This window comes from Curvibacter lanceolatus ATCC 14669 (assembly GCF_000381265.1).
GTDB lineage: Bacteria > Pseudomonadota > Gammaproteobacteria > Burkholderiales > Burkholderiaceae_C > Curvibacter > Curvibacter lanceolatus.
The window spans coordinates 55,479-169,722 of sequence record NZ_KB906260.1 but is presented as its reverse complement, the minus strand read 5'-3'; the positions used below and the strand labels follow the sequence as shown (position 1 = coordinate 169,722).

Annotated in this window: 100 protein-coding genes, 2 tRNA genes, 2 pseudogenes and 5 riboswitches (2 of these 109 only partly in view); of the genes and pseudogenes, 56 read left to right on the top strand and 48 right to left on the bottom strand. The window is 65.6% G+C overall.

Features of this window, described 5'->3' with window-relative positions; genetic code table 11:
* Positions 1-557 carry the 5' portion of a response regulator gene (locus F624_RS0115845; RefSeq protein WP_019575302.1) on the bottom strand. 97 nt of this gene lie to the left of the window's left edge, so the window shows 557 of its 654 coding nt (coding positions 1-557); it begins with the start codon at positions 555-557; its stop codon lies off the left edge, out of view.
* Positions 558-686: 129 nt separating this feature from the next.
* Here F624_RS0115845 and F624_RS0115840 point away from each other — a divergent pair, with 129 nt between their 5' ends.
* The 4 genes from F624_RS0115840 to F624_RS33455 all read left to right on the top strand — a co-directional run bounded on the left by F624_RS0115840 (position 687) and on the right by F624_RS33455 (position 4,551).
* On the top strand, positions 687-1,061 hold the full coding sequence (locus tag F624_RS0115840) for a response regulator transcription factor (protein ID WP_019575301.1): 375 nt from the start codon (positions 687-689) through the stop codon (positions 1,059-1,061).
* A gap of 143 nt (positions 1,062-1,204) precedes the next feature.
* Positions 1,205-2,002 carry an ABC transporter substrate-binding protein gene (locus tag F624_RS0115835; RefSeq protein WP_031255210.1) on the top strand — a complete coding sequence of 266 codons (798 nt, stop codon included), beginning with the start codon at positions 1,205-1,207 and terminating at the stop codon, positions 2,000-2,002.
* A gap of 40 nt (positions 2,003-2,042) precedes the next feature.
* A complete protein-coding gene (locus F624_RS33460; RefSeq protein ID WP_169426613.1) occupies positions 2,043-3,662 on the top strand; it encodes a PAS domain-containing protein in 1,620 nt (539 codons plus the stop codon).
* Positions 3,663-3,690: 28 nt separating this feature from the next.
* Positions 3,691-4,551, top strand: coding sequence for a sensor histidine kinase (locus F624_RS33455; protein WP_169426611.1), 861 nt, complete (start codon positions 3,691-3,693; stop codon positions 4,549-4,551).
* Between the two features lie 87 nt (positions 4,552-4,638).
* On the opposite strand, the gene F624_RS0115825 is transcribed toward F624_RS33455, so the two are convergent.
* The 7 genes from F624_RS0115825 to F624_RS0115795 form a co-directional block, all read right to left on the bottom strand.
* A tRNA-Asn gene (locus tag F624_RS0115825) sits at positions 4,639-4,714 on the bottom strand.
* A 67-nt stretch (positions 4,715-4,781) separates the two neighbouring features.
* A tRNA-Asn gene (locus F624_RS0115820) sits at positions 4,782-4,857 on the bottom strand.
* Positions 4,858-4,899: 42 nt separating this feature from the next.
* A complete protein-coding gene (locus tag F624_RS0115815; protein ID WP_019575299.1) occupies positions 4,900-7,125 on the bottom strand; it encodes a TonB-dependent siderophore receptor in 2,226 nt (741 codons plus the stop codon).
* A gap of 214 nt (positions 7,126-7,339) precedes the next feature.
* The gene (locus tag F624_RS0115810; RefSeq protein ID WP_031255209.1) at positions 7,340-8,281 is read right to left on the bottom strand and encodes a thiamine phosphate synthase; all 942 of its coding nucleotides are present in this window, start codon (positions 8,279-8,281) and stop codon (positions 7,340-7,342) included.
* Between the two features lie 8 nt (positions 8,282-8,289).
* A complete protein-coding gene (locus F624_RS0115805) occupies positions 8,290-9,105 on the bottom strand; it encodes a thiazole synthase (RefSeq protein WP_031255207.1) in 816 nt (271 codons plus the stop codon).
* A 3-nt stretch (positions 9,106-9,108) separates the two neighbouring features.
* The gene (gene thiS / locus F624_RS0115800) at positions 9,109-9,306 is read right to left on the bottom strand and encodes a sulfur carrier protein ThiS (RefSeq protein ID WP_019575296.1); all 198 of its coding nucleotides are present in this window, start codon (positions 9,304-9,306) and stop codon (positions 9,109-9,111) included.
* Positions 9,307-9,310: 4 nt separating this feature from the next.
* Positions 9,311-10,426: an FAD-dependent oxidoreductase gene (locus F624_RS0115795; protein ID WP_031255204.1), complete on the bottom strand. Its 1,116-nt coding sequence runs from the start codon at positions 10,424-10,426 to the stop codon at positions 9,311-9,313.
* Between the two features lie 169 nt (positions 10,427-10,595).
* Positions 10,596-10,727: riboswitch (TPP riboswitch) on the bottom strand.
* A 118-nt stretch (positions 10,728-10,845) separates the two neighbouring features.
* Here F624_RS0115795 and thiD point away from each other — a divergent pair.
* From thiD to F624_RS35840, 6 genes are all read left to right on the top strand, one after another.
* Positions 10,846-11,724, top strand: a complete 879-nt coding sequence (thiD, locus tag F624_RS0115785; RefSeq protein ID WP_051107430.1) for a bifunctional hydroxymethylpyrimidine kinase/phosphomethylpyrimidine kinase — start codon at positions 10,846-10,848, stop codon at positions 11,722-11,724.
* 351 nt (positions 11,725-12,075) lie between these two features.
* Complete coding sequence (locus F624_RS32570) at positions 12,076-12,678, top strand: hypothetical protein (protein ID WP_019575292.1); 603 nt, start codon at positions 12,076-12,078, stop codon at positions 12,676-12,678.
* Between the two features lie 292 nt (positions 12,679-12,970).
* Positions 12,971-14,896 (top strand): hypothetical protein, encoded by a 1,926-nt coding sequence (locus F624_RS0115775; RefSeq protein WP_157443486.1) that lies wholly within the window; start codon positions 12,971-12,973, stop codon positions 14,894-14,896.
* Positions 14,897-15,179: 283 nt separating this feature from the next.
* Positions 15,180-15,707, top strand: a complete 528-nt coding sequence (locus tag F624_RS36510) for a hypothetical protein (protein WP_425387308.1) — start codon at positions 15,180-15,182, stop codon at positions 15,705-15,707.
* A 40-nt stretch (positions 15,708-15,747) separates the two neighbouring features.
* Positions 15,748-20,001, top strand: coding sequence for a prealbumin-like fold domain-containing protein (locus tag F624_RS0115770; RefSeq protein WP_425387310.1), 4,254 nt, complete (start codon positions 15,748-15,750; stop codon positions 19,999-20,001).
* A 300-nt stretch (positions 20,002-20,301) separates the two neighbouring features.
* The gene (locus F624_RS35840; protein WP_031255195.1) at positions 20,302-21,378 is read left to right on the top strand and encodes a hypothetical protein; all 1,077 of its coding nucleotides are present in this window, start codon (positions 20,302-20,304) and stop codon (positions 21,376-21,378) included.
* A gap of 42 nt (positions 21,379-21,420) precedes the next feature.
* Here F624_RS35840 and F624_RS36505 read toward each other — a convergent pair.
* Positions 21,421-22,017, bottom strand: a pseudogene (locus F624_RS36505) (histidine kinase dimerization/phospho-acceptor domain-containing protein); the annotation flags it as partial.
* Here F624_RS36505 and F624_RS35830 point away from each other — a divergent pair.
* The gene (locus F624_RS35830; protein WP_245573645.1) at positions 22,018-22,479 is read left to right on the top strand and encodes a hypothetical protein; all 462 of its coding nucleotides are present in this window, start codon (positions 22,018-22,020) and stop codon (positions 22,477-22,479) included.
* Between the two features lie 776 nt (positions 22,480-23,255).
* Here the strand turns inward: F624_RS35830 and F624_RS0115750 are convergent.
* The 10 genes and pseudogenes from F624_RS0115750 to F624_RS0115705 form a co-directional block, all read right to left on the bottom strand.
* Positions 23,256-24,329 carry an NAD(P)/FAD-dependent oxidoreductase gene (locus F624_RS0115750; RefSeq protein ID WP_019575287.1) on the bottom strand — a complete coding sequence of 358 codons (1,074 nt, stop codon included), beginning with the start codon at positions 24,327-24,329 and terminating at the stop codon, positions 23,256-23,258.
* Positions 24,330-24,367: 38 nt separating this feature from the next.
* Positions 24,368-24,697: a ferredoxin FdxA gene (gene fdxA / locus F624_RS0115745; RefSeq protein WP_031255193.1), complete on the bottom strand. Its 330-nt coding sequence runs from the start codon at positions 24,695-24,697 to the stop codon at positions 24,368-24,370.
* 148 nt (positions 24,698-24,845) lie between these two features.
* A pseudogene (locus tag F624_RS32565) lies at positions 24,846-26,160 on the bottom strand (sulfate adenylyltransferase subunit 1).
* The gene (cysD, locus tag F624_RS0115735; RefSeq protein WP_031255192.1) at positions 26,160-27,131 is read right to left on the bottom strand and encodes a sulfate adenylyltransferase subunit CysD; all 972 of its coding nucleotides are present in this window, start codon (positions 27,129-27,131) and stop codon (positions 26,160-26,162) included. Before cysD ends, F624_RS32565 begins: the two are co-directional and overlap by 1 nt.
* Positions 27,131-27,898 (bottom strand): phosphoadenylyl-sulfate reductase, encoded by a 768-nt coding sequence (locus F624_RS0115730; RefSeq protein ID WP_019575284.1) that lies wholly within the window; start codon positions 27,896-27,898, stop codon positions 27,131-27,133. The genes cysD and F624_RS0115730 overlap by 1 nt, the downstream gene beginning before the upstream one ends.
* Before the next feature lie 44 nt (positions 27,899-27,942).
* Positions 27,943-28,326, bottom strand: coding sequence for a DUF934 domain-containing protein (locus F624_RS0115725; protein WP_019575283.1), 384 nt, complete (start codon positions 28,324-28,326; stop codon positions 27,943-27,945).
* Between the two features lie 24 nt (positions 28,327-28,350).
* Positions 28,351-30,138, bottom strand: coding sequence for a nitrite/sulfite reductase (locus F624_RS0115720; protein WP_019575282.1), 1,788 nt, complete (start codon positions 30,136-30,138; stop codon positions 28,351-28,353).
* 21 nt (positions 30,139-30,159) lie between these two features.
* Positions 30,160-30,951 (bottom strand): sulfite exporter TauE/SafE family protein, encoded by a 792-nt coding sequence (locus F624_RS0115715; protein WP_019575281.1) that lies wholly within the window; start codon positions 30,949-30,951, stop codon positions 30,160-30,162.
* Positions 30,952-31,090: 139 nt separating this feature from the next.
* On the bottom strand, positions 31,091-32,827 hold the full coding sequence (gene mnmC1, locus F624_RS0115710; protein WP_019575280.1) for an FAD-dependent 5-carboxymethylaminomethyl-2-thiouridine(34) oxidoreductase MnmC1: 1,737 nt from the start codon (positions 32,825-32,827) through the stop codon (positions 31,091-31,093).
* A 77-nt stretch (positions 32,828-32,904) separates the two neighbouring features.
* Positions 32,905-33,177, bottom strand: a complete 273-nt coding sequence (locus tag F624_RS0115705) for an oxidative damage protection protein (RefSeq protein ID WP_019575279.1) — start codon at positions 33,175-33,177, stop codon at positions 32,905-32,907.
* A gap of 253 nt (positions 33,178-33,430) precedes the next feature.
* Here F624_RS0115705 and ssuE point away from each other — a divergent pair, with 253 nt between their 5' ends.
* The 11 genes from ssuE (at position 33,431) to F624_RS0115655 (ending at position 43,154) form a co-directional block, all read left to right on the top strand.
* The gene (gene ssuE, locus F624_RS0115700) at positions 33,431-34,018 is read left to right on the top strand and encodes an NADPH-dependent FMN reductase (RefSeq protein WP_031255189.1); all 588 of its coding nucleotides are present in this window, start codon (positions 33,431-33,433) and stop codon (positions 34,016-34,018) included.
* A gap of 101 nt (positions 34,019-34,119) precedes the next feature.
* Positions 34,120-35,088: a sulfonate ABC transporter substrate-binding protein gene (locus tag F624_RS0115695; RefSeq protein ID WP_019575277.1), complete on the top strand. Its 969-nt coding sequence runs from the start codon at positions 34,120-34,122 to the stop codon at positions 35,086-35,088.
* Between the two features lie 39 nt (positions 35,089-35,127).
* Positions 35,128-35,367, top strand: a complete 240-nt coding sequence (locus F624_RS34895; RefSeq protein ID WP_157443485.1) for a hypothetical protein — start codon at positions 35,128-35,130, stop codon at positions 35,365-35,367.
* Positions 35,368-35,409: 42 nt separating this feature from the next.
* Positions 35,410-36,582 (top strand): FMNH2-dependent alkanesulfonate monooxygenase, encoded by a 1,173-nt coding sequence (gene ssuD, locus F624_RS0115690; protein ID WP_019575276.1) that lies wholly within the window; start codon positions 35,410-35,412, stop codon positions 36,580-36,582.
* Positions 36,583-36,609: 27 nt separating this feature from the next.
* Complete coding sequence (ssuC, locus tag F624_RS0115685) at positions 36,610-37,515, top strand: aliphatic sulfonate ABC transporter permease SsuC (RefSeq protein WP_019575275.1); 906 nt, start codon at positions 36,610-36,612, stop codon at positions 37,513-37,515.
* 48 nt (positions 37,516-37,563) lie between these two features.
* Positions 37,564-38,391 carry an ATP-binding cassette domain-containing protein gene (locus tag F624_RS0115680; protein ID WP_051107427.1) on the top strand — a complete coding sequence of 276 codons (828 nt, stop codon included), beginning with the start codon at positions 37,564-37,566 and terminating at the stop codon, positions 38,389-38,391.
* 185 nt (positions 38,392-38,576) lie between these two features.
* Complete coding sequence (locus tag F624_RS0115675) at positions 38,577-39,617, top strand: methionine ABC transporter ATP-binding protein (RefSeq protein ID WP_019575273.1); 1,041 nt, start codon at positions 38,577-38,579, stop codon at positions 39,615-39,617.
* Complete coding sequence (locus F624_RS0115670; protein ID WP_019575272.1) at positions 39,610-40,275, top strand: methionine ABC transporter permease; 666 nt, start codon at positions 39,610-39,612, stop codon at positions 40,273-40,275. Before F624_RS0115675 ends, F624_RS0115670 begins: the two co-directional genes overlap by 8 nt.
* 61 nt (positions 40,276-40,336) lie before the next feature.
* Entirely contained in the window at positions 40,337-41,143 is an 807-nt protein-coding gene (locus F624_RS0115665) for a MetQ/NlpA family ABC transporter substrate-binding protein (protein WP_019575271.1), read from the top strand.
* Positions 41,144-41,302: 159 nt separating this feature from the next.
* Entirely contained in the window at positions 41,303-42,601 is a 1,299-nt protein-coding gene (locus F624_RS0115660) for an O-acetylhomoserine aminocarboxypropyltransferase/cysteine synthase family protein (protein WP_019575270.1), read from the top strand.
* 73 nt (positions 42,602-42,674) lie between these two features.
* A complete protein-coding gene (locus F624_RS0115655) occupies positions 42,675-43,154 on the top strand; it encodes a cupin domain-containing protein (protein ID WP_019575269.1) in 480 nt (159 codons plus the stop codon).
* Between the two features lie 83 nt (positions 43,155-43,237).
* Here the strand turns inward: F624_RS0115655 and F624_RS0115650 are convergent, their stop codons facing one another.
* Entirely contained in the window at positions 43,238-43,849 is a 612-nt protein-coding gene (locus F624_RS0115650; RefSeq protein WP_019575268.1) for an FMN-dependent NADH-azoreductase, read from the bottom strand.
* A gap of 339 nt (positions 43,850-44,188) precedes the next feature.
* On the opposite strand from F624_RS0115650, the gene F624_RS0115645 reads away from it, so the two are divergent.
* The 10 genes from F624_RS0115645 (at position 44,189) to F624_RS0115600 (ending at position 52,890) form a co-directional block, all read left to right on the top strand.
* Positions 44,189-44,770: an RBBP9/YdeN family alpha/beta hydrolase gene (locus tag F624_RS0115645; protein WP_019575267.1), complete on the top strand. Its 582-nt coding sequence runs from the start codon at positions 44,189-44,191 to the stop codon at positions 44,768-44,770.
* Complete coding sequence (locus F624_RS0115640) at positions 44,767-45,777, top strand: sulfate ABC transporter substrate-binding protein (RefSeq protein WP_019575266.1); 1,011 nt, start codon at positions 44,767-44,769, stop codon at positions 45,775-45,777. The genes F624_RS0115645 and F624_RS0115640 overlap by 4 nt, the downstream gene beginning before the upstream one ends.
* Positions 45,778-45,783: 6 nt before the next feature.
* Positions 45,784-46,647, top strand: a complete 864-nt coding sequence (cysT, locus tag F624_RS0115635) for a sulfate ABC transporter permease subunit CysT (protein ID WP_031255185.1) — start codon at positions 45,784-45,786, stop codon at positions 46,645-46,647.
* Complete coding sequence (cysW, locus tag F624_RS0115630) at positions 46,644-47,588, top strand: sulfate ABC transporter permease subunit CysW (RefSeq protein ID WP_019575264.1); 945 nt, start codon at positions 46,644-46,646, stop codon at positions 47,586-47,588. The genes cysT and cysW overlap by 4 nt, the downstream gene beginning before the upstream one ends.
* An 11-nt stretch (positions 47,589-47,599) precedes the next feature.
* Positions 47,600-48,715, top strand: a complete 1,116-nt coding sequence (locus F624_RS0115625) for a sulfate/molybdate ABC transporter ATP-binding protein (protein ID WP_019575263.1) — start codon at positions 47,600-47,602, stop codon at positions 48,713-48,715.
* Between the two features lies 1 nt (position 48,716).
* Positions 48,717-49,223, top strand: coding sequence for a disulfide bond formation protein B (locus F624_RS0115620; RefSeq protein ID WP_019575262.1), 507 nt, complete (start codon positions 48,717-48,719; stop codon positions 49,221-49,223).
* A 225-nt stretch (positions 49,224-49,448) separates the two neighbouring features.
* Positions 49,449-50,483, top strand: coding sequence for an AraC family transcriptional regulator (locus tag F624_RS0115615; protein ID WP_019575261.1), 1,035 nt, complete (start codon positions 49,449-49,451; stop codon positions 50,481-50,483).
* Between the two features lie 13 nt (positions 50,484-50,496).
* Entirely contained in the window at positions 50,497-52,170 is a 1,674-nt protein-coding gene (locus F624_RS0115610; RefSeq protein ID WP_019575260.1) for a glycoside hydrolase family 3 protein, read from the top strand.
* Positions 52,171-52,202: 32 nt separating this feature from the next.
* On the top strand, positions 52,203-52,484 hold the full coding sequence (locus F624_RS32560; RefSeq protein WP_019575259.1) for a hypothetical protein: 282 nt from the start codon (positions 52,203-52,205) through the stop codon (positions 52,482-52,484).
* Positions 52,468-52,890 carry a putative toxin-antitoxin system toxin component, PIN family gene (locus F624_RS0115600; RefSeq protein WP_019575258.1) on the top strand — a complete coding sequence of 141 codons (423 nt, stop codon included), beginning with the start codon at positions 52,468-52,470 and terminating at the stop codon, positions 52,888-52,890. Before F624_RS32560 ends, F624_RS0115600 begins: the two co-directional genes overlap by 17 nt.
* Positions 52,891-52,894: 4 nt before the next feature.
* Here the strand turns inward: F624_RS0115600 and F624_RS0115595 are convergent, their stop codons facing one another.
* The 10 genes from F624_RS0115595 to F624_RS35825 form a co-directional block, all read right to left on the bottom strand.
* Positions 52,895-55,021 carry a glycoside hydrolase family 3 N-terminal domain-containing protein gene (locus tag F624_RS0115595; protein WP_019575257.1) on the bottom strand — a complete coding sequence of 709 codons (2,127 nt, stop codon included), beginning with the start codon at positions 55,019-55,021 and terminating at the stop codon, positions 52,895-52,897.
* A gap of 147 nt (positions 55,022-55,168) precedes the next feature.
* Positions 55,169-57,925 carry a glycoside hydrolase family 3 protein gene (locus F624_RS33450; RefSeq protein ID WP_019575256.1) on the bottom strand — a complete coding sequence of 919 codons (2,757 nt, stop codon included), beginning with the start codon at positions 57,923-57,925 and terminating at the stop codon, positions 55,169-55,171.
* A 45-nt stretch (positions 57,926-57,970) separates the two neighbouring features.
* The gene (locus F624_RS0115585; protein ID WP_019575255.1) at positions 57,971-59,239 is read right to left on the bottom strand and encodes an MFS transporter; all 1,269 of its coding nucleotides are present in this window, start codon (positions 59,237-59,239) and stop codon (positions 57,971-57,973) included.
* 102 nt (positions 59,240-59,341) lie between these two features.
* Complete coding sequence (locus F624_RS0115580; RefSeq protein ID WP_019575254.1) at positions 59,342-60,157, bottom strand: histidine phosphatase family protein; 816 nt, start codon at positions 60,155-60,157, stop codon at positions 59,342-59,344.
* A 19-nt stretch (positions 60,158-60,176) separates the two neighbouring features.
* Complete coding sequence (locus F624_RS0115575) at positions 60,177-61,562, bottom strand: OprD family outer membrane porin (protein WP_019575253.1); 1,386 nt, start codon at positions 61,560-61,562, stop codon at positions 60,177-60,179.
* Positions 61,563-61,896: 334 nt separating this feature from the next.
* Entirely contained in the window at positions 61,897-62,523 is a 627-nt protein-coding gene (locus F624_RS0115570) for a protein phosphatase CheZ (RefSeq protein ID WP_019575252.1), read from the bottom strand.
* A gap of 300 nt (positions 62,524-62,823) precedes the next feature.
* Positions 62,824-64,170, bottom strand: a complete 1,347-nt coding sequence (argA, locus tag F624_RS0115565; protein ID WP_019575251.1) for an amino-acid N-acetyltransferase — start codon at positions 64,168-64,170, stop codon at positions 62,824-62,826.
* A gap of 140 nt (positions 64,171-64,310) precedes the next feature.
* Entirely contained in the window at positions 64,311-64,829 is a 519-nt protein-coding gene (locus F624_RS0115560; protein WP_019575250.1) for a 6,7-dimethyl-8-ribityllumazine synthase, read from the bottom strand.
* 121 nt (positions 64,830-64,950) lie between these two features.
* Positions 64,951-65,107: riboswitch (FMN riboswitch) on the bottom strand.
* A 62-nt stretch (positions 65,108-65,169) separates the two neighbouring features.
* On the bottom strand, positions 65,170-65,445 hold the full coding sequence (locus tag F624_RS34110; RefSeq protein ID WP_084679528.1) for a type II toxin-antitoxin system RelE/ParE family toxin: 276 nt from the start codon (positions 65,443-65,445) through the stop codon (positions 65,170-65,172).
* The gene (locus F624_RS35825) at positions 65,442-65,666 is read right to left on the bottom strand and encodes a hypothetical protein (protein WP_019575249.1); all 225 of its coding nucleotides are present in this window, start codon (positions 65,664-65,666) and stop codon (positions 65,442-65,444) included. Before F624_RS35825 ends, F624_RS34110 begins: the two co-directional genes overlap by 4 nt.
* Positions 65,667-65,815: 149 nt before the next feature.
* On the opposite strand from F624_RS35825, the gene hrpA reads away from it, so the two are divergent.
* From hrpA to F624_RS0115505, 10 genes are all read left to right on the top strand, one after another.
* The gene (hrpA, locus tag F624_RS0115550) at positions 65,816-69,832 is read left to right on the top strand and encodes an ATP-dependent RNA helicase HrpA (RefSeq protein ID WP_019575248.1); all 4,017 of its coding nucleotides are present in this window, start codon (positions 65,816-65,818) and stop codon (positions 69,830-69,832) included.
* Between the two features lie 133 nt (positions 69,833-69,965).
* Positions 69,966-71,654, top strand: a complete 1,689-nt coding sequence (locus tag F624_RS0115545) for a long-chain fatty acid--CoA ligase (RefSeq protein WP_019575247.1) — start codon at positions 69,966-69,968, stop codon at positions 71,652-71,654.
* Positions 71,655-71,996: 342 nt separating this feature from the next.
* Positions 71,997-73,634 (top strand): methyl-accepting chemotaxis protein, encoded by a 1,638-nt coding sequence (locus F624_RS0115540; RefSeq protein ID WP_019575246.1) that lies wholly within the window; start codon positions 71,997-71,999, stop codon positions 73,632-73,634.
* Between the two features lie 364 nt (positions 73,635-73,998).
* The gene (locus tag F624_RS0115535) at positions 73,999-75,657 is read left to right on the top strand and encodes a methyl-accepting chemotaxis protein (protein WP_019575245.1); all 1,659 of its coding nucleotides are present in this window, start codon (positions 73,999-74,001) and stop codon (positions 75,655-75,657) included.
* Positions 75,658-75,709: 52 nt separating this feature from the next.
* Positions 75,710-76,576 (top strand): ion transporter, encoded by an 867-nt coding sequence (locus F624_RS0115530; RefSeq protein WP_019575244.1) that lies wholly within the window; start codon positions 75,710-75,712, stop codon positions 76,574-76,576.
* A 234-nt stretch (positions 76,577-76,810) separates the two neighbouring features.
* A complete protein-coding gene (locus F624_RS0115525; RefSeq protein ID WP_051107415.1) occupies positions 76,811-77,212 on the top strand; it encodes a hypothetical protein in 402 nt (133 codons plus the stop codon).
* Positions 77,213-77,281: 69 nt separating this feature from the next.
* A complete protein-coding gene (locus tag F624_RS0115520) occupies positions 77,282-78,040 on the top strand; it encodes a 2OG-Fe dioxygenase family protein (RefSeq protein WP_019575243.1) in 759 nt (252 codons plus the stop codon).
* Between the two features lie 88 nt (positions 78,041-78,128).
* Complete coding sequence (locus tag F624_RS0115515; RefSeq protein ID WP_019575242.1) at positions 78,129-78,566, top strand: universal stress protein; 438 nt, start codon at positions 78,129-78,131, stop codon at positions 78,564-78,566.
* 156 nt (positions 78,567-78,722) lie between these two features.
* Positions 78,723-79,568, top strand: a complete 846-nt coding sequence (locus F624_RS0115510; protein WP_043426082.1) for a DUF2189 domain-containing protein — start codon at positions 78,723-78,725, stop codon at positions 79,566-79,568.
* Complete coding sequence (locus tag F624_RS0115505) at positions 79,568-79,777, top strand: DUF2788 domain-containing protein (RefSeq protein ID WP_019575240.1); 210 nt, start codon at positions 79,568-79,570, stop codon at positions 79,775-79,777. The genes F624_RS0115510 and F624_RS0115505 overlap by 1 nt, the downstream gene beginning before the upstream one ends.
* 39 nt (positions 79,778-79,816) lie before the next feature.
* On the opposite strand, the gene F624_RS0115500 is transcribed toward F624_RS0115505, so the two are convergent.
* Complete coding sequence (locus tag F624_RS0115500) at positions 79,817-81,355, bottom strand: phospholipase D family protein (RefSeq protein WP_169426607.1); 1,539 nt, start codon at positions 81,353-81,355, stop codon at positions 79,817-79,819.
* Between the two features lie 170 nt (positions 81,356-81,525).
* Between F624_RS0115500 and F624_RS0115495 the strand changes: the two genes are divergently transcribed.
* Positions 81,526-82,080, top strand: coding sequence for a peroxiredoxin (locus F624_RS0115495; protein ID WP_031255169.1), 555 nt, complete (start codon positions 81,526-81,528; stop codon positions 82,078-82,080).
* A 63-nt stretch (positions 82,081-82,143) separates the two neighbouring features.
* Here F624_RS0115495 and bktB read toward each other — a convergent pair whose 3' ends face one another.
* A complete protein-coding gene (bktB, locus tag F624_RS0115490) occupies positions 82,144-83,328 on the bottom strand; it encodes a beta-ketothiolase BktB (RefSeq protein WP_019575237.1) in 1,185 nt (394 codons plus the stop codon).
* A 142-nt stretch (positions 83,329-83,470) separates the two neighbouring features.
* A riboswitch (cobalamin riboswitch) is annotated at positions 83,471-83,682 on the top strand.
* Positions 83,683-83,882: 200 nt separating this feature from the next.
* On the opposite strand from bktB, the gene F624_RS0115485 reads away from it, so the two are divergent.
* Entirely contained in the window at positions 83,883-86,033 is a 2,151-nt protein-coding gene (locus F624_RS0115485) for a TonB-dependent receptor (RefSeq protein WP_245573644.1), read from the top strand.
* Between the two features lie 9 nt (positions 86,034-86,042).
* Here F624_RS0115485 and F624_RS0115480 read toward each other — a convergent pair whose 3' ends face one another.
* The 4 genes from F624_RS0115480 to F624_RS0115465 all read right to left on the bottom strand — a co-directional run bounded on the left by F624_RS0115480 (position 86,043) and on the right by F624_RS0115465 (position 90,518).
* The gene (locus F624_RS0115480; protein WP_019575235.1) at positions 86,043-86,801 is read right to left on the bottom strand and encodes an SDR family NAD(P)-dependent oxidoreductase; all 759 of its coding nucleotides are present in this window, start codon (positions 86,799-86,801) and stop codon (positions 86,043-86,045) included.
* Positions 86,802-86,877: 76 nt separating this feature from the next.
* Positions 86,878-87,456: a flavin reductase family protein gene (locus F624_RS0115475; RefSeq protein WP_019575234.1), complete on the bottom strand. Its 579-nt coding sequence runs from the start codon at positions 87,454-87,456 to the stop codon at positions 86,878-86,880.
* A gap of 8 nt (positions 87,457-87,464) precedes the next feature.
* Positions 87,465-88,361: a pseudouridine synthase gene (locus F624_RS35820; protein ID WP_019575233.1), complete on the bottom strand. Its 897-nt coding sequence runs from the start codon at positions 88,359-88,361 to the stop codon at positions 87,465-87,467.
* 42 nt (positions 88,362-88,403) lie between these two features.
* Positions 88,404-90,518, bottom strand: a complete 2,115-nt coding sequence (locus F624_RS0115465) for a PAS domain-containing hybrid sensor histidine kinase/response regulator (protein ID WP_019575232.1) — start codon at positions 90,516-90,518, stop codon at positions 88,404-88,406.
* A 143-nt stretch (positions 90,519-90,661) separates the two neighbouring features.
* Between F624_RS0115465 and F624_RS0115460 the strand changes: the two genes are divergently transcribed.
* From F624_RS0115460 to F624_RS0115445, 4 genes are all read left to right on the top strand, one after another.
* On the top strand, positions 90,662-91,324 hold the full coding sequence (locus F624_RS0115460) for a DUF433 domain-containing protein (protein WP_019575231.1): 663 nt from the start codon (positions 90,662-90,664) through the stop codon (positions 91,322-91,324).
* Entirely contained in the window at positions 91,321-91,743 is a 423-nt protein-coding gene (locus F624_RS0115455; RefSeq protein WP_019575230.1) for a DUF5615 family PIN-like protein, read from the top strand. Before F624_RS0115460 ends, F624_RS0115455 begins: the two co-directional genes overlap by 4 nt.
* A gap of 333 nt (positions 91,744-92,076) precedes the next feature.
* Positions 92,077-92,367, top strand: a complete 291-nt coding sequence (locus F624_RS0115450) for a nucleotidyltransferase family protein (protein ID WP_031255167.1) — start codon at positions 92,077-92,079, stop codon at positions 92,365-92,367.
* Complete coding sequence (locus F624_RS0115445; protein WP_031255166.1) at positions 92,364-92,720, top strand: HepT-like ribonuclease domain-containing protein; 357 nt, start codon at positions 92,364-92,366, stop codon at positions 92,718-92,720. Before F624_RS0115450 ends, F624_RS0115445 begins: the two co-directional genes overlap by 4 nt.
* Positions 92,721-92,785: 65 nt before the next feature.
* On the opposite strand, the gene gcvP is transcribed toward F624_RS0115445, so the two are convergent.
* The 7 genes from gcvP to F624_RS0115410 all read right to left on the bottom strand — a co-directional run bounded on the left by gcvP (position 92,786) and on the right by F624_RS0115410 (position 102,389).
* Positions 92,786-95,683, bottom strand: coding sequence for an aminomethyl-transferring glycine dehydrogenase (gene gcvP, locus F624_RS0115440; RefSeq protein WP_019575227.1), 2,898 nt, complete (start codon positions 95,681-95,683; stop codon positions 92,786-92,788).
* Between the two features lie 28 nt (positions 95,684-95,711).
* Complete coding sequence (gene gcvH / locus F624_RS0115435) at positions 95,712-96,086, bottom strand: glycine cleavage system protein GcvH (protein ID WP_019575226.1); 375 nt, start codon at positions 96,084-96,086, stop codon at positions 95,712-95,714.
* A gap of 45 nt (positions 96,087-96,131) precedes the next feature.
* Positions 96,132-97,274: a glycine cleavage system aminomethyltransferase GcvT gene (gene gcvT, locus F624_RS0115430; protein ID WP_019575225.1), complete on the bottom strand. Its 1,143-nt coding sequence runs from the start codon at positions 97,272-97,274 to the stop codon at positions 96,132-96,134.
* A gap of 50 nt (positions 97,275-97,324) precedes the next feature.
* Positions 97,325-97,435: riboswitch (glycine riboswitch) on the bottom strand.
* A 9-nt stretch (positions 97,436-97,444) separates the two neighbouring features.
* A riboswitch (glycine riboswitch) is annotated at positions 97,445-97,556 on the bottom strand.
* Positions 97,557-97,587: 31 nt separating this feature from the next.
* Complete coding sequence (locus tag F624_RS0115425) at positions 97,588-98,880, bottom strand: TRAP transporter large permease (protein WP_019575224.1); 1,293 nt, start codon at positions 98,878-98,880, stop codon at positions 97,588-97,590.
* A gap of 18 nt (positions 98,881-98,898) precedes the next feature.
* Positions 98,899-99,411, bottom strand: a complete 513-nt coding sequence (locus F624_RS0115420) for a TRAP transporter small permease (RefSeq protein ID WP_019575223.1) — start codon at positions 99,409-99,411, stop codon at positions 98,899-98,901.
* A 107-nt stretch (positions 99,412-99,518) separates the two neighbouring features.
* Positions 99,519-100,493 carry a TRAP transporter substrate-binding protein gene (locus F624_RS0115415; RefSeq protein ID WP_031255165.1) on the bottom strand — a complete coding sequence of 325 codons (975 nt, stop codon included), beginning with the start codon at positions 100,491-100,493 and terminating at the stop codon, positions 99,519-99,521.
* A gap of 204 nt (positions 100,494-100,697) precedes the next feature.
* Entirely contained in the window at positions 100,698-102,389 is a 1,692-nt protein-coding gene (locus F624_RS0115410; protein WP_019575221.1) for an electron transfer flavoprotein-ubiquinone oxidoreductase, read from the bottom strand.
* 127 nt (positions 102,390-102,516) lie between these two features.
* Here F624_RS0115410 and F624_RS0115405 point away from each other — a divergent pair, with 127 nt between their 5' ends.
* The gene (locus F624_RS0115405) at positions 102,517-103,299 is read left to right on the top strand and encodes an SDR family oxidoreductase (RefSeq protein ID WP_019575220.1); all 783 of its coding nucleotides are present in this window, start codon (positions 102,517-102,519) and stop codon (positions 103,297-103,299) included.
* Positions 103,300-103,310: 11 nt separating this feature from the next.
* On the top strand, positions 103,311-103,733 hold the full coding sequence (locus F624_RS0115400) for an acyl-CoA thioesterase (RefSeq protein ID WP_019575219.1): 423 nt from the start codon (positions 103,311-103,313) through the stop codon (positions 103,731-103,733).
* A gap of 34 nt (positions 103,734-103,767) precedes the next feature.
* Here F624_RS0115400 and F624_RS0115395 read toward each other — a convergent pair whose 3' ends face one another.
* A complete protein-coding gene (locus F624_RS0115395) occupies positions 103,768-104,349 on the bottom strand; it encodes a peroxidase-related enzyme (protein ID WP_031255164.1) in 582 nt (193 codons plus the stop codon).
* A 178-nt stretch (positions 104,350-104,527) separates the two neighbouring features.
* Here F624_RS0115395 and F624_RS0115390 point away from each other — a divergent pair, with 178 nt between their 5' ends.
* On the top strand, positions 104,528-104,836 hold the full coding sequence (locus F624_RS0115390; protein ID WP_019575217.1) for a hypothetical protein: 309 nt from the start codon (positions 104,528-104,530) through the stop codon (positions 104,834-104,836).
* Between the two features lie 232 nt (positions 104,837-105,068).
* On the opposite strand, the gene F624_RS0115380 is transcribed toward F624_RS0115390, so the two are convergent.
* Both F624_RS0115380 and F624_RS0115375 read right to left on the bottom strand, forming a co-directional pair.
* Positions 105,069-105,575: a DUF1993 domain-containing protein gene (locus F624_RS0115380; protein WP_019575215.1), complete on the bottom strand. Its 507-nt coding sequence runs from the start codon at positions 105,573-105,575 to the stop codon at positions 105,069-105,071.
* 76 nt (positions 105,576-105,651) lie between these two features.
* Positions 105,652-106,206 carry a PAS and helix-turn-helix domain-containing protein gene (locus F624_RS0115375; RefSeq protein WP_027475340.1) on the bottom strand — a complete coding sequence of 185 codons (555 nt, stop codon included), beginning with the start codon at positions 106,204-106,206 and terminating at the stop codon, positions 105,652-105,654.
* Positions 106,207-106,313: 107 nt separating this feature from the next.
* Here F624_RS0115375 and F624_RS0115370 point away from each other — a divergent pair, with 107 nt between their 5' ends.
* The 3 genes from F624_RS0115370 (at position 106,314) to F624_RS0115360 (ending at position 108,393) form a co-directional block, all read left to right on the top strand.
* Positions 106,314-107,021: a CoA transferase subunit A gene (locus F624_RS0115370; RefSeq protein ID WP_019575213.1), complete on the top strand. Its 708-nt coding sequence runs from the start codon at positions 106,314-106,316 to the stop codon at positions 107,019-107,021.
* A 2-nt stretch (positions 107,022-107,023) separates the two neighbouring features.
* Positions 107,024-107,662 (top strand): CoA transferase subunit B, encoded by a 639-nt coding sequence (locus F624_RS0115365; protein WP_019575212.1) that lies wholly within the window; start codon positions 107,024-107,026, stop codon positions 107,660-107,662.
* 128 nt (positions 107,663-107,790) lie between these two features.
* Complete coding sequence (locus F624_RS0115360; RefSeq protein WP_019575211.1) at positions 107,791-108,393, top strand: nucleotidyltransferase family protein; 603 nt, start codon at positions 107,791-107,793, stop codon at positions 108,391-108,393.
* Here the strand turns inward: F624_RS0115360 and F624_RS0115355 are convergent, their stop codons facing one another.
* Positions 108,394-109,002, bottom strand: coding sequence for a gamma-glutamylcyclotransferase (locus tag F624_RS0115355; protein WP_420536250.1), 609 nt, complete (start codon positions 109,000-109,002; stop codon positions 108,394-108,396). It lies immediately after the preceding gene.
* A 220-nt stretch (positions 109,003-109,222) separates the two neighbouring features.
* On the opposite strand from F624_RS0115355, the gene F624_RS0115350 reads away from it, so the two are divergent.
* Positions 109,223-110,668, top strand: coding sequence for an oxygenase MpaB family protein (locus F624_RS0115350; protein ID WP_019575209.1), 1,446 nt, complete (start codon positions 109,223-109,225; stop codon positions 110,666-110,668).
* A gap of 160 nt (positions 110,669-110,828) precedes the next feature.
* A complete protein-coding gene (locus F624_RS0115345) occupies positions 110,829-114,077 on the top strand; it encodes an ATP-binding protein (RefSeq protein WP_031255161.1) in 3,249 nt (1,082 codons plus the stop codon).
* Here F624_RS0115345 and F624_RS0115340 read toward each other — a convergent pair.
* On the bottom strand, positions 114,055-114,244 hold the 3' portion of the coding sequence (locus F624_RS0115340) for an NAD(P)-binding protein (RefSeq protein WP_019575207.1). The gene runs 1,979 nt beyond the window's last position; 190 of the gene's 2,169 nt are visible here — the last part of the coding sequence; its start codon lies off the right edge, out of view; the stop codon is at positions 114,055-114,057. The two genes, F624_RS0115345 and F624_RS0115340, sit on opposite strands and share 23 nt — an antisense overlap.

Sequence of the window (114,244 nt, the reverse complement as noted above, 5' to 3'; positions counted from 1 at the left end):
ACCCCCTTCAGTGCAAAGGCGTAAGGTCCTCGCTGGGATTCGTCGAGCGAGGTGATGACAATCAATTGACTGCGAGCAAACTGGGGGTGAGAACGCAAACTGGTGATCAGGGTGGGGCCATCGATACCGGGGAGCAGAATGTCGACAATCAGGATGTCTGGTTGGAACTGACCGTAGATGGCCAAGCCGGCGATCCCATCATCGGCGACGCGCAGGTCGACGTTGGGGAAGTGTTGCCGGATCAGCATGCTGACCAGGTTCTGGAAATGGGTGCTGTCTTCAATCAACAGTACCCGAGATCCCCCAGAGCCTTGCATCGACCGGCCTGTGGCAGAGTCGGTGCTGAGGCGGTCGGTCTGGCTCCCCGCCGGTTTGCGCGAGGCAATCCACCGTTCAACTGAGGAGCGAGAAATCCGCCGATGGCCTCCCGGCGTCTTCCAGGCCTCGAGTTCCTCCCTGTCGACCATCAGTTGAACCGATCGAACAGCCATGCCTAACAGGCCGGCTACCTCGAGGGTTGTGTAGTGATCGCGTGTGGAATTTTCTTCTTGGGTCATGATGCGCTGTATTTTGGCACGACTGCTGTAAAAAAAGACTTGACAAATGATAAAAATAATTTATATGATATCGTTATCTTGTCAAAAATCAGCTTGTCAGGTGATTTTTGAATTATCGCGAGGTACTGCATGAAAAAAATACTGATCGTCGATGACCATGCGGATATTCGCAAGCTTTTGCGAATGACCATGGAGTTTGTGGCGTACGAAATATTCGAAGCAGCGGATGGGCAGGCTGGTCTCAACTTGGCTGAGGAGTTGCATCCGGATCTGGTCTTGCTCGATGTGATGATGCCGGGAGGCATTGATGGCCTGGAAGTTTGTCGCCGAATCAAGGCGAACGCGCAACTTGCTCGTTCCAAGGTCATTCTGTTGACCGCTCGAGGCCAGAGCGAGGACCGCGCGGCAGGTTTTGAGGCGGGGGCGGACGAGTACTTGGTCAAGCCGTTCAGCCTGTTGCAGTTGATCGAAACCATCAACAAACTCGAAGAGGCTTCGTCGTGAAGCCTGCAGTGGGCGGCACACCGACCGTGAACAGCGACAGGGGCACTGCCGGGCGTTGACGGCAATACGAGGCACTGCCTTCGGTGCATTGTGTGATTCTGTCGCCAAGACAATGGGCAGATGGTGGATACCAGGAGTAGATCATGGTGGTTCGGTTTCTGGCGGGTTGGTGCCTGGCCATGGGGCTCACGATGGCGGTGCCGACGCTGATGGCTGGTAGCGTTCATGACCGTGTGCAGACGAGCAAGGCCGTTCGTGTCTGCATTTGGCCGGATTATTACGGAATCACCTACCGCAACCCGCGCACCCGACAGTTGGTCGGGATCGATATTGATCTGGCCCACGAGTTGGCAGCAGACCTGTCGATGAAAGTCGAGTTCGTTGATTCAAGCTTCGCCTCCCTGGTGCCCGATCTTGTGGGTGATCGCTGCGATATTGCCATGTTTGCGGTGGCCATGCTTGCGCAACGTATGCAGCATCTGCGATTCACCCGGCCCTATTTGCGTAGCGATATTTATGCCATCACCACGCGCGGCAGTGCCACGATCAAGCAGTGGGCAGACATTGACCGGCCGGGCATTCTGGTCGGAGTCCAGTCCGGAACCTTCATGGAGCCTGTGATGGCGGCTTCTCTGAAATACGCCAAGCTCATCAACATCAAGCCTCCCCAGACTCGGGAGCGCGAACTGGAGGCTGGACGCATCGATGTGTTCATGACCGATTATCCTTACAGCCGTCGCTTGCTAGATAACGCTGATTGGGCCACATTGATCTCCCCGCCGAAGCCTTTCCATGTCATGCCCTATGGCTATGCTGTGAAGCCAGGGGACGAAAGCTGGTACGCCGTGGTGGATGACTTCGTGGCCCGTATTCAAAAAGACGGTCGTCTTGAGTCCCATGCCAGACGGCATGGACTGGACTCTATGGTGGTTCAGCCTTGACGGGCGGTTGGGCACGGGTTCAATGCGGCAAGACTCTTCCTTGAAACACTCATCGGCCCAGTGGTTGTCGAGCCAGCTCGCACTGTTCACTGGTGTGCTGTTTGCTTTGCTGTTGTTGATGGCGATTGTCTGGATGTCCTGGCGTGGTCATCAGCAGGTGGTGGAGCAGGACCTGCGGCAGCAGGAACTCTATGCGCGGGTGATCGAGGACCATGCCAGTCGGTCTTTTGATGCCGTGGCCGTGGTGCAGAACTCCCTTGCTGAGACGGTTCTGCTGCAGGATTCGCAGGCCGATATTCCGCATTTGAGCCGGCAATTGACGCAAGCGCTTGGGAGTGTTCCCTTTGTTCGTTCGATTGCTGTTCTGGACGCTCAAGGCCGGGTTCTGGTCAGCTCGGCGGCTGGTGATGTGCAGCGGCAGGTCAATCTTTCTCTTTTGGGGCCACGCCCTGCGCGCGGTCAGTCTTTGTTGGGCCCTTTGATCCGAGGCCGAAGCCTGGCAGATTTTGAGTTGGGGGCGTCCCAGGCGGGATTGCGCTCCGGTATCAACAGTCTTCCCATGTTGTATGGCTTTGCCTTGGCTGGGGGGCAGCCCATGCTCGTGGTCGCCCTGATCAACCCCGACGCCCTGGTGAACTTTCAGCGTCAAGTGATAGGTGACAACCCCCTGTCGATTCTTGTGACAAGTTATACGGGTCTGTTGTTGACCAGCACGGTGGACATGGTCGAGGCTCCGGGGCTCAGTCTGGCGCATCACAGCCTTTTCAGTGAGCGCCAAGTGGCGCGGGAGCATGGTAGCTACCGTGAGCATTCGAACTTGGGTGAGGAGACGTTGGTGGCTTTCCGAGCCTCCAGGGCCTGGCCCTTGGTCGTCTTGGTCGAGCAGGCGCAAGCGGCGTCCACGCAGCGTTGGCTGGCACGGGCACGGCCTGTGTTGGTGACGGGCTTGGTGGTTGTGTTCTTGCTGCTGGGCATGGCAGTTGTTTTGTACCGCAGCTTGCGGGCTCGAGAGCGGTCCCGTGTGTTGTTCGATCGAGCGCGTGATCAAGTGGTACGCAGTGAACGTGAATTGAGTGTGCTGCTGCGAAGCTTGCAGGAGCTGATCTTTCGCACTGACGCCTCGGGTGTGGTGACCTATGTGAATGCCCGCTGGGCTGCGTTGTTAGGTGCTCAGGCGCACCAGGCGCTGGGTCGCAGTGTGCTGGATGTGCTGGTGCCTGAGCGTCCCACCGACCGCACCACTTTGTTCGCGTTGGATCATCTGGACGGCGTTCGGCATTGCCGTGCCTCCACGGTGGGGGCCGACGGCCGCACTCGCCATTTCGAATTGGCCGTCGTGCCTTTGTTGGTGGACGGGCGAATCACCGCTTTTGCTGGCAGTGCGGTCGATATCACTGAGTTGCTGGAGACCCAGCGACAACTGCAGATGCAGTTGTCGCTGATTGGATTGATGCTTGAAATCAGTCCTGAGCCCACGTCCATGGCGGATGAGATGGGGCGCCTGGTGATGGTGAACAAGGCCTGGGAGCAGTTCAAGGGCTTGGACCGCGGCCAGGTGATTGGCAAGCGCTTCGCCGATTTTTTGCCGGTCAACGAGGCCCAGTTGCACGAGCATTCGGAGGCGCAACTGGTTCGGCAGGGGGGGGGAGGTCCGTTTTGAGTCACGCATCTCGCGCTACGACATGGGCATGCGGGATGTCTTGATCAGCAAGGTGATGGTGCCGGGCGAGTCGGGGGCTCTCATCGGGGTGTTGACAGTGCTCACCGATGTAACTGAATTCCGCGAGGCGGAGCGCGCCATTCGCGAGGCGCGCGATGTGGCGGAAGAAGCGTCGCGCTCCAAATCAGAATTTGTTGCCAACATCAGCCACGAACTGCGCACGCCACTGCAATCCATCATTGGGTTTTCGGAGTTGGGTGTGATGCGGGGCAAGGGCAGCGACCGTATCGTGGCCATGTTCCACGACATCAATGCCTCGGGGCAGCGCATGCTGGCATTGGTCAACGATCTGTTGGATGTCTCTAAGATCGAAAGCACGGTGGGGACGTTTCATCTTGAAAGTGTCGATCTGCGCTCATTGATCAGGCCGGTGGCCCGTGAAATGGGGCCTTTGCTGGCGCGCAAAAATCTTTCTCTCGACATGGACTTGTCAGATCTGCCTTTGGTGGCGCGGGCCGATCCTTTGCGCTTTCAGCAGGTCATCCGCAATGTCTTGGCCAATGCGGTCAAATTTTCACCCAATGATCAAACGGTTTCGTTGTCTGCCCAGATCGGCGATGGCAGTGAAATTCACATCGTTGTGCGCGATCATGGCCCCGGTATTCCCGAGGCTGAATTGGAGAAGATCTTTGAAGCCTTCGTCCAATCGAGCAAAACCAAGAATGGATCGGGCGGGACGGGGCTTGGCCTGGCCATTTGTCGCAAGATTGTTGAAGGCCATGGTGGCCGGATCCGGGCCTGCAATGTGTCCGATGGCGGCGCAGAGTTCCACATTTATTTTCCGGCCAGGTCCGGCAGTGCTGAGAGTCAGCCCATGCCTTTGACGTGAAGGGCCATGTCTCCGTCTCGCTCGACATGAAGTGGGGCGGCCAAAAGAAAAAAGGTCTTGCGGGCATTAGCCTGCAAGACCTTTGAATGGCTCCTCGACCTGGGCTCGAACCAGGGACCTACGGATTAACAGTCCGGCGCTCTACCGACTGAGCTATCGAGGAATATCGGTACTGTCTCAACAAGACAACCTGGGTGGTCGTGCTTCAACAGAAAACTAGCAATGAATCTTGGCTCCTCGACCTGGGCTCGAACCAGGGACCTACGGATTAACAGTCCGGCGCTCTACCGACTGAGCTATCGAGGAACAAGACTTAGATTATATACACAAAAATTGGGGCTTGAGAACTCAGAAGCTGGTTTTCATCGTCAGACGCAAAGTTCTTGCAGCACCTGGGTACAGATAGAGGTGCCCGTAGCTGGTCGGCGACTCGCGCCAGTAGCCGCGGTCAAACAGATTGGTCACCCCGAAGGTCCAGAGTGTGCGTGTCTCTGGCGAGAGCTTCTGCTGGAAACTCAGCAGGGCGTCGACGCGGGTCCAGGATGGCAGCGACACCTGCTCGGCGCTGTTGTCGATCACCTTGCGCGGGCCTTCGTGGCTGATGCTGCCACCAACCGTCAGGCCTGGTACCTGAGGCACCAGGTAGTCGGCCCGCAGTCGCAACACACGGGAAGGCACGTTGCTCGGGGTGTGGCCATTGATGCTGGCATCCGCACTGTCGCGCACTGCCCGCAGCCACATGCCGCTGCCGCCCAGACGCCATGCGCCGAGGCGCAGGTCGCCCGACAACTCCAGCCCTTGGTGATGGGCATCGCCGTCAAAGCTCTGGATGCGGCAATCGGTGGGATTGTTGGGGCAAAGCTGGGCGGCGGTGCTGCTGCCGGCCAATTGAGTTTCATACAGGGCAGGGCGGCGGATGTCGAAGTAGCTCGCCTGCCAGGCACCCTGGGACAGGGCCTGCTTGAATCCAATTTCCTTCTGAGTGCTGACTGCCACAGGGAGGGCCGAGCCTGCGTTGGCGTAGTAGGGGCGGTTGGGTGCCACGGCAGATTCCGTGCCGCGCCCCCAGCTGCCATACAGCGACAGTCCTGAGCCCAGGTCGTAACTGGCGCCCAGCCAGGGACTGTTGAAACTTTGTCGATATCGCGTTTCCCGTCCCCCGTCCGTCTGGATGCTGTGGCGATCCAGTTCGGTGTGGCGCAGGCCGGCCCAGGTCGCAAAGCGGGGGGTCCATCGCGCCATGTCTTGCACGAACAACTCGGTTGAGTATTCGTCCCGGTTGGTGTTGGGCGTGATGAAAGCCAGCGGCGGATTCGGGCTGGGGATGCTGGTCTGACCGTCCGTGGTGGCCTGGCCCACCGGGGCAGATGCATCGGCCTGAAAACCGAAGCGGTTGTTCAGCACACTGCGCAGCAGGCCGGTGCTGACCAGGTGCTGCACGCTGCCCCAGCGCACATTGCCCTGCAGCTTGAATTGTGCGGCTTGCTGGGTGCGGCGCTCGTTGTTGCTCTCAAACTGGTAGATGTCGGCCAGGCCCACATTGGCCTTGCCGGTGCTGCTCGACGGGCAATAGCGGTCTGCATAGTAGGCGCCGCTGACCGGGTCGCTGCAACCAAAGGGGTAGGCCAGGCGGTCATTGCTCTTGAGCTTCTGGCGGCCGTATTGGGCCTGCCAGCTCCAGGCTTGGTTGATCTGCTGATCCACCCGCAGCGTGCCGGTGAGGTTGTCAAAATTGTTGGGCTTGGACCAGGGCTGGTTGTTCAGATTGACGTTGGGATTGCCCACCGCGGGCAACTGACTGCCCAGCAGGCTCTGTCCGGGCACGCTGGCCTGGGTGTGGCTGCTCCATTCGAATTCGCCCGCCACCAAGGTGTCCCGGCTGACCCGCGCGTCGAGCGCCAGCGCGAACAGGTCGCGGTGTCCATGGGTCGCGTCGATCAGGGGCCGCATGTCTTCATGGGCGATGTTGAGCCGATAGCCAATCACCTTGTTGTCGGTTCTGCCGCCCAGATCCAGGGCCAGCAGACGGCTGCCACGTTCGCTGAGGCCCAGCGTCAGTTCACGCAGAGGCGTTTCGGTGGGGCGCTTCACCACGTAGTTGACCAGGCCACCCGGTGCGCTGGTCCCCGCCTGGATGCCGCTGGTGCCCTTCAAGATTTCGATGCGTTCCTTGTTGTCGAGCGGGATCACGGTCTCGGCATTGATCGGCAGGCCTTCACGACGGTAGTTGTAGTTCTGGTTGAGCGTGTAGCCGCGGATGGTCAGGAAATCCCAATAGCCCGGTGCGTTGTAGCCATCGGTGACCGAGGCGTCGAGGGTGGTCAAGTCAGCCAGCCTGCGCGCGCCCAGGGCATCCAGTTGCTCCCGGCCGATGACGGTGACCGAGGCAGGAACTTCGCGTACCGGCACATCCCCGAAGCCGGTCACGTCGGCCACCGGGGCAGATGTCCGGTCGTTGACGACCACAGGTTGGAGGCTGGCGTCCTGTGCCCAGGCCACTGGGCTCATCAGCAGCAAAGCGGCAATGGCACAAGGGGTCAGGGTGTGGGTGGGGGAACGATGTCGGCAGGTCATGGCGTGGCTTCCGTGATCCTGGCGCAAAGCAGTCGCGTGGCAGCGCGCACAAGCATCGGCGATGCGGCGGCTGGCACGGCGGGCTTCCCTGCGCGAGGATGATCTCAATCAGGTTCAAAGGGACTCTCTCAGTCCGGGAGGCAGAACCTCCGGGACACCCCTAGCGGCCTCGCAGGCAGTGTGACTGCGAGATGACGGCATTGTAAACAGGCCGTCAAGCTTCAGCGGCAGAGCCCTTCATGGCCCGCATCAAGGCCTGGGCTTCTGCCTGGGGGTCGGCGGCGGCCAAGACGGCCCGCACCACGGCCACGCTGCCGACTCCGCTGGGCAAGACCTCGCTCAGGCGCTCGCGATCGATGCCGCCGATGGCCACCAAGGGATAGGGGGGCTGTTGGCGGCGCAGCAGATCGGCGTAGGCCATCAGACGGGCAACACCTTGGGGCGCCGTGGCCATGGCTTTCAAGGTGGTGGGGTAGACCGCGCCCATGGCGATGTAACTGGGCCGCACCTGATCGGCCAACACCATTTCGGCGTACCCGTGGGTGCTGACCCCCAGGCGCACGCCGGCGTTGCGCAGGGTGGCCAGGTTGGCTGCGCCCAGCGCTGTCAGGTCTTCCTGCCCCAGGTGGACGCCCCAGGCACCTTCTTCCAGGGCAATCTGCCAGTGGTCATTGATGAAAAGCCGTACATCGGTGCCCCGGACGGCCGCCAAGGCTGCCTTGATCTCAGATCGCACTGCGGCCAGGTCTTGCGACTTGAAGCGCAACTGCAAAGTCGGGATGCCCATGTGGGCCAGACGCGCGATCCAGTTCGCGTCCGGCGCCACCACGTACAGACCCAGCGCCTGGGGGCATGTCGCAAAGGCTGGCTGGTTGGCGGGGTAGCGGCCCAGGCCGAAGTCCTGCGGCTGGTCGGGCCAGCTCAGATCGTCGGCGCGTCCGGTGCGTTCAGTACGCGCCTGCCAGGCCTGGGCCAGGCAGGTGGCATCGACGTCAATGAAGCCCAGCGCCCTGCAGGCGCGCCAGGCGGCTTGCTGTACGACAGGCAGGGATGGCGTCTCCGAGGTGGCGGGCAGGATCCCGGGGCCGCCAAAGCGGGCTTGGTGTGTGCTCAGGATGGCCTGGGCCAACATATCAGCGTGGGTGGCGTGTGTCATGTTACCGCTCAGGCGTGGTGCCAGAAAGGGGTGCCCAGCACCGGGGTGCTGGGCTGGGCGTTGTCCTGGGCCTGCATGGCGCCGGCCAAGTGCGCTTGCCGCCCGGCGGCCACCGCCTTGGCGAAGGCGTCGGCCATCTTCACCGGGCTCTGGGCCAGGGCCACGGCGGTGTTCAGCAACACGGCATCAAAGCCCCACTCCATCACGGTGCAGGCGTGCGATGGTCGACCCAGCCCGGCGTCCACGATCAGCGGCACGTCCAGGCGCTCACGCAGGGTCTGCAGTGCGCTTGGGTTGATCGGCCCCTTGCCGGTGCCAATGGGGGCGGCCCAGGGCATCACGGCCTGGCACCCCACGTCGACCAGGCGCTGACACAGCACCAGGTCATCGGTGCAGTAAGGCAGCACGCGAAAGCCGTCACGTATCAACTGCTCGGCCACCGGCACCAGGTTCAGTGTGTCGGGTTGCAGGGTGTAGTCATCGCCAATCAGCTCCAGCTTGATCCAGTCGGTTTCAAACACCTCGCGGGCCATCTGGGCCGTGGTGATGGCCTCCTGGGGGGTGTGGCAGCCTGCGGTGTTGGGCAGCACCGGCACATTCAGGGTCTGGAGCAGGCGCCAGAACTCGTTGTCCTGGGCGGCGCCCGCGCCTGCGCTGGCCTGGCGGCGCAGCGAGGCCGTCAGCATCGCCGGCCGGGCTAGGCGCACGGCGGCTTCCAGGGTGGCTGGTGAGGGGTAGCGGGCCGTGCCGAGCATCAGCCGGCTCTCAAACGACTGGCCGTAAAGAATCAGGGGATCGTGCGATGGGTTGCTTGGTGCGTTCATGGCTCAGCCTCCGGTGACTGGGGTGATCACTTCGACGCGGTCGCCTGCCTGCAAGTGGGTTTGGGCATAGGCCGACCGTGGGATGAAGCGCGTGTTGATCGCCACCGCGTACGGTGGCGTGAAGCCCTGGCTGCACAGCAGTTCGTCCAGGGTGCCGTCCTGGGGGATCTGCACGGGGCGTTGATTGACTTTGATGTCCATGGGTTCAGGCGGTTTCGGTCTGCGGGTTGGGCGATTCGACGTGGTTGTCCAGCGCCACGCCCAGTTGCTCCGCCAGTTGGGTATCGCCTCGTGTGAGCCAGGCCATGGCGACATCGGTGATGGCCGGCGAAATCATGAAGCCGTGTCGGTACAAGCCATTGATCTGCACCGAGCGTGGCCCGCAACGCCGCAAGCGTGGCAGGTTGTCGGGCAGGGTGGGGCGGCACTGGGTGTTGAGTTCGAGGATGCGGGCCTCGGCAAACCCAGGATGCACCGTGTAAGCGGCGCTCAGCAATTCCAGGGTGGAGCGCACGCTGGCCGGGCTGTTGTCGTCACTCTCGATCTCGGTGGCGCCCACCACGAACACATGGTCTGGTTTGGGGGCGATGTAGATCGGATATCGGGGGTGGATCAGCCGGGTGGGGCGTGCCAGGCTCACCTCGGGGGCATGCAGTCGCACCACCTCGCCGCGCACGGCGCGCAGGCCCGGCCATTGAAGGCGTGCACCCATGCCTCGGCAGTCGATGACGAAGCAGTCCTCATCCCACTCGAAGGCGGCGGGTGTCTGAGGGCTGTTCCAGTGCAGCTTGGCGCCTTCTTCCTGCAATTCAATCAGCAGGGCTTGCAACAGGCCCCGGTTGTCCAGTTGCCCTTCGCCGGGCAGCAGCAGACCCTGGTGAAAACGCTGGGCGAGTGCTGGTTCTTGCTGGGCCAATTCGGTCGCGTTCAGGGGCAGCAGTTGGGGTAGACCCGGCACGGCCATCTGGGTGGATCGCAGCAGGCCCTCGAATCGGGTTGCTTCGGCCCGATCCTGCCGGTGCCAGACAATCAGCGTGCCCGCGCGCTGAAAGAAAACAGGATGGCGCAATTGCCCCAGCAGCTCGGGCCAGCGCTCGAGCGCGTACTGCCCCATGCGCACCACACAAGGTTCGGTGATGGCCGACTCCGCCAAGGGGGCCAGCATGGCCGCCGCCACGCGGGCCGCTGCCCCATCGGCATCGGGGCCTGCGGCGTCATGCAGCGTGACCGGGTGGCCTGCGCGCAACAACTGCAGACCCAGCATGCGGCCCATCAATCCTGCCCCCAGGATCACGACCGTCTGGTTGGGTCGTATCAGCATGGCAGCACGCAACCGTCGGTCGGCATGGCAGCAGGGCCGGTGGACGTTGAACGGGAAAGTGGGACGTTCGGCGAAGTCGCGTTGAGGCGAGTGCCTGGGGCTTTCAGAGGGGGCATGTCGTCAGTCCTTTACCTGGATGCAGGGGTTGAGGACGAAACGAGGCCACGCGTCGTTGATGTTTGAAACTTCCCACGCCAGCATGATCTGGATCGGGTCATGAGGGTCTTTCTCAGCCAGGTCAAAGTCACCGCAGTGCTGTCTGCACCGCATGAACATCCGACAGGCACCCCTGTTTCATCCGCGGCTGGATTATGCAACGTGTGGCAGCCGTTCAGGCAGAGAGCGCAGTTTCCTGTCGTCCAATCAGGACTTGCGGTCGCCATAATCGGCCACTTTTGGGCTCGACCTACATCCCTTCCATGACCTCTGATGCTTCCCTCGTTTCCGCCCCAGCCAGCCCAGAACAGATCCAGGTCTGCCGATACCCGCGGGTATTGAGCATCGCGGGATCCGACAGCGGCGGTGGCGCCGGTATCCAGGCCGACCTCAAGACCATCGCGGCCCACGGCTGTTATGGGATGACCGCCATCACGGCACTCACAGCCCAAAACACACAGGGTGTACGCGCCGTGCACCCGGTGCCGGTGGCGCATCTGGTCCAGGAGATCGATGCCGTGGCTGAAGACATTGGTGTTGATGCCGTCAAGACCGGCATGCTGGCCACACCTGATGTGGTGCATGCGGTGGTGGCGGCCATTCAGCGGCATGGTTGGACGCAGGTGGTGGTGGACCCTGTGATGGTGGCGACCAGCGGCGATATGTTGATGGCGAACGAGACGGTCGAGGTGATGGTGGCGTCGCTGTTCCCCCATGCAACCCTGGTGACCCCCAACCTCGATGAGGCTGAATGCCTGCTAGGGCAACGCATCACCCGAGTAGAGCAATTGCTGCCCGCCGCGCAGCGCCTGATCGCGCTGGGGGCCCGGGCCGTGCTGCTCAAGGGGGGGCACCTGCCGGGCAATGAGGTGGTCGATTTGCTGTTGATGGCTGACGGCGAGCACCTGCACCTGGCCAGCCCCCGCGTTGCCAGCGTCAACGTGCACGGTACGGGCTGCACGCTGTCTGCCGCCATCGCCTGTGAGTTGGCGTTGGGGGCGGCTCTGCCACAGGCCGTCCGTGCGGCCAGGTCTTACATCCTTCAAGCCATCGAGGCGGGTGCCTACGTCCACACGGGCCAGGGTCATGGGCCTCTGAACCATGGATTTGCCCCATTGCCCATGCGCCGCCTCGCAATCTAATCCGCTACATCCAAGGGGTCTTGGCGTGCTCCTGGCGCGGGGTAGGCCTTGTCGTAAGCTGGACGTAATGATGTTTTGCGACGTATCAGTTGCATCTAGCGCATATATTGGTCATGCCGTTGATGCGATTTTTCAATCCTTTGGATGTCATTTCTTCCATATGTGTGCGAAATTCACGCTGAACCTGTCTTAAATGCTTTCATATTGATTCAAATATTCACATGGCAATCTGCGGCCTTCTCCTACATTGGCGTCCGAGGTGCACTACTAAGATTACACACGCAACAAATGGTTTTATGAGTGTGACCACCAAGTTGTGTTGTCAATGTTTATCGCAAAGAAGGTTTGTTTATGTTTTTGAATATCAGCCATTCGGGCTTGCATGCTTGTATCAAGAAAATCCTTTTTGTTTTTCTGTTGGCAGGTTTTCAGTCTCTGACTTGGGCGCAGCCGGTTGCTAAATCCAGCGACACGGCTGTGAGCACCAAGGCCGCCCCAGTGAAAGTGCGACTTGACCAATACAAAGTGGTCACATCGGAAAATGGAAAAGAAACCCTGGTAGACGCTCAATCCATCAAGCCAGGTGACGTCATTGAGTACCGCGCCAGCTACACCAATCAAGATGGCAAACCCGTGATGGGTCTGCAGGCCATTCTGCCGATTCCCGAGGGCATGGAGTACCTTCCCAAAACAGCCCGTCCGGGCCCCGGAAAGGCCCTGGCAGCGACTGCCAGCGGTGCTTATGCACCTGAACCCCTGACGCGTCAGGTGCGCGTCAACGGCAATGTTCAGGTCGAGCCGGTTCCCTATGTTCAGTACCGTTCGCTGAAATGGGAGTTGGGTCAGTTGGCACCTGGCTCCACGCAAACGGTGTCTGCGCGCGCGCAACTTGAGTCTTTCAAATCTGCGCTTAAAAATGATTCGGGCCAAGCTGCCTCAATCTCTCGCAAGTAATCTCATGATGGATTGATCCGGTTTTCAACGGATCAATTCAAAACTCCTCATCTTCATAGGCCGAATAGTCGGCGTGTGGATGTCCTTGACCTGTTGCTATTCATCGGTGACAGGGATTTTTCTTCAAGTCGGCTTTGGTTCAAGGTTTCGGGGTGATTTTCGAGTCGCCTTGATGTTGCTCGCCTGTTGAAAATCAGGCAGTGCGATTTGCAGCTACCTTGAACCAGAGTCGACGCAGGAGGCTATTTTGAAAATCAACTCTGGTCCACATGGTGGTGGCCGCAAGAGCTTCATGAACTGGGTAGGAACCCTGGTTCTGGGCACTTTGGTCACCTTCGGTTCCGCCCATGCCGCACCACCGGCGGCGGGCACTGAAATCGGCAACCAAGCGCTGGCGCGCTACATCGACTCGGGCGGCACCCAACAAGAGTCCAAGTCCAACAACGCTCTGACGATTGTTCAGCAGGTGGGCGGCTTCACCTTGGTCGACTCGAACACCAAGTCGGCTGCCGCAGGCAACACGGTTTACATGCCGCACACCTTGACCAACACCGGCAACGGCTCGGACAAGTTCAAGCTCAGCGTGGCTGAAACGCTGGCAGGCGTGCCACCTTTCACCAAGATTGCCATCTACGCCGACGCCAATGGCACCGGCCTGCCTTCAGGCAATGGCACCGACTCGTTCAACATCAAAACGACCAACGACACCACCAATGGCTACCCCGCAGGGACTCGTTTTGACCTGTTCAAGTCCGATGGCCTGACACCGCTGCTGGACACCAACAACGACGGCGTTCCGGATACCGGTCCCCTCGAGCCTGGCGCCAATGTGGTGGTGGTGGTCAAGGCCATCCTGCCGGCGACCGTTTCGGTGGGCGCTGGTCCGTTCAACGTGCTGGTCACCGCATCCTCGATCGCCAGCGCGAACCTCACCCTCGACTCGGTCTGGGACCAGGTGACCAAAGTGGTTCAGGCCGCAGGCGTTGATCTGACCAACAGTGCCGCCGGTACCGGCTCGGGCCTGGTGGGCAATGGTGACTTGGGTCAAGGCCCCAGCCCCAACCCCACCTTGACCCTGGGGACCACCCCGGGCGTGCCCGTGGCCTTCCCCTTGTTCATCAAGAACAACGATACCCAGGACAACAGCTTCAAGCTGGATGCCAGCGGCACCAATGCCTTCCCTGGCAACCTGCCCGCATCCTGGACGGTGAGCTACTACGCCGCAGGCACCAGCTGCGTGCCCACGCCTCCCGCCACAACCATGCCAGCTCCCGTGACCATGCCTTTGGCCGTGGCTGCGGGTGCCCAGTTGCAAGTGGTGGCATGCGTGACGCCTGGCGCCAACGCCGTGACCAATGTGATTCAGCCGATCTACTTCCAGGCCATCTCGACGACCAATGGCTCCACCGGCTTCCCTGTCAGCGACATCTTGCAAGACGCGGTGGATGTCAAGCCTGCCACCTTCAAGAAGCTGCTGCTGACCTCCAGCCAGACCGGTCAGGTCTCGACCCCCGGCTCGGTGGTCTACCTGCACACCCTGAGCAACGCGGGCACCCAGACCTGCGGTACAGGCGGGTTCAGCGTGACCGTCACCATGCCGCCTGCTGACGTGGCGGCTGGCTGGAGCTATGCCGTGGCCTACATTGACGACAGCACCGGGGTCACCTCGCCCCTGGGTGCTGGTGGCACCGTACCTCAGCTGCTGTCGGGCAAGCAGTGGAAGCTGCGTCTCACCGTGATTGCCCCTGCGGGTGTCTCGGATGGTCACGTCAACAACGCGACCTTGACGGTGACCGACAAGCCGGCGCCTGGCGACGATTGCGGCACGGTGAACAACGTCGACAGCACCACGGCGCAGACGGCCAAGCAATTGGTTGTGGTCAAGACCCAGTCGGCTGACCTGGCTTGCACCGGTGCGACCGCCGCTTTCAGCACGGTCACTCTGACGCAGAAGCCTGGTACCTGCGTGATCTACCAGATCACCGCCACCAACAATGGCGCGACGCCCCTGAGCAATGTCAGCATCAATGACATGGTTCCGGCCTACACCGTGTGGGCACCGATCCAGCCGCCCAGCCAGTGCGTTGGCAGCAACACCACCGGTGCGATCAGCCTCGGCCATGTGGCAGGCACCACGGGTGTCACCTGCGGCACGGCGACCACCATGGGCCCCGGCGGTACCTTGACGCTGACCTTTGGCGTGCAACTCAGCCAGTAAGTAACTGGTCACGTTCACCCTCTTCGCCCAGCGAAGAGGGTGAACGAACAAGCCCAGGCCTTTGGGCCTGATGCCTCGACAGGCTGCATGCCAGCCTGTCCCACCCTTTGTATGAAATGGCCTCTGCCAGCCCCTGTCTGGGCGTGTGCAGACGCGGTTTCACTCCTTTGTTGCACCGATCTGATACCGATCAGGCGGGCAACACCTTTGCCCGGAACCACCTGCCATGCAGCGATCTTTGAGCTTCTTGTTTCGAACGGTTTGCGTCCGTGGGACACAGGCCATGCTCCTGGCATCGCTGTTGGCACTGAGTGCGATGGCTGCTGTAGCCCCTCCGGGCACCGTGATTCCGAACATCGCGGCCGGTATGTTCTCCGTCGACAAAATGCCCCTGCTCAGCCCCTCCAACGAGGTGTACGTGCAGGTTCCCTTCGACACCGACCGCATCGGTGTGGCCAAACAGGCCAGCCAGCCCATCGTCAATCTGGATGCCACCGGCAGCCCGGACGGCACGGCCACGGTGTCCTTCACCCTGCGTGTGCGCAATTACGGTCAGGACACGCTGTCCAAGATCGAGCTGATCGATCAAATCGAAGGCAGTGGGGCCAGCCAACTCGGCAACTACACCTCCAACGCCGTGCCGGGTGGCCCTCAAGATCGACCGCGACTGGAGCCTGCTGGCCCGCTCCATCGTCAGCGACACGCGCAGCCGCACCGCAACGGGCACCAGCACGCTGTTGCAGCGCCAGCAGATCGGCTTTGCCTACCGACCGGTAGAGCAGGACGAGTGGAACGCCATCGCCCGCTATGAACACCGCCTACAGCGGACCGACAGTGGCGCGGCGTCTTTGATGGTGCCCGGGGTCATCGTCAGTAACAGCAACTACACATGGCCGGCTACCCCGCTGACCAAGTTGTACACCGATACCCAGATGGGGGGTTTCAACGGTTGGGCCAACTATGGAACGGTCTACGGCGAATATGTCGGTGGCAGCTTTGGCCCCAGTTGGTACATCACGGATTTGGTCTGTTCTGACAGCGCCGCCAATCTCAGCGGCAACCCCACGGACAGCTGGCGGCTTCCTTTCACTTGGCCCCAAGCCAATTTCACGGTGCCGGCCAGCTACATCAAGCCGGGTGCCCAGATTGTTTGCAAGATGATCTACGGCAAGGCGGGCCTGACCCTGAGCAAGGCCAACCCGCCGCAACTGGTGCCCGGGGTGGCCGCCAGCTACACCCTGGGGGTGGCCGCTTCAACCACCTCTGTCATGGACCCGGTGCTCAATGTGGTCGATCAATTGGCCCCCAACATGGAGTTCGTGTCGGCCAGGCCCGTGTCCGGCGGCGGGCTGTCTGCGGTGTCTTGCACGCCTTCAGGCGATGTGGCCAGCGGCTTGTTGTTGACCTGCCAGATCACCCGACAGCCGCCGCTTCCCGCCAACAACACCATGAGTTTCGAGATCATTGTTCGACCCACCGCGGCCGCGTTGGGGCAATCGGTGCGCAACGTCGCCATTACCAGCCCGACAGGGTCTGGTGCGGCCCTCAGCCCGGCCTCCTGTACCGCCAATGGCACCCCCCAAGGATGTGCTGTCACGACCGCCCTGACCGTGGGCGGCCGGAGCCTGAGCTTGACCCTCAAGGGCAACCAGCCTGGCACCTATACCTTCAGCGGCAACAACGGCTGGGCCCCACAGGCGCTGACGATCGGCACCGCGGGCACGCCCGTGACAGGCGAGCCCCAGGCCCTCACGACTTCGGCCAGCACCACACTCAACCTGAGCAGCAGTGTCAGTGGGCAGGCGATCAGCGCTGTCACTTGCACGGGCTTGGGGGGCGGCAGTGTCAGCTTCAGCGCCACCAGCCTGAGCCTGGACGCCAAGGCCACGGCCCTGGGCAATGCCGTCAGCTGCAACGTCACTTTGGGCAGCGTTCTGCTGAGCCTGAGCAAAAGCAACCCGGCCAGCCTGCAGGTCGGTGCCTCGGGCAGCTACAACCTGGTGCTCAGCAACAAAGGCACGGCAGCGACCAGTACGCCCTATACCGTGGTGTGGGATCAGTTGCCGCCCAATGTGCAGTACACCGGCATGACGGTGTTCACCCCCCCAGGTGGCCTCACGCTGACGGCCGCCAGCAGTTGTTCGGCGTCGGGCACGGTCGCGGCCGGGCAGCTGGTGACCTGTAACCTGTACCCGCCCGCCGGCGGCATCCCGGCCAACGGCGGGCAGGTCGGTATCAAGCTCAACGTCACGCCCCAGGCCCCAGCACCGTCCAGCATCAACAAGGCGGCAGTCGACGCCACGGGGGCCAATGCGGTCCAAACCCCAGCAAGTTGCACCGCCGACGGCGTGCCGATGGCGGGGTGTGCCGTGGCGCCTGCCTTGTCGATTGGCTCACTCAAGCCTTTTGTCAGCTTTTCGGTGGTGGGCCAAGGCGGCGACGGACTGAGTGCCAGCTTCAGCAACCCCGCTGGCAGCGGCAGTGCCACGGGGGGCAGCACCGGCGGGGCGGGCTGGGTCAATGCCAATGTCACCACGGGCGCCACATCGGGGGGCGCACTGGGAACCCCGGCGCAAAGCCTGGGCAGCACACCGGCACAAGCTTTGAACACGGGCCTGGGGGCACGCATCGTGGTCAGCACCACCAGCCTGGTGCAGGGCGGCAGTTGCACCATCACCGACACGCAGGGCAATCCTGCCACGGGTGTCGCCACGTTCAATGCCGCTGACCGAAGCTTCAGTTTCGACAGCGCGGCCACCGGGGCGGATCGCCTGATCAATTGCACCCTCACGCTGGCGCAGCGCAGCACCTTGAGCTGGTATGCGGCGTACAAGAGTCCGCCGGGCCCGCCATCGACCTCCACAGGGGCCAATTGGTCAGGTACCTGGATGATCCCTGGATCGGCCAATGCCAATGGCTATGGCACAGCAACCCCGGGCAACATGAACGGGCAGGCCCTGACCAAGACGGGTGATCCTTGGCAGTCGGCAGCCAGCATCGACGTGGTCCTGGCCAACGTGTACACGCCGACCCAGGTGGCTGTGAACGCCCGCTCAAAACCGTACCCCAACAGCGAAGCCAATTACATGGGCTACACGGGGGTCTACAGCTGCACCGACCTCAATGCGCCCAACAGCGGCAACCCGAGCGTGCTGCCTGCTTCTGCCATCACCCAATTGGGTCTTTATCCCAATCCGGGCTCAGGCACTCCCAACGTCGAGTTCCAAATTGCAGCTGCTTATATTGCGCCTGGTGCGCGCCTGCTTTGCTCGGTTCTCTACACCAATCCGAGCGGTTTGCTGCTCAACAAGTCCAACCCAGCGTCGATGACCGCGAATCAAACGTCGTCCTATGCCCTGAGCCTGGTCAACCTCAGCAGCACGGCCAGTGCCTCCAGCATCAAGGTCTATGACCAGCTTCCGCCCAATCTGGCCTATGTGGGGGCCGCACCGGTCGGTGGTGGCTCTGTGACGCCCACGGCAGTCAGTTGCAGCGCCAGCGGTAGTGTGGAAACCGGTCAACTGCTGACCTGCACGGTCACCCTGTCCGGGGGGTTGGCCGCCACCGGTGGCAACGCCAATTTCCGCATCGATGTCAAGCCGACGCTGGCCGCTGCGGGCCAAAGCCTGATCAACAAGGCCATGGTTGATCCCAGTGGGGCCAACGCGGTCCAGAATCCGGCCAGCTGCACCGCCAATGCCGTGCCGGCAGGTTGCGCGGTGACCCCGGCACTCACGGTGCAAGGGCCGCTGTTGATGTTGCAACTGCAACTCAGCAGCAGTGTGCCGGGCACGGTGACTTTCACGGGCAACAATGGCTGGGCGAGTCAAAGCTTGAGCGTGATCACCGCAGGCACCCCCGTCACGGGCACAGCCCAGGCGCTGGCACAAACCGGCGTGGCGACCCGGCTGACGCTGGCCAGCCCAGCGGGTTGGTTGCTGACCAGCGTGAGCTGCCTTGACCAGAATGCCGCCAATTCGGGGAATCCGGCCAGCGTGATCAACCCGTCTATCAGCGGTGGCAACAGTTTCGAGTTGCCCGCCAGCGTGTTGCGGGCCGGGGCTTCGCTGGTGTGCAGTGTCAACAACAGCTTGGGTGACTACAGCCTGAGCGGGCAGGTGATCCTCGACAACGGCGTGGGCACGGGCGGCGTGGCGCACGATGGCGTGCAAAACGGCGGCGAAACGGGTCATGCCGGTGTGCTGGTGCAGCTCACCGACTGTGCCAAGGTGGTGTATGCCACCGCCACCACAGACGGCGGCGGGATGTTTGCACTCAGCACCAGTGCGGCGCCAGCCGGCCCGGTGTGCCTGACGCAGACCCAGCCCGCGGGCTATGCAAGCGTCAGCTACCAGTTGGGCAACACCGCAGGCAGCTACAACCCGGCCACCCAGACCTTGCGCTTCACGCTGGCGGCCAGCACCCGCTACAGCGGCGTGCTGTTCGGCGAGGTGCCGATGAGCCAGTTGCTGGGTGAGGGCGCCCAGCAACTCGTGTCAGGCCAAAGTGTTTTCTATGCCCACCACTATGTGGCGGGCACCTCGGCCAGTGTGGTGTTCAGCAGCAGCGATCAGCCCAGCAGCAGCACCGACCGCTGGAGCAGCCTGATCTACAGCGACAGCAATTGCAACGGGCGTCTTGACTCGGGTGAGGTGGGGCTGACGGGTGCCGTCAGCGTGCAGGCGGGGCAGCAGCTTTGCTTGCTGCTCAAGGTCAACAGCCCGGCTGGCCTGGGTGCGAGCGCGCGCAACCTGAGCACGCTGCAGGCCCTGGAGACCTACCAGCCCGCGCCGGTCTGGGGGGCTGTGGTGAACCGGCTCACTCGCGTGGATGTGAGCACGATTGGCAGCGCCCAGGGCGGCACCCTGAGCTTGTTCAAGCAGGTGCGGCGTGTCGAGAGTTGTCCCAGCACCGCGGCCGACACCCAAGCCTTTGCCACCAGCAACCAGGCCCAGCCGGGGCAGTATGTCGAGTATCAGGTGGTCTACAGCAACAACTCGGCCGGGCCGCTGACGGCCATTCGGCTGTCTGATTCGGTAGCGATAGCCAGCGGGTGTCCACTTCGCGTTCATTCGTGGGGCCCGGCGGAGGGGCGGCGGCATTGAGAACCCTTGCCTGTCCTCCCGGCGTCTGATCGTTACCGTTCGGCCTGTGAATCGGGGTTCGAAACGCCATTTGTCAAATCTTTGTGACCGTCCGGGTATGGTGGGGGTTCAGGTGCCGCAGCAGGTCTGGGGGGAACTGGGCACCGCGATCGCAGGGCCGAAGGCACTCAGGCCTCGGCGGGCAGTTCTTGCTACAGCACGGCCAGTGGTCAGTTCTATGGTGTGCCGGCGCTGGCTGCTGGCGGCAATGCCGGCCAGGCCGGGGCTTGGTCGATCACACCGCTCCCACCGCTGCTCAGCATGAACAAGACCACGACCGGTTTGATGGCTGGGGTTCGGGGGGGCTACACGCTCACCATCAGCAACAGCGGCATCGGAGGCAGCAACCCGACACTGACCTTTTACGAACAGCTGCCCCCCAAGATGGCGTTTGCCGGCGCTGCTGCAAACACCGGTGGCACGGTGAACCTGTTGAATGCGCCGGTGTGTGGGGTGCTCAATGGCACGACCTATGACACGGGCCTGTTGCTCTCCTGCACCGTGCAACTGCCGCCGGGGGGTGTTCCGGCAGGGGGCCATGTGAAGATCGATCTGCAGGTCACACCGGGCGAGGTACTGGCCGGCCAGGCTGTGGTCAACAAGGCCCAGATCGACCCCAGCAGCCAGAATGCCGTGCAAAGCCCCGCGGCCTGCATCACCAACAACAACCCCTCAGGGTGCGCGGTGTTGGCGCACACGGTCAGTGCCCCCCCTTTGAGCTTGAGCAAAACCAACCCGAGCCGCCTGATCGTGGGTTTGCCGGCGGAGTATTCCTTGCTGCTCAGCAATGGGGCTGGCACTCAACCCACCGGTACCAGCCTGGTGGTGTACGACCAGTTGCCGCCCAACTTCCAATACAACAATGCCGCGTCGGCCAGCACGGGCACGGTGACCCCCAGTGCCGTGAGTTGCGTGCCCAGCGGGGTTTTGAGCACGGGGCAGTTGCTGACCTGCACCCTCACCTTGCCGGCCGGGGGGGTGCCCGCTGGCACAGGCACGGCCGGCTTCAGCATCCGTGTCACGCCGCTGCCTGCAGCCTCTGGTGTGCCGGCCGTCAACAAGGCTGCGGTCGATCCGCTGGGCGCCAACGCCGCGCAGACCCCGAGCGCGTGCATCGCCGCGCACACCCCGCTGGGCTGCGCCGTGACCCCGGCGCTGTCCCCCCTGCCGCTCAGCCTGCAACTCACGGTCCGTAGCGGCGCTGCGGGTGATTACAGTTTCTCTGGCAACAACGGATGGGTGTTGCAGAGCCTGAGTGTGCTGGCGCCTGGCACGGCGGTCACTGGCGTCGCGCAGGGGCTCACTCAGGCGGCTGAGCCTGCCGGCCTCGATCCGTGAGAAATCGAGCACGTCGTTGATGACCCGCATCAAACTGTGTGAGGCGGCCACCACACGGTCCAGGTGATGCCGGGCCGTTTCTGGCAATTCGGTGCGCAGGGCCAGGCCGGTCATGCCCATGATGACGTTCATGGGGGTGCGTATCTCGTGACTCATGCCGGCCAGAAAATCGTCACGACTCTGGTGAGCCGCCTCGGTTGCAGCCATGGCGTCGCGCAGGGCCTTCTCGGCCTGCAATTGCTCGGTGACGTCAATGCCGAAGGAGATCTCGGCCACATCACCCGCTGCTACATGCATGGCGTCTTGAGGCAAAGGCTCGGTGAAACGCCAGATGATGCGTCGCCGCTCGCCGCTGAGGTGGGTGATGTCGTAAGTGCGCTCTTGCACGGCATTGCGCTGATCGGAGCCGATGTCGTCCAGGCGCAGTTCCGGGTTCAGCCGGGCCTGGATGGTCGACCACTCCAGCCCCAGAACGTCCTGGCGCTGGTAGCCGCTGGCGCGCACCGCCGCGTCGTTGAACAGCGTGATGCAGCCTTGGGGATCGACCCCCACCACGATGATGTCGGCCGATTCGATCAGCTTTTCCAGCAACTCGCGGGCATGGCGTGACCGTGCCTCGGATTGGCCCAGGGCCTCCATTTGCTGTTGCAGCGTGGCCGCCATGGCATAAAGAGCCGTCAGCAACTGCCCGGGTTCGTCGCGGTAGCCTTGGCATGCGGGGGCTGGCTGCCAGTCGCCAGCGGCCACACGCTGCGCCACATCAACTGCCTTGGCCAGGGGGCCCGTGATGCTGCGAAGGATCAGGTGGGCCAGGCCAATGGCCGACAGCAGCGACAGCACCAGCACTGCGAGCAGCCACAGGGTTTCTGCGCCGACATGCTGTGCCACCCAGTCTTCTTCCCGGGTACTGTGGGCTTCGGCGGTCGGGATGGTCATGTCCACCGCGTGGCGGTGCTGTTCGTACAGGGTGTTGAGTCTCTCCAGGGAGCGCTGGCGCGCCTGCGAATGGTGGTTTTCCAGGCTGGGCAGGTAGTTCTGCCAGACTTCGTCAAAGAAGGCTTCGGCGGCAACGTTCAGGTCATCCAGCATGTTGCCGGGTAAACCCAGGTCGGCGAGCCGCTCCTGCCAATGGGCATGGCGCTGCCGGTATTGTGTTTCCAGATAGCGCAGGCGTTGCACCAGATCGGGTGAGGGGGCGGCCTCTGTGGCCCGGTCCAGTTGCAGGCACAACAGATACGATTCAACGATATAAAGCGGTGGCGGCAGCAGGTCAGAGACCAAGTCTTTTGATTCTCCGATGCGGTGAAATACCTCACTCCCCACCTTGATTTCATGCAATGTCCTGAACGACCAGAGTCCGAAAATAGAAAAACTGATTGTGAACGCGGCAATCAGCAGGTACAGGCGTCGAGACAGATTCAAAGACCGAAGCATGAAGAATTCCGTTCTGGGTTGAGAGGGTCTTGAATACCGAGCTTGGAGCGGCTTGTCGTCAATAAAGCGCTTGATCCTCTATTTATTGGAATATTTTGTCAATAAATGTCCCAGTCACGGGGGCTGGCGTGATCCTGCGCGCGCCCACCATGTTGCCTGCGTGGGCTGGCTATTCAAAGCAATGAACTGTTAATTTCTGCAAGTTAAATTGTATTTAATCGACAATTCAAGGATTCAATAACTCGGGCGTGTTTTTGAAATGAGAGATTTGTTATCTTCTGGGCACGGCAATGGGTTTTGAGATCGTCTGAAGAACAAATAAGCGGGCTGTGAATCGCGGTCTGCCCGGCGTGTGCGTGCGCAGGGCGGCGACCGTGCCACCGCATCTGGATCTGGATCTGGATCTGGATCTGGGACCCAGGCCTGCCACAGGGGCGGGCGTTTCAGTGCGCCACGCCCAGGCGCTGTTGCAGCAAGGTGCTGGTGGTGGTGTATTGCAGGCGCACCGGCTGCTCGGGGTGCACCAGGGCCACGGCGGCAAAGGCGGCCAGGGTGGCTTCGTGGAAGCCGCACAGGATCAGCTTGCGCTTGCCGGGGTAATGGTTGATGTCGCCCACGGCAAACAGCCCGGTCTCGACGGTGCTGAAGGTGGCTGCGTCGACGGGCAGCAGCTTGCGCTCCATGGCCAGGCCCCATTGGGCCAGGGGGCCCAGGCGGGGTGACAGGCCCAGATAGGCCTGCAGGCTGTCCAGGGGCAGGGTGTGCTCGGTGTCGTCGTCGGTGGCGATCTGCAGCCCCGTCAGGCGCTCGCCCTGGGGCGTGGCATGGGTCTGGACGCCAATGGGCTGGCCCAGTTGCACGCGCAGCAGGCCGGCCTGGCGCAGTTGCTGCAAGTCTTGCAGCAAGGCGGGCTCGGCTTCAAAGGCGTCTTTGCGGTGCAGCAGCGTGACCTGGCGCGGGGCCGGGCTGCCGGCCTGCGCGGCGGCAGCCAGCGTGACCGCCGCCTGCACGGCGGAGGCGTCGCCCCCTGTCACCACCACCCGTTGTCCCGCCAGCGCGGTGGCATCGGGTGTCTGGTTGTAGTGCACCTGGCTGCCCTCGAAGGCGCTCAGGCCATCGACCCGCAGGGTGCGCGGCACAAAAGCCCCCACGCCAGCTGCAATGAAGACGGTGCGCGCCAGAAAGCGTTGGCCCGCCGTGGTCTCGGCCAGCCAGCGGCCATCATCCTGGCGTTGCAGGTGGCTGACTTCCTGGCCGAAATGAAAACCTGGCGCAAAAGGGCGCACCTGGGCCAGCAATTGGGCTGCAAGCTCGCGCCCGGTGCAGCGCGGGATGCCCGGGATGTCGTAGATCGGCTTGTCGGGGTAAAGCGCCACGCACTGTCCCCCCGCCTCGTGCAGGGTGTCCACGACATGGGCGCGCAAACCCTGCAGGCCCAGCTGGAAGGCCTGAAACAGCCCCACAGGGCCCGCACCAATCACCAGGGCATCGGTTTCGATGGGGAGGGCAGGGCTCATGGGCTGGGGTGGATCGGCAGGGCCAGGGCCCCGCCAGATCAGCGGATCAGTTCAGCGAGCTTGCCGGGCTTGTTGTTCCAGGCGTCGGCGTCCGGCAGGGCCGGCTTGCGCTTGGTGATGCTCTTCCAGCCATCCGCCAGGGCCAGTTCGGCATTGAGCTTGATGAAGGCGAGTTGGTCCGAAGGGGTGTCTTCTTCGGCAAAGATGGCGTTGGCCGGGCACTCAGGGATGCAGACGGCGCAGTCGATGCACTCGTCCGGGTCGATGACGAGCATGTTGGGGCCTTCGCGGAAGCAGTCCACGGGGCACACATCCACGCAATCGGTGAATTTGCACTTGATGCAGTTTTCGGTAACGACGTGAGTCATGAGGGGCTCTGTTCGGTGGTGGGCATCCCGGATGCTGCCGCCAATCGGCTCAGCATTCGGAAAAACCCTGGATTTTAGGGACTTTCGCAAGCCCTGCCGGCCTGTGGGGCCCACAGGCCGGTTTCAGGGGCTAATTTTTTGCGTCGTATCAGGCGTTGACCAGCACGGCCGCAGCGGTTTTGTTGCTGGCGGTGTCCACCAGGATCAGGGACCCCAGGGCCCGCGCCTGGGCAAAGGGCAGGGTGGCCACGGCCTCCTGCAGCGCCAGCTCGATGTGCCCGATGCTGTTGGGGGGGCAACTCGGTGGCGTCTTCTTCGGCCAGGGTGTTGATGTCGAGCTTGTGCACGATGCGGCTCACCTTGGCCTTGACCCAGCGGTGACCATGCAGCGCCCAGTAGACGCGGCCTGGCACCAGCGGTTCATCATCCAGCCACGACACGGTGGCCTTCAGGCTGCGCTGGGCTTCGATCTGGCCCGGGGCCAGCAGCCAGTCGCCACGCGACACATCCACCTCGCGGTCGAGCACGATGCCGGCGCTGTGACCGGCCTCGATGTCGCTCGGGCGGCGGGCGTGGTCCAGCACCTGGGCCACGGTGGCGCTCTGCCCGCTGGGCAGCACGGTGATGGCCTGGCCGGGCTTCACGCTGCCGGCGGCCACGCGGCCCCAGAACACGCGGCGGCCCTGGCTGGTGTCGGACGACGACGAGAACTTCTCCACCCACTGCACCGGGAAGGCAAAGGGCTGCTCGACATCGGCGTGGGTGACGGGCAACTGCTCCAGCAACTGCAGCAGGCTTTGACCCTGGTAGCCGCACCAGCCGGGCTGGGCGTCCACCACGTTCCAGCCCTTGAGGGCCGAGACCGGGATGGTGGCGCGCACGGCAATGCCGGCGGCCGAGGCAAACTTGCTCAGGGCGGCGCTGATGTGCTGGTAGGCCAGCGTGGGGTCTTCCACCGCGTCGAGCTTGTTCACGGCAAACACCAGCGAGGTGACCCGCAGCAGGTTGACCAGCAGCGAATGGCGGCGGGTCTGCACCAGCAATTCAAGATCGGGGTTTTTCCAGTCCAGCTTGGTGGCATCGACCAGCACCACGGCGGCATCGGCGCTGCTGGCTGCGGTCACCATGTTGCGGGTGTACTGCTCGTGGCCGGGGGCGTCACCGATGATGAACTTGCGGCTTTCGGTGGCGAAGTAGCGGTAGGCCACGTCGATGGTGATGCCTTGCTCGCGCTCGGCCGACAGGCCGTCGGTCAGCAGGGCCAGGTCGGTTTCGCCCTGGCGCTGCACGCCGGCCAGGTGGTCCTGCAGCACGGCCTTGCTGTCCACCAGCAGGCGCCCGATCAAGGTGCTCTTGCCGTCGTCCACCGAGCCGCAGGTGATGAAACGCAGGGCGGCGCGCAGTTCGGTGCTTTGGGCAGCAGGCACGGTGGCGGGAGAGGTGTTCAATTCAGTCGTGCTCATCAGAAGTAACCGTCCTTCTTGCGTTTTTCCATCGAGGCGTCAGAGGTCTTGTCGTCCATGCGGGTGGCGCCGCGTTCGCTCACATCGGCGGCCAGGGTTTCGATCACGATGTCGGCCGGGGTGGCCGCCGTGCTCTCCACCGGGCAGGTGCAGGTGATGTCGCCCACGGTGCGGAAGCGCACGTCGCGCAACTGCACCTCTTCGCCGTCCTTGGCGGGGGTCAGTTCGGTCACTGGCACCAGCAGGCCGCGGCGGTCCACCACCGGGCGCTGGTGGGTGTAGTACAGCGAGGGCAGGGCGATCTGCTCGCGGTCGATGTACTGCCACACGTCCAGCTCGGTCCAGTTGCTGATCGGGAACACCCGGAAGTGCTCCCCCGGGGCCAGGCGGGTGTTGAACAGGGTCCACAGCTCGGGGCGCTGGGCCTTGGGCTGCCATTGGCCGAAGCTGTCGCGGTGCGAGAAGATGCGCTCCTTGGCGCGGGCCTTCTCCTCGTCACGGCGCGCGCCGCCGATCAGGGCGTCGAAGCGGAACTCTTCAATCGCTTCGAGCAGTGTGACCGACTGGTGCACGTTGCGCGACTCGCCCGGGTGGGCCAGGCGCACGGTGCCGCGCTTCATCGAGTCTTCCACGTTGCGCACGATCAGCTCGGCGCCCAGTTCCTGGGCCCGGAAATCGCGGAAATCCGTCACTTCGGGGAAGTTGTGGCCGGTGTCGATCATCAGCAGCGGGTAGGGGATGCGGCCGGCGCCAAAGGCCTTTTCGGCGCATTTGAGCATCACCAGCGAATCCTTGCCGCCCGAGAACAGCAGGGCGGGGCGTTCGAAGGCGGCGGCCACCTCGCGCAGGATGAAGATGGTTTCCTCTTCCAGCGCGTCCAGGTGGGCGTTGCTGAGGTGGCTGAGGTTCTGGGTGCCGTTGACGGTCATGTTCTGAGGCTCAAGCAATTGGGGATCGGTTCGGGTGTTCATCAGGCGGCGCGGATGGGGATGATGCTGGAGGCCGGTGCATCGTCATCCTTGGCAACGTGCAGGCCACACTCCTTGGCAGATTCCTGCTCCCACCACCAGCGGCCCGAGCGGAAGTCCTCGCCCAGGGTGACGGCACGGGTGCAGGGGGCGCAGCCGATGCTCGGAAAGAACTGGTCGTGCAACGGGTTGTAGGGCACGGCATTCAACTCGATGAAGCGCCACACGTCGCCCAGCGTCCAGTTGGCCAGCGGGTTGACCTTGGCACGCTCACCGCTGGTGTCGATGTCCGGCACCTCGGCGCGGGCATTCGATTGCTCGCGGCGCAGGCCGGTGATCCAGGCTTTCTTGCCCTCCAGGGCCTGGGCCAGGGGCACCATCTTGCGGATGTCGCAGCAGGCCTTGCGCAGCTCGATGCTTTTGTACATCGCGTCGTCGCCGTTGGCAGCCACAAAGGCGTCTGCCGCGGCACTGTCAGGGCGGTAGACGTCGACGGTGTTGCCGTAACGCGCCTCGATCCGGCCGATCAGGGCCAGGGTTTCGGCATGCAGCTTGCCGGTGTCCAGCACGAAGACGCTCACGCCGTCGGCCTTCAGCACGCCGGCCTGGTGCAGCAGCTCGGTGATCACCATGTCTTCCACCCCCAGGCTGGAGGCCTGGGTGATGGGCGTGTACTCGGCCACGGCGCGCTGCAGCAGCGCGATGCTGGCCTGCACCTTGGCCTCGAAGTCTTTCGAGGCGGTGTGGGCGTAGAGGGAAATGGCACTCATGATCGCGGGGGGCTTTGTTTTGAGGAGTGTGAATGCCGGGGGGCTCAGGCGGTCTGACGCGCGAACAGCGGGCGGGTGTTCACCGCGTCGGCCTGGTAGAAGCCCGAGAAGCGGTCGAACTGGCGCTGGGCGTCGGCGATGTCCACGCCGGCGCGCAACACGGCCACGTCAAAGCCGCTGCGGCTCATCTGCACCAGCTGGTCGATCAGCACATCACCGGTGGCGCGGATCTCGCCGGCAAAACCCAGGCGGCGGCGCAGCAGGTAGGCCTGGCTGTAGGCGCGGCCGTCGGTGAACTTCGGAAAGTTCAGGTCGACGCGGGTCACGCCGTCCAGCGACAGGGTTTGCGGGTCGACGGTGTTGTCCAGCACCAGCACGCCGGCCTGGCCTTCAGCGCTGGTATGGTCTTTGGCTTCGATGATCTTCATGGTCTGAATCGGTGGTGTTGGAGCTCAGGCGGCCACGGGGGCGTGGGCCGGTACGGCGCGGGCGGCGTTGGCGGCCGCCTTGAACGGGTCATGGCCCACGCGGCGCAGCGTGGCGATGAAAGTTTCGCCATTGGCGCGCAGGTCGCGGTAGGTGTTGAGCACGGCCTCGATCACCTCCGGCACTTCCGCCGCCGAGAACGAGGGGCCCACCACCTTGCCGGGCACGGCGGCGCCGCTCAGGTCGGAGCCATCCGAGCCGCCCAGGGTCACCTGGTACCACTCTTTGCCGTCCTTGTCGACGCCCAGGATGCCGATGTGGCCGGTGTGGTGGTGGCCGCAGGAGTTGATGCAACCGCTGATGTGCAGGTCGATCTCACCCAGGTCGTCGAGCTCGTCCAGGTCCTGGTAGCGCTCGGTGATGGCCTCGGCCACCGGGATCGAGCGGGCATTGGCCAGGGCGCAGAAGTCGCCACCCGGGCAGGCGATCATGTCGGTCAGCAGGTGCACATTGGGGCTGGCAAAACCGGCTGCACGCGCAGCGGTGTACAGCGCATGCAGTTCGCTGGCCGAAACCCAGGGCAGCAACACGTTCTGGTCGTGCGTGACGCGGGCCTCGCCGGCGCTGAAACGGTCCACCAGACCGGCCAGGGTGTCGAGCTGGTCGGCGTCGGCGTCGCCAGGGGCCTGGCCGCGGCGCTTGAACGACAGGGTCACGGCGCGCAGCGCCGGGTTCTTGTGCGGAGCCACGTTGCGCGCCAGCCAGCGGGCAAACAGGGGGTCGGCATCGGCGGCGTGGCGCAACTGGCTGTCCACGGCTTCGGCGCTCACCACCGGGCGGTCGGCCAGGCTGGGGGGCACGAAGGAGGCGGCCACGCGGTCGTATTCGGCCTGAGGGATGGTGTGGGCGCCACCGTCGTGCTCGACGATCTGCTTGAACTCGGCTTCCACGTCATCGAAATAGCGCTGGCCCTCGGCCTTCACCAGGATCTTGATGCGCGCCTTGTACATGTTGTCGCGGCGGCCGTAGCGGTTGTAGACCCGCACCACGGCTTCGAGGTAGTTCATGATCTGGTTCCAGGGCAGGAACTCGCGGATCACGGTGCCCGGGATCGGGGTGCGGCCCATGCCGCCACCCACCAGCACGCGAAAGCCGATCTCGCCGGCTTCGTTCTTGATCACATGCAGGCCCACGTCATGCCAGGCCGTGGCGGCGCGGTCTTCGCTGGCGCCGATGATGGCGATCTTGAACTTGCGCGGCAGGAAGGCGAACTCGGGGTGCAGCGTGCTCCACTGGCGCAGGATCTCGGCGAAGGCGCGCGGGTCGGCCACTTCGTCCACGGCAATGCCGGCGCGCTCGTCGCTGGTGATGTTGCGGATGCAATTGCCGCTGGTCTGGATGCCGTGCATGTTCACGCTGGCCAGCAGGTCCATCACGTCGGCCGACTTGGCCAGCGGGATCCAGTTGAACTGGACGTTCTGGCGCGTGGTGAAGTGGGCGTAATGGGTGGGCAGGTGGGTGGAGCCCATGGCGCCCTGGATCTTCAGGGCCTCGGCGTACACGCCGGCTTCGGGTTCGTCGTATTCGCGGGCGATGGTGGCCAGCACGCGCAGCTGAGCGCTGGAGAGTTCGCCATAGGGCACGGCCACGCGCAGCATGGGGGCGTAGCGCTGGACGTACCAGCCGTTTTGCAGGCGCAAGGGGCGGAACTCTTCGTCGGCCAGCTTGCCGGCCTGCCAGCGTTCGAGCTGGTCACGGTGCTGGGCAGCGCGCAGCTTGACGAACTGCTTGTCGAAGTCGGTGTATTGGTACATCGTGGGTTAACTTCTTGGTTTTCAGAGGGCAATCAGTTTGCTGCCGGCATAGGCCAGCAGCAGCGAGAGAACAGAGCGGATGAAACGCTCGGGCAATTTGTGGTTCAGGTGGGAGCCGATCCAGATGCCGGGGATGGACCCCGCCAGCAGCTTGGCCAGCAGCAGCCAGTCGACCGTGCCCAGGCCTGCATGGCCGAGGCCAGCCACCAGGGTCAGCGGCACCGCGTGGGCGATGTCGGCGGCCACGATGCGCTGCAGCGGCAGCGCCGGGTACACCAGCATCAGCACCAGCACACCGATGGCGCCAGCGCCCACGGACGTCAATGTTACCAAGCAGCCGATCACCGCGCCGAACAGCACGGGCAAGGCCGGGTGCAGCGGTCGGGCCGGGTCCTTCAATTGGGGGCCCGAGGCGTGGCTGCCCTGGGTCTTGCCGAACAAGGCCTTGTACAGCGTGGCCACGGCGGTCAGCAGCAGGGCCACACCCAGCGTCGTTGTCATGGCATGCTGCACGGCCGGGCTGGTGGCGCCGAAGTGGTCCAGCAGGTAAAGCGTGATCAGCGAGGCCGGAACGCTGCCATAGGCCATGTGCAGCACCACCGGCCAGTCGATGGTGCGGCTGCGCGCCAGCTTGACCGAGCCGCTGAACTTGGTGCCGGCCGCAAACAGCAGATCGGTGCCGATGGCCAGGTGCGGCTTCATGCCGAAGAAAAAAATCAGTATCGGCGTCATCAGCGAGCCGCCGCCCACCCCGGTCAGGCCCACGACCAGACCCACCGCCAACCCCGCCACGATAAAAGCCAATTCTTGCATGGGGCGGTATTGTGGTGAGGGCCCTTATAGAGACAAACGATTTTTTAGTTCGCGCTTTATGCGGATAAGCTTATGCGCCTTGTTCCATGCGGCCTGGCGGGCGATCGTGGGGGCAATCCGGATAAAGAATCCGTGCCTTTTACTCGTCGCTTGCAGGGGGTTGGCGCCCCGGGGCCGGGCGGCTGGCCAGCAGGGCCCGGGCCTGCGACAAGGGCACGGGCAAGGGGTCGCCCATCACCTCAGCGGCCAGCAACTCGCCGCACAGCAGGCCCCAGGTGAGCCCGCGCGTGCCCAAGGCGGTGCACAGCCACAGGCCCGGGCGCCGGGCCGGGTCCACCGGGCCGACCAGGGGCAGGCGGTCGGGCGAGGTGCAGCGGATGCCGGCCCAGGCCTGCAACCGCTCGGTGGGATCGCCCAGGCTGGCGGCGGTGGCGGGCAGCAAGGTGGCCAGTTTGCTCAGGTTGGTCACGTGGTCTTCGGGCTTGCACGGCGTGGTCTCGCCCGCAGGCTGCGGCGGGTGCCCGCGGTCAAAGGTTGAGCCCGTGTGCCAGCTGGGTCCGGTGTTGCCCGGCAGGTGCGGGATCAGGCTGCCCTGGCCATTCACCGGCAGGGGGGGCAGGCGGTCGCTGTCGGCCTGGGGTGCACTGGTCAATTGGCCACGCAGGGCCTGCAGGGGCACCTGGGGGCTGGCCAGGTCGCGGCTGCCCGGCCCGGCCGCCACCACCATCAAGGAAGCCTGGGCCAGCAGTTGGCCCGCTGCATCGAGGGCTTGCCAGGGCCCGGCGGGGCCCTGCTGTTGCAGGCTGGCCACGCGGCAGCGGCCCTGCCAGGTGATGTGGCCCGGCACAGGGGCGGCCAGCAGGGCCTGCACCAGGCGGGCCGGGCGCACCCAGCCGGCATGGCGGTGCCAGGTGGCCGGGGCCTCAGGGCTCAGCCCCGCGGCCCGTTTCAAGGCGGCGCTGGCTTCTTCGCTGCCGGTGGCTTCGCCGTCGGCATCCAGGCGCGGGCCGGCCTTGCCGTGCACGCGGTGCTCCAGCACGCCGCTGGGGGCCCAATCCTGCTGCTCGTCCAACAAGGCCTGAGCGGTTTGTCGGGTGATGCGCAGGCCGGTGCGGGTCAGGCGGGAAATGCGGTTGTCATCGGGCGACACGTGCGGCGAGAACAGGCCCGCGGGCAGGCCCGAAGCCCCGCCGGCCGGCTCGGCGCAGGCGTCCAGCACCGTCACCTGCCAGCCACGCCGGGCCAGCGCATGGGCCGTGCCCAGGCCCGACAGGCCGCCGCCAATGACCACGGCCTCGCGGGCTGCGCCCTGCGGCCACGCCGTCACCAAAGGCGGTGCACGGCGTGGCTCCCAAGCGGGCTGGTATGTGGCTTGCAACCAAGAGGTGTTGGCCTGCAGTGCAAAGCCCAGTCGGCCAAGCCCCTCGCGCAGTGCTGGCGTGTCGGTGTCGCTCGTCAGCCTGCTGCCGCGCCGGCACAGCCGGGCCAGGGCCTTGAGCAGGCCCTCGTCCCAAACGAAGGGGGGCGAGAGGGAAGGGAAAGAGGAGGGGGCACTGAGCCAGACGCTGTCGGCCTCCAGCTGCAATTCGCGCAGCGTGTCCGGCAGCTCGCCCACACACAGGGTCAGTTCAACCTGGCCCCCTTCAAAGCCCAGGCGGTGAAAACCGGGCGCCAGGCCCCACCACTGAGCACACAGCTGCTGCGCCTGGGCGCTGCTGTCACCTGTGCTGGCCAGGTGCTGCTGCAGGGCCGCCAACGCGACGGGCCGGGGCTCGATGGCCACCACCTGCAAGCGGGCAGGGCGCTCGAGGTCCTGCCGCCAGGCCTGCCAGCGGGCCAGAAAGGCCTCGCCCAGGCCAAAGCCCGTCTGCAGCACGACCCAGCGGGCCTGGCCACGCCAGGCGATGGCCTCGTCGGCGGGAAGGTGGAAGCGGCCGGAAATGGCGCAGGTCCTCAGGCCGAAGGGGGCACGTAGCCCTGGGCCACGTCGGCGCCGCCGCCGAAGAAATGGCCTTCCATCTGGCGTGCCAGGTACTGGCGGGCGCGGGCATCGGCCAGGTTCAGGCGGTTTTCATTCACCAGCATGGTCTGCTGCTTGAGCCAGGCGGCCCAGGCTTCCTTGCTCACGTTTTCCCACAGGCGCTTGCCCAGTTCACCGGGGTAGGGCGGGAAGTCGAGGCCTTCGGCTTCCTTGCCGAGCTTGATGCAGTTGACCATGCGTGCCATGTGGGGATCCTTGTTGCGGTGTTCGGTTCAGGTGGGGTGTTGGCGGGGCGGTGCCAGAGGCTGCCCCGCAGTCGGCGCCGATTATCCCATCGGATGCCTGTCCCCTTAGACCGGGGGTGTTCTGTGTGAACGCGGGCTTTGCGCTGCATCAGCCAACGGAAATCAGATAAATAAATGATTTCTTATGCGTTTGAGTTTGAAGCAGGTGTTTCCAGAATCGAGCCCAACTTCAACCCCCGCTGCAAAGAACCCCATGTCTGTTTTATTGATTGCCGGCAGCCCGTCGGCCCGTTCCCGATCCCAGGCCTTGCTGGACAGCGTGGGCCATCGCCTGCAGCGTCGTGGTGCCCAGGTGGGCAGTGTGCTGGTGCGCGACCTGACGCCGCGCGCGCTGCTGCTGGCCGATGTGTCCGAGGCCAGCATCGCGGCCGCGGCCGAGCAGGTGGCCCAGGCTTCGGCCATCGTGGTGGCCACGCCGGTTTACAAGGCCGCGTACAGCGGGTTGTTGAAAGTGTTTCTTGATCTGCTGCCGCAGACGGCCCTCAAGGGCAAGACCGTGTTGCCCCTGGCCACCGGTGGCAGTCCGCACCACATGCTGGCGCTGGACTACACGCTGCGCCCGGTGCTGCAGTCGCTGGCCGCGCGTCACATCCTGCCCGGCGTGTATGCCACGGATGCCCAGATCACGGTGACGCCTGAAGGGGCCTACCAGGTCAACCCCGAGATCTCCGACCGCCTCGATGACGCCGTGGGCCTGCTGCTGGCCGAAGCCTATGAGCGCAGCAGCGCCCATGCCGATTTCGAGGCCATTCCTTTTGCCCAGGTGCGCTGCAGCGTTTGAGGCCCAGAGCGTTGCCGGCGGCTGCGCCTGGACGCTTTTCTGACCCGCACCGGCCGCCGCAGGCGCCGGTCTCGACCGAATCCAAGCATTGAAAGAAAAAAATGAGCTCTTCCTTCTCTCCCTTCTCCGCCAACCGCCGTCAGGCCCTCGCGGCCGCACTGGCCCTGGCCGGCTCGGCGGCCTCGCTGCCGTCCTGGGCGCAAAAGTCCGACAAGGTGTTCCGCATCGGCCACCAGAAGGGTTGGCTGTCGCTGCTCAAGGCCCGTGGCACGCTGGAAAAGCGCCTCACTCCGCTGGGCATCAGCGTGAGCTGGACCGAATTCAATGCCGGTCCGGTGCAGCTCGAAGCCCTCAACGTGGGCTCGATCGACTTCGGTGACGTGGGCGAAGCCCCGCCGATCTTTGCCCAGGCCGCCGGCGCGCCGCTGGTCTATGCTGGCGCCACCGTGCCGCGCCCGGGTGTCGAGGCCGTGGTGGTGCCCAAGGATTCGCCCATCCGCAGCGTGGCCGACCTCAAAGGCAAGCGCGTGGCCTACAACAAGGGCTCGAATGTGCAGTACTTCCTGGTCAAGCTGCTGGAGAAGCACGGCCTGAAATACAGCGACGTGCAGTCGGTGTTCCTGGCACCGCCCGACGCCCGCGCCGCGTTCGAGAAGGGCGCCGTCGACGCCTGGGTGATCTGGGACCCCTTCTTGGCCGCGGCCCAGAAGACGCTGGACGCCCGCCTGCTGGCCGACGCCAAGGGCGTGGTGAACAACCGGGCCTACTACTTCACCTCGCGCGACTTCGCCACCCGCCACACCGATGTGCTGCGCATCGCGATCGAAGAGATCAACACCATCGAACAGTGGATCTCGAAGAACAAGCCCGCCGCTGCGGTGGAGCTGTCGGCCGTGCTGGGTCTGGACAAGAGCATCACCGAGCTGTTCCTGAACCGGGTGGCCTACGGCGCCGCACCCGTCACCCGCGACATCCTGGCCGAGCAGCAGTCGATTGCCGACACCTTCTTCGACCTCAAGCTGATCCCGCGCAAGCTCAACCTGCTGCACGCCGCACCGGTGGACCTGTGAGGCCAAGGCGAACCATTCCCTGATCCGAAAGGCGTTTCCATGAGCGCAGACCTGTCCGATACCGATACCACTTCCCGAGCCTGGCGTGTGTTGTGTGTCACTGCCGCCGACTGGGGCTTGCCCCCGCCGGTGCAGGAGGGCGGACGGCTGCTGCGCCGGCGCGCCCCGCAAGCCCTGTTGTCACGGCGGCGTCGGCGCAGCCACGAGCGCTTGCAGACCCCGACCCTGTGGTCCACCGGCGCAGCCTCGCATTGGCCTTTGCCCGGTCTGGCCTGGTAGGCGCCCCAGAGCGCCGCTTCACTCACCCCCTGGAGTTACCCCATGAAGATTTTCTGGTTCATTCCCACCCACGGCGACAGCCGCTACCTGGGCACGCAAAAAGGCGCCCGCGAGGTCAGTCTTGATTACATCCAGCAGGTGGGCCGTGCGGCCGACAGCCTGGGCTACGAGGGGGTGCTGATCCCCACCGGCCGTTCTTGCGAAGACCCCTGGGTGATTGCTTCCAGCCTGATCCCGGTGACACGCCGCCTGAAGTTCCTGGTGGCGGTTCGCCCGGGCTTGCACCAGCCGGCGCTGGCGGCGCGCATGGCCGCCACGTTTGACCGGCTCTCGGGCGGGCGCCTGCTCATCAACCTGGTCACCGGTGGCGACCAGGTTGAACTGGAAGGGGACGGGGTGTACCTGAACCATGCCGAGCGCTATGAACAATCGGCCGAGTTCATCCACATCTGGCGCGAGATCCTGACCCGCAGCCATGGCGACCAGACTTTTGACTACACGGGCAAGCACCTGCGCGTGAACGGTGCGCGCCTGCTGTACCCGCCGCTGCAACAGCCTTACCCGCCGATCTACTTTGGCGGTTCGTCCGAGGCCGGGCACGAGTTGGCTGCCTCACAGACCGACACCTACCTGACCTGGGGCGAGCCCCCGGCCGAAGTGGCCAAGAAGGTGGCCGACGTGCGGGCCCGTGCCGCCCGCCATGGCCGCGAAGTGAAGTTCGGCATCCGCCTGCACGTGATCGTGCGTGAAACCGAGGCCGAGGCCTGGGCCGCCGCCGATTCGCTGATCAGCCATGTCGACGACACCACGGTGGCCCGGGCCCAGGCCGTGTTCGCCCGCATGGATTCGGCCGGCCAGCGCCGCATGGCCGAGTTGCACAAGAACCCGGCCACGGCCGAAGGCCGCAGCCGCGCTGCGCTCGAAATCAGCCCCAACCTGTGGGCCGGTGTGGGCCTGGTGCGTGGTGGCGCCGGCACGGCCCTGGTGGGCAGCCCCCAGCAGGTGGCCGACCGCATCCAGGAGTACGCCGACCTGGGCCTGGAGAACTTCGTGCTGTCGGGTTACCCGCACCTCGAAGAGGCCTACCGTTTTGCCGAACTGGTGTTTCCGCTGCTGCCGCAGCGCCTGCGCGAGGCCGTGGCCGCCCCTCTGGCGGGCGGGCCGCGTGGCGAGGTGGTGGGCAATCTGTATGTGCCGCAGGCCTCGGCCAGCTGAGCCGTTGACTGAACCAAGGTGACTGACATGACTTCCCCTGCACGTGAACTGAATGCAGCCCCTCTGCCCGAGGCCTTTGATGCGCCCGGCCTGGGCTTTCTGAACGCCGGCCAGTCCGGTGCCCCGGTGCTGGCCGCGCTGCTGCGCCTGGGCCGCCAAGTGAGTCGCCAGCTGGGCCAGCGCCTGCTGCCCTGGCTGGTGCCGGTGGCCCTGATCGTGGGCTGGCAGATCGCCTCAGCCCAGGGCTGGATCTCCACCCGGGTGCTGCCGGCCCCGCTCGATGTGCTGAAGGCGGCCTGGACGCTGACCGCCTCGGGCGAGCTCTGGACCCACGTCAAGGTCAGTGCCGGCCGGGCCTTGCTCGGCCTGGCCATCGGTGGCGGGCTGGGCCTGCTGCTGGGCCTGTTGACCGGTTCGGTGCGCTGGGCCGAGACCCTGCTCGACTCCACGTTGCAGATGGTGCGCAACATCCCCGCCCTGGCGCTGATCCCGCTGGTGATCCTGTGGTTCGGCATCGATGAAACGGCCAAGCTGTTCCTGATCGCGGTGTCGGTGTTCTTCCCGATCTACCTCAACACCTTCCATGGCATCCGCAATGTGGACCCGGGCCTGATCGAGATGGGGCGCACCTACGGCCTGGGCCGTTGGGCCCTGTACCGGCAGATCGTGCTGCCCGGGGCCATGTCCTCGATCCTGGTGGGGCTGCGCTTCTCGCTGGGCCTGATGTGGGTGATCCTGATCGTGGCCGAGACCATTTCGGCCCAGGCCGGCATTGGCTACCTGACCATGAACGCCCGCGAGTTCCTGCAGACCGACATCGTGCTGGTGGGCATCCTGCTGTATGCCTTGCTGGGCAAGCTGGCCGACCTGTTCGCCAAGGGGCTGGAGCGCTACTGGCTGCGCTGGCACCCCGGCTACCAGAAGAGCGCCTGATTGCGCCGCCTTGATTGATCGACTGATTCACCCCCCAGGATGGCTGACATGAGCACCGCTCCCTCCAAAATCTCTTCCAACACCTCTTCCGGCGGCGTGCGCCTCAAGCTGCGCGGCCTGACCAAGCGCTACGGCGAGCGCGAAGTGCTGCGCCAGGCCGACCTGAACATCGAACCCGGCGAGTTTGTCGCCATCGTGGGCCGCAGCGGCTGCGGCAAGAGCACCTTGCTGCGCCTGGTGGCCGGCCTGGAGTCGGCCACCCGTGGCCAGTTGGACATCGACGGCCGGGCCGTCAACGGCCTCAACCCCGACACCCGCATCATGTTCCAGGACTCGCGCCTGCTGCCCTGGAAGCGCGTGCTCGACAACGTGGCCCTGGGCCTGCCGCCAGAACAACGCCCGCGCGCCGAAGCCGTGCTGGCCCAGGTCGGCCTGGCCGAGCGGGCCAACGAGTGGCCGGCGCGTCTGTCGGGCGGGCAGCGTCAGCGAGTGGCCCTGGCCCGGGCCCTGGTGCACCAGCCGCGCCTGCTGCTGCTGGATGAACCGCTGGGCGCCCTGGATGCCCTGACCCGCATCGAGATGCATGAGCTGATCGAAGGCCTGTGGCGCCGCCACGGCTTCACGGCCCTGCTGGTCACCCACGATGTGCAAGAGGCCGTGGCCTTGGCCGACCGCGTGATCCTGATCGAAGACGGTGCCATCGCCCTGGACGAGCGCGTGCCCCTGGCGCGCCCGCGGTCGCGTGGTGACGCTGCCTTTGCGGCGCTCGAAAAGCGCATCCTTGACCGGGTGTTGCAACACGAGGCCGCCGAGCCGGAAGCGGCCGACCCCCAGTGGCCGGGTGTGCCGGCGCATGGGCTGCGTTGGGCGGTCTGAACCCGAACAGCCGGGGCAGGGGGGCGTTGCGCGTTGCCTTTTCAGCCCCTCAGATCGATTGCGTTATATAAACCCTGGTTTTGATGACGTAATTAAATAATATTTAGCGATCAGCGGGTTAACCCTTAAATTCGACGCCTTCCTCCGGCCTCCCGTCGGGGCGACAGACCGTTGAACAGGGTTTCATGATCGATTTAGAAGGTATCTACCAGACCTACCCCGGCCCACAAGGCCCGGTGGAGGCCTTGCGCGGCATCGACCTGCGCATCGCGGCCGGCGAGGTGTTCGGCATCATCGGGCGCAGTGGCGCGGGCAAAAGCTCGCTGGTGCGCACCATCAACCTGCTGAACCGCCCGGTGCGCGGCAGCGTCAAGGTGGCCGGGCGCGATCTGCTGGCGCTCAACGACGCCGAGCTGCGCGAGGCCCGGCGCGACATCGGCATGATCTTCCAGCACTTCAACCTGCTCTCGTCACGCACGGTGTTCGACAACGTGGCCCTGCCGCTGGAACTGGCGGGCTGGGATGCGCGCCGCATCCGCGAACGTGTGTCACCCCTTTTGGAGCTGGTCGGCCTGGCGGCCTTCAGCGAGCGCTCTCCGTCGCAGCTCAGCGGTGGGCAAAAGCAGCGTGTGGGCATTGCCCGGGCCCTGGCCAGCCAGCCCAAAGTGCTGCTGTCGGACGAGGCCACCTCGGCGCTCGACCCCGAAACCACCCGCTCCATCCTGGGCCTGCTGCGCGACATCAACCGCGAGCTGGGCCTGACCATCGTGCTGATCACGCACCAGATGCAGGTGATCAAGCAGGTGGCCGACCGGGTGGCCGTGATCGATGCGGGCCGCATCATCGAAAGCGGCCCGGTGCTGCAGGTGTTCAGCCAACCCCAGCAGGCGCTGACCCGCAGCCTGATCGAAGACGTGGTGCCCCAGGCCCTGCCCGAGGCGGTGCGTGAGCGGGTGCGCGCCCAGCTGGCGGCCGACCCCGATCACAGCGCCCGTCTGCTGCGCCTGGTGTTTGCCGGCGCCGAGGGCGAGCGCCCCATCCTGTCCGAAGCGGTGCGCCGTTTCGATCTGGACCTGAGCATCGTGCACGGCCAGGTCGATGAGGTGCATGGCGAGCCCTTCGGCTCACTGTCGCTGCTGGCGCGCGGCCCGTCCGGCCGGGTGGCCGAGGCGGTGGCGCACTGGCGCCTCGCCGGCCTGCAGGTGGAGGAGCTGAGCCATGTTTGACCGCTTCACCGCCGAGCTGCTGCAGCTCATGCTCGATTCATTCTGGGAGACGGTGCTGATGGTGGGCATCTCGGGCCTGCTGGGCACCTTGATCGGCCTGCCCCTGGGCGTGTACCTGCGCCTGACCGATGCCGGCGGGGTGCTGGAGAACCGCTGGACCAACCGCCTGGTGGGCACGGTGGTGAACGCGGTGCGTTCCACCCCCTTCATCATCCTGCTGGTGGCCGTGATTCCGTTGACCCGCTTGCTGACGGGCTCGTCCATCGGCACCGCGGCCGCCGTGGTGCCCCTGACGCTGGCCGCCGCCCCGTTTGCGGCCCGGCTGATCGAGGCCTCGCTGCGCGAGGTGGATGGCGGCCTGATCGAGGCCGCCCAGGCCATGGGCGCCAGCACGCGCCAGATCGTGTTCAAGGTGCTGCTGCCCGAGGCCCTGCCGGGCATCGTGGCCGGCATCACCATCACCCTGGTCAGCCTGACCGGCTACTCGGCCATGGCGGGTGCCATTGGTGGTGGTGGCCTGGGCGACCTGGGCATCCGCTACGGCTACCAGCGCTTTTTGCCCGAGGTGATGGCCGTGGTGGTGCTGGTGCTGATCGTTTTCGTGCAGGCGCTGCAAAGCATCGGCGACTGGCTGGTGCGCCGCCTGGCCCACCGTTGATGAACCCCCTGGGGTGCTGACAGCACCCCTCTCGACCTCCTCTTTCTCACAAGGAAATCCCATGAACAAGCGTTTCGCCCTCAAATCCCTGGTGCTGGCTGCCGCCGCACTCTCTACCGCACTGTCCACCGGCCTGAGCCTGGCCCAGGACAAACCCCTCAAGATCGGCGTCACCGCAGGCCCGCACGCCCAGATCATGGAGCAGGTCAAGAAAGTGGCCGAAAAGGACGGCCTGAAGATCCAGATCGTCGAGTTCAGCGACTACATCCAGCCCAACGCCGCGCTGGCCTCGGGCGACCTGGACGCCAACAGCTACCAGCACAAGCCTTTCCTGGACCAGCAGGTGAAGGACCGCGGCTACAAGATCGTCTCGGTGGGCTACACCGTCAACTACCCGATCGGCATCTATTCGAAGAAGATCAAGGCCCTGGCTGAACTCAAGCCCGGTGCCCGTTTCGGCCTGCCCAACGACCCCACCAACGGTGGCCGCGTGCTGCTGGTGCTGCAGGACCAGGGGCTGATCAAGCTGCGCCCTGAGGCTGGCTTGAAAGCCACGCCGCTGGACGTGATCGACAACCCGAAAAAGCTCAAGTTCATCGAGCTCGAGGCGGCGCAACTGCCCCGGGCCCTGGATGACCTCGACGCCGCGGCCATCAACACCAACTTTGCCCTGTCGGCCGGCCTGACCCCGGGCAAGGACGCCATCGCCCAGGAAAACGCCAAGAGCCCCTACGTGAACATCATTGCCGTGCGCGAGCAGGACAAGGACAAGCCCTGGGTGGCCAAGCTGCTCAAGGCCTACCACTCGGAGGACACGCGCAAGTTCATCCAGAGCGAGTTCAAGGGCTCGGTGCTGGCCGGCTTCTGAGCCCGTGTGACATCACGGGCTTCGCGGACTTCGAATAAGCAAGCAGGGAAAACGTCGTAAGCCCCCCGGGCTGGCGGTGTTCCAATCGGTGCAGCCCCCTGTGGGGCGCATCGATGACCGGGGAGGCCGGTCCGTTCACTTGCTCATAGAAAGCCCGAGATGTCTTCTGAAAACTGGAAATTCGAAACCCTGTCGGTCCACGCGGGCTACTCGCCCGACCCCACCACCAAGGCGGTGGCGGTGCCCATCTACCAGACAGCAGCCTATGCCTTCGACAGCGCCCAGCACGGCGCCGACCTGTTTGACCTGAAGGTCCCGGGCAACATCTACACCCGCATCATGAACCCCACCACCGACGTGCTGGAAAAGCGGGTTGCGGCCCTGGAGGGGGGCATTGGTGCCCTGGCCGTGGCCTCGGGCCAGGCGGCGGTCACCTACGCCATCCAGACCATTGCCGAGGCCGGCGACAACATCGTGTCGTCCACCGCGCTGTACGGGGGCACCTACAACCTGTTTGCCCACACGCTGCCCCAGTACGGCATCACGACCCGCTTTGCCGACCACCGCGACCCGGCCAGCTTCGAGGCGCTGATCGATGAGCGCACCAAGGCGGTGTTTGTCGAATCGCTGGGCAACCCGCAGGGCAATGTCACCGACATCGCCCGCGTGGCCGAGATCGCTCACCGCCATGGCGTGCCGCTGATCGTCGACAACACGGTGGCCACGCCCTACCTGCTGCGCCCCTTCGAGCACGGTGCCGACATCGTGGTGCACTCGCTCACCAAGTACCTGGGCGGCCACGGCACCAGCATTGGCGGCGCGATTGTCGACTCAGGCAAGTTCCCCTGGGCCCAGCACAAAGAGCGTTTCAAGCGCCTCAATGAGCCCGACGTCAGCTACCACGGCGTGGTCTACACCGAGGCCCTGGGCGCCGCCGCCTACATCGGCCGGGCCCGCGTGGTGCCGCTGCGCAACATGGGTGCGGCCCTGTCGCCCTTCAACGCCTTCCTGATCCTGCAAGGCATCGAGACCCTGGCCTTGCGCATGGACCGCATCAACGACAACACCTTGAAGGTGGCCCAGTTTCTTGAAAAGCACCCCAAGGTGGGCTGGGTCAACTACGCCGGCCTGCCGGGCAATGTGGACTACGCGCTGGCGCAAAAATACCTGGGCGGCAAGCCTTCCGGCCTGCTGACCTTCGGCGTCAAGGCCAGCAGCGGCGGCGGGCGTGAGGCCGGTGCGCGCTTCCTCGATGCGCTGCAACTCTTCACCCGTCTGGTCAACATCGGTGACGCCAAGTCGCTGGCCACCCACCCGGCCTCGACCACCCACCGCCAACTGTCGCCTGAAGAGCTGAAGAAGTCGGGCGTGGGTGAAGACACGGTGCGCCTGTGCGTGGGCATCGAGCATGCCGACGACCTGCTGGCCGATCTGGCGCAGGCCCTTGACCAAGTCTGAACACAGGCACTTGCCAGTTGACGCTTTTACAAGGCGTTAACTTTGTGACGGTTTCGGCATAATCGAAACCGTCATGAAAAAAAATCTGCTTGTTGCTCTGGGAGGGGCACTGACAGCCTTGGCCTTGGTGGCCGCCTGGGATGGCGTGGCCTACCTGCGCCATGCCGAACCGGCGTCAGTGTCTTCCATTCACCGTCCCTTGACGTCCCTCAAAGTGAACCCTGAGTGGGTGCTTGAGGGCACCCCGAACTTCCGTGCCACCGAGATCAGAAAATCTGCTGATGGGCGCACCACCACCGGCCTGTGGGCCTGTGATGGCCCCAGCACCTTCGAGTGGCAGTTTGGTGTCGACGAAACCGTGCACCTGCTGGAGGGGGCGGTGGAGGTGAAATACCAGGGGCGTGAATTCACCCTCAAGCCGGGTGACACGGCCACCTTCATCGCCGGCACACGCGCGGTCTGGCATGTGCCCGAACATGCCCGCAAGGTCTTCAGCCTGCACGAACCCGGGCGGCTGGTGCGCATGCTGAGGCGCTTTCAACTGGCTGACTAGAGCGCGTGGCGCACTGAGTCAAAAAAAAGCCCACCGGCAGGTGGGCTGGGGCGGGCAGGGCGGCCATCGGGGCCGCTGCGCCATCAGGCCAGGGCGGTGGCCAGGTCTTTCTCGGCGGAGCCCAGGGCTTCGGCCTTGACCTCTGGGCCCATGTTCAGGCCTTCGGCGCGCACGATGCGCACATCGGTGATGCCCAGGAAGCCGAACACGGTCTTGAGGTAGCTTTCCTGGTGTTCCATGGCGTTGCCGGCTTCCGAGATCGAGTACTTGCCACCGCGGGTCGACACCACAATCACGGTCTTGCCGCCGGCCAGGCCTTGGGGGCCCTTGTCGGTGTACTTGAAGGTGCGGCCCACCTGGCAGATGCGGTCGATCCAGGCCTTGAGCTGGCTGGGGATGCTGAAGTTGTACAGCGGGGCACCCACCACGATCACGTCGGCCGCCAGGAACTGGGTCACCAGGGCTTCAGAGACGGCGTTTTCGCGTTGCTGCACTTCGGTCAGCGCGCTGCCGGCGGGCAGGCGAAAGCCCAGCGAGTCGGCGTTCAGGTGGCTGGGGGCTTGTGCGGCCACGTCCAGGTAGCTGACTTCGGCGCCGGGGTTGCGTGCCTTCCACTGGGCCACGGTCTGGGCGGTCAGTTGACGCGAGACCGAGTTGTCGCCGAGAACGCTGGAGTCGATGTGAAGCAGTTTCATGGAGTCTTCCTTCGAGGGTAGAAAAGGGCCCGTTGGGCGGTACCTGAATTGTCACAGGCACGCCAATCGCTGATAAGCCGGCTTTTTTGCAATGCATTGTTCCACTGGTGAGTCCAATCGAGTGCTGGGCTCGGCGCCTGAGGGGCCCAAGGTCCGCGCTGGCGGGGTTCTTCATGCGAAAAATCGCATAAACAAACAACGAACTATTCGTTCTCGTTTTAAGCGCTTGTTCGCAGAATCCGTCCCACTCTCTAGATCAGGATGTTTGCATGAAGCCTTGCCTACCTTTTGCCCCACGAACCTCCTGGGTGTTGAGCGCCCCGGTGCAGGGCTGAGGCGATGGCATCGTCGACCCCTGTGATCATCGTGCCGGGCTGGCGCGATTCCGGCCCCGGCCATTGGCAGACCCTGTGGGCCGATCGCCTGCCGGGCGCCCGGCGCGTGCGCCAGGATGACTGGATCACCCCCAGCCGGGCCGCCTGGGTGCGCACCCTGGGCGAGACCATCGAGGCAGCCGGTGCGCCGGTGGTTCTGGTGGCACACAGCCTCGGTTGCATGGCCGCCGTGCATTTGCCCTCCGATTTGCGTGACCGCATCCAGGGCGCGTTGCTGGTGGCGCCGGCCGATCCGGAGCGGCGCGCCGTGCTCAGCGATTTTGCCCCCGCACCGTGTGAGCGTTTGCCCTACCGCAGTATCCTCGTGGCCAGCAGCAACGACCCGTTCTGCCCGATCCGGCTGGCCGGCGCCTATGCGCGGTCCTGGGGCAGCGAGTTCGTTCGCTTGCAGGACGCCGGCCACATCAACGTGGAGTCCGGGCATGGCGAGTGGCCCCTGGGCCTGGCCTTGTTGCAATCCCTGGCAGGTGATCTGGCCTTGGGCCAGGCTGCCACCCCACACCCTGTTTCCTCGACACAAGAATGACCATGAAGACAAAAATCAAACTGGCTCTGGCCTCCCTGGTGTTGGCCACCGGCTCGCTGGCTGGCGCGCAGACCACCACCTTGCTCAACGCGTCCTACGACGTGGCTCGCGAGTTCTACAAAGACTACAACACGGCCTTTGTGGCGCACTGGAAGAAGACCACCGGCAAGGACGTGAAGATCGACCAGGCCCACGGCGGCTCCAGCGCCCAGGCGCGGGCCGTGAACGACGGGCTGGACGCCGACGTGGTGACCATGAACACCACCACCGATGTCGACTTCCTGGCCAGCACCGGCGTGGTGGCCAAGGACTGGGCCAAGCGCTTTCCGGGCAATGCCTCGCCCACCACCTCGACCATGCTGTTCCTGACCCGCAATGGCAACCCCAAGAACATCAAGGACTGGGACGACCTGATCAAGCCCGGCATCCAGGTCATCGTGGTCAACCCCAAGACGGGCGGCAATGGCCGCATGGCCTACCTGGCCGCCTGGGGCTATGTGCGCAAGAAGGGCGGCACCGACGCCCAGGCGGCCGAATTTGTCAGCAAGCTGTACAAGAACGTGCCGGTGCTGGCCAAGGGCGGGCGCGATGCCACCACCATCTTCCTGCAGCGCAACATCGGCGACGTGCTGGTCACCTTCGAATCCGAGGTGGTGTCGGTGGACCGTGAGTTTGGCGCCGGCAAGGTGGATGCGGTGCACCCTTCGATCAGCATCATTGCCGAGAACCCGGTGGCGGTGGTGGAGCGCACCGTGGCCAAGAAGGGCACGGGTGAGCTGGCCAAGGCCTACCTGGATTACCTGTACTCCGAAGAGGCGCAGGAAATCGCGGCCAAGCATGCCCTGCGCCCGCGCTCGGCGGCGGTGCTGAAAAAGCACGCCGACGTCTTCAAGCCCATCCAGCTGTTTGCCGTGTCGGACTACTTCGGCTCGCTGGCCGAGGCCCAGAAGGTTCACTTCAATGACGGTGGCCAGTTCGACAAGCTCTACACCCCTGGCGCCAAGTAAAACCCCATGACCACTTCTGTCAGCCATGCGCCCCCTAAAAAGGGTGGCGCCAAACGGGTGCTGCCCGGTTTTCGTCTCACGCTGGGCTACACCCTGATGTACCTGGCCGTGATTGTGTTGATCCCGCTGTCGGCCCTGCTGTTCAAGACCAGCACCCTGAGCTGGGACCAGTTCTGGAACGCCGTCACCGCGCCGCGCGTGCTGGCCTCGTACCGCCTGACCTTTGGCGCCTCGCTGATCGCGGCCCTGGTCAACGTGGTGTTCGGCCTGCTGGTGGCCTGGGTGCTGGTGCGCTACACCTTCCCGTTCAAGAAGATCATCGATGCGATGGTGGACCTGCCCTTCGCACTGCCCACGGCGGTGGCCGGCATCTCGCTGACCGCGCTGCTGGCCGGCAACGGCTGGGTGGGCCAGTACCTGGAGGCCTGGGGCCTGCCGGTGGCCTTCAAGCCCGCCGGTGTGGTGATCGCGTTGATCTTCATCGGCTTGCCCTTTGTGGTGCGCACCGTGCAGCCTGTGCTCGAAGACGCTGAAAAAGAACTCGAAGAAGCCGCCACCTGCCTGGGCGCCACGCGGCTGCAGACCTTTGTGCGGGTCATCCTGCCGTCGATCGCGCCAGCCTTGCTGACTGGCTTTGCCATGGCCTTTGCCCGTGCCATCGGCGAGTATGGCTCGGTGATCTTCATTGCCGGCAACATGCCCATGATTTCTGAAATCACCCCCCTCATCATCATCGGCAAGCTCGAGCAGTACGACTACGCCGGTGCCACGGCCGTGGCCGTGGTCATGCTGGTGATCTCGTTTGTGCTGCTGCTGGTCATCAATGCACTGCAAGCCTGGCAGCGCCGTCACACAGGAGCCCCGGCATGAGCGCGCGCAAGCCCCTCTCCCGCGTCAAGGCGGGCACCACCGAAGCCGTGTGGGTCAAATGGTCGCTGATCGGCCTGGCCCTGGTGTTCATGACCCTGTTCCTGTTCCTGCCGCTGGCTGCGGTGTTCACCGAAGCCTTCCGCAAAGGCCTGGGGCCTTTTGTTGAGGCTCTGAAGGAACCCGATGCCTGGTCGGCCATCCGCCTCACCCTGCTGACCGCGGCCGTGGCCGTGCCGCTGAACCTGGTGTTCGGCATTGCGGCGGCCTGGTCGATCGCCAAGTTCGAGTTTCCGGGCAAGTCCTTTCTGACCACCCTGGTCGATCTGCCGTTCTCGGTCTCGCCCGTGGTCGCCGGCCTGATCTACGTGCTGATGTTCGGCGCCCAGGGTTGGTTCGGCCCCTGGCTGCAGGCGCACGACATCAAGATCATCTTTGCCGTGCCCGGCATCGTGCTGGCCACGGTGTTCGTCACCTTCCCCTTCATCGCCCGCGAGCTGATCCCGCTGATGCAGGCCCAGGGCAGTGACGAGGAGCAGGCTGCCATCGTGCTGGGTGCCAGTGGCTGGCAGACCTTCTGGCTGGTCACCCTGCCGAAGATCAAATGGGGCCTGATCTACGGCGTGATCCTGTGCAACGCCCGCGCCATGGGCGAGTTCGGCGCCGTGTCGGTGGTGTCGGGCCACATCCGGGGCCAGACCAACACCATCCCGCTGCACGTGGAGATTCTCTACAACGAATACCAGTCGGTGGCGGCCTTTGCCGTGGCCTCGCTGCTGGCCCTGCTGGCGCTGGTCACCTTGCTGATCAAGTCGGTGGTCGAGTGGCGCCACGAGAAGGAAATGCGCGACGCCGAGGCCCAGCCGCCGGAAGCTCCCGTGACTTCCCCCGTGACTGCCCCCGCCACACCCACCGTCCAAGCCAGCCCCGGCGCCATCGCCTGAGGAAGAAGAACATGAGCATTCAGATCCGCAACGTCAGCAAACATTTCGGCGACTTCCATGCCTTGAAGGACGTCAGCCTCGACATCGATTCGGGCGAACTCATCGCCCTGCTTGGCCCCTCCGGCTGCGGCAAGACCACCTTGCTGCGCATCATCGCCGGCCTGGAAACCCCCGACAGCGGCAGCATCCTGTTCTCAGGTGAGGACACCACCGACGTGCACGTGCGTGAACGAGGCGTGGGCTTTGTGTTCCAGCATTACGCGCTGTTCCGCCACATGACGGTGTTCGAGAACGTGGCCTTCGGCCTGCGCGTCAAGCCCCGCGGCGAGCGCCCCAGCGATGCCCAGATCAAGACCAAGGTGCACGACCTGCTCAAGCTGGTGCAGCTCGACTGGCTGGCCGACCGTTACCCCAGCCAGCTCTCGGGTGGCCAGCGCCAGCGCATTGCCCTGGCGCGCGCGCTGGCGGTCGAGCCCAAGGTGCTGCTGCTTGATGAACCGTTTGGTGCGCTCGACGCCAAGGTGCGCAAGGAACTGCGCCGCTGGCTGCGCCGCCTGCACGACGAGCTGCATGTGACCAGCATCTTCGTGACCCACGACCAGGAAGAAGCCCTGGAAGTGGCCGACCGCGTGGTGTTGATGAACCAGGGCCAGGTTGAGCAAAGCGGTTCGCCCCAAGAGGTGTGGGACCACCCCGCCAGCCCCTTTGTGTATGGCTTTCTCGGCGATGTGAACCTGTTCCATGGCCGCGCCCACGAAGGCCAGGTGCACCTGGAGGGCCTGCAGATCGACGCGCCCGAACACGCCGGCGCCCAGAACGCCAAGGCCTCGGCCTATGTGCGCCCGCACGACTTCGAGGTGGAGCGCCATGTGCCGGGCGCCGGCATCGACGCTCAGGGCCGCCCGCGGGGCATCGTGGCCCAGTTGAGCCGCGCGATTGTGGTGGGGCCGATTGCACGGCTGGAACTTATTCCGTCCGAAGATCACCAAACAGCGGAAAATCGCACCCAGGACACGATCATCGAGGCGCAAATCCCTGCGCAACAATACCGTGATCTGGGTTTCCGTGAAGGCGAGCTGCTGGTGGTCACGCCACGGCGGGCTCGCGTGTTTGTTGAAGGACACTGAATTGTTTTTGCTGAACTGGTTCGACCGCGCACCGCGCCTGTTGCTGGCCCTGGCCAGCGCCACCTGCCTGGGCATGCTGGCCTTCGGGCTTTACCTGCAGCACGTGGTCGGGCTGGAGCCTTGCCCGATGTGCATCGTGCAGCGCTACGCGCTGCTGCTGGTGGCAGTCTGGGCGGGCCTGGCGGCCTTGTCGCCACGCCGCGGGGGCTGGTTGGTCGGCGCCGTGCTGATCCTGCTGACCTCGGGCTTCGGCGCCTTCGTGGCGGCGCGCCAGAGCTGGCTGCAGTGGAACCCGCCCGAGGTGCTGACCTGCGGCCGTGACCTCTACGGCATGATTGAGGCCTTTCCGCTGCAGCGCGTGATCCCCATGGTCTTCAAGGGCAGTGGTGACTGCTCCGCCGTAGACTGGACCTTCCTCGGCGGCTCGATCGCCAACTGGTCGTTCGTGGTGTTTGTCGGCCTGGCTTTGGCCTCAGTGCTGTTGCTGCTGCGCCAACGCGGTCGTTGAGCGTTTCCGGCCTCTTTGAACTCTGCGAAACCTGCGCCAGGAAGCCGCCCTTTGAGGCGGCTTTTTCACGTCTGGAGTCGTTGGCCGGTGTGTTTTTAGCGACGATCGGAGCAATATGAGGTGTTCGCTGACAAGCCAGCGCCGCCCTTAGGGCCAGAATCCGCGCCGTTCCCACGCCGGACCTGAGACAGCAATCCGTCGCGTGACACGCACTGGAGAGCAGCCATGGCCTTGGAAAACGATTCGGCATATTTACTTGACGACAGCAGCCCCGCAGAAGCGGCCCCCGTGGCCACCTCTGCCGTGGTGTCTCGGCCCCTGGGCTGGCAGGTGGAGCGCATCGGCTTTGCGGCCGAACTGCCCCTGCGCCTGTTCTTTCACGATGTGCGCGATGTGGGCTTGCACCTGCACTCAGCCTTTGAGCTCCTTCTGGTGCTCAGCGGAGAGGTGGAACTGCACACCGCCGCCGGCCTGCAGCGGGTGCGTGCTGGTGAGCTGGCCCTGGTGCACGCGGGCGAGCCCCATGCCAGCCACGATCTGGGCGGCGCCAACCTGGTGCTGTGCCTGCAACTGGACCCGGCCAGTGCGCGGCATGACCCGGATTTCCGGCGTCGGCGTTTTCAGATCGAGGGCCTCAACAGCGAGCCCGCGCTGCGCCCCCTGCGCGACCGCCTGCGGGGTCTGCTGGCGTCCATGATGTGGGAGCAACGCCTGCAGCGCCCGGGCTGGAAGCTCGAACTCGAGGCCGGAGTGTTGCAAATCGTGTCGTGCCTGCTGCGGGGCCTGCCCTCGGCCCTGGGCCCCGAGGCCCATCCCATGTTGCTGCCAGAGGAGGAACAGGCCCTGGGGCGGCGTCTGCAGCGGGTCTGCCAGTATGTGCAAGACCACGTGGCCGAGCCCATCTCGGTCGGGGCGGTGGCCCAGGCCCTGGGCTGGTCCAGCGGCTACCTGGCGCGCCTGTTCAAGGCCGAGACCGGCAACACCTTCGGCCAGTTCATCACCCTGGTGCGGCTGCGCCGTGCCCTGGATGCCCTGAGCCGGCCCATCACCGGCAATTTGCTCGATGTGGCCCTGGCCTGCGGCTTTCCGAATGCCAAGGCCTTCAACCTGGCCTTCCGCCGGGCACTGGGCTGCACCCCGGGTGAATGGCGCCTGGCCCACCGTGCGGCGCCCGGGCGTCCCGGCAGCGCCTACGGGGCGGCCAATGAGCTGGACGCCATGCGCCTGCTGCAGCCCTATGTCGCGTCCACGAACTGCTGACCCCCTGGCGGGCATGCCAGTGTCAGGCCCGCTGCGCCTCAAGCCCTGGCAGCGCGCCTGGGTGGCGCAGCAATTGCAAACCCTGCCGCCGCGTCAGCGCCTGTGGCGCCTGCTGGTGCTGGCCCTGGCCGATGGCACGCCAGAGCGGTACCAGTCCTGGGTGGAGCAGGGCGTGGGCGGGGTGTTCGTGCCGGGCGCTCCGGATGCGCACAGCGCCCGCTTGGTGGGCCACTTGCAGTCCCAGGCCCGGCAACTGGGCCGGGCGGATCTGCTGGTGGCGGCCGACATCGAGTTTGGCGAGCACACCGGCGCCGACGGGCTGGGGTTTCCGAACGCCATGGCCGTAGCCGCCACCGGGCGCGTGGCCTGGGCCCGGCGCATGGGGCAGGCGGCGGCCCGTGCGGCGCGGCGCTGCGGCGTCAACTGGGTGCTGTCGCCGGTGGTCGATCTGGACCTCAACCCGCACAACCCGGTGGTCAACACCCGCTCCTTCGGCACCGATCCGGCCCGGGTGGCCGCCTTCTCGCGGGCCTTTGTGCAAGGGCTGCAGGGGGAGGGGCTGGCCGCCAGCGCCAAGCATTGGCCCGGCGATGGCGTGGACTGGCGCGACCACCACCTGGAGCCCAGTTGCAACAGCCTGTCGCGTGAGGCCTGGCTGGCCCGCTATGCCCCGGTGTGGCGCACCGCCATCGGCGCCGGCGTGCGCACCGTGCTGTGCGGCCACATCGGGCTGCCGGCCTTGGACGGGGGCCTGAGCCGTCCGGCCAGCCTGTCGCCGGTGCTCAGCACCGAGTGGCTGCGGGGTGAGCTGGGCTTTGAGGGGCTGGTCTTGTCCGACGCCACCCTGATGGCGGGGTTTTCGGCCTGCGGGCCACGCTGGCAGACCTTGCCGCAGGCGGTGGCCGCGGGCTGCGACATGCTGTTGTTCTCAGGCCAGCCCGAGCTCGATGTGGCCTACCTGGAGCGCGCCCTGGCCGAGGGCCGGCTGACTTGGGCCCGCGTCAACCAGGCGCTGGCGCGGGTGCTGGCCCTGCAATGCGTGCTCGGCCTGGTCCGAAGACCGCGCCACGGCGCCAGCGTCCCGCAGGCAGAAACCAAGCAGCAAGTCGAGCATCAAGCCGAGCGGGCCCAGGAGCAGCAATGGGCGCGCGAATGCGCCGCCGCTGCCCTGACCCGGGTGCGCGACCTGGATGGCCTGCTGCCCCTGCAGCCCCAGCGCCACCGGCGCATCCTGCTGGTGGAAGAGGGCGAGCGCCACACCCCCTTCGGCCAGCCCTTGCCGGCCCTGCGCATGGTCGAGCTGCTGCAGGCCGAAGGCTTTACCGTGACACGCTACCGGCCCGACACCCTGGTCGACCCCGACCTGTACGACGTGCTGATCTATGTGCTGGCCCGCGAGGCCGGCATGTGCCGCGGCAGCCTGCGCCTGGACTGGAAGCGCCTGCACGGCGACACCGCCCGCGCCATGGAGCGGCACTGGCACACCCTGCCGCACCTGCTGATCTCCTTTGGCAACCCCTACCACCTGGCCGACGCCTCGGGCTGCCGCTGCTGGATCAACGCCTACTCGCCCGTGCCCGCCATGCAGCAGGCGTGCGTGCAGGCCCTGCTGGGCCGCGCGCCCTGGCCCGGCCGCAGCCCGGTGGAGGTGGGCGCGGCGATGGCCGCCTGGGGGCCCTTGCGCTAGCATGGAGGCGTGATTTGCAAGGAGCACACGCCATGAACACCCGCGCAGAGGACGATCTGTTGGACAAGATTCGGGCCCTGACACCCCAACAGGTGCTTGAAGTCCGGGACTTCGTGGAGTTTCTCGCGTCTCAATCCAGAAAGCGTGCTGCGCTGGACCGGCTGTTGGCCGTCGCGCCCGCCCTGGCCGCGGCAGGTGTGCAAGCCCCCACCGAAGAAGAAGTCGAGGCCGAGGTCCGAGCGGCTCGCCGTCAGCGCATCGAACAGGGCGTTTCCTTGAAGGTTGCCGAGGCACCGGGTGCGTATCGTCCTTGATACCAACATCGTCATTTCCGCCTTGCTTTGGCAAGGCGCACCGCACCAATTGCTCGGAGGTATCCGGACGCATGCCGATTGGCAAATTTGCAGCAGTCTGGCGCTTCTGGATGAATTGGCCGATGTGTTGGCGCGACCCTTTGCAGCCAGGCGGCTGGCGCAAATCGGTCTGCAGGCTCGTGATCTGTTGAGCGACTATGTGGAGTGCACAGAATGGGGGGTTCCCCATGCGGTGCCTCGCGTCATTGCAGCGGATGCAGACGACGATCAGGTGCTGGCTGCCGCGCTGGCGGCTCGCGCTGACCTGATCGTGTCAGGTGACAAGCAGCATCTGCTTCCTCTGGGGTCTTACCAGGGGATTGCGATTGTGGATGCCGCAGAAGCCTTGCGACGCTTGAAGCTCTGACGCCTCACGCCTGCGAGGCCATCAGCTCAAACACCGCGCTCGGCCCCGATGCCGAATCGGGCCCGATCCACAGCTCGAAGCGACCGCTCTCGCAGACCTGGCGTAGATGGCGGTCGTGAAAGCGCAGCGCGTCGGTGTGCAGCTCAAAGCTCACGCGCTGGCTTTCACCGGGCTGCAGGCTGATGCGCTGGAAGTCTTTCAGCTCGCGCACCGGGCGCGTCACCGAGCCGACCAGGTCGCGCACATAGAGCTGCACCACTTCGGTGGCGCTGCGGTGGCCCGCGTTGCTCAGCAGCACCGAGGCGCAGAGGGTGCCGCCCGGCGTGAGCTGGCTGGCCGACAGTTGCAGGTCGCGGTACTCGAAGCGGGTGTAGCCCAGGCCGAAGCCGAAGGGGAACAGGGGCCGGTGGTCCTCGTCGAGGTAGGCGGCAAAGAAGCCGCTCGGGTCCAGCGGGGTGCCCGAGGGGATGCTGGGCGCATCGGGGTGGGGCGGGCGGCCGGTGTTCTTGTGGTTGTAGAAGATCGGGATCTGCCCCACGCTGCGTGGAAAGCTCACGGGCAGGCGCCCGCTGGGGGATTCGCCGCACAGCAGGTCGACGATGGCTGGGCCGCCCTGGCTGCCCGGGTGCCATGCGTACAGCACGGCCTGGGCATGCGGTAGCACCGGGCCCAGCACCAGGGGGCGGCCGGCCATGATCACCAGCACCACAGGCACACCGGTGGCGGCCACCGCCTCCAGCAGGGTCTGTTGGGCGCCGGGCAGGTCGAGGTGGGCCCGGCAGTGGGCTTCGCCGCTCAGGCCGGCGTCCTCGCCCAGGCACAGCACCACCACCTCGGCACTGCGCGCCAGGGCCACGGCGGCCTCCAGCCCGTCCAGGTCGTGGCTGCGGCAGTGCTCCAGCCCGCGGGCGTGCACCACACGCTGGGCGCCCAGGCGTTCCTGCAGGGCCGCGAACACGGTCTGGCTGTGCTGGCGCTCGCCATCAAACACCCAGCAGCCCAGTTGTTCGCCCGGGGCATCGGCCATGGGCCCGATCACCGCCACGCGCCGTGCGTGTTCGCCCAGCGGCAGGCCTTGTTCGTTTTTCAGTAGCACGCAGCTGTCGCGGGCCAGGCTGCGCGCCAGCTGGGTGGCGACCGGCCGCTGCGGCTGGGTGCGCCCCGGGTCGCCATAGGGGTGCTGGAACAGGCCCAGCCGGGCCTTGATGCGCAGGATGCGGCGCACCGCGTCGTCGACCAGGGCGATGTCCAGCAGGCCTTGCTCGATCAGGCCGGCAATGTGGTCCAGGTAGCTGGTGCTGGCCATTTCCATGTCCACCCCGGCGCTGACGCCCGCCCGCGCGGCGGCGGCGGCGTCTTCGCAGAAGCCGTGGGCGATCATCTCGGTCACCGAGCACCAGTCGCTGACCACCAGGCCGTCAAAGCCCCAGCGGTTTTTCAGCGTGCCGCGGATCAGGTCTTCGTGGCCGGTGGCGGGCACGCCGTCCAGGTCGTTGAAGGCGCTCATCACCGTCATCACGCCGGCCTGTTGCGCTGCCAGGAAAGGGGGCAGGTAGGTGTCCAGCAGGGCGCGCGGGGCCAGGTCGGTGGCGCTGTAGTCGCGCCCACCCTCGGCTGCGCCATAGCCCACAAAGTGCTTGGCGCAGGCGGCCACGCCCTCTTGCTGGTAGCCCTGCACCATGGCCACGCCCAGGCGGGAGATCAGCAGCGGGTCTTCGCCAAAGCTCTCGGCGATGCGCCCCCAGCGCGGGTCGCGGGCCACGTCCAGCATGGGCGAGAAGGTCCAGTTCACGCCGGCCGCGCCGGCTTCGCGCGCCGAGTGGGCGGCGGCCTGGCGCACGCGCTCGGGGTCGAAGGCGGCAGCCTGGCCCAGGGGAATGGGAAACACGGTCTGAAAGCCATGGATCACGTCGCGACCCAGCAGCAGCGGGATGCCCAGGCGAGAGTGTTCCACCGCCAGCCACTGGTAGTGGTAGGCATCGTCACCCACCACATTGATCAGGGAGCCGGCGCCGCCTTGGCGCACCCTTTCTTCCTGGTCGCGGCCATGCGGCTGCACCTGGGTCATCTGGCCCAGCTTTTCAGCCAGGGTCATGCGGGAAATCAGTTGCTCGATGTCGTGTTCGGTCATAAGGGAAAAGGGCCGGCGCATGGCCGGCCTGTGTCGTTGGGCCAGGGGAGACCCGATGGGGCCTCAAGAGGCATGAAGCGACCTGGAGAAACCTGCAGAAACTGACTGGGGCTTCTCGATCCGCCTCGCCATGCCTCACTTGGCGATTCAGAACAGCACCTGGGTCTTCAGGCGCAGGTCGCGTGAGGAGCTGCCAACGGCCACCCGCAACGGGCCGCGGGCACATTGCCAGCCGCTCTCGGTCCAGACACTCAGCGGGTGGCCCGGGTCGTTGCGGCTGATGCGGCGGTGCACGCGGCGGCTTTCACCGGCGGCCAGCGGCAGCGAGACAAAGTCCACCAGCCGGTGCGGTGGCTGGCCGGGCACGGGCAGGCCGAGGTACACCTGGGCCACCTCGCGCCCGGCACGCTCGCCGCTGTTGCGCACGGTGAAGCTCAGCTCCAGCCCGTCGGCATCGGTGTGCACCTGCAGCTCGCTGTACTCGAAGCGGGTGTAGGACAGACCGTGGCCGAAAGCAAAGCGCACCGGCAGGGCGCGTGCATCGAAGCCCCGGTAGCCCACCTGCAGGCCTTCGCTGTAATGCACCGTGCCGTCCTCGCCCGGGTATTGGGCGCGGCTGTGCAGCAGGCCATGGGCGCTGAGCGGAAAGCTCAGCGGCAGTTTGCCCGAGGGGTTGACGTCGCCCACCAGGATGCGTGCCAAGGCGCTGCCTTGCTCCTGCCCCAGGTACCAGGCCTGCAGGATGGCGGGCACGCCGGTCTCCCAGCTCTCGGTCTCGACCGGGCCACCGCTCATGTTGATCACCACGGTGCGCGGGTTGGCAGCCGCCACGGCACGCACCAGGGCGGCCTGGTTGTTGGGCAGGCGCAGGTCGGGGCGGTCCATCTGCTCGGTTTCGTAGCTGCGCACGGCCAGCACCACCAGGTCAGCGCCTTCGGCCAGGGCGCAGGCTTCGCGCATGGATGCCGTGGGCCGCTCGCTGGGCGGGCGCCAGCCCAGGCGCAACTGGGCACCGGTCAGCCAGCCTTGCGAGGGGGCATTGGCCAGGTATTCGATGCACAGCTCATGGCCCTGGGCACCGGCCCGCAGTTGCAGGGCCACACCCGCGGTTTCGGGCGGCGGGCCGGCTTCGCCGCCGCCACTGCCCAGGGGCTGGGGCGGCAGTTCACGGGCTTCGGGCAGGTTGTCGGCGCGCAGGTTCATCTGGGCCTGGGCCACCGGCCAGTCGGGCGCCACCGGGCTGTCGCTGCCGTCCTCGGCGCGCTTCACATCGGCATGGGCGCCCCAGGCCGCACCCGAGGCACCGGCCCCGCTGGCCGAGCCGCCGCCTGCGCGGAAGGCGTCCAGCACCAGCTCGCCGTCGAGCCAGATGCGCAGCGTGCCCAGCAAGGTGGCGCTGAGCTCGTAGCGGCCACTTTCGGGCACCACCAGGCGGCCGGTGAAGCGCGCCGAGATCGCGCCCGACAGCTCGTTGGGCAGCTTGGGGTAGCGGCTGGAGTTGGCATCAAAGCCCGGAAAGTTGAAGAAACCGCCGTTCAAGGCCACCTGAGGCATCACGCATTCGAAGCAGGCCTCGCCACCCAGGTGCGGGTTGTTCCAGAACCGGGTGTGCAGGCCGGGCGCTGCATCGGCCGCCGGGCCGCTGCGCAGGCAGTCGCCGGGCAGGGAGTCGGGGCCGGGCAGCAGGTCGGCGGCCGAGATGGGGTCGTTGCCCACGGCGTGCTGCACCAGCACGTCGGGGCCCAGGCGCTGGCGCAGGCCCTCGAGCAGGCTCATGGCATGCACCGGCTGCACCCGGCTGCTGCCGCCGCCGGCCACGCAGGCGTTGTCGACATCGGGGCCGATCACCACCACCCGGCGCAGGGCTTCAGGACGCACCGGCAGCAGATCACCATCGTTCTTCAGCAGCACCACCGCCTGTTCGGCCACGGCCTGGGCCACGCTGCGGTGGGCCTCGTCGTTCAAGGGGGTGATGGCGGGTGGGCGTTCGATCAGCTGCAGGCCGACCACGGTGCGCAGGATGCGGCGGCACATCTCGTCCAGGGTGGCCAGGGGCACCTGGCCTTGCTCCACCGCCTGCTGCAGGCGCTCGCCGTAGTGCTGGCCCGAAGGCTGTTCCTGGTCCAGGCCCGCCAGGGCCGAGGGCACGGTGCTGTGGGTGGCGGCGTAGTCGCTCATCACCCAGCCGGCAAAGCCCCACTCACGGCGCAGCACCTGGTCCAGCAGCCAATGGTTCTCGCAGGCAAACACCCCGTTGACGCGGTTGAAGGCGCCCATCAGCGAAGCCACGGCACTGTGGCGCACCACGGCCTCGAAGGGGCGCAGGTAGATCTCGCGCAGGGTGGCTTCGTCCACCGCGGCGTTCACGCTGGCACGCTCGTGCTCCTGGTTGTTGACGGCATAGTGCTTGAGGCAGGCCGCCACGGCATGGGCCTGGATGGCCGGGATCTCGGCCAGCGCCATGCGGGCGTTGAGCAGCGGGTCTTCGCCAAAGGACTCAAAGGTGCGCCCGCCCACCGGCACGCGCGCGATGTCCACCGCGGGCGCCAGGATCACGTTGTGGCCGCTGGCTCGGGCCTCCTGGCCCAGCACGTCGCCATAGTGTTGGGCCAGCTCGGTGTTCCAGCTGGCGGCCAGGGCGATGGGCGCGGGCAGGGCGGTGGCGCGACCCCCATGCACGGCACCGTTGTTGATGCGCACGCCGCAGGGGCCGTCTGCCATGGTCAGCTCGGGCAGGCCCGGGCCGGGCACGGCCGCGCTGTAGAAGCCGAAGTTGTAGTTGAGGTCGCCGCTGACCAGTTCGATCTTGTCGCTCAGGCTCATGCGGGCCAGCAGGTCGGCCACGCGTTCGCTCAGGCCGGGTTGATGGCGCCAGTCGGCATGCAGGGGAGGCAGGGAGTTCATGGGAGAGAGGTCTGTCGAAGGATTCTGTTGAAGAGGGCCGCGTGCTCAGCGCACCTTGCGGATGGGCAGCACGGCCAGGGCGCCCAGCAGGGCGAAGACGGCCGCCGCGGTGAACAGCGAGCTGTAGTTCTGCGGGCCACCCAGGGCCAGGAACAGGGGCGCGATCATGGGGGCCACGGATTGCGGCATGGCGCTGGCCAGGTTGAACAGGCCCAGGTCTTTGGCGGCCTCGTCGGGGTTGGGCAGCACCTCGGTCACCAGGGCCAGGTCGACGGCCACATACATGCCCTGGCCCAGGCCGCACACGCCCACGCCCAGCAGCAGGCCGTTGAAATCATGGGCCAGGCCGATGACCAGCAGGCCGGCCGCATAGACCAGCGCCGCCATCAGCACAAAGGCCTTGCGCCGCCCGCTGCGGTCGCTGAGCCAGCCGCTGGCCAGGCTGGACAGCACGATGGCGATGGACGACACCAGGGTGGAGCGGAACATCATGTCGGGCACGGCCTCGGTGCTGACGCCCAGCTTGTCGAGCATGTAGAACACCTGGTAGGTCATCAGGGTGGCGATGCCCAGCAGCAGCATGAAGCGGCTCACAAAAGCCCACAGAAAATCGCTGGCGCCCTTCGGGCTGATCAGGAAGCTACGGGCAAAGCCCGCCAGGCTCATCGCCTCGGGGGCCTGCGTGGGGGCCATGCGGTCGCGCATGCAGGCGCACAGCAGCAGCACGAAAACGGTGAACAGGCCGGCAGGCAGCAGAAACATCTGGGCCAGGCTGGCGGCTTCCTGGGCCACATACACCCCGGCCAGGATGCCGGCGGGCATGCACATGCCCAGCAGGCCGCCGACGGCGCCGCGCTGAGACTCGGGAATCTGGTCGGGCATCAAGGCCATCAGGGCGGCCAGCACAGCGTTGTAGGCCAGTTGGGCCAGCGACCAGCCCAGCATCAGCACCCACACCGTGGGGCTGACGGCCACGATGGCCAGGCCGGCCAGGCCGAGCAGGGAGCCACCCACCAGCCAGGGGCGGCGCATGCCGAAGCGTGAGCGCGTGCGGTCGCTGAACAGGCCGGCCACGGGGTTGGCGATCATGGCCACGAAGGCGCCGATGCCCAGCACCCAGGCCAGGGTGGACTCTTTGCTGTCGGGGGCCAACTGGTTCACCTTGAGGGCCATGGTGACGATGACCGGTGTCATCACGGCCATCCAGAAGCCGAAGGTGGCCAGCCCGTACAGGGCGATGAAGCGGCGTGAGGCGCGCGCCGGGGCGGTGCGCCCTGGCAGCGGGGTGTCGGGGGCGCGTTGGGCAGTGGTCATGGGGGTGTGGGGGGGTATGAGGGGGGCGCGTCGAGGCCTGGCCCCGGGGCGGGGCCAGGCGAAGAGCGCAGGGCAGGGCGCGTGAATGGGCGCGGAACTGACTTAGGGGGTGCCCTTGGCGGCGGCCTGGCCGGCCTTGACGTACTTCAACTCGTTGAAGGTCAGCACCTCGAAGCGGCCGCCGCGGTAGACGACCTCGGTGATGCTGGCGTTGGCCAGGGGCTTGTGCAGGGGGTAGTTGTTGCCCGGCGCCAGGGCATCCACCACAGCCGCGATGGCCAGGCCGTGCGACACCACCAACACCTTGCCGCCGCCCTTGCGGGCCTGCTGGCTGGCGATGTCGGTCAAGCCGCCGATCAGGCGCTTGCTGATGGTGGCGTAGTCTTCGGCCGGCCAGGTCTTGCCATGGGTGGTGCCGCGCTGGCGGTCCATGGCCGCCACGGTGTTGGAAAAGCGTTTGGGCGTGAATTGCTTGAGCCAGGCTTCCATGGGCAGGCCGTCGAAGCGGGCTGCATCGTCCCACAGGGTGCTGTTCAGGTCGGCCTCGTAGCTGCCGAAGTTGAACTCGCGCAGGCGCGAGTCAATCTGCAAGGGCAGCTGGGTCTGGCCACTGAACTGCTGCACCACGCGGGCGGTTTCCATGGCGCGGCCGCTGTCGCTGCTGTAGATGGCCGCGAAGGGGGTGTCCTTCAGGCCACGGCCCAGGTCTTGCGCCACGGCAATGCCATCGGGGGTGAGGACCGCATCCGACCAGCCTTGCACGCGGTCGGAGACATTGAGCATGGTCTTGCCGTGGCGGGTCAGGTAGAGGTGGACCTCGGCTTCGGCTGACTTTTCGGCGTGGGCCGCAGGGGCGCTGAAGCAAAGGGCGATCAGGCCCAGGCCGCAGACGCGGCGCAGGATGTTCTTGAGCATCATGGGAGGTCTCCGGTTGGGGTCAGAAGAATTCGTGGCGGTAGTCGATGCGGATCATCGGCCCCGTCTTGCTGGCATTGAGCTGGCGGCCCTGGCTGACGTCGGGTGCACCCTGCACTTCACGCCAGTTGCGCGACCAGTCGTAGGCCACCACGGTGTGCAGCCCCTTCAGGAAGCTGGGCTTGTATTCGACGAACACCATCACGTCGCCGTGCGCCAGGTCCACGCCCTTGTACTTCATGCCGCTACCGTAATAGGCGCCGGCACCCACGCTGACCTCGCGGCTCAATGGTTGGGTGGCTGTGGCGAACGCCATCAGCTCGCGGTGGTACATGTAGTCGATCATCCCGTTGTAGGCCGGGCTGACGAAGCGGCCCACCGCGTTGCGCGCGATGTTGTACTCAAAGAAGCCCATGCCGTTGGGGTTGCTGTTGGGCGCATGGGTGTAGGTGGCGCCACCTTGCAGCAGGGTCTTGTCGGCCTGGCCGCTGAGGCGCACGGCGGCGTGGTAGGCATCGCGGTCGAAGCCGCGGCGGGCATTGGCGTTTTCCTGCTGCCACACGCTGAGCGCGCGGTTGTGGTACAGAAAGCCCTCAGCCTTGAGCGAGCCCTTCTCGGTAGGGTCGGTCTGCCAGACGCCTTCGAGGCCTTCACGGGCCACGTAATGCGGTGCGGCGCCGGCGAAGTACAGCAGCGAGCGGTTCTTCTGCGGCTCCCACTTGATCTGGGCGGTGGCCAGGTAGTCGATGGCCGAGCCCTTGGCGGTCGTGAAGCGGCGCTTGAAGGTCTCGTTGCGGTCGATGCTGGCATCCACCACGGCCACCAGTCCGCTCCAGGCCCCTTGCTCGGCATCGAGGCGGGCACCGCTGTAGAGCTTTTCCAGGGCGCGGCTGTCACGCGCGTGCAGCATGCCCATGTTGGACACCTTCTGGACGCCCAGGCGCGACTTGAAGCGCGTCTCGCCACCTTGCCATTTGAGCTTGAGGGCGTGTTCGCCGATGCGGCTGAAGCTGGCCGGGTTGCGTGGCAGGGTGCCGTCGGTGAAGCCGCTGGCGTCAGTGCCGGTGCTGATGTTCAGCGCGGTGTCGTAGGACAGATCGAAGCCGACCGTGTCAGCCCAGTAGCCGCTGCTGAAATCCAGCGACGAAGCCTGGACCCAGGTGTGGTAGTTGGGCGGCAGGCTGGCGTCGGGCGTGCTGGTGCCCGCCTTGTACAGGTTGCGCAGGTGCAGGCTCAGATGGCTGTCGTCGATCAGTGCATAGCCGGTGTGCCAGGCGGTTTTGGCACTGGCGGTGGCACCGGGGTTGGCGCTGTCGGCGGAACTGTCCTGGGCCAGCACGGGGCTGCCGATCAGGGCGAAGGTCGCGAGTCCGAGCAGGGGCCGCAGGCGGTTGGGGGCTTGAATCAAAAAAATGTCTCCTTGGGGTCATCGTCCGACCCGCGCTGTGCTGGCGTCACACAGGGCAGCCTGCGTGATGCAGCGACGGATCCGCAGCAGCGAATCGGACGAGCGCATTCTTCAAAGAGATCGCCATGGCGTCTGCGCCAAAAGCTGACAGGCGCAGGGGCAAATCCTGACCTGTGAGGGAAAGTACGGGGGTGTTGAGGCGGATGTGGCGTGGCGCCAGAGATGCGCGCCCTCAGGGCCGTGGCGACCCGGGTGGGGAGAAGGCCGATGCAGGAGGCCGATGCAGGAGCGCTCGGGGACGACGCTCAGGCGCCCCCGAGGGCCTGGAGGGCGCTCAGAAGCCCAGGCTGGCCAGCAGGTCGTCGACCTGAGACTGGTTGGTCACCACTTCGCGGTTGGCCTGGCCATCCACCACCGGGCCTTGCAGGTCCTTGGTGGTTGGGGCCGGTGTGCTGCTGCCGTCGGGCGCGGTGCTGACCAGCAGATCGAGCAACTGTTTTTCGATGTCGGAGGCCAGGTTGACCACCCGCGCGATGACTTGGCCCGTCAGGTCGTGGAAGTCTTGCGCCATCATGATGTCGGTCAGGTTCTCGTCCATCGCGGCATTCGACTGGCTGACCAGGTGCAGGTAGGTGAGCAAATCCTTGCCGGTGAAGGTGGTGCCGGGGTAACGCTCGATCAGCTCAGTCAGGCGGCGGGTTTCCACATCGACTGGTTCACGTGCGGCCTTGGTCTTGTCGACCGAGTTCAGCACCTTCTCGGCGGCCTCGCCGGTCAGGCGGGCGATGTAGCTCAGCCGGCTCTTGGCATCGGGCAGTTCTTCGGCCGCACCATGCAATTTGTCAGCGATGCCCAGGGCATTGAGCGAATCGTGCAACTGACGGGTGAGCTGGCCCAGGCGAAAGTGGACATCGACTTCATCCTGGTTGTGGGCGATTTCAGGTCCGTGGTCGTCGGTCATGGGGCGTTGGGGCTTGGCTGGTGCGTGAGGGCACGCGGTTGGTCACACCGGGATTTGTAGACTTTCGTCACAATTTTCACAATATAGCCTGCCCTAAGCCTCGCTTCAGTGATTTCCTGCCACTGATCCAGGCCAAGCCGCAAATTTTCGGGAAAACCCCGCAGGTGTTTCTTTAAAACCCCGCACGGGTTTCTTTAAAACCCCGCACGGGTTTCTTTAAAACCCCGCAGGTGTTTCACTAAAACCCCGCAGGTGTTTCACTAAAACCCCGTGGGGGTTTCACCAAACCGCCGTTGCCATTCAGAGCTTCTTGACCAGCACCTGGCTCTTGCGGTCCCAGTTGTACTTGCGCTTGCGGGCTTCGGGCAGCCAGTCGGGGTCGACGGGCTGGAAGCCGCGCTTGATGAACCAGTGCATGGTGCGGGTGGTGAGCACAAAAATGCTCTGCAGGCCCATGGCGCGGGCGCGCTGCTCGATGCGCTTGAGGATTTTTTCGCCATCGCCCTGGCCCTGGCTCTGGGGCGAGACGGTCACGGCGGCCATCTCGGCCGTGCGGGCCTCGGGGTAGGGGTAGAGGGCGGCACAGGCGAAGATCACGCCGTCGTGGTCGATGATGCTGTAGGCCTCGATGTCGCGTTCGATCTCGGTGCGGCTGCGCTTGACCAGGGTGCCGTCTTTTTCAAACGGCTCGATGAGCTGCAGGATGCCGCCCACGTCGTCGGCCGTGGCTTCGCGCAGTTCTTCGAGCTTTTCGTCCACCACCATGGTGCCGATGCCATCGTGCACATACACCTCCAGCAGCAGCGAGCCATCCACCGCGAAGGGCAGGATGTGGCTGCGCTCGACGCCGCCCTTGCAGGCCTGAACGCAGTGCTGCAGGTAGAAGGCGGTGTCGGTGGGTTGTTGCGGCTTGGGCAACAGGGCCAGCAGCTTTTCGGCGGCGGCCAGCGGCAGTTCGGTGTCGATGGGGTTGTCTTCACCCTCGGGGGCCAGCGGGTCTTGGCGGATGCCGGGCACCTCGGTCAGGAAGATCAGCTTGTCGGCCTGCAGTTCGGTGGCCACGCGGGTGGCCACTTCTTCCATGCTCAGGTTGAAGGCCTCGCCGGTGGGCGAGAAGCCAAAGGGCGACAGCAGCACCATGGCGCCGAAATCCAGCGAGCGCTGGATGCTGGCCACATCGACCTTGCGCACCAGGCCCGAGTGTTTGAAGTCGACACCGTCGACGATGCCCACCGGGCGCGCGGTCAGGAAGTTGCCCGAGATCATGCGCACCGTGGAGCCGGCCATGGGGGTGTTGGGCAGGCCCATGCTGAAGGCGGCCTCGATCTCGTAGCGCAGCTGGCCGGCGGCCTCCTGGGCGCAGTCGAGGGCGATCTCGTCGGTGATGCGGATGCCGTGGGAGTAGCGCGGTTCTTGCCCCTTGGCACGCAGTTGTTCGTTGACCTGGGGGCGGAAGCCGTGCACCAGCACGATCTTCACGCCCATGCTCTGGATCAGCGCGAGATCTTGCGCGATGTGCGGCAGTTTGCCGGCCGCGATGGCCTCACCCGCAATGCCGACCACAAAGGTCTTGCCCCGGTGCATGTGGATATACGGTGCCACCGAACGGAACCAGGGCACGAAGGTGAAATTGAAAACAGCGGACATGGTGGGCGTGGGCGGGGGAGGGGCTGCGGGGTATCCGGCCTGTTTTCAGCAATTTCCGGATGCGAGGGCGCAAAGTGTAGCGCCCTCGCTGCACTGCAGCACGGCCCCGCCGGCTTCAGTGCAGCTTGTCGAGCCTGAGATCAGGCCAGCGCCAGCGCGCGCAGGCTGGACACGGTCTGCACGCAGGCCAGGGCCGCTTCGGTGCCCTTCACGTTGAAGTGGTTCTGGAAGTACTTGCGGTGCTCCAGGTGCTCATGGAAATGGTGCGGTGTGAGCACGGCCGAAATCACCGGCACATCGGTTTCGAGTTGCACGCGCATCAAGGCCTCGATCACGGTCTGGGCGACGAACTCGTGACGGTAGATGCCGCCGTCCACCACCAGTGCGCAGGCCACCACCGCCTGGTAGCGGCCGCTGCGGGCCAGGCGCTGCGCGTGCAGCGGGATCTCGAAGGCCCCGGGCACGCCGATCACGTCGATAGCGCTGGCGGGCACGCCGTGGCGGGCCATCTCGCTCAGAAAGGCCGCACGGGCCTGCTGCACGATGTCGGCGTGCCAGGCCGCCTCGACAAAGGCATAGCGGGCATCGGGGGGCAACTGCAGCGGCGCTTGAGAGGCTTGCAGATCGAGGGGGGGAAGGGAAAAGTCTTTGTGACTCATGGCTGACTCGTGGTTTCCATCAAAGGCCCCGAACAGGGGCCGCGGTTTCCAGAAATCAGGGTCGCACGAACACCCGCCCGCCAAGGCGCACGGGCAGGCCGGCGCCGGTGGGGCGGGGTGGTCGCGCTCTCTTTCATCCGGACTGTGACCGTCGGCCCCGGAGTCACACCGGGTCTGCTGACCCCGGCCATGCAGGCATGGCCGGGCGCTCGCGGGCTTGTGCAGCCAAGGCTGCCATCACCGCCGGTGGGGAGTTCCACCCCGCCCTGAGAACGCTTGTTGCCGGCGCAACGAGGCGCCGACGCTCGAAGTTTAAGGGATGCTCCAAAGCCCACGGGCCTCAACGGCTTTCCCGGCTGTGCCAGATGCGAAGCAGGTAAATGGTATTTGCTTGAACTTCGTAACGCAGTTCATAGGCCCCGACCACAAGGCGCCGGATCTCCCGGCCCTCAAAGCCTTCTACCGACTCACCTAGGCGAGGATGCGCCAGTAGCCGCTCAGGCGCAGCCACCAAGGCTTGCAAGGCCCGGTCCGCAGCAGGCCGGTTGACCGCGGCCAGAAATTCATGCAATCGGGCCAGATCTGACGCTGCTTTGCTCGTCCAGAGCAGTTTCATGCCTGCGGCAGGGGCCGCGCGGTATCGGTTCCGAGGCTGGCGGCCCAGGCCTGCACAACCTGATGGGGCAGAACCTGACCCGAATCGACGTCTGCCAGCGCCTCCAGGGTCAGGCGATGCAGGACATCCGCCTGCGCGGGCCCGGCACCGACGGTTGTTTTCGGGGGGGCCTTGGAGGGTGAACTTGGGGACTGATCTTGTTGCATGAGGGCGTTGTTCATGGGTGCTCTTTCAGCCTGAAAGCATCATAGTCACCGCCAAGGGGCATCGCAACGAAGCGGCGTGCGACAGTTGGGGCCATTGAACGGTTCATGTGCCTGGGGTTCGTGTCAAGAGATAATCGCGGGTTACCTGTCAACCGGTCCCGCCCTTGTCCACAGCCCCGCTCCAGATCGACTTTCCTGAATCGCTGCCCGTCTCGGGCAAACGCGACGAGATCATGGCGGCGCTGGCGCAGCATCAGGTGATCATCGTGTGCGGCGAGACCGGCTCGGGCAAGACCACCCAGTTGCCCAAGATCGCCCTGGCCATGGGGCGCGGCCGGCTCAACGCGGCGCCGGGCCAGAAGGGGCAGCTGATCGGCCACACGCAGCCGCGCCGCATTGCGGCCAGCTCGGTGGCCAAGCGCATCGCCGAAGAGCTCAAGACCCCGCTGGGCGACGTGGTGGGCTACAAGGTGCGTTTCCAGGACCGCCTGTCCAAGGACAGCTCGGTCAAGCTGATGACCGACGGTATCTTGCTGGCCGAGACCCAGACCGATCCGCTGCTCAAGGCCTATGACACGCTGATCATCGACGAGGCCCACGAACGCAGCCTCAACATCGACTTTCTGCTGGGTTACCTGCGCCAGATCCTGCCGCGCCGCCCCGACCTGAAGATCGTGGTCACCTCGGCCACCATCGACGCCAACCGCTTTGCCGAGCACTTCGCCTCGGCCAAGGGCCCGGCCCCGGTGATTTATGTGTCGGGCCGCACCTTCCCGGTCGAGCAGCGCTACCGGCCCTTCGAGGACTCGCGCGACTACGGGCTCAACGAGGCCATTGCCGATGCCGTGGATGAGCTGTGGCAGGGCAATGTGGGCGGCGACATTCTGGTGTTTCTGCCCGGCGAGCGCGAGATCCGTGAGGCGGCCGACCACCTGCGCGGCCACCTGGCCCACCTGCCGCACCTGCGCAACGCCGAGGTGCTGCCCTTGTTTGCCCGGCTGTCGCAGGCCGAGCAAGACCGCATCTTTGACGGCCACACCGGCCGGCGCATCGTGCTGGCCACCAACGTGGCCGAGACCTCGCTCACGGTACCGGGCATCCGCTACGTGGTGGATGCCGGCACGGCGCGGGTGAAGCGCTACAGCTTTCGCAGCAAGGTGGAGCAGTTGCTGGTCGAGCCCATCAGCCAGGCGGCGGCCAACCAGCGGGCCGGGCGTTGCGGCCGGGTGGCCAACGGCATCTGCATCCGCCTGTATGACGAGAAAGACTTCACGGCCCGCCCCCGATTCACCGACCCCGAGATCCTGCGCAGCTCCCTGGCCGGGGTGATTCTGCGCATGAAGTCGTTGCACCTGGGGGTGGTGGAGGAGTTTCCGTTTCTCGAATCCCCCTCGGGCCGGGCCATTGCCGACGGCTACCAACTGTTGTCCGAACTGGGCGCGGTGGACGATGCCCACGAGCTGACGCCCATGGGCCAGGAGCTGGCCCGCCTGCCGTTGGACCCGCGGGTGGGGCGCATGATCATCGAGGCGCGCGACCGCAATGCGCTGGAAGAGGTGCTGGTGATCGCGGCGGCCCTGTCGGTGCAGGACGTGCGCGACCGCCCCATGGAGGCCCAGGCCCAGGCCGATCAGGCGCATGCCAAGTGGGACGACGAGAAAAGTGAGTTCAGCGGCTACATCCGCCTGTGGCAATGGCTGGCTGATGCACGCGGCGGCGCCATCCCGCTGACCCGGCGCGGTCAGGCGGCGCCCCCGCCGCCGGCCCAGCGCCGGGCCAGTGCCGCCGTGCTGCCGGTGAACCAGCGCCTGCAGGCCCCGGCCATCATCGCGCCGCCCGAGCCGGTGGCCGCCACCCACAAGCTGAGCAACCGCCAGTACGAAAACCTGCTGCGCCAGAACTTCATCAATGTGCGCCGCCTGCGCGAATTGCGCGACATCCACAGCCAGTTGTTGACCGTGGTCACCGAGCACCGCTGGGTGATCAACCGCAACCCCGCCAGTTACGAGCAGATCCACCTGTCCATGCTGGCCGGCCTGCTGGGCAACGTGGGCTGGAAGATGGACGAAGAGGGCGGTTCGGGCTCCTCCGGCGAATACCTGGGTGCGCGGGGCATCAAGTTCCACCGCCACCCCGGGGCCCACCTCAAGAAAAAGCCCGGGCGCTGGATCGTCTGCGCCGAACTGGTGGAGACCACACGCCTGTTCGGCCGCGGCATCGCCAACATCGAGCCGCAATGGCTGGAGCAGATCGGCGGCCACCTGCTGAAAAAGCAGATGCTTGACCCGCACTGGGAAAAGCGCGGCGCCGAGGTGGTGGCCTACGAGCGCGCCACCTTGTACGGGCTGGTGGTGTACAGCGGGCGGCGCATCAGCTATGGCCGCATCGACCAGGTGGCGGCGCGCGAGATCTTCATCCGCCAGGCCCTGGTGGAAGGAGAGTTCGACACCAAGCTGCCCTTCCTGGCCGCCAACCAGAAACTGATCCGCCAGGTGGAAGACCTGGAGCACAAATCGCGCCGCCAGGACGTGCTGGTCGATGAAGAGCTGATCTACGCCTTCTACGACAAGCTGCTGCCCGCCGACGTGTACAGCGGCGCCACCCTGGAGCATTGGTACAAAGAGGCCTCGAAGCTCAACCCCAAGCTGCTGTACCTGACCCGCGAAGAGCTGATGCGCCACGAGGCCGCCGGCATCACCACCAGTGCCTTCCCGCGCCATGTGCGCATGGGTGGCGTGGATTGCGTGGCCAGCTACCTGCACCAGCCCGGCGATGCCAAGGACGGTGTCACTGTGGATGTGCCGCTGTTTGTGCTCAACCAGGTCAACGATGAGCGCTGCGAATGGCTGGTGCCCGGCATGCTCAAGGACAAGGTGCAGGCCTTGCTCAAAAGCCTGCCGCAAAAGCCCCGCGCCCGGCTGGTGCCGCTGCCCGAGAGTGCCAGCCGCTTCACCGAACGGCTGATCGAGCCGGCCGTGTACGGCCATGGCAGCCTGACCGACGCCCTGCTCAAGCTGGTGCGCGAGCAGGTGCAGCTGGATGTGAAGCGCGCCGACTTCAAGCTCGACATGCTGGCCACCCACCTGTTCATGAACGTCCGCGTGGTGGATGAGCACGGCCGGCAACTGGGCATCGGGCGCAACCTGGGGGCCTTGAAGGCCGAGCTGGGCTCCAAGGCCCGGGGGGCCTTCCAGGCCCTGGCCGGCCTCAAGGTGGCGGCTGCGCCTGCCCCCGCTTCTGAACCTCGCCAACCCGAATCGGCCGGGCGGGGCAAGGCTGCCACGGCCGCTGCATCGCCTGCCTCCCCCCCGGCGGCCCCCGCGCGCAGCGCCGAGCAGCGCTACACCGCCTGGACTTTTGGCGAGTTGCCCGAGCTGATGGAGATCCGCCGTGGCCAGCAGACCCTGATCGGCTTTCCGGCCCTGATCGATGGCGGCGACGCCGTCAGCATCGAGGTGTTCGACGAGCCCGATGTGGCAGCCGCCAAGCACCGCGCCGGCCTGCGCCGGTTGTTTGCCCTGCAGATCCGTGACGCGCTCAAGTACCTCGAAAAGAACATTCCCGACCTGCAGAAGATGGCCGTGGCCTACATGCCGCTGGGCACGCAAGAGGAGCTGCGTGAGCAGATCCTGGACGTGGCGCTGGAGCGCGCCTTTCTGCTGGAGCCCCTGCCCACCGACGAATACGCCTTCAAACGTCGCATCGAGGAGGGCCGGGGCCGCCTGACCTTGATCGCCAACGAGGTGGCCCGCCTGGCCGGGGTCATCCTGCTGGAATACGCCGCTGCGGCTCGCAAGATCAAGGACACCAAGAACGCGCCCGAAGCCACGGCCGACGGGGCCCAGCAGCTGCAGCGCCTGATGCCCAAGAAGTTTCTGGCCCTGACACCCTGGGCCCAGTTGCAGCATTTTTCGCGCTACCTCAAGGCCATCACACTGCGCCTGGACAAATACCGGGCCGATCCGGCGCGCGACGCCACACGACTGGCCGAATTGCGGCCGCAAGAGCAGCGCTACTGGCGCCTGGTGGCGGAGCGAAAGGGGGCTGTGGATGCCCGCATGCAGGAGTTCCGCTGGTTGCTCGAAGAGCTGCGGGTGAGCTTTTTTGCGCAGGAGCTGCGCACCCCGCAGCCCGTCAGCATCAAGCGCCTGGACAAGGCCTGGGCCCAGATCAACAGCTGAGTGTCCGTCTGCGCGGGCTCGATTGCAGCAATAAAACCGCCAGAAGATTGGTCACGAATGTGACGACCAGGCCCAGGGCCTTCCCCGATGCGGGGGGGCAGGGGGCTCTGTAAGCTGCGCGCAAGGAGATCTTATGAGCAGCCTGCATGACAAGTTCTGGCCCAAGCGCCTGCCCCGCCACATCACGCCGCCCGCCACCCCCCTGTGGGACAACGTGGCCGTGAATGCCCGCCGCTTTCCCGACAAACCGGCCCTGGTCTTTCTGGGCCGCAGCACGTCCTACCGCGAACTGCTGGCGCAGGTGGAGCAGCTGGCGGCCAAGCTGTATGCGCTGGGTGTGCGCAAGGGCGACCGGGTGCTGCTGAACATGCAGAACTGCCCGCAGCTGGTGGTGGCCCATTTCGCCATTCTGCGTGCCAATGCGGTGGTGGTGCCGGTCAACCCCATGAACCGGGCCGAAGAGCTCAAGCACTACATCACCGACCCCGATGCCGCGGTGGCCATCACCACCGCCGACCTGGCTGCCGAGCTGGCCAAAGCCAGCAACGAACTGCCCGAAGCCCAGCGCCTGAAGCACCTGATCGTGACCCGCTTCACCGATGCCTTCGACCCCGCACAGCCCGATGGCGATGCCTTGCCCCCGGCCTGGGAGCCCTGGTTGCTGGCTGAACACCCGGCCCCGCCTTTGGCGGGTGGTGCCGTGCACAGCTGGCAAGAGTGCCTCACCGGGCAGGGCCCGGCACCGGCCCCCGATGCCGGTGGCGCTGACATGGCGGTCTTGCCGTACACCAGCGGCACCACCGGTTTGCCCAAGGGGTGCATCCACATCCATTCGAGCCTGATGCACAACGCGGTGGCCAGTGCCGCCTGGGGCAGCGCCACCTCAGAGAACGTGGTGCTGGGCGTGGTGCCCATGTTCCACATCACCGGCATGGTGGCTGTGATGCACGCCACCGTCTACGTCGGTGGCACCCTGATCCTGATGCCCCGCTGGGACCGCGACCTGGCCGGGCGCCTGATCTCGCGCTACCGGGTCACCAACTGGACCAACATCCCCACCATGGTGATCGACCTGCTGGCCAGCCCGAACTTCGCGCAGTACGACCTGTCCTCGCTGAGCTACATCGGTGGTGGCGGCGCCGCCATGCCGCAGGCCGTGGCCCAGCGCCTGTTCGACAACTACGGCTTGCGCTATGTGGAAGGTTATGGCCTGACCGAGACCTCGGCGCCCTCGCACACCAACCCGGTCGACGCCCCCAAGCAGCAGTGTCTGGGCATCCCCTTCCTGAGTACCGAGGCTTACGTCATCGACCCCGACACCCTGCAGGAAATGCCCCAGGGTGAGGCTGGCGAAATCATCATCCATGGGCCCGAGGTCTTCCAGGGCTACTGGAAGCGGCCCGATGCCACCGCGGCCGCTTTCATCGAGTTCAAGGGCAAGCGCTTCTTCCGCTCGGGGGACATGGGCCGGGTGGATGAAGACGGCTATTTCTTCATGACCGACCGGCTCAAACGCATGATCAATGCCTCGGGCTACAAGGTCTGGCCGGCCGAGGTCGAGGCCCTGATGTTCCGCCACCCGGGCATCCAGGAGGCCTGCATCATCGCCACCAAGGACGCCTACCGGGGCGAATCGGTCAAGGCCGTGGTGGTGCGCCGTGCCAGCCACCAGCACCTGAGCGAGGCCGACATCATCGATTGGTGCCGCGAAAACATGGCCGTCTACAAGGTGCCCCGGGTGGTGCAGTTTGTCGATGCCCTGCCCAAGAGCGGCAGTGGCAAGGTGATGTGGCGCCAACTGCAGGAGACCGAAGCCGCGTGATGTCGGCGTGATGTCGCGTTGGCCAGGTGCCTGACCTGGACGGCGGAGCGGCCCTGCACCAAGCCCGGCAGGGGTATCGAACCATCGATGCCCTTGTCGGGCTTTCTTCGTTGTACGTACAAATTCGGAAAATATCAAATAAATACAAAAAAAATTCCAAATTAATAACTCCATGGATTTCATATATATCAAATAAATTGAATATGGATCATATAATTCATTTTCAAGTGGATGCCCTGTGTCGTCAGTGAAGTCCCTGTCTCAGCGGCGCGGGTCTGAGCCAGGAACGCTGACCGCCAGATCGCCCACAGGCTTCCTTGTCTCAGTTATTGGAGTTGCCACATGAAGTTGTCCCATGTATCCATCCGTCTGCGGTTCGTGGCCTTGCTGGCCTTGTTTCTGCTGGGCTTTCTGGTGTCCGGCTTCTGGTCGCTGCGCACCTTGAGCTACCTCAAGGTCAACGGGCCGCTGTACCAGCACATCGTGCAGGGCAAGGACCTGGTGGCCGACATCCTGCCGCCGCCCGAGTACGTGCTGGAGCCCTATCTGGTGTGTTTTCAGCTGGCCAGCACGACGGACCCCGCCCGGCAGGCCAAACTCCTCGAGCAGTGGGCAGTCTTGCGCAAGGCCTATGACGAGCGCCACGCCTATTGGGAGAAAGCCCAACTGGGCCCGGAGTTGAGCGAGTTGTTGCTCCAGCGTGCCCACGAGTCGGCACAGGCCTTTTTGGCGAGCGCAGAGAAGAATCTGCTGCCCGCAGTTCGCCAAGGGGATGCTGGCGCAACCCATCTGGCCCTGGCAAACCTCAGCGGGCTTTACGAGGCGCATCGGCAGGCCATCGATGCCACGGTGGTGGTGGCCACTCGGATGACCGAACAGGGGGAGGCTGCGGCAGCCCAGGAGATCGAACACAACACGGCCTTGCTGATCCTGATCTCGGCGCTGTCGGTGCTGGCCAGCCTGGGCTTGGCGGTGTTGATCATCCGCAGCATCACAGGCCCCCTGTTGGAGGCCGTCAAGGTGTCCCATCGGGTGGCGGCGGGTGACCTGAGCGAGCCGATCGAGGTCAGTGGGCGCGATGAGACTGCGCAACTGCAGGGCGCATTGCGCAGCATGCAGGACAGCCTGGTGCAGACCGTTGGCCAGGTGCGCGGCAACGCTCGCCAGGTGGCCCTGGCCAGCGCCGAAATTGCCAGCGGCAACCAAGATCTGAGTGAACGCACCGAACGCCAGGCCTCGGCGCTGGAGGAGACGGCTGCCGCCATGGCGGAGCTGGACGAGGCGGTGCGCCAGAACGCTGACAACGCGCGCCAGGCCAAAAAATTGGCCCACGGGGCCCGGGAAGTGGCTGCTCGGGGCAGTTCGGTGGTGGGCGAGGTGGTCGAGACGATGAAGAGCATCAACGACAGCTCACGGCAGATTTCGGACATCGTGGGCACCATCGACGGCATTGCGTTCCAGACCAACATCCTGGCGTTGAATGCAGCTGTCGAGGCGGCCCGCGCTGGCGAGCAGGGCCGCGGCTTTGCTGTGGTGGCGGGCGAGGTGCGCCGCCTGGCGCAGCGCAGCGCTGAGTCGGCACGCGAGGTGCGTGCCCTGATCGGTGCCAGTGTCGAGCGGGTCGATCAGGGCAGCCGCCTGGTCGATGCGGCACGGCGCGCCATGGATGATGTGGTGGTGGAGATCGAACGGGTCAGCGAGGTGGTGGGCGCCATCAGCGATGCCAGCGCAGAGCAGAGCACCGGCGTGTCGGAAGTGGTGGCGGCGGTGGGCCAGATCGATCAGGTCACCCAGCAGAACGCGGCCCTGGTCGAAGAGAGTGCCGCCGCGGCCTCCAGCCTGCGTCAGCAGGCACAGGAGCTGCTCAAGGGCGTGTCCTTGTTCCGCTTGCCCGTTGGTGCCGATGGTGCCGATGATTCCCAGGCGCGGCTGCCTTCCCCTGAGCGGGCAAGCCCCTCCAGACTGGCCTGGTCAAGCTGAGTTTCCCTGGGCTTCCAGACCTGAAGGGACTCTGGGTGTGGGCACCTGCCATCGTTTTTTACGATGGCAGGTGTTTGTTCGCTCTGTCCAGGCCGCAGTACGACCGATGCTCCCGGCAGTCAATCGGATGTTTTGCGCGCTGTTCGCGCGCACCAAGGTGGTGATTTTGCTTCTGGCCGTTTTTGGTGGCTGGGTTGGGGAGCGGTGCGCCATCGACGACTTCGTGATTCGAGGGGGCAGGTCTCGATGGCCTTCGGATGGGCTCGCCGATAGTGGAAAACCTTAACATGTGAGTGGACATAATGTAAGGAAATGAAATTTGTCATTTCTGACATTTCTGTTCATCCCATCAAGTCCTTTTCGCATGTCTGCCCTGATCTCGTCTGGAGCCTCCCATCCCTCTGTCTCTGCGGCCCGCAGAGACGGTCATGACACCGGCTTTTTCGCCTACCACGGCGCCTGGGCCCCTGGTGTGCGCCTGTTCCGCAAGCTGCGATTTGCCTCCAAGGCCCTGATCATCTCCCTGGCATTTCTGCTGCCGCTGCTGGCCTTGCTCAGTTGGCAGTTGGATGCCCACGCCGACAAGGCGATGGAGGCCCGCAAGACGGCCACCCGGCAGCATGTCGAGATCGCCTATGGCCTGCTGGAGTGGGCCCACGAGCAGGAGAAGGCGGGCAAGCTGAGTTCTGCCCAGGCACAAGACATGGCGAAGGAGGCCATCAGCCGCTTGCGCTACGACAAGCAAGAGTATTTCTGGATCAATGACCTGCACCCGAGGGTGGTGATGCACCCCTTCAAGCCCGAGCTGAATGGGCAGGATGTCTCTGAGGCCAAAGATCCCAATGGCCTGGCCTTGTTCAAGGCGTTTGCCGACATGGCACGCAGCCGCGGCGAGGGCTTTGTGAACTACCAGTGGCCCAAGCCCGGGCATGACAAGCCCGTGGACAAGGTCAGCTTCGTGAAGGGCTTCGCGCCCTGGGGTTGGGTGATCGGCTCGGGCATCTATGTGGACGATCTGCGGGCCGACGTGCAGCGCACGGTGGTGTTCAGCGTGTCCATCGTGCTGGCTGCGGTGCTGGTGGCGGGCTACCTGTTTCTCAGTTTCTACCGGGTGATGGACGGCGGCCTGAAGGAAACCCGACGCCACCTGCGCGCCATGACCGATGGCGACCTCACCACCTCGCCCTCGCCCTGGGGCCGTGATGAAGCGGCCCAACTGATGCTGGAGCTGCGCAACATGCAGACTTCGATGCGGGACATGGTCGCCCTGGTGCGCTTGTCGAGTGACCAGATTGTTCATTCAAGCAATGAGGTGGCGCTGGGCTCCATGGATTTGTCATCGCGCACCGAACAGGCCGCGGCCAGTCTGGAAGAGTCAGCCGCGTCGATGGAGCAGATCTCGGCCACGGTGAAAGTGACCTACGCCAACACCGATGAGGCGAGCCAGGTGGCCAACCACAATGCCGAGTCGGCCATCCAGGGCGGGCAGGTCATGGGCGAGGTGGTGTCCACCATGGACCGCATCCGGGGCTCGTCGGCACGCATTGCCGAGATCATCGGCACCATCGATGGCATTGCTTTCCAGACCAACATCCTGGCCCTGAACGCGGCGGTGGAGGCCGCGCGTGCCGGCGAGCAGGGGCGTGGCTTTGCGGTGGTGGCGGGCGAGGTGCGCATGCTGGCGCAGCGCAGCGCCGAGGCGGCCCGCGAGATCAAGAGTCTGATCAGCACCAGCGTCGAGCAGGTTGAGCAGGGCACTGGCGTGGTGCACCGGGCGGGCAGCGCGATCCAGAGCATCGTGGACTCGGCCCGCCGTGTGAATGTGCTGCTGGGCGAGATCTCGGTGGGCGCACGCGAGCAGGCCCAGGGGGTGGGGCAGGTGGGCCAGGCCCTGCAGGAGCTGGACCGCATGACGCAGCAGAATGCCGCCCTGGTCGAACAGACCGCCGCGGCAGCCAGTGCGATGCGCGACCAGGCCACCCAGTTGGCCGGCCAGGTCTCGCGTTTCCGCCTGCCTGCCTGAGCGGCGCTTAAAGCCGATGAGCGGTTGGACACGCCACCTAAACTCTGGCCCCATGTCCTCTCCCCCCCCGGGCTCTGCCCGTTTTGCCCACGCGCCGGCCGTCGGTTGGCGTGAACGTCTGTTCCGCATCGTCTTCGAGGCTGATACCCGTGCCGGCCGTGTCTTTGACTACAGCCTGATCGTCACCATCCTGCTCAGTGTGGCGGTGGTGATGGCCGACAGTGTGGAGGCACTGCGAGGTCGCTTCGGTTCGGCGTTCAATCTGCTGGAGTGGCTGTTCACCGCGATCTTCACGGCCGAGTACCTGTTGCGTCTGCTCTGCGTGCGCCATCCCTGGCGCTACGCGCTGAGCTTCTTCGGCCTGGTGGACCTGCTGGCCTTGCTGCCCACCTACCTGGCCCTGTTCGTGCCTGAGTTGCACCTGTTGATCGATGTGCGCGTGCTGCGCCTGCTGCGGGTGTTCCGGGTGTTCAAACTGGCCGCCTATGTCAACGAATACCAGATGCTGGCCGAGGCCTTGGTGGCCACCCGGCGCAAGATCCTGATCTTCATGTCGGTGGTGCTGATGATCGTGCTGGTGGCCGGCACGGTGATGTACCTGGTGGAAGGGGCCGAGAACGGCTACTCCAGCATCCCGACCTCGATGTACTGGGCCATCACCACCATGACCACGGTGGGCTTTGGCGACATCACCCCCAAGACCGATCTCGGGCGCTTCATCGCCTCGGCCATGATGCTGCTGGGCTGGGGCACTCTGGCCGTGCCCACCGGCATCGTGACCAGTGAAATGGCGCAGAAGCGCCGCCAGGCCCCGCCAGCGCCCAGCACGCGCAGTTGCCCCGAGTGCCTGAGCGAAGGGCACCTGGTGGCGGCCCGGTTCTGCCATCACTGTGGTGCCGCCTTGCCAGCAGCGAGCTGAATGCGTATCTGTTGGTGACATCTGTCACGCCAAAGCGCTGCTTTGTGACGGTTTTGTCGTCGAAATGAGGTACAAACAGGCGTTTTCTGATGACAAGTGGCTGTCTGAACGCCGCACGATGCCCATGGCCCTGTTCAATTCGCCTTCTGTGACCGATCCCCTGACTGACCACCTGCATGATGACCTGCCTGATGACCTGACTGCGCCACGCGGCAGGGCGTCTGGAGTTTCGCCGTGATCGGCCGGCGCCTGCTGCAGGTCGGCCTGGGTTGTGGGGTGGGGGTGCTGGCCTGGGCCGGGCAACTGGGGTCCGGTCCAGTCGAGGGGGGGCTGGTCCCGGTGGTCCCGGGCGTCTATGGCCGCATCAGCGATTGGGGTGAACAGCCGCCACCCGTGCTCAATGAGCAGCCGGTGCAAGTGCGCAAGACGGCCGGGCAAGCTGTGGAGCCCATCTACCTGAACGTGCCCCCGGCCGAGCGCCGCCACTGGGCCCAGCATTGCGCCCGCCACAGGGCCTGCGCCACGCCGGTGTATTTCGTCGATGCGCAGCGCTGGGCGCGCGCCCCGGCGGGCCGGGCAGAGACGACCGCACCCGCTGCCGAGGCCACGGGTGCTGCCGCGGCCGCGGCTGAATAAGAAGAACTCACCTCGCTTGAATCCTGGTGTGGGCTGGAGCGTGGCTACCACGCGGTAAGCTTCAGGTCCATGACCACCACCACCTTTCCCCCTCCGGCCGTCGAGGCCGATCAAGTGCTGCCCCAACTCCGCGCGCGCGGCTATGCGGTGCTGAATGCGGCCACCGTCAGCCAATGGGCGGCCTGCGCGCTGCCCGATCTGCAGGGCCTGCGACCGGATTGGGACGGACTGCCCCCAGACAACTTCCTGAAGGATGGCGGTCGGTACCGTCGCCGCCGCCATTCCTGCTTTGTGGTGCAGGGCGAGCATGTGGAGCAGGTGCCCCACCGATCCCACTGGCAACCCCTGGAGTACAACGCCTTGCACGGCGGCATGGAGCGCTGGTTCGAACCCATGTTGCCCCACACCGTGGCCCAGCCGGTCTGGGCCCAACTGTTGCGGGCGGTGGCGGGGGTGACGGCAGCTCTCAAGCGGCCCGCGGGTACCCGCCCTGAGCCCTGGTTCATCGAAGCGCACCAGTTCCGCATCGACACCACCGATGGCATCGGTCGGCCCACCCCCGAGGGGGCGCACCGCGATGGCGTCGATCTGGTGGCCGTCTTCCTGATCGAACGCAGCGGCATCAAAGGCGGCGAAACCCGGGTCTTTGAAGCCGATGGCCCGAATGGACAGCGCTTCACACTGGCCGAGCCCTGGTCCTTGCTGCTGCTCGACGACGCCCGCGTGATCCACGAATCCACCCCCATCCAGCCTCTGGCCGACGGGGCCCACCGCGATACCCTGGTGTTGACCTGCCGATCGGGCGGGTTCCAGGGATTGCCGGTTTGACGAAGTTCTTTTCCCGTTTTGATGCGTGTCAATGCGACAGGCGAACATTCCGGCACACTGCCTGACATCAACCCACAAGGAGCTCTCCATGTTCAAGCACATCCTGATTCCGGTCGACGGTTCTGCCACGGCGACGCTGGCCGTGGACAAGGCGATTGGTCTGGCCAAGGCTTTTGCCAGCGATGTGACCGTCATCTACGTCATCGATCCCTACCCGTTCACCGGCGTGGGCGCTGATTTCGCCTACGGTCAGTCGCAATACCTGAGCGCCGCCACGGCGGAAGCCAATGCCGCCCTGGCCAGCGCACGGGCTGCCTTCGAGGCGGCTGCCGTGCCGGTGAAGACCACGGTCGTGGAAGGCCATGCCATCCACCGCGGCATTCTGGACACGGCCCAGACCCTGGGCACCGACCTGATCGTGATGGGCTCGCACGGCCGCCGCGGCATCGAGAAGCTGGTGCTGGGCAGCGTGGCCCAGAAGGTGCTGTCGGACGCCCACCTGCCTGTGATGGTGGTGCGCGACTGAATACCGTCTGTCGGGCCCTCCGGGGCCTTTGACCCAGGGGCGGGAAATGGCTCTCATGGTTGTCCCTAGGTTGGGGCGCCTGGGGGCTGTCTCCGTTGGGCAGGCTTGATAGCATGGTTGCACGATCTGCACTTTGCGCCCCAGGCCCATACCACCATGTCTTCCACCCCGGAAACGCTTCCCCTGGTTCGTACCATCGGCATCATGCAACCCTTGACCTGGCTGGCACTGGCCTGGCGCGACATGGCACGCGCGGGCTGGATCAGCTTCGCCCATGGCTTGGCGATGGCCGTGTTCGGCGGGCTCATCATCGCCGTGGCCGGCAACCGCTTCTGGTTGCTCGCCGGAGCCCTGTCGGGCTTTCTGGTGGTGGCGCCAGTGCTGGCCACCAGCCTGTATGCGCTGAGCCGGGCCCTGGAGCGCGGCGAGCCGGCCTCGATGGATGTGGTGTTCAAGACCTGGTTCAACTGGCAGCACAGCCATTTCAACAAGTGGACCAGCCAGTACTGGTGCCTGGTGCAGTTCGGCCTGCTGCTGGCCCTGGCCGCCACCACCTGGGTGCTGACCTCGGCCGCGCTGATCACCTTGTTGGCCCCTGAGCCGGTGCGCACGCCGGTCGATTTTCTTCGCGTGGTGGTGGCCGACCCTGAATCGGGGCTGTTCGAGCTGTGGCTGGCCCTGGGCGGCTTTCTGGCCGCGCCCATCTTTGCCTCCAGCGTGGTGTCGATTCCGCTGCTGCTCGACCGCCGCATCACCTTGATGCAGGCGGTGCTCACCAGCTGGCGCACCGTTCTTTACAACCCGATTCCGATGGCGTTCTGGGCGGCCTTGATCGCCGGCTTCACGCTGCTGGGGGTGGGATCACTTTTGTTGGGCCTGATTGCGGTCATGCCCATGTTGGGGCACGCCAGCTGGCACGCTTACCGCGATCTGGTGGACGTCACGACGTTGCCGGCCCGGGACGCCGGCCTGGCCCCCGTTCTTGTTCAGGTCAGACACTGATGTTTGGTTTTTCAGAAGAGCAGATCTCCACCTTCGGCCTCACGTTCGGGGTGGGGGGCTTCATGCTCTACATGTTGTTCATCATTGGCCACCTGGCCTGGGAATCGAAAGCGGGCAAGTTTGGCACCTTCGTGCTGTTTCTGGGCCTGGGCCTGGGCCTGGTGGGTTTTGCCGCCAAGTTCGTGATCCAGTGGTACATGACCAAATAGCCTGAGTCGCCTGCCCCAGGCGCAGGCGCCCCCCAGGTTTCACAGCAGTTCTTCAGGCACCAGCGGCCCGAGCAGCCAGGCTTTCAGCCGCAGCTTCAAAGAAGCGTCGGGTTCGGTGTCCAGCACCATTTCACTGTCGTCCTGAAACCCCAGCCATTGCAGACCGTTGCCGTTCGGGGCCAGGCGCAGGCGGTAGGCGCTTTGCAGCCGGTCGATGTCGATGATGCGGATCAGCTCACGTGCCACTTCCGGGCTGTCGATCACGGCACCGAACTCGGTGTTGATGGTGGCGGAGCGGGGGTCCAGGTTCATCGAGCCGATGAAGGAGGTGCGCCGGTCGATGACGAACAGTTTGGCATGCAGCCGGCCCAGGGATTTGCCGAACAGGAAGGGATGCTTGTTGTTGCTGACCTTCGAAGGGCTGAGTTCGTAGAGATCGACGCCCATCTTCAGCATGTCCTCCCGGTAACGGCTGTAGCCGACATGGACCGCCGGTTCGTCGGTTGAACTCAACGAGTTGGTCAGCACCGTCACCTTGACGCTTCGCTCACGCAAGGACTTCAAGAACGCCATGCCTTTGGGACCCGGTACAAAGTAGGGCGATGAGGCCACCACCTCCTGCTTGGCCTTGGCCACCGCCTCCAGAACGTTGTAGGTGACACTGGTTTCCATCAGCTCGCCACCAGCGACCCCGTCGAAGGGCTTGTCGGGATGGTCGGCAAAAACGTAAGCTTGACCCCAGTTCAAGCCCAGCCGGCCGGCATCCAGGTCATCGGCAATCGGGGCATAGCCCAGCACGTCATTGGGCGGCAAAGCGGTCGGCGCGGCTGTGGTGGCCGGACCGGTAGCGGTCTCGAACTGGTTCTGTAGCGCCTCCAGGGCCAAGGAGCTGCTGGCGATGCTGGTCAGGGGGTAGACCGCCAGGCTGTTCCAGTAGCGGTCGAACAGCGCCTGCATGGCCGGCAGGACCGCCCCGGTGGTGAAGGCATCGACATCGACGAAATTGTCGGTGGCGCCTCTCAGGTAGTACTCGTTCGCCACATTGCGCCCACCGATGATGGCCATCGCACCGTCGGCGATGAACATCTTGTTGTGCATGCGGTGATCGAGCCGGCTCCAGTCGCCGGTGGAGGCCAGGAAACGGGTGAGCTGACCTTTTTCTCGGGCGCAACAAAAGGGATTGAAAAGCCGCACCTGGACGTTCGGGTAGGCCGCGAGCCCGAGAAACAAAGAGTCGTGCCCCCCGGTGTAGAGGTCATCGACCAGCAGACGAACCCGCACGCCCCGTTGTGCCGCGTCCCGCAGGGCACGCAGAAAGTAGCGGCCGGTGGCATCGGCCTCGATGTTGTAGTACTGCACGTCGAGCGAGACCTCGGCTCGGCGAGCCAGCTGCAGCCGCGCATCGAGGGAAAAGGTGCCCAGCGGCATGAGGCGGAAACCCGACTGATCGGGGGCCGGCTGGGATTCCAGCGCGATGCGGCCCAGGGTGCTGTGCGCTGAGGCCGGGATGGCTTCGCTGGCGAGCCGCTCCCGGTCCACCTGTGGCAAGCGGGTGGCACAGCCGGCGAGCGCGAGCAAAAGAACGGTGAGTCCCCACAACAGCAGCCTTGCAGGCCATCGGGCGCCAACCCACCCGTCCACCCGAGTTGAGAGCCCGGGCTGGCTGGCCGGGTAAGCGCCAGGCACCGAGGCCGTGCCAAGGTGCTCGCTATACTGATATGGATACAAAGCTGCCATCAGGTAACGCGATGAACGCATGGTCTAGGACGGTTGTCTTTTGCGGGTTGAGCCTGTTGGGGGGCTTGGCCCAAGCCGCGCTCGACATTGGGGAGACTGCGCCGGAGTTTACGGCAAAGGTTGCGCTGGCCGGCAACGTGCAGAGCTATTCCCTGCACGAGGAATTGAGCCGGGGCCCGGTGGTGCTGTATTTCTTTCCGTCGGCTTTTTCGGTGGGTTGCTCCATTGAGGCCCATGAATTTGCCCAGGCGCTGGACGACTACAAGGCCTTGGGTGCGTCGGTGGTGGGTGTGTCCCGCGACGACCTTGAGACGCAGAAGAAGTTCTCGGTGCAGGAATGTCGGGGCAAATTCCCGGTGGCGTCGGACGCTGATCAGTCGATCATGAAGGCCTATGACGCGGTGCTGCATTTCCGGCCCGACTATGCGAACCGGGTGTCCTACGTGATCGCCCCCAATGGCAAGATCATCTACCAGTACACCAGCCTCAACCCCATGAAGCATGTCAGCAACACGCTGACGGCTTTGCGCAACTGGGCCAAGACGGGCATGGTTCAGCAGCCCTGATGCCCCGGGCCTGGCCCGCCGCTGCGCCCAGACGGCAGGCCAGGCTTCCCAGGGCGGGATCGATCAGAGGCGTTCGAAGATGGCTGCAATGCCTTGGCCGCCGCCAATGCACATGGTCACCAGTGCATAGCGGCCCTGGATGCGCTGCAACTCGTACAGGGCCTTCACGGTGATCACCGCGCCGGTGGCGCCGATCGGGTGGCCCAGCGAGATGCCCGAGCCATTCGGGTTGACCTTGGCCGGGTCCAGGCCCAGGTCGCGGGTCACGGCGCAGGCCTGGGCGGCAAAGGCCTCGTTGGCCTCGATCACGTCCAGGTCGTTCACCGTCAGGCCGGCTTTCTTGAGGGCCAACTGCGTGGCCGGCACCGGGCCGATGCCCATGTACTTGGGGTCGACGCCGGCATGGGCATAAGCCACCAGGCGCGCCAGGGGTTGCAGGCCACGGGCCTTGGCGGCGCCGGCTTCCATCAGCACCACGGCGGCGGCGGCGTCATTGATGCCCGAGGCGTTGCCGGCGGTGACGGTGCCGTTTTCCTTGATGAACACCGGCTTGAGCTTGTCCATGTCGGCCAGCGTGGCGCCTGGGCGGAAGTGCTCGTCGGTGTCGTAGGCCACCTCGCCTTTGCGGCTTTTCAGCATCACCGGGGTGATCTGGTCCTTGAAGTAGCCCGCCGCCGTGGCGCGTTCGGCGCGGTTGTGGCTTTCCACGGCCAGGGCGTCCTGGTCGGCGCGGGTGATGCCCCATTTGGCAGCGATGTTTTCGGCCGTCACACCCATGTGGATGTTGTGGAAGGGGTCGTGCAAGGCGCCGATCATCATGTCGATCAGCTTGGTGTCGCCCATGCGGGCGCCAAAGCGGGTGGCCAGGCTGGCGTAGGGCGCGCGGCTCATGTTCTCGGCACCGCCGCCGATGGCGATGTCGGTGTCGCCCAGCAGAATCGCCTGGCTGGCCGAAATGATGGCCTGCAGGCCCGAGCCGCACAGGCGGTTCACGTTGAAGGCCGGCGTGCCCTCGGCACAACCGCCGTCGATCGCGGCCACGCGCGACAGGTACATGTCGCGCGGCTCGGTGTTCACCACATGGCCGAACACCACATGGCCCACGTCGGCCCCGTCGACCTGGGCGCGCTTGAGCGACTCGCGCACCACCTGGGCGCCCAGGGCGGTGGGGGGAATGTCCTTCAGGCTTCCGCCAAAGGTACCAATGGCGGTGCGCACACCGCTGACGACGACGACTTCACGGGACATGTTGACTCCTAGGGTTGAGATTGAATTCTTAATTACAGATCCAGACTGTCGATCTTAGCCGCTGCCGCAGGGCACCCGTCATGGGGCCTGTCACGGGTGCGGCGGAGGGCCTCCGACAGGTCAATAGATTGTTAAGTTGGTTACACTCGCTCCCGTTTCAGGTGCCTGCCGTAGTTCTCGACGCGCGGGTTAAACGGGAAGCCGGTGACGTTGATGCCATCAACCATTCCGGCGCAGCCCCCGCTGCTGTGAGCCAGACGACGCCGGATGACGCCACTGTGCATGAACTTGCATGGGAAGGCCCGGGGAAGGATGAAGGCGAGCCAGAAGACCGGCCTGATCCAAGAGTCAGTTCAAAGTCTCCCACGGGTCGTGCGAGACATTGAGCTGGCTCTCATCGTGGTGCCAGTCCTCGGGGTGAGGGAAGGGTTCTGTCGGACACCCTTCGGGGCCCCTGGGCATGCCTGTGCCTGGGCGCCCGTGCGCGGGTGCCCGTGGGCTTTTCCGGTTCGTCTTGGCGCGGTGCCGCCTCTGCAGTCCCACCGGAGATGCCTTTGTTTTCATGTCTCGGCCCTGTTTTTGCCGGCCACATTCAACCCACCCGCCGCGCCTGGCGGTTCGGCCCCTTGCTGGGCTGCCTTGCCACTCCCGCAGTGATGGCCCAGCCCGCCATGCCGCAGTTGTCCGAGATCCGTGTGTCGGCGGGCGAGGCCACCGCAGCAGGCGAGTCTGACAGCGCCAGCGAGGGCCGCGTCACGGCGCAGCGACTGGCCCGGCGCCCCTTGCTGCGCCCGGCGGACTTGATGGAATCGGTGCCCGGCCTGGTGGTCACCCAGCATTCGGGCGATGGCAAGGCCAACCAGTACTTTCTGCGCGGCTTCAACCTCGACCATGGCAGCGACTTTGCCACCCACCTCATGGGCATGCCGATCAACATGGTGTCGCATGCCCATGGCCAGGGCTATATGGATCTGAACTTCCTGATCCCTGAGCTGGTCAGCAGCCTGCACTACCGCAAAGGCGTGTACCACGCGCAAGACGCCGACTTTGCCGTGGCGGGCAGTGCCCGCATCGACTATGTGCGGCAGTTGCCAGCGCCTTTCATCGACCTGAGCCTGGGGCCCAAGGGTTACCGGCGCAGCCTCGTGGCGGACAGCCGCATCATGGACGACAAGCAGCTCCTGATGGCCCTGGAGCTGACGCACAACAACGGCCCCTGGCAGCAGCCCGAACGCCTGGGCAAGCAAAACGCGGTGCTCAAGCTGTCGTCGGGCACCGCAGCGCGCGGCTATTCGATCAGCGCTCTGGTGTACCAGGCCGATTGGCAGGCCACCGAGCATGTGCCCGAGCGGGCCATCGTGTCGGGCGAGATCGGGCGCTACGGCGTGCTGTCGCCGGGTGACGGCGGGCGCACCCACCGCTACAGCCTGTCGGCCGAATGGGCCGACAGCGGCGCCACCAGCGCCAGCCGGGCGCAGGCCTATGTGGTTGACTACGGGCTGAACCTGTTTTCGGCGCCATCGGGCTTTGTGAACGGTCTTGCGGGTGACCAGCATGAGCAGGCTGACCAGCGTGTGCTGTGGGGCGGGGGCTGGCAGCACAGCTGGTTTCTGGGCGAGGGCGCCGGGGCCACCGAGCTGACGCTGGGCACGCTGCTGCGGCAGGACCGCATCAGCAACGTGGGCCTGTTCAGCACCGTGAACCGCCAGCGCACCGAGGTGCTGCGCCAGGACCGCATCACCGAGACCGCTGTCGGCTTTTCGCTGGAGGCCCGCACCAGCTGGCAGCCCTGGCTGCGCAGCAGCCTGGGCCTGCGGCAGGACCACCTGCAGGCCCGGGTCACACCGCTGGCGGGGGCCTTCAATGCGGACAATGGCGGCAGCACGTCGGCCCGCCAGCTCAGCCCGCGTCTAGGCCTGGTGCTGGGGCCGTTCCCGGCTTTGGGCGGCACCGAATTCTTTGTCAACGCGGGCCAGGGCTTTCACAGCAACGACGCCCGTGGGGCCACCACCCGCACCAGCCCGCAGGACGGCAGCGCCGTCAGCCCGGTGCCCCTGCTGGTCAAGGCCCGCGGCCATGAAATCGGCCTGCGCACCCAGCCGCTGCCGGGCTGGCAGACCCGCCTCAGCCTCTGGCAGATGCAACTGGCCTCTGAGTTGGTGTTTGTCGGTGACGAGGGCGTCACCGAGCCCCGGGGCGCCTCGCGGCGCTGGGGGCTGGAGTGGGCGCAGGACGTGCAACTGGCGCCCGGTCTGGCGTGGGATGGCAACCTGGCCTGGTCACGGGCGCGCTTTGTGCATGCGGTCAACGGCGGCAGCCATGTGCCCAATGCCGTGCCGCTGACGGCGTCGATGGGTTTGAACTGGGATCAGGGCGGGCCCTGGTTGGGTGGGCTGCGTCTGCGCTACCTGGGAGCCTACGACCTGGAGGAGACCGGGCAGCAGCGGTCGCGCGGCTATTGGCTGGGCAGCCTGAAGCTGGGTTACCGATTCCAGACCGGATCGAGCCGGTGGCAGGCCAGCCTGGATGTGTTCAACCTGTTCGACCGGCGCGCCAACGACATCGAATACTGGGGCGGGGCCTGCACCCAGCGCGAGGCGCTGGGCGGCACCGGGGGGTGCGGCAGTGGCTCGGCCATCGATGGGCGCCTGATCCACCCCCTGGAGCCGCGCACCCTGCGCCTGGGGCTGCGGCTGAGCTTCTGAGGCGGCCGTTCAGGCGTCGCGCACGTCGGCCACGGGCTGGCTGCCGAAGTCGGGCCGTTGCAGGTAGGCCAGCAGGCGCGCGGCGGCCTCTTGCGGCGACGTCAGCTGGCCCTTGTCCTTGAGCGCGGCAAAGTTGCCTTGATCGGGGAAGGCCTCGGCCGGCGCGCTGCGCAACTGCACCTGCATGTCGGTGTCGATCACGCCGGGGGCCAGCGAGCAGACCTTGGCGCCGTTGGGTTTCTGGGCCTCGTCCAGCGCCAGGCAGCGCGTGAAGTGGTCCATGCCGGCCTTGGCGGCGCAGTAGGGCGCCTGCGAGGCCATGGCCCGCCGGCCCAGGCCCGAGGAGATGTTCAGCACCTGGCGCGGCAGTGCCCAGCCGGCGGTGCCGTTCAAAAAGGCCGCGCACAGCAGCATGGGCGCTTCCAGCCCCACGCGCAGCGCGGCGGCCACCAGCTCGGGGCTGCTGTCCGACAACGGGGCAATGGGCGGGATCACCCCCGCGTTGTTGATCAGCACGGCCCGTTGGTAGGCCGCCGGGTCCTGGGTGCGCAGCCACAGGCCCAGTTCGTGCGCGGCCCCGGTGCTGTCGGCCAGGTCGAACGACCAGGCCAGCAGGCGCGCCCCCCGGGCCTCGGCCAGGGCGGGCAGGTCGGGGTGCGGGCTGCGCTGCAGGGTCAGCAAGGTGTTGCCCGCTTGCAGCAGTTGCTCAGCCAAGGCCAAGCCCATGCCGCGCGAGGCGCCGGTGAGGATGTACAAGGAGGTGGTCATGGCGTCATGCTAGCGCCAAGCGCCCGGCGGTGTTGACAGGGTTGTTCCGAACCAACACATGCCCATGGCGAGCAACTCAGGTGCCGACGTCCACTTCCAGCGCATGGCCCACCTGGTAGAAGTGACCTCCCGCCACATAGTGCAGGCTGCGCAGCTCGTCCGGGGCTTCTTCGAAACGCCAGTGCCCGTCGCGGAACACGCGCTCATCGGCCCAGGCGGCCAGTACCTCGGCCAGAAACAGGTCGTGCGGGCCGGCCACGGCGGCGCTGGTGGGCAGCACGCGGCATTCGAGCCAGCCGATGCAGCCCTGCACCAGCGCGGCCTGCACCCGGCTGGCGGGTTCCAGCTGAATGCCGCTGCGGGCCAGCTTGTCAGGTTGATCGCGACCGCTTTCGCGCCCCAGGCGCAAGGTGGCCTGGGCCATGGCGGCCGGCGGGATGTTGAGCACGAACTCGCCCGAGGCGTCGACCAGCTCGCGCGTCAGCGTGGCCTTGTCGATCACCACCGCCACCTTGGGCGGCTCGAAGTCCAGGGGCATGGACCACGCCGCAGACATCACGTTGTGGCGCCCGGCATGGGCGCTGGACACCAGCACGGTGGGCCCATGGTTGAGCAAGCGGGTGGCTTTGGCGAGGTCGACGGCAAGGCGGGTCATGGGGCGGCTCAGAAGGGAACGGGGCTCTCGATGAACAGCGGCGCGCCACTGTCCGGGTGGGGCAGTCGGATCTGGGTGGCGTGCAGCAGCAGGCGGGTGGCGCGCGGTGTGGCGATGGGGCCGCCGTACAGGCGGTCGCCCAGCATGGGGTGGCCCAGGGCCTGCAGGTGCACGCGCAACTGGTGCGAGCGCCCGGTGAAGGGCTCCAGCAGCACGCGCGAGGTGTTGGCGGCCTGGTCGACGGACAGCAGATGCCAGTGGGTCTGGCTGGGCCGGCCGGTGGCAGCGTCCACGATGTGCAGGGGGCGGTTGACCCAGTCCAGGGCGATGGGCAGGTCGATCAGGCCCCAGTCGCTGGCAGGCGCAGTGAGGCAGCCTTGCACCACGGCCACGTAGCGCTTGTCGACCTCGCGTTGCTCGAAGCTGCGGTTGATGCGGCGCTGCGCCTCGGCGCCGCGGGCCATCACGATGATGCCGGAGGTGTCCAGATCAAGCCGGTGCACCACGCGGGCCTCGGGAAACAGGGCCTGCACCCGGGCCGACAGGCAATCCTGCTTGTCCTCGCCCTTGCCGGGCACCGAGTGCATGCCGGCGGGCTTGTCGAAGGCCAGCACGCTGGCATCTTCGTACAGGCAGGTGATGGGGCCGGCCGGGGTGTTCAGCACGCGGGCTGCCTGGGTGTTGCCCTGGCCCAGGTACAGGGTGCTGGGCGCGACCACCACCGGGGGCACCGGCCGGGCTGCGGCCGCTTGAGCGGCGCGTTCGCGGCGGGCGGCACGGCCGGTCAGGGCTGGCCGGGGTTCAGGCGCGGGGTTGCTCCGGGCCGGTGTGGCGGGCAGAGGGACGGGCTGAGGGGCGGGGGAGTGCAGGCTGCCGTCGGCAGCACGAACGTGAAAGGTCGGCATGGGGGTTCAGGGGCGGGGCTGGTTTCAGAACGGCAACTGTTCTCAGCTCAGCAGGCGCTGCACGGTGGCGCACAGCTCTTCGACATCGTTGGGTTTGTGGATCAGGGCGCGGGCGCCTTCGGCCAGCGCGCTGCGCTCGATCTCGGCGGTCACATAGCCCGAGGCCAGGGCCACCGGCAGGTCGGGGCGGATGCCGCGCACCTCGCGCAGCAGGTCCACGCCCGAGTAGCCCGGCATGTTGTAGTCGGTCACCAGCAGGTCGCAGGCCTGCGGGTCGGCGCGCAGGGCGGCGGCTGCCTCCTGGGGATCGGTGTAGGTGCTGACGCGGTAGCCGCGGCGACGTAGCAGGCGCTCCACCAGAAACACCAGGGCGGTGTCGTCATCGACGTACATGACGCGGTGGCCTTGGCCTTCGGGGGCCGGGGCGGCTTCCTTGACCCCAGGGGCCGGGCTGGCGGGCGGGGCGCTCGGTGCCGTGGCTGCACCGCCGTGCGTCTCGTGAAATGGGTTGACGGCCTGGGCCCCGCGCAGGGCCGGAAAGTACAGCGAAAAGGTGCTGCCCTGGCCGGGTTTGCTTTGCACGTCCACCGCGCCGTCGTGGGTGCGCATCACGCCGTGCACCACGGCCAGGCCCAGGCCCGTGCCTTGTCCCACGGGCTTGGTGGTGAAGAAGGGCTCGAAGATGCGCTGCAGGGTGGCCGCGTCCATGCCCTGGCCGCTGTCATGCACGCTCAGGCACAGGTAGGGGCCGGGGGGCAGGCGCAGGCGCTCGCGCAAGCGGGCATCGGGCATCAGCGGGGTCAGCCGGATGGTCACCCGGCCCGGGCCGGGCTCCATGGCGTGGATGGCGTTGGTGCACAGGTTGAGCAGGGCCTGCTCAACCTGGGTGGCATCGGCCAGCACCCGCGGGGTGTGGGGCGCCAGGTCCAGGTGCAGGGTGATGCCCGGTGGTAGCGTGACGTGCAGCAGGCGCTCGGTTTCGTGCACCACCTCTTCCAGCGCCAGGGGGCTGCGCCGTGGCGCCTCGTTGCGGCTGAAGGTCAGGATCTGGCGCACCAGCTCACGGGCGCGGCGGCCGGCCTTGTCGATCTCGTTGAGGCTGATCAGGGCCGGCGATTCGGCAGCCAGGTCGCCCCGGGCCAGTTCGACGTTGCCCAGGATGGCGCCCAGGATGTTGTTGAAATCGTGCGCGATGCCGCCGGCCATGGTGCCCACGGCCTGCATCTTCTGCGATTCGCGCAGCTGCACCTCGAGCTCGGCCCGGTGCGCCTCGGCGCGCTTGCGGGCGGTCAGGTCGCGCGCGAACACGGTGATGGTCTCGCCTTCGGCATGGCGCTCCACCGAGACGCTGACCTCGACCGACAGCTCCTTGCCACTGGCGGTGCGGGCCGTCAGGTCGCCTAGCAAGGCCTGGCTGGCGGTCTGGGTGAAGGCCAGGGCCTCGCTGGCGTTGGGCAGAAAGCGCTCCAGCGGGCTGCCCAGGGCGTCGCTGGCGGGGCACTGGAACAGGGCCGCGGCCGTGGGGTTGAACACGGTGATGCGCTGGTCCTTGTCCACGCACACGATGGCGTCCAGCGCCGAGTTGATGATGGCCTCCAGGCGCCGTTCGCTGGCGTGCAGCTGTTCATTGCGCTCCTGCAGCGCGGCGGCGCTCTCCTGCAGGGCACGGCGCTCGGCCAGCAGCGGGCCCTGGTCGATCACGGCGCAGATGTACTGCACCAGGGGCTGCGCGCCGTCCTGGTGGGTTTCGAGCCGGCGCACGTGCAGATCGCCGGTCAGTTGGCCGCTGTCACCGATGGCGAACACCACCTCGGTGGCCTCGCCCTGGCCTTCGCTTTGCGCCTGGGCCAGGGCCTGCTGCACCTTGCCGACATGGGCCTCGCTCACAAAAGGCATCAGCGACACCAGGGGGCGGTCGGCTTCGGTGGGCTGGAAGCGCCGGTGCGCCATCGAGTTGGCCTGGGCCACGATGTCGTGCTCGTCGATCACCATCAGCGGCAGGGGCACGCTGGAGAACAGGGTCTCGAAACGCTCCGAGGCACTCTCCGCATTGGCCTGGCTGTAGCGCAGGATCTCGTTCTGGCTTTGCAGCTCGGCCACGAGCCGGCGCAGCACCTCGGCGCCGTCGGTCGGCAAGGGCCGCGCCGGGTCGGTCATATCCTGGGAGTAAAAGGCGGGAGAAGTCATGGGCGGTCGAAACTGAGGCCCAAGTGTAATGACTGGCGGCTGAGGCGGTGGAGTGCATTCATGTCTGTGGCGGCGTGAGTGCTCTATATACTTCCGATGGATCGGAGGTTTATATGTCCGCGTCACTCTTCATTCCCAGCGCAGAGGCCGCTTTCATCGCGGACCTGTCGGATCGGCAGATGCACCGGGTGGTGGATGAACGTTTGCTGCCGGACAGCGTTTTTCAACAGCGAGGCAGCACCCGCCTGTTCACCCGACTGGGGGCCGGGTTCGCCAAGTTCTATTTCGCGACCGAGGATCTGCTGATGGCAAGGGCTCGGCGGCAGGTGCTGGACGAACTCAGTGCTCGCATCGATCATTTGCCGATGAAAGACGCACTGCTGACCTTGATGCAACTGGATGCCATCAGTTGGAAGGTGGAGCGCAGTTTTGTGGAGGTCGACGTGTTGCCTTTTCTTGAGCAAGCCCTGCAGCGCGTGAAGCAGGTGGAGCAGGCTGATGCGCTGGTGGTCACGGACCCGGAGATCCTGGGGGGAACCCCGGTCTTTGCCGGAACCCGTGTACCCAGTGAGGTGGTGCTGGGCTCGCTGGCGGCGGGTATCGGGCTGGATCGACTTCAGGACTCCTACCCTTTTCTGACCGAAGCCCACATCGAATCGGCCCAGGTTTTCGCACTCGTGCACCCCAGAAGAGGTCGACCGCGCCGCCTGGCCGATCTGAGCCCCGCGCTTGAACCACGCATCATGCGGGTCGTGCGGCACGCCGCAGGCGCATGACGATACGCTTCCTGATCGACGAGTGTCTGTCGCCTGAGCTGGTTCAACGCGCTGTTCAGGCGGGGTATCCCGAGTCCAGCTGCGTGCGAGACCGCGGACTCACCGGCACCAAGGATTGGAAGCTCATAGAGCACGTGGTGGCGGGTGACTGGACGCTGGTGACGCACAACGCCATCGACTTTCGTGGAGGCGGTCCAGACCGCCTGGCAGGGGAGCACGCCAAGCAGCCCATCCATGCGGGCCTGGTGTGCCTGGGCTCAGTGCACCCCCTCGACCTCTTGCGACAGCATGCACTGTTCCAGATGGCCCTGAATCAGGTGGCCGAACTGGAAGACCTGGTCAACACGGCGCTGGAGGTCTTCGAGAACGAAGATGGCTCCGTCGACATGTTGATCTACGACATACCCGACCCGACTTGAGCCGGCGCTGGTCTGATAAAGCCCTGGGCCTCAGGCCGCGTACTCGCTCACCGGCACGCAGCAGCAGAACAGGTTGCGATCGCCCCACACGTTGTCCACCCGGCCCGCGGCGGACCCGTACCTGGTGGGTGGGGCTGCGGAGTGCCAGGTCGGTTGCTGACTGACACGCCAAGGGAATCGGACTCGCGTTGCGCTCGACACCAAGAGGCCCGCCAGATGGGGTGGCGATGCCCTTGTGGATCAAGGCAGGGTTCTCGCCGGCGGATCATCGATTTTGATACTCCCGCCTTGATTGCCTATGATCTCAGCGGTTGGCCTTTACAAAGGGTGTCCATGCGACCGTCAGTTGCGCTTGAATTGAAACGATGCGAAGTGCGGGAAGCCGTAGGCCGCTATCGCGTTGAGAACCCCCGCGTGTTCGGCTCGGTGTTGCATGGCAGTGATCAAGACAGCAGCGACCTTGATATCTTGGTCGATGCGTTGCCGGGGGTCACGTTGCTGGACTTGGGCGATTTGCAGGAAGAGCTGAAATCACTGCTCGGTGTGACCGTCGATTTGCTGACGCCGGGCGATTTGCCCTCCAAGTTTCGTGACGATGTCCTGGCTGAGGCGCAGCCGGTATGACCCGGAATCGCCTGCCTGATTGCTTGGAACACATTCAACAGGCCGCCGCTGATGCCTGCAGCTTCTTGAGGGGGATGGGCAAAGACGAATTTCAGGCCGACAAGCGCACCCAAATGGCGGTCATCATGTGTTTGATCGTCATTGGCGAAGCGGCCACCAACGTCATCGATTCGTACCCTGCGTTCACTGAGCAGCACCCGGCTGTGCCATGGCGCAGCATGCGCAATATGCGCAACCGCATGGCGCACGGCTACTTTGAAATCAACCTTGACATCGTCTGGGAGACGGTACAGGCATGGTTGCCAGCCTTGCTCGAGCAGTTGCCCGGGGTGCGCCAGGATGCCGAGGGCTGAAGAGGCCCCCGGCCCGGCGCCGCAGACGCCAGCGCGCGATGCCCTGCAGGAACAGGGCGCATCGTTTACTGAGCGTACTCGCTCACCGGCACGCAGCTGCAGAACAGGTTGCGATCACCCCACACGTTGTCCACCCGACCCACGGGGGACCAGTACTTGGTCTGGCGCAGGCTGGCCACCGGGTAGGCGGCCACCTCGCGGGAGTAGGGGTGGGTCCAGTCGGCGCCCATCAGGCTGGCGGCGGTGTGGGGGGCGTTCTTCAGCGGGTTGTCGTCCTGGGGCCAGATGCCGGCCTCGATCTGACGGATCTCTTCACGGATGGCGATCATGGCGTCGATGAAGCGGTCCAGCTCGTCGCGGGTCTCGCTCTCGGTGGGCTCGACCATCAGGGTGCCGGGCACCGGGAAGCTCAGCGTGGGGGCGTGGAAGCCGTAGTCGATCAGGCGCTTGGCCACGTCTTCGGCGGCCACGCCGGTGGCGTCCTTCAGGGGACGCAGGTCCAGGATGCACTCGTGCGCCACATGGCCGTTCTCGCTGGCGTACAGCGTGGGGTAGTGGTTCTTGAGGCGGGCGCTGATGTAGTTGGCCGACAGGATGGCGGCCTCGGTGGCCGCCTGCAGGCCCTCGGCGCCCATCATGCGGCAGTACATCCAGCTGATGGGCAGCACGGCGGCGTTGCCCAGCGGGGCAGCGCTGATGGCGCCCACGCCATTGACCGGCAGGCCCGCGGTGGCATGACCGGGCAGGAAGGGCACCAGGTCTTCGACCACGCAGACCGGGCCGACACCGGGGCCGCCACCGCCGTGCGGGATGCAGAAGGTCTTGTGCAGGTTCAGGTGGCTCACGTCGCCGCCGAATTCGCCAGGGGCGGCCACGCCGACCAGCGCGTTCATGTTGGCGCCGTCCACATAGACGCGGCCACCGTGCTGGTGCACCAGGGCGCAAAGCTCTTTGACGCTGGTCTCGAACACGCCGTGGGTGCTGGGGTAGGTGATCATCACGGCGGCCAGGCGGTCGCTGTACTGCTCGCACTTGGCGCGCAGGTCGGCCAGGTCGACGTTGCCGTTGGCGTCGCAGGCGGTCACCACCACCTGCAGGCCCACCATTTGGGCGCTGGCCGGGTTGGTGCCATGGGCCGAGGAGGGGATCAGGCAGATATTGCGGTGGCTGTCACCGCGCGAGGCGTGCCAGGCCTTGATGACCAGCAGGCCGGCGTACTCGCCCTGGCTGCCGGCATTGGGCTGCAGGCTGATGCCGGCGTAGCCGGTGGCCTGGCACAGCCACTGGCGCAGCTGCTCGTCCAGCTCTTTGTAGCCTTGCAGTTGGTCGGCCGGGGCAAAGGGGTGCAGGTTGGCAAACTCGGGCCAGGTGATGGGGATCATCTCGCTGGTGGCATTGAGCTTCATGGTGCAGCTGCCCAGCGGGATCATGCTGCGGTCCAGAGCCAGGTCCTTGTCGGCCAGGCGGCGCAGGTAGCGCAGCATGCTGGTTTCGCTGTGGTGGGTGTTGAACACCGGGTGCGTCAGGTAGGGGCTGCTGCGGCGCAGTTCGGCCGGGATCAGCGGCTCGATGCCTTTTTCGAAGGCGCCCATCGAGGGCAGGGCCTGGCCCGCCGTGGCAAAGAAGGCCCACAGGTCTTCGATGTGCTCGCGGGTGCTGGTCTCGTCGAGCGAGATGCTGAGCGTGCCGCCTGCCGACAGGCGTAGGTTCACGCCTGCGGCCAGGGCCTTGGCCAGGATGGCCTGGGCTTGTGCGCCGGCAGCGACACTCACCGTGTCAAAAGCGCCGCTGTGCTGGATCGTGTGGCCCAGCTGCTGCAGGCCGGCGGCCAGAATGGCTGTGTAGGCCGCGATGCGGCTGGCAATGCGCTTGAGGCCGGCGGGGCCGTGGTAGACGGCGTACATGCTGGCCACCACCGCAGGCAGCACCTGCGCGGTGCAGATGTTGGACGTGGCTTTTTCGCGGCGGATGTGCTGCTCGCGCGTCTGCAGGGCCAGGCGGTAGGCCGGCTGGCCGTGGCTGTCGACGCTGACACCCACCAGGCGGCCGGGCATGGAGCGCTTGAACTCATCGCGGCAGGCCATGAAGGCCGCATGCGGGCCGCCGGCGCCCATGGGCATGCCAAAGCGCTGGGTGCTGCCGATCACGATGTCGGCATCCCATTCGCCTGGAGGGGTGAGCAGGGTCAGGGCCAGCAGGTCGGCCGCCACGATGAAGGCTGCCTGCTTGGCGTGCACCGTGGCCACGTCGGCCCGGAAGTCACGCAGTTCACCAAACGTGCCGGGGTACTGCGCCACGGCGGCAAAGTAGTCGCGCTCGGCCAGGGCGGTGGTCCATTCGTCGGCTGTGTGGGCCACGATCACGTCGAAGCCCAACGGTGCGGCGCGGGTCTGGATCACCTCGATGCTCTGCGGGTGGCAGTCGCCGGCCACCACGATGGCGCTGGCCTTGGACTTGACCGAGCGCTTGGCCAGGGTCATGGCCTCGGCGGCGGCGGTGGCCTCGTCGAGCATGGAGGCATTGGCCATGGGCATGGCGGTCAGGTCGCACACCAGGGTCTGGAAGTTGACCAGCGCCTCCATGCGGCCTTGTGAGATTTCGGCCTGGTACGGCGTGTAGGCGGTGTACCAGGCGGGGTTTTCCAGGATGTTGCGCAGGATCACACCGGGCGTGTGGGTACCGTAGTAGCCCTGGCCGATGTGGCTGCGCAAAATTCTGTTCTTGGATGCCATCGCCTTCAACTCGGCCAGGGCGTCTGCTTCCGTCACGGGGGCGGGCAGGTCCATGGCCGTGCCGCGCGCAATGCTGCGCGGCACGATGCCTTCGATGAGGGCCCGGCGCGAGGCGGCGCCCACGGTGCTCAGCATGTGGGCTTCGTCTTCGGGGCCGATGCCGATGTGGCGGGCCCGGAATTCGGCCGGGTTCTCAAGTTCAGCGAGGGGAAGGGCGGATTGCATCAGCATGGGAAAACTCGGGGTGAGGCGCCTGGGCTCAGGCGTTCTTGGTGAAGTCGGAGTAGGTGGTCTCGTCCATCAGGCCATCGAGCTGGGCCGGGTTGGACAGCTTGACCTTGAAGAACCAGCCGCTGGCCAGCGGATCGCTGTTGGCCAGCGAGGGGTCGTCGCGCAAGGCTTCGTTGACTTCGACGATCTCGCCGTCCACCGGCATGTAGACGTCGGCCGCGGCCTTCACCGACTCGACCACACCGGCCACGTCGCCCGCGGCAAAGGTCTTGCCGACCTCGGGCAGGTCGACGAAGACCACGTCACCCAGCGCATCTTGCGCATGGACGGTGATGCCGACCACGGCGGCGTTGCTGTCGGCGGCGTTGATCCACTCGTGCTCTTTGGAAAATTTGACGCTCATGATTTCTCCTGAAATAGGTGTGTTGCTTGTGAGGCTGGATGCAAATCAGCCCCGGTAGTATCGGTTGGGAACGAAGGGCATGGCAGCAACTTGCATGGCCACCGGCTTGCCGCGCACGATGGCGTTCAGCCGGGTGCCCAGGGCGGCCTGGTCGGCGCGCACATAGGCCATGGCCACGGGCTGGTTGATGCTGGGGCCCAGCAGGCCGCTGCTGACCTCGCCGACGCGCTCGCCGGTCAGGGTCTGCAGCTCGGTGTGTTCGCGCACCGGCACCCGCTCCAGGGCCACCAGGCCCACGCGCTTGCGGGTCAGCACGCCGGCCGTGCCTTGCAGGTCGGCCAGTTGGGCCAGCACCTTGGCTGCGCCCGGGAAGCCGCCCTCGCGCTCGCCACCGGCACGGCGCACCTGCTGGAGGGCCCAGGTCAGGCCGGCCTCGACCGGGGTTGTGGTGGTGTCCAGGTCGTTGCCGTACAGGCACAGGCCGGCTTCCAGGCGCAGCGAATTGCGTGCGCCCAGGCCGATGGGCTTGACCTCGGGCTGGGCCAGCAGGGTGCGCGCCAGGGCCTCGGCCTGGGCCGCGGGCACCGAGATCTCGAAGCCGTCTTCACCGGTGTAGCCGCTGCGGGTCACATAGCAGTCGATGCCGGCGATGCTGAAGGCGCCACCGGTCATGAACACCAGCTGGGCCACGCCAGGGGCCAGGCGGCTCAGGGCCGTCACGGCCTGCGGGCCCTGCAGGGCCAGCAGGGCCTGCTCGGGCAGGGGGATCACCTGGCAGCGCTGGCCGATGCGGGCCTGGATGTGGGCGATGTCGGCCACCTTGCAGGCGCCGTTCACGATCACGAACAGGTCGTCGCCCCGGTTCACGAACATCAGGTCGTCCAGAATGCCGCCCTCGTCATTGAGCAGCAGGCCGTAGCGCTGCTTGCCCACGCCCAGGCCGATCACATCGACCGGCATCAGGCTTTCGAAGGCGGCGGCCGCATCGGGCCCGACCAGGCGCAACTGGCCCATGTGCGACACATCGAACAGCCCGGCGGCGCTGCGGGTGTGCAGGTGCTCGGCCATCAGGCCGGCCGGGTACTGCACCGGCATTGAGTAGCCGGCAAAAGGCACCATGCGGGCACCGAGTTCAAGGTGCAGGGCGTTCAGGGGGGTGGTCAGCAGAGCGGAATCGGTCACGGTCAAGCCTTTGGCAGAGGGGGCACGGCACGCGCAGCCACAACGGCTGCTGCGCAGGGGCCCCGGCTGTCCGCTTTACCTGAGAGATTCACCCGGCGATGCGGGCTTGCTCCTTCGGTGGGCCGCCCCATGCTCAGATGGTGCAGCCTCTCTCCAGCTGGGAAACGTCTGTTGCCAGACGGGTGTCAGTCCTTCTGCCTGAGCGTTAGGGCGATGCACCGGTCGGTGGGCTTCGCTTTCGCCTTCGGCGGCCCGATTCGGGATCGGGCTCTCTCCTGACGGGAGGCAGTATAACGTGGCCGCCCAGGCCTGGGGCCGATTATTTGAAACCGAGCGCGTGCGGCAGCCAGCTGCTCAGCGCCGGCACAAAGGTGATCAGCACCAGCACCACGCCATGGGCCCACAGAAAGGGCATCAGCTCGCGCGTCAGTTCGGACAAGGGCACCTTGGACACGTTCGAGGTCACGAACAGCAAGCCCCCCACCGGCGGCGTGATCATGCCCAGGGTCAGGTTGTAAATCACGATCATGGCGAACTGGATCGGGTCCACGCCCAGCTTCAGGGCCACCGGTGCCAGGATGGGCACCAGCACCATCACGCCGGGCAGCGGCTCGATGAAGATGCCGAACACCAGCAGGAACACGTTCACCACGATCAGGAACATCCAGGGCGACAGGTTCATGCCGATCAGCCAGTCGGCCATCAACTGGGGCAGGCCCTCGATGGTCAGCAGCCAGGCAAACGAGCCCGACAGGCCGATGATGATCAGCACCGAGGCCGTCAGCAGCGACGAATAGGCCAGGATGTTGGGCACGGCCGACCATTTCAGGGTGCGGTACACGTACTTGCCGCAGAACAGCGCATAGAACACCGCCACCACCGAGGCCTCGGTGGGCGTGAACCAGCCGGCGCGCATGCCGCCCAGGATCAGGATGGGCAGCATCAGGGCGGGCAGGGCCTTCCAGGTGTTGACCAGGATCTCCTTGAGCGGGGGCAACTGGCCGGCGCCCTTGTAGTTGCGCTTCTTCGAGACATGCCAGTTGACGATGCACATGGCCACGGCAATCAGGATGCCCGGCAGGATGCCGGCCACGAACAGGGCGCCCACCGACACGCTCTCGTCTTGCAGGGCATAGACGATCATGGTGATCGAGGGCGGGATGATGGGGCCCACGATGGCGGTCGAGGCCGTCAGGGCGGCGGCGTACGACTTGTCGTAACCGGCCTTGTCCATCATGCGGATCAGCATCGAGCCGGGGCCGGCCGCATCGGCCAGGGCCGAGCCCGAGATGCCCGAGAAGAAGGTGAGCGACACCACGTTGGTGTAGCCCAGGCCGCCGCGCTTGTGGCCCACGAACTGGCCGGCAAACTTGAGCAGCACCTCGGTCAGGGAGCCGCCGCTCATCAGTTCGGCGGCCAGGATGAAGAAGGGCACGGCCATCAGTGGAAAGCTGTCGACGCCGGTGAAGGTTTCCTTCAGCAGCACCAGCAGGGGGTAGCTGTCGGTCAGCACCAGGGCCGTGGCGGTGGCCAGGCCCAGGGCAAAGGCCACGGGCACACCGATGGCCAGGTACACGCAGGCCGCGATGATGAGAACAAGACTGGGGTTCATGGGAAAGGCCTTGCGGGGTCAGATGGAAGCGCTGGCCGTGGCATCGAACTGCGCATCGGTGGCGAACTTGCGGTCGGTGATGTAGTGGCGCAGCACCAGCAGGAAGTGGATGCACAGCAGCAGCCCACCGACGGGAATGGCCATGTAGATGTAGCCGAAGGGGATCTGGGTGGCCGCCGTCATCTGGAACATGGCGCGCTGGGTGTATTGCCAGCCGATCCAGGTCATCATCACGAAGAAAGCCATCAGCAGGAGGGCCACCAGCACGCGGATGGCCTGGCCCACCGGGCGAGGGAAGGCGTCCTGCAGGTTCTCGACCGCGATGTGGCCGCCGTAGCGCATCACCATGCCCGAGCCGATGAAGGTCAGCCAGATCATCATGTGGCGGGCCACCTCTTCGGCCCATTCGATCGAGGCATTCGTCAGGTAGCGCAGGGCCACGTTGGCAAAGATGATGACCGACATGGCCGCCAGCAGCACGATCAGGGCCCAGCGGTTGGTGGCCACAAAGTAGCGTTCAAAGGTGTTCATGGGGATTCAGCGCGGTGCGCCCGGGGCGGGAGGGGGCGCGCCGCCACAGCGGCGGCGCGGGGGCCGGCCCGGCAGCCGCAAGGGGCACCGGGCCGGCAGGGCGGCGCTCAGCGCACGTCCTGGATCTTCTTGATGTTGTCGGCGCCAAATTCCTTGGCGTAGCTCACGTAGGCGGGCTTGAGGGCGTCGCGGAAGGCCGCGCTGTCGACCTTGCGGGTCACGGTCATGCCGTCCTTTTCCAACTGGGCAATGCCGTTGTTCTCGTCATCGTTGACCTTCTTGCGCTGGGCCACGGCGCCTTTCTTGGCCGCTTCCTGGAACACCTTCTTGTCGGCGTCGCTGAGCTTGCTCCAGACACGCTGGGACACCAGCAGCAGGGCGGGCGAGTACACGTGGCCGGTCAGCGACAGGTGCTTTTGCACCTGGGAGAACTTGGACGACAGGATCACCGGGATCGGGTTTTCCTGGCCGTCGACCGTGCCTTGCTGCAGGGCGCCGAAGAGTTCGGGGAAGGCCATGGGTGTGGGCAGGATGCCGAAGGTCTTGTAACCCTCCATGTGCACCTTGTTCTCCATGGTGCGCATCTTCAGGCCGGCGGCATCGCTGGGCTTGACGATGTCGCGCTTGTTGTTGGTCATGTGGCGGAAGCCGTTTTCCGTCCAGGCCAGGGCGATCAGGCCCTTGGAGGGGAATTTGCTCAGCAGGTCCTGACCGATCGGGCCGTCCATCACCTTGCGGGCGTGGTCGTAGTCGCGGAACAGGAAGGGGATGTCGACGATCTTCACCTCGGGCACAAAGTTGCCCACCGGGCCGGTCGAGGTGTTGACCAGGTCCTGGGTGCCCAGTTGCACGGCCTCGATCATCTCGCGCTCGCCGCCCAGGGCGGAGCTGGGGAACTGCTGGCACTTGTAACGGCCTTGGGTGCCTTTTTCGATCTCGTCGCAGAACACCGTGGAGCCGACACCGTAATGAGAGTCCTTGGTGGTGGCATAGCCGATCTTCAGCGTGGTGGTCTGTGCGAAGGCGGCGCCTGTGAGGCCGGCGGCCAGCATCATGGACAGGGCGGTGCGTGAAAGGGTCATCTTGTCTCCTTGCTTGTGCTTGTTTCGGTTGCGAGTCAAAGTAAATTTGTCATACAACTTTTTCATTATGCGGGGCAGGGACGAACGGCTGAATCCGGGTTTTCGCTAGCTTTGGCGGTGCGGCAACGCGGGCCGGTCATTCAGGTGACTGCGGACATGAAAAAGCGCCCACGAGGGGCGCTTGAACAGAGGCTGCCGGCGGTGTTACATGCCCGAGTAGTTCGGGCCGCCGCCGCCTTCGGGGGTCACCCAGACGATGTTCTGGGTCGGGTCCTTGATGTCGCAGGTCTTGCAGTGCACGCAGTTCTGGGCGTTGATCTGCAGGCGGTCGCTGTTGTCGTCGTTCTTGACGAACTCGTACACGCCGGCCGGGCAGTAGCGGGCCTCGGGGCCTGCGTACTTGGCCAGGTTCACGTTCACCGGCACCGAGGCGTCTTTCAGCGTCAGGTGGGCCGGCTGGTTTTCGGCATGGTTGGTGTTGCTGATGAACACGCTGGACAGGCGGTCGAACGTCAGCTTGCCATCGGGCTTGGGGTAGTTGATCGGCTGGCACTCGGCGGCCGGCTTCAGGTAGGCGTGGTCGGGCTTGTTGCGGCGCAGAGTCCAGGGGATGTGGCCGCGCAGCACGAACTGCTCGAAACCGTTCATCAGGGTTGCCGTGGTCAGACCGTACTTGAACCAGTTCTTGAAGTTGCGGTCCTTGTTCAGTTCGGTGTGCAGCCAGCTGCGCTCGAAGGCCTCGGGGTAGGCCGCCAGTTCATCGTGCTGGCGCCCGGCGACCACCGCGTCATAGGCGGCCTCGGCGGCCAACATGCCGGTCTTGATGGCAGCGTGGCTGCCCTTGATGCGGCCGACGTTGAGGTAGCCTGCATTGCAGCCGACCAGAGCGCCGCCTGGGAACACCGTCTTCGGCAGGGCGTTGATACCGCTGGCATTGATGGCGCGCGCGCCATAGGACAGGCGCTTGGCGGTGATTTCACCCTTGTCGTTTTCAAAGTAGTAGCGAACGTTCGGATGGGTCTTCCAGCGTTGCAGCTCTTCGAAGGGGCTGAGATAGGGGTTGGCGTAACCCAGGCCAGTGACAAAGCCGAGTGCAACCTTGTTGCCTTCCAGGTGGTACAGGAAGGCGCCGCCGTAGGTGTCGGACTCCATGGGCCAGCCGGCGGTGTGCATCACAAAGCCCGGCTTGTGGCGGGCCGGGTCGATCTCCCACAGCTCCTTGATGCCGATGCCGAAGCTCTGCGGGTCACGGCCTTCGTCGAGCTTGAAGCGCGCGATCAGCTGTTTGCCCAGGTGGCCGCGCGCGCCCTCGGCGAACACGGTGTACTTGGCATGCAGTTCCATGCCCAGCTGGAAGTCGCCCGTGGGCTCGCCTTCCTTGTTGATGCCCATGTTGCCCGTGGCCACGCCTTTGACCGAGCCGTCCTCGTTGTAGAGCACCTCTGCCGCACTGAAGCCGGGGAAAATTTCCACGCCCAGGGCTTCGGCCTGCTCACCCAGCCACTTGGTGACGGCGCCCAGGCTGACGATGTAGTTGCCATGGTTGTGGGCAAAAGGAGGCAACAGGAAGTTGGGCACGCGAAAACCCGACTTCTCGCCGAGGAAAACATAGGCATCGTCGGTCACCGGCTGGTTCAGCGGGGCGCCGTCGGCCTTCCAGTTGGGCAGCAGCTCGGTCAGGGCCTTGGGGTCCATGATGGCGCCCGACAGGATGTGCGCGCCGGGTTCGGAGCCTTTTTCCAGCACCACCACCGACACGTCCGTGCCTTTTTCGGCGGCCAGTTGCTTGAGCCGGATCGCGGTGGCCAGGCCGCCCGGGCCGCCCCCCACGACGACGACGTCGTATTCCATGGCCTCTCGCGGGCCGTATTGGGACAGGATTTCTTCGTTGGTCATGGGGCGTCTCGCTGGATAATGATTTGGGTTCGGTGACTCAGTTGTAACCGGCTGCGCGGCATTTTATTCGCAGCAGGGTTGAATTAGAACGGTCGTTCGTTTTTTTGTCCTTGTGGAGACACTGTAAATGGCTTTCAGCATCGATTTGTCGGGCCGCGTGGCCTTTGTCACCGGCGCCTCCAGTGGGCTCGGTGCCCAGTTTGCCCGCACGCTGGCCCGTGCCGGCGCCGCCGTGGTGCTGGCCAGCCGCCGGGTCGAGAAGCTCAAGGAGCTGCGCGCCCACATCGAGGGCGAGGGCGGCTGCGCCCATGTGCTGCCCCTGGACGTGACCGATCTGGACAGCATCCGCGCCGCGGTGGCGCACGCCGAGACCGAGGTGGGGTCCATCGACATCCTGGTCAACAACTCGGGCGTCAGCACCACCCAGCGCATCCAGGACGTGGGCGAAGACGACTTCGACTTCATCTTCGACACCAACGTCAAGGGCTCCTTCTTCGTGGCGCAAGAGGTGGGCAAGCGCATGCTGGCGCGTGCCCGCGGCGCCGCGCCCGGCACCTACACCGGTGGGCGCATCATCAACATCGCCTCGATGGCGGGCCTGAAGGTGCTGCCCCAGATCGGCGCCTACTGCATGAGCAAGGCCGCCGTGGTGCAGATGACCAAGGCCATGGCCCTGGAGTGGGGCCGTTTCGGCATCAATGTGAACGCCATTTGCCCCGGCTACATCGACACCGAGATCAACCACCACCACTGGCAGACCGAACAGGGGCAGAAGCTGGTCAACATGCTGCCGCGCAAGCGCGTGGGCAAGCCCGAAGACCTGGACGCCCTGCTGGTGATGCTGGCCAGCGATCAAAGCCATTTCGTCAACGGCGCGATCATCGCGGCCGACGACGGCTTTGCCGTCTGAGGGGCGGCGCTGTGCGGATCGAGATTCCCGAGCGCAAGCGCCTGGTCCATGAGATGCGCATCCCCATCCGATGGGGCGACATGGACGCCATGGGCCACGTCAACAACACCAGCTATTTCCGCTACCTCGAAACCCTGCGCATCGACTGGATGCAGGCCATTGGCTGCCCGCCCGCGCCGCAGGGCGAGGGCCCGGTGATCGTCAACGCCTTCTGCAACTTCTACCGCCAGTTGGAATACCCGGGCGAGGTGCTGGCGCGCATGTACGTGAGCGACCCGGCCCGCACCACCTTCGAGACCTGGGCCACGCTGGCGCGGGTGGACCAGCCCGACGTGGTCTGTGCGGCCGGCGGGGCCACCACGATCTGGGTGGATTTCCCGAAGCAGAAAGCGGTGCCTCTGCCCGACTGGATGCGCGCCCACGTGGCCGACTGAGCCTGGCCGGGGGTAGCCTGAGGCCGCAGAGGCCTCAGCCCTTGGCCTTGGGCACGCGGCCCATCAGGTAGAACTCCGGGTTGGGCAACATGCCGCTGAAGCTGGCAATGCGGTTGGACATGCCGAAAAACGCGGTGATGGCCGCGATGTCCCAGATGTCTTCGTCGGAGAAGCCCTGGGCATGCAGGGGCGGGAAGTCGGCCTCGTCCACCTCGTGCGAGCGTTCGCAGACCTTCATCGCGAAGTCGAGCATGGCGCGCTGGCGCGGGCTGATCTCGGCCTTGCGGTAGTTGATGGCGACCTGATCGGCCACCAGCGGCTTTTTTTCGTAGATGCGCAGCAGCGCGCCATGGGCCACCACGCAATACAGGCACTGGTTGGCCGCACTGGTGGCGGTGACGATCATTTCCCGATCGCCCTTGGTCAGCGACCCTTCTTCCTTGAGCATCAAGGCATCGTGGTAGGCAAAAAAGGCCCGCCATTCGGCCGGGCGGCGCGCCAATGTCAGAAAAACCTGTGGCACAAACCCGGCTTTGTCCTGCACGGCCAGAATTTTTTCCCGAATATCGTCAGGGACATTGTTCAACTCTGGCGGCTCATAGCGTGAACGGTTCATTTCGGTCTCCATAGTGCTTGTGCTTGCCATCATAGGGTTGCGAGGTGAGGGGCATTGGAACGCAAAAGCTTGGTTTCGAAAAAGCTATTGAAACTTTAGAAGTAATTGTTTTTACTTATTTTGAGGGCTTTTTTAACATGGCTTCACCGCGTTCTCCTTCATCCTCAAGGACCCCATCATGAGCCAGCCCATCCTGACCACCGCCTCCGGCAGCGGGATTTTGGACCCGAATCACAGCCTCAGTGCAGGCCGCCCGCTTTCAGCTTCGGCGCAGGGTGTTTTGACCTGCAACATGGTTGACGTGCCGCGAGGGACCCAGGTGCGCCGTGTGACGCACGACAGCCGGGCCGGCTACGGCGCCGAGTTGACCCGCAAGCTCGGTCTCGGGGGCCCCATGGGCGCCCGCATGTGGATCGGTCTGATCCTCAACGTCGGTGGCCTGGCCGTGGTGTTGCAGAGCCTGGCCCGGCACGGGGTGGGCGCATGAGGGCCGGCAAGAACCAGCCGGGCGGCCGCCTGCGGCCTTGGCGAGAGGAGTTCTGGCAGGCCTTGCAAGGCTGGGCCGCCTCCGTGGGGCAGGGCACCGCCGCCTGAGGGCTGGCACGGACGGGGCCGGCTGCCGGCGCGGCTCACCCCTGGGCCGTTTTTTTTGAGGACCCGGGTTGCGCAACGGCCCGGACCGCGGCCACCCCGTTTCGGGGTGGCCTTTTTACGTCGGCTCAGCGTGCGCCCAGGTAGTCCAGCTTGCCCAGGGGCACGCCCTGGTGGCGCAGCAGGTCATAGGCCGTGGTCACGTGGAAGAAGAAGTTGGGCAGGGCAAAGCTCAGCAGGTAGTCGATGCCGGTGAAGTGCCGGTCGCCGCTGCGCAACTTCAGCACCACCTCACGCGCCTCCGAGCCATCGATCTGCGCCGGGGCGAGGGTCTTCAGGTAGTCAAGGGTCTTGGCGATGCGCGCCTGCAACTCAGCCAGGGTGACTTCGGTGTCCGGGAAGGCTGGGGCCTCTACGCCGGCCAGGCGGGCGGCACAGCCTTTGGCGGTGTCGGCCGCGATGAAGACCTGGCTGGTCAGGGGCAGCATGTCGGGTGCCAGGCGCAACTGCCCGTAGGTGGCGGGGTCGGTGCCCTGGGCGGCCGCATGGGCGGCCGCTTTTTCAAGAATGCTGGACAGGGCGCTCAACTGGCGCACAAAAACGGGCACGCTGGCCTGGTACATCGAAATGCTCATGGGGGACTTTCTTGGGGTGATGCTTGAGAGCCGCCATGATCCGCCAAATATCGGCATCGTGCTGGCCAGCCGACCGTCACCCCGCCAGCAGCCGGTGCACCAGGTCGGCGGTGGTGTTGGCCTTGTACTTGCGCATCAGGCGGGCGCGGTAGATCTCGACGGTGCGGTGGCTGATGGCCAGCGAGCGCCCGATCTCCTTGGACGTCAAGCCGTTCATCAAATGGGCGGCCACCTCCCGTTCGCGGGCCGTCAGCTCGGCCTTGACCGGGCGGCGTGAGCTCAGGTCTTCAAAGGTCCAGATGCCGGCCTCATGCGGGTTGTCGCGGTTCAGCGCCCGGCCCGTCACGTGGCACCAGAAGGTCTCTCCCTTGAAACGGCCGTCCACCCGCTTCATGACCCGGTCGTCCGAGTAATGGCCATGGGCATTCAGGATGGGCGCGATGCGTTCACCGGTGCGTTCGTATTCGTCGGCGCTCGGGTACAGCACCTTGAACGACTGGCCCACCAACTGGTCGCGTGTGGTGCCGAACATCTCGCACACATGCAGGTTGCAGTCCACGATGGCGCGGTGGCGCGACAGCACCAGGCCGACGGGGGCGAGGTCGAATGCCAGGCGGTAGTCCAGTGGAATCAAGGGGGTTGTCCTACAGGGTCTTGCTTACGAGCTTCTACGTATTCAAATAGGTAGTATCTTCAGCGATTCTAAGTTCCACCTGCACGCATCTTCAGGAGACATTTGTGAACAAACTTTTTCCCTCCGCCACCGAAGCGCTCAAGGGCGTGGTCAGTGACGGGCAATTGCTGGCTGTCGGCGGCTTCGGCCTCTGCGGCATTCCCGAGGCCCTGATCGACGCCTTGCGCGACACCGGCGCCAAGAACCTCACGGTGATTTCGAACAACGCCGGGGTTGACGGTTTCGGCCTGGGCAAGCTGCTCGAAACCCGCCAGATCAAGAAGATGATCTCCAGCTATGTGGGTGAAAACAAGGAGTTCGAACGCCAGTACCTGGCGGGCGAGCTGGAGCTGGAATTCACCCCCCAGGGCACGCTGGCCGAAAAGCTGCGCGCGGGCGGCGCCGGCATCCCGGCCTTCTTCACCAAGACCGGCGTGGGCACGGTGGTGGCCGACGGCAAGGAGCTGCGTGATTTCGACGGCGAAACCTATGTGATGGAACGCTCGCTGGTGCCCGACGTGGCCCTGGTGAAGGCCGATGTGGCCGACAAGGCCGGCAACCTGCGTTTCCGCTACACCGCGCGCAACTTCAACCCTGCCGTGGCCATGGCCGGCAAGCTGTGCATCGTCGAGGTCGAGAAGATCGTCGAAGTGGGCGAGATCGCGCCCGACGACGTGCACCTGCCTGGCATCTATGTGCACCGCCTGGTGCTCAACGCCCAGCCCGAGAAGCGCATCGAGAAACGCACCATCACCGAAAAGGCAGGAGTCTGAACATGCCCTGGAATCAAGACCAAATGGCGGCCCGTGCCGCACACGAACTGGAAGACGGCTTCTACGTCAACCTGGGCATCGGCATCCCCACCCTGGTGGCCAACCACGTGCCTTCGACCATCGAGGTGTGGCTGCAGTCCGAGAACGGCATGCTGGGCATCGGCCCTTTCCCGACCGAGGACGAGGTCGACGCCGACCTGATCAACGCCGGCAAGCAGACCGTCACCACCATCAAGGGCTCGTCCATCTTCGGCAGCCATGACAGCTTTGCCATGATCCGTGGCGGCAAGATCAACCTGTCCATCCTGGGCGCCATGCAGGTCAGCGAAAAAGGCGATCTGGCCAACTGGATGATCCCGGGCAAGATGGTCAAGGGCATGGGCGGTGCGATGGATCTGGTGGCCGGCGTCAAGCGCGTGATCGTGCTGATGGAACACGTGGCCAAGAAGAAAGACGGCACCGAAGACCTGAAGATCCTGCCGCAATGCACTCTGCCGCTGACCGGCGTGGGTGTGGTGGACCGCATCATCACCGACCTGGCCGTGATGGATGTCACCCCTGAAGGCCTCAAGGTGGTGGAGCTGGCCCCGGGCGTGACCCGCGAGTTCCTGCAATCCAAGACCGGCGTCACGCTGATCTGATCAGCCGACCGAGCCCCTCACCGCCCCGAGTCTCTCGAGCGGCGGTTTTTCAGAAGACGAGCCTGGCCTCGTCTTTTTTTTCGTGATCCACAGACCTTGCCCAGGCTCAGATGGGCAGAATCGGGCGCATGGAACATGAGCACAAGACGGCCTTCGAACCCGTGCATGCCCCGCCTGGCCCGGGCCCGGTCGTGCTGGTGCTGGCGTCCGGGCGCGGCGAACGGTTTCGTGCCTCGGGTGGCCTGACCCACAAGCTGCAGGCCGACCTGGGGGGGCGCCCCGTGCTGCAGCGCACCCTGGACGCGGTGCGTGCCAGCGGCCTGGCCTGGCATCTGGAGGATCGGGGCCACCCGGGCATGGGTGACAGCATTGCGGCGGCCGTGCGGGCCACCGCCCAGGCCCCGGGCTGGCTGATCCTGCCCGGGGACCTGCCGCTGGTGCAGCCCGAGAGCCTGCAGCGGGTGGCCGAGGCGCTGTCGCGCTGGTCGGTCGTGCTGCCGCGCCATGCCGGTGAAAAGGGGCATCCGGTGGGGTTTGCCGCCGTCTGCCGCGAAGGCTTGCTGGCCCTGTCGGGCGATGTGGGCGCGGCCTCGGTGCTGCGCCAGTGGCAGGGGCTGGGTCAGGCGCTCATGCTGGACCTGGACGACGCCGGCATCGTGACCGACATCGACACCCTGGACGACCTGGCCCGTGCGGCTCGCGCGGTCCGTGCGTCCCACCCGTGGCCTTGATCAGCCCGCGCCGTGGGGGGCCAGCCGCAACAGGCGGGCCAGGCTGCGGTCGTGGATGCCCAGTTTCAGCAGGCCTTCGTGGGTCTGGCGCACGTAGTCGAGGGTGGTGCCGAACTTGCCGCACGACTGGCTGAAGATGCGTTGGTAATCGGCTTCGCTGAGCTGGCCTGTGTGGCTGGGGCTGCGCCGTGACAGCGTGAAGGCCAGCGCCGACACCGGGCCCTGCGGGGTGTGGCAGCGCAGCCAGCGCGGGTCGTACACCCCGGTCATCATCTCGCGGTGCCACAGGCGCACCAGGGCCGATTCGGCCTCGTGGCGCGGGATGCGGAACACGGCACCCTGGCAGCTCCCGCCCGACAACATGCCGAACACCAGACCCGGGCACTCCGGGGTGCCCCGGTTGATGCGGCTCCACATCTTGAGGGCGCGGTGCCAGCCATGCACGCGCGCCGGGCGCTGCTCGTCAAACGCAAATTCGGGGCGCCAGATCAGCGATCCGTAGGCAAAAACCCACAAGTCGTGCTGCCCGCCCCACTGGCGTCGGGTGTGTTCCAACATGGGGCCGGGGTCGCGCAAGGCCGTCATGCCTGCTGGGGTGAATTCACTCATGGGTGCTTCGAATTCCGGGGCGCTGGGGTCAGGGTGGAGTGGGTATTTTGCGCCAGCGCACCGGGCCGACGCGATCGCCTGTGGTTTTCAGAATGATTCCACCTGCATTCCCATCGAATCGAACGTCAGAAAAGCCGCGGATTTGCCGCCCGCGACAGGGTTTCGTCAGATTGTTCGTTTCAATATGATATTTTCAGCCATCCATCTCACAAAGGGTTCCATGCAGACTTGGAGCAATGAAGCGCTGGACGCTCTGCGGTACGCAGGCGATCCCTTGGCCGATGCCACGGTGGCCCGGCTGATGCACGATTGGGTTCGGCCCCAGGCCGGTCACAGCCTGGAGCAGTTGCAGCAGCTCAACCAGGCGCCGCTGGAACGCCTCAATGCGGCCACCCGCCTGCTGCACCAGATGCCGGTCAATGGCGGCCTGGCCGACTGGCGGCCCCAGCCGCCTCCGGCCCACCCTGATCTGGCAGGCATCCTGATCGACTACGTGCACCAGGCCCTGCAGGGCTACGCCTGGGAGACCGACCCACAGGTCGACCAGGCCGAAAAGGTGTTTGCCGAGCTGGGCGTGCTGTCGTGCCTGATTCAATTCTGTGCCAGCCTGCCCGAGTGCTATGTGGTGCCCGACCTGTCCGATGTTCTGCATGTGGCCGGCCAACTGGAGCAGCACACCGATCACCGCATCCGCGCCACCGCCGCCATGATCTTTCCGGTCATGCTGCCTGGTGGACTGACCTCGGCCAGCGGGCGTGGGGTGGGTCAGGTCCTCAAGGTGCGCCTGATCCATGCCACCATCCGCCACCTGATCCTGCGCGGCGAACCTCAAGTGGTGCTGGAGTCGGTGCGGCGGGCCGCCGGCACGCCGCAGGGCATGGTGCCGCCGCTGTCTTCTGCCACGCCGGTGCAGGGGCTGCAAGCCAGCTTGCTGTCTCATGGGTGGGATCTGCACCAGCACGGCATGCCCTGCAACCAGGAGGAGCTGGGCTACACCTTGCTGACCTTCAGCTTCGTTTTTCTGCGCAGCTTGCGTCGCCTGGGGCTTGGTTTGCAGCCCGAGCAGGAGACGGCTTACCTGCATTGCTGGAACCGGGCCGCCCGCCTGCTGGGCGTGAGCGAGGCCATGCTGGCCAGCGACTACGGCAGCGCGGCCCAGCTGTTCGCCCTGATCCAGCAACGTGCGCGGGCGGGCCGGCCCATGCCGGACGTGCGCCCATTGCTGGGCCAAGCGCTGGTGGCCAACCTGGAAAGCGTTGTTCCCTTGCGCGTGCTCAAGCCTGTGGGGCCTTTGATGATCCATCATCTGTGTGGTCAGGAAGTGGCGGACGAGATTGGTGTGCGCACGCCTGCCGGCGGCTTGAGCGTGTTCCTCTTCAACGCGGGCATGGCTTTGACGCGGGGGCTGGATGCGCTGGTGCGCGTGTTCGTGCCTGGGTTTTCGCTGGCGCGCTTCTTCACCCGTTTGATCGGGCAGCAGTATGTCTGGGCGTTCCTCCTCAGTCAGACGCGGCCTCTGGTGTTGCCCACCGAATTGTTGGGCGAAGTCCATGCCACGCTGCACACCTGGTCGGTCGACCCCAAGGCCCCGCGCTGGCTCAATGCGATTGAGCGTTATGTCCATGGCCCCAGGTTGACCAGCCCGCCCGGTGCCCCCCAGCCATGACCTGCCCACTGTCCCGGCTGTTTGTTTTTTCGCTGTCGCCGCGCCCTTGAGACGGGCTGTGCTGCGACCACCAGGAGTTCGTTAGATGTTGTGCATTGCCTGTCACGGCGTGTTGGCCGATGGAGACCCGCAGTGCTCGAACTGTGGACAGGATCAGCGCATGCGCTGTTCAGCCTGTGGCACCCCGGCCGCTGCCGCCCATCGATTCTGTGCTTCGTGCGGTGCACGCCTGAGCTTCCACCTGCAAGGGCGCTCCGCCGGCGAGTTGAATGACGCGGCCGAGAAACGCCACCTGACCGTGCTGTTCTGTGACCTGGTGGATTCGACGGCCTTGTCCGGTGTGGTGGACGCCGAAGACCTGCGAGAGATCATCCAGGCCTACCAGGCGATCGCGGCCGACATCATCCGCCAGTACGACGGCTACATCGCCCAGTACCTGGGCGATGGCCTGCTGGTCTATTTCGGCTACCCGCGGGCGCATGAGGATTCGCCAGCGCGCGCGCTGCGCGCGGCCGAGGGCATCATCTCTGCGTTGCCGCGCCTGAGCGCTCGCTTGCGCCATATCACCACGCTGGACCTGCAGGTGCGCATCGGCATTCACACCGGCATGGTGGTGGTGGGCCAGGTGGGGGAAGGGGCGCGCCACGAGCGCCTGGCCATCGGCGAAACCCCCAACATTGCGGCCCGTCTGCAGGCTGTCGCACAAGGCAATGAGGTGGTGGTGTCGGGCACGACCCGTCAGGCCATCCGTGATGCGCTGCCCTGGCAAGCGCTGGGAGAGCTCAGTTTGCGCGGCGTGGCACACCCTGTCGAGGCCTGGCGCCTGTGCGGGGTTGGCGAATCCGGGGCGCAGGTCGGCCCCAGCCATGCCAGGCGCCAGATTGGGCGCGACGACGAATTGACCCAACTTGAGCACGATTGGCAGCACGCCCTTCTGGGCCAGCCCCGCGTGGTCCTCATCGAGGGTGAGCCCGGGATCGGCAAGTCGCATCTGCTGGCCCAGTTGAGGCAGAAGGCACGAGGCGACGGCGCCCTGTCCATGGTGTTGCGCTGCTCGCCCTACCACGCCGCCAGCGAATGGTTTCCTGTGATCGAAGGCATGGAACGTCTGGCCCAGTTCGAGGCCCAGGACGCTCCCCATGAGCGCTATCGCAAGTTGCTGAAATCCCTGCCACCCGGCATGAGCGACCATGAGCAGGACGTTCAACTTCTGGCGCGCCTGCTGCGTGCGGCGCCCGAGGAGCCGATGCCGGCCTTGAACTTGGCCCCGGCGCTGGCTAAAAAGCGCACCGAAGCCGCCTTGCTGCGCTGGCTGAACCTGGTGGTGCAGCAACATCCTTTGATGCTGGCGGTCGAGGACCTGCATTGGGCTGACCCCTCCACCCTGGCCCTCGCCGTGTCCCTGGCCGAGCAGATGGCCTCGCAGCGCCTGCTGCTGGTGCTGACCCAGCGTTGCGGCGACAGCGCACGCTGGGCTCCCACGGCGAGCACCCGACACTTGCTGCTGGATCGCCTGCCCAGCGAGGCGGCCGAGGCCTTGTTGCTGCACTGCATGGGGGGCAAGCGTCTGCCCGCCGTGGTGGTGCGCCGCATCATCGAAAACACCGATGAGGTTCCCCTGTTCATTGAAGAGTTCACCCGCACCGTGCTGGAGTCCGATGTGCTGCAGGAAACCCCGGGGGGCTTCGAGTTGCGCGTGGCCTTGCCGGTGGCGCTGATCCCGGACAACCTGCGCGATTCGCTGGCCGCGCGTCTGGACCGGCTGGATGCCGGGCGCGCCGTGGCGCGGCGGGCGTCCGTGATTGGGCGGCGTTTCCAGCGCGGCCTGTTGGCCGCCTTGTGCGGCGCCGACGAGGCGCTGGTGCAGCAGGGCCTGCAGGAGCTGCTCGCCGCGGGCCTGTTGTTCGCGCTGGAAGGCAGCGACCAGGATTTTGAATTCAAGCATGCGCTGGTGCAGGCCGCGGCCTACGACTCGATGCTGCGGCGAGATCGGCTCATGCTGCATGGCTTGCTGGCCGGTGAGCTGGTGCGGCGCGACCCCGGCCTGATGCAGCGTCAGCCCGAACTGCTGGCCCACCACCACAGCGAAGCCCATCAATGGTCCAAGGCTGTGCAACTGTGGCTGCGCGCGGGCCAGATGGCCCTGGCCCGCTCGGCCAACCACGAGGCCGTGCTGCACCTGCGCGCGGGTTTGGCACTGGTCAGCCACCTCACGCCTGAGGAGGGGGCGCAGCTTGAACTCAGTCTGCTCGGCACCCTGGCGCCGGCCATCAAGGTGACGCGCGGCTTCACAGCGCCCGAGCTGGAGACCCTGTACGCCCGGGTGGAAGCCCTGTGCCAGGTCATGCCGGACCGGCCCGAAATCTTTGTGGCCCTGAATGGCGTCTGGGGCTACCGCCAGGTCAAGGGGCAGCAGGCGGGTCTGGTGCAACTGGCCGAGCAGAACCTGGCCTTTGTGCGGCGTGCGGGGGCGCCCACCATGCTGGCGCAGGCCACGTTCTCGGTCGGCGTGTCCTTGCTGTGGACTGGCGACTTCCGCCGCGCCAACGAGACCTTTTTGCGCGCGGTTGAGGTCTACGACCCCGTGCGCGATGCCGAGACTTGCCGCATCTACGGCTCAGATCCGCGCGTGGCCGCCGAGTGCTACCGCTCGTATGCGCTGTGGGCGCTGGGCCTGACAGACCAGGCCCAGGCCGCCATCGAGCGCGCCGGGCGCTGGTCCAGTGCGCTGAACCACCCCTTCAGCCAGGCCTGGGCGCTGGCTTTCCGCAGCGCCTACAACGTGATGGTGCATGAGCCCGAGCGTCTGCTCGAAGAGATCGATCAGCACATTGCCTACTGCCGCGAGGTGGGCCATGTGTTCTGGCTGGCCACCACCACGGCCAGCCGGGGCTGGGCCCTGGCCATGAGCGGACGTCTGCCCGAAGGCATCGAGGCCTTGCGCGCGGCGCTCGCCTTTCAGGGCTCGATCGGCGTGGGCGTGATCCAGCCGCAGTGGCGTTGCAAGCTGGCCGAGGCCCTGATGCTGAATGGTCAGTACCAGGATGCCTCGGATGAGATCGAGGCGGCACTGCTGGCTTGCGAGGCCAATGAAGACTTCTTCTGCCGCATCGAGATCCTGCGTGTGCGTGGCGAGATCGAATTGCGCCGCCACCCTCTTGAGCCCGAACTGGGCCTGGATCATCTGCGGTCGGGCCTGGAACTGGCCCAGCGCCTGCACCAGTTGCCCTGGGGCCTGCGCATCGCCACCCAACTGTGGCGGGTGGCCCAGGCGGGCGGGCCGCCAGCGCCCTGGCTGCCCGAGTTGCTGGCCCAGGTCACCGAAGGTCAGGACACCTGGGTGGTGCGCGAGGCGCGCGCGGCGTTGGCCGCCAGCGCCTGCCCGCTCAGCACAGATCCTGCCCCGTGACGCCGTCGTAGAGCGGCCGGCCCAGCACCGCGTTGCCGGCCTGCAGCCCGGCCATGGCGGCAGCTTCCACGCAGCCGGCATTGAAGCCGTTGTCGATCCAGTCGCCCGTGATCACCAGGTTGTCAAAGCCGGTCTCATTGGCCTTGATGCGCGCCGAGGCGCTGCCG

Excerpts from the sequence above, each read along its gene's own strand:
- F624_RS0115840 (WP_019575301.1), top strand. The coding sequence starts at position 687 with ATGAAAAAAATACTGATCGTCGATGACCATGCGGATATTCGCAAGCTT.
- F624_RS0115835 (WP_031255210.1), top strand. The coding sequence starts at position 1,205 with ATGGTGGTTCGGTTTCTGGCGGGTTGGTGCCTGGCCATGGGGCTCACG.
- F624_RS33455 (WP_169426611.1), top strand. The coding sequence starts at position 3,691 with ATGCGGGATGTCTTGATCAGCAAGGTGATGGTGCCGGGCGAGTCGGGG.
- F624_RS0115815 (WP_019575299.1), bottom strand. The coding sequence starts at position 7,125 with ATGACCTGCCGACATCGTTCCCCCACCCACACCCTGACCCCTTGTGCC.
- F624_RS0115810 (WP_031255209.1), bottom strand. The coding sequence starts at position 8,281 with ATGACACACGCCACCCACGCTGATATGTTGGCCCAGGCCATCCTGAGC.
- F624_RS0115805 (WP_031255207.1), bottom strand. The coding sequence starts at position 9,105 with ATGAACGCACCAAGCAACCCATCGCACGATCCCCTGATTCTTTACGGC.
- thiS (WP_019575296.1), bottom strand. The coding sequence starts at position 9,306 with ATGGACATCAAAGTCAATCAACGCCCCGTGCAGATCCCCCAGGACGGC.
- F624_RS0115795 (WP_031255204.1), bottom strand. The coding sequence starts at position 10,426 with ATGCTGATACGACCCAACCAGACGGTCGTGATCCTGGGGGCAGGATTG.
- thiD (WP_051107430.1), top strand. The coding sequence starts at position 10,846 with ATGACCTCTGATGCTTCCCTCGTTTCCGCCCCAGCCAGCCCAGAACAG.
- F624_RS32570 (WP_019575292.1), top strand. The coding sequence starts at position 12,076 with ATGTTTTTGAATATCAGCCATTCGGGCTTGCATGCTTGTATCAAGAAA.
- F624_RS0115775 (WP_157443486.1), top strand. The coding sequence starts at position 12,971 with ATGAACTGGGTAGGAACCCTGGTTCTGGGCACTTTGGTCACCTTCGGT.
- F624_RS36510 (WP_425387308.1), top strand. The coding sequence starts at position 15,180 with ATGCTCCTGGCATCGCTGTTGGCACTGAGTGCGATGGCTGCTGTAGCC.
- F624_RS0115770 (WP_425387310.1), top strand. The coding sequence starts at position 15,748 with ATGGTGCCCGGGGTCATCGTCAGTAACAGCAACTACACATGGCCGGCT.
- F624_RS35840 (WP_031255195.1), top strand. The coding sequence starts at position 20,302 with ATGAACAAGACCACGACCGGTTTGATGGCTGGGGTTCGGGGGGGCTAC.
- F624_RS0115750 (WP_019575287.1), bottom strand. The coding sequence starts at position 24,329 with ATGAGCCCTGCCCTCCCCATCGAAACCGATGCCCTGGTGATTGGTGCG.
- fdxA (WP_031255193.1), bottom strand. The coding sequence starts at position 24,697 with ATGACTCACGTCGTTACCGAAAACTGCATCAAGTGCAAATTCACCGAT.
- cysD (WP_031255192.1), bottom strand. The coding sequence starts at position 27,131 with ATGAACACCCGAACCGATCCCCAATTGCTTGAGCCTCAGAACATGACC.
- F624_RS0115730 (WP_019575284.1), bottom strand. The coding sequence starts at position 27,898 with ATGAGTGCCATTTCCCTCTACGCCCACACCGCCTCGAAAGACTTCGAG.
- F624_RS0115725 (WP_019575283.1), bottom strand. The coding sequence starts at position 28,326 with ATGAAGATCATCGAAGCCAAAGACCATACCAGCGCTGAAGGCCAGGCC.
- F624_RS0115720 (WP_019575282.1), bottom strand. The coding sequence starts at position 30,138 with ATGTACCAATACACCGACTTCGACAAGCAGTTCGTCAAGCTGCGCGCT.
- F624_RS0115715 (WP_019575281.1), bottom strand. The coding sequence starts at position 30,951 with ATGCAAGAATTGGCTTTTATCGTGGCGGGGTTGGCGGTGGGTCTGGTC.
- F624_RS0115705 (WP_019575279.1), bottom strand. The coding sequence starts at position 33,177 with ATGGCACGCATGGTCAACTGCATCAAGCTCGGCAAGGAAGCCGAAGGC.
- ssuE (WP_031255189.1), top strand. The coding sequence starts at position 33,431 with ATGTCTGTTTTATTGATTGCCGGCAGCCCGTCGGCCCGTTCCCGATCC.
- F624_RS0115695 (WP_019575277.1), top strand. The coding sequence starts at position 34,120 with ATGAGCTCTTCCTTCTCTCCCTTCTCCGCCAACCGCCGTCAGGCCCTC.
- F624_RS34895 (WP_157443485.1), top strand. The coding sequence starts at position 35,128 with ATGAGCGCAGACCTGTCCGATACCGATACCACTTCCCGAGCCTGGCGT.
- ssuD (WP_019575276.1), top strand. The coding sequence starts at position 35,410 with ATGAAGATTTTCTGGTTCATTCCCACCCACGGCGACAGCCGCTACCTG.
- ssuC (WP_019575275.1), top strand. The coding sequence starts at position 36,610 with ATGACTTCCCCTGCACGTGAACTGAATGCAGCCCCTCTGCCCGAGGCC.
- F624_RS0115680 (WP_051107427.1), top strand. The coding sequence starts at position 37,564 with ATGAGCACCGCTCCCTCCAAAATCTCTTCCAACACCTCTTCCGGCGGC.
- F624_RS0115675 (WP_019575273.1), top strand. The coding sequence starts at position 38,577 with ATGATCGATTTAGAAGGTATCTACCAGACCTACCCCGGCCCACAAGGC.
- F624_RS0115670 (WP_019575272.1), top strand. The coding sequence starts at position 39,610 with ATGTTTGACCGCTTCACCGCCGAGCTGCTGCAGCTCATGCTCGATTCA.
- F624_RS0115665 (WP_019575271.1), top strand. The coding sequence starts at position 40,337 with ATGAACAAGCGTTTCGCCCTCAAATCCCTGGTGCTGGCTGCCGCCGCA.
- F624_RS0115660 (WP_019575270.1), top strand. The coding sequence starts at position 41,303 with ATGTCTTCTGAAAACTGGAAATTCGAAACCCTGTCGGTCCACGCGGGC.
- F624_RS0115655 (WP_019575269.1), top strand. The coding sequence starts at position 42,675 with ATGAAAAAAAATCTGCTTGTTGCTCTGGGAGGGGCACTGACAGCCTTG.
- F624_RS0115650 (WP_019575268.1), bottom strand. The coding sequence starts at position 43,849 with ATGAAACTGCTTCACATCGACTCCAGCGTTCTCGGCGACAACTCGGTC.
- F624_RS0115645 (WP_019575267.1), top strand. The coding sequence starts at position 44,189 with ATGGCATCGTCGACCCCTGTGATCATCGTGCCGGGCTGGCGCGATTCC.
- F624_RS0115640 (WP_019575266.1), top strand. The coding sequence starts at position 44,767 with ATGACCATGAAGACAAAAATCAAACTGGCTCTGGCCTCCCTGGTGTTG.
- cysT (WP_031255185.1), top strand. The coding sequence starts at position 45,784 with ATGACCACTTCTGTCAGCCATGCGCCCCCTAAAAAGGGTGGCGCCAAA.
- cysW (WP_019575264.1), top strand. The coding sequence starts at position 46,644 with ATGAGCGCGCGCAAGCCCCTCTCCCGCGTCAAGGCGGGCACCACCGAA.
- F624_RS0115625 (WP_019575263.1), top strand. The coding sequence starts at position 47,600 with ATGAGCATTCAGATCCGCAACGTCAGCAAACATTTCGGCGACTTCCAT.
- F624_RS0115615 (WP_019575261.1), top strand. The coding sequence starts at position 49,449 with ATGGCCTTGGAAAACGATTCGGCATATTTACTTGACGACAGCAGCCCC.
- F624_RS0115610 (WP_019575260.1), top strand. The coding sequence starts at position 50,497 with ATGCCAGTGTCAGGCCCGCTGCGCCTCAAGCCCTGGCAGCGCGCCTGG.
- F624_RS32560 (WP_019575259.1), top strand. The coding sequence starts at position 52,203 with ATGAACACCCGCGCAGAGGACGATCTGTTGGACAAGATTCGGGCCCTG.
- F624_RS0115595 (WP_019575257.1), bottom strand. The coding sequence starts at position 55,021 with ATGACCGAACACGACATCGAGCAACTGATTTCCCGCATGACCCTGGCT.
- F624_RS33450 (WP_019575256.1), bottom strand. The coding sequence starts at position 57,925 with ATGAACTCCCTGCCTCCCCTGCATGCCGACTGGCGCCATCAACCCGGC.
- F624_RS0115585 (WP_019575255.1), bottom strand. The coding sequence starts at position 59,239 with ATGACCACTGCCCAACGCGCCCCCGACACCCCGCTGCCAGGGCGCACC.
- F624_RS0115580 (WP_019575254.1), bottom strand. The coding sequence starts at position 60,157 with ATGATGCTCAAGAACATCCTGCGCCGCGTCTGCGGCCTGGGCCTGATC.
- F624_RS0115570 (WP_019575252.1), bottom strand. The coding sequence starts at position 62,523 with ATGACCGACGACCACGGACCTGAAATCGCCCACAACCAGGATGAAGTC.
- argA (WP_019575251.1), bottom strand. The coding sequence starts at position 64,170 with ATGTCCGCTGTTTTCAATTTCACCTTCGTGCCCTGGTTCCGTTCGGTG.
- F624_RS0115560 (WP_019575250.1), bottom strand. The coding sequence starts at position 64,829 with ATGAGTCACAAAGACTTTTCCCTTCCCCCCCTCGATCTGCAAGCCTCT.
- F624_RS34110 (WP_084679528.1), bottom strand. The coding sequence starts at position 65,445 with ATGAAACTGCTCTGGACGAGCAAAGCAGCGTCAGATCTGGCCCGATTG.
- F624_RS35825 (WP_019575249.1), bottom strand. The coding sequence starts at position 65,666 with ATGAACAACGCCCTCATGCAACAAGATCAGTCCCCAAGTTCACCCTCC.
- F624_RS0115545 (WP_019575247.1), top strand. The coding sequence starts at position 69,966 with ATGAGCAGCCTGCATGACAAGTTCTGGCCCAAGCGCCTGCCCCGCCAC.
- F624_RS0115540 (WP_019575246.1), top strand. The coding sequence starts at position 71,997 with ATGAAGTTGTCCCATGTATCCATCCGTCTGCGGTTCGTGGCCTTGCTG.
- F624_RS0115535 (WP_019575245.1), top strand. The coding sequence starts at position 73,999 with ATGTCTGCCCTGATCTCGTCTGGAGCCTCCCATCCCTCTGTCTCTGCG.
- F624_RS0115530 (WP_019575244.1), top strand. The coding sequence starts at position 75,710 with ATGTCCTCTCCCCCCCCGGGCTCTGCCCGTTTTGCCCACGCGCCGGCC.
- F624_RS0115520 (WP_019575243.1), top strand. The coding sequence starts at position 77,282 with ATGACCACCACCACCTTTCCCCCTCCGGCCGTCGAGGCCGATCAAGTG.
- F624_RS0115515 (WP_019575242.1), top strand. The coding sequence starts at position 78,129 with ATGTTCAAGCACATCCTGATTCCGGTCGACGGTTCTGCCACGGCGACG.
- F624_RS0115510 (WP_043426082.1), top strand. The coding sequence starts at position 78,723 with ATGTCTTCCACCCCGGAAACGCTTCCCCTGGTTCGTACCATCGGCATC.
- F624_RS0115505 (WP_019575240.1), top strand. The coding sequence starts at position 79,568 with ATGTTTGGTTTTTCAGAAGAGCAGATCTCCACCTTCGGCCTCACGTTC.
- F624_RS0115495 (WP_031255169.1), top strand. The coding sequence starts at position 81,526 with ATGAACGCATGGTCTAGGACGGTTGTCTTTTGCGGGTTGAGCCTGTTG.
- bktB (WP_019575237.1), bottom strand. The coding sequence starts at position 83,328 with ATGTCCCGTGAAGTCGTCGTCGTCAGCGGTGTGCGCACCGCCATTGGT.
- F624_RS0115480 (WP_019575235.1), bottom strand. The coding sequence starts at position 86,801 with ATGACCACCTCCTTGTACATCCTCACCGGCGCCTCGCGCGGCATGGGC.
- F624_RS0115475 (WP_019575234.1), bottom strand. The coding sequence starts at position 87,456 with ATGACCCGCCTTGCCGTCGACCTCGCCAAAGCCACCCGCTTGCTCAAC.
- F624_RS35820 (WP_019575233.1), bottom strand. The coding sequence starts at position 88,361 with ATGCCGACCTTTCACGTTCGTGCTGCCGACGGCAGCCTGCACTCCCCC.
- F624_RS0115465 (WP_019575232.1), bottom strand. The coding sequence starts at position 90,518 with ATGACCGACCCGGCGCGGCCCTTGCCGACCGACGGCGCCGAGGTGCTG.
- F624_RS0115460 (WP_019575231.1), top strand. The coding sequence starts at position 90,662 with ATGTCCGCGTCACTCTTCATTCCCAGCGCAGAGGCCGCTTTCATCGCG.
- F624_RS0115455 (WP_019575230.1), top strand. The coding sequence starts at position 91,321 with ATGACGATACGCTTCCTGATCGACGAGTGTCTGTCGCCTGAGCTGGTT.
- F624_RS0115450 (WP_031255167.1), top strand. The coding sequence starts at position 92,077 with ATGCGACCGTCAGTTGCGCTTGAATTGAAACGATGCGAAGTGCGGGAA.
- F624_RS0115445 (WP_031255166.1), top strand. The coding sequence starts at position 92,364 with ATGACCCGGAATCGCCTGCCTGATTGCTTGGAACACATTCAACAGGCC.
- gcvP (WP_019575227.1), bottom strand. The coding sequence starts at position 95,683 with ATGCTGATGCAATCCGCCCTTCCCCTCGCTGAACTTGAGAACCCGGCC.
- gcvH (WP_019575226.1), bottom strand. The coding sequence starts at position 96,086 with ATGAGCGTCAAATTTTCCAAAGAGCACGAGTGGATCAACGCCGCCGAC.
- F624_RS0115425 (WP_019575224.1), bottom strand. The coding sequence starts at position 98,880 with ATGAACCCCAGTCTTGTTCTCATCATCGCGGCCTGCGTGTACCTGGCC.
- F624_RS0115420 (WP_019575223.1), bottom strand. The coding sequence starts at position 99,411 with ATGAACACCTTTGAACGCTACTTTGTGGCCACCAACCGCTGGGCCCTG.
- F624_RS0115415 (WP_031255165.1), bottom strand. The coding sequence starts at position 100,493 with ATGACCCTTTCACGCACCGCCCTGTCCATGATGCTGGCCGCCGGCCTC.
- F624_RS0115410 (WP_019575221.1), bottom strand. The coding sequence starts at position 102,389 with ATGACCAACGAAGAAATCCTGTCCCAATACGGCCCGCGAGAGGCCATG.
- F624_RS0115405 (WP_019575220.1), top strand. The coding sequence starts at position 102,517 with ATGGCTTTCAGCATCGATTTGTCGGGCCGCGTGGCCTTTGTCACCGGC.
- F624_RS0115395 (WP_031255164.1), bottom strand. The coding sequence starts at position 104,349 with ATGAACCGTTCACGCTATGAGCCGCCAGAGTTGAACAATGTCCCTGAC.
- F624_RS0115390 (WP_019575217.1), top strand. The coding sequence starts at position 104,528 with ATGAGCCAGCCCATCCTGACCACCGCCTCCGGCAGCGGGATTTTGGAC.
- F624_RS0115380 (WP_019575215.1), bottom strand. The coding sequence starts at position 105,575 with ATGAGCATTTCGATGTACCAGGCCAGCGTGCCCGTTTTTGTGCGCCAG.
- F624_RS0115365 (WP_019575212.1), top strand. The coding sequence starts at position 107,024 with ATGCCCTGGAATCAAGACCAAATGGCGGCCCGTGCCGCACACGAACTG.
- F624_RS0115360 (WP_019575211.1), top strand. The coding sequence starts at position 107,791 with ATGGAACATGAGCACAAGACGGCCTTCGAACCCGTGCATGCCCCGCCT.
- F624_RS0115355 (WP_420536250.1), bottom strand. The coding sequence starts at position 109,002 with ATGAGTGAATTCACCCCAGCAGGCATGACGGCCTTGCGCGACCCCGGC.
- F624_RS0115350 (WP_019575209.1), top strand. The coding sequence starts at position 109,223 with ATGCAGACTTGGAGCAATGAAGCGCTGGACGCTCTGCGGTACGCAGGC.
- F624_RS0115345 (WP_031255161.1), top strand. The coding sequence starts at position 110,829 with ATGCGCTGTTCAGCCTGTGGCACCCCGGCCGCTGCCGCCCATCGATTC.